At 39.7% G+C, this 115,343-nt stretch carries 116 protein-coding genes (2 of these 116 running past the window's edge); 114 read left to right on the top strand and 2 right to left on the bottom strand.

The genetic code is table 11. The features are described from left to right. From ACFSFY_RS12040 to lepB (ACFSFY_RS12015), 6 genes are all read left to right on the top strand, one after another. Positions 1 to 1,241 carry the 3' portion of a hypothetical protein gene (locus tag ACFSFY_RS12040; protein ID WP_381538341.1) on the top strand. Its footprint begins 475 nt before the window's first position, so the window shows 1,241 of its 1,716 coding nt (coding positions 476–1,716); the start codon falls outside the window, past its left edge; it ends in the stop codon at positions 1,239 to 1,241. Positions 1,242 to 1,271: 30 nt separating this feature from the next. Then, complete coding sequence (locus tag ACFSFY_RS12035) at positions 1,272 to 2,210, top strand: response regulator transcription factor (protein ID WP_381538340.1); 939 nt, start codon at positions 1,272 to 1,274, stop codon at positions 2,208 to 2,210. A 110-nt stretch (positions 2,211 to 2,320) separates the two neighbouring features. Continuing rightward, positions 2,321 to 3,205, top strand: coding sequence for a HEAT repeat domain-containing protein (locus ACFSFY_RS12030; RefSeq protein ID WP_381538339.1), 885 nt, complete (start codon positions 2,321 to 2,323; stop codon positions 3,203 to 3,205). After that, on the top strand, positions 3,202 to 4,611 hold the full coding sequence (locus ACFSFY_RS12025; protein ID WP_381538337.1) for a glycosyltransferase family 2 protein: 1,410 nt from the start codon (positions 3,202 to 3,204) through the stop codon (positions 4,609 to 4,611). The genes ACFSFY_RS12030 and ACFSFY_RS12025 overlap by 4 nt, the downstream gene beginning before the upstream one ends. A gap of 437 nt (positions 4,612 to 5,048) precedes the next feature. Beyond that, a complete protein-coding gene (locus ACFSFY_RS12020) occupies positions 5,049 to 6,530 on the top strand; it encodes a DASS family sodium-coupled anion symporter (protein ID WP_381538335.1) in 1,482 nt (493 codons plus the stop codon). 509 nt (positions 6,531 to 7,039) lie between these two features. After that, positions 7,040 to 7,588, top strand: coding sequence for a signal peptidase I (gene lepB, locus ACFSFY_RS12015; RefSeq protein ID WP_381538333.1), 549 nt, complete (start codon positions 7,040 to 7,042; stop codon positions 7,586 to 7,588). Positions 7,589 to 7,660: 72 nt separating this feature from the next. Here the strand turns inward: lepB (ACFSFY_RS12015) and ACFSFY_RS12010 are convergent, their stop codons facing one another. Beyond that, on the bottom strand, positions 7,661 to 9,352 hold the full coding sequence (locus ACFSFY_RS12010) for an Rqc2 family fibronectin-binding protein (protein WP_381538331.1): 1,692 nt from the start codon (positions 9,350 to 9,352) through the stop codon (positions 7,661 to 7,663). A 154-nt stretch (positions 9,353 to 9,506) separates the two neighbouring features. On the opposite strand from ACFSFY_RS12010, the gene gmk reads away from it, so the two are divergent. From gmk to spoVM, 13 genes are all read left to right on the top strand, one after another. Further along, complete coding sequence (gmk, locus tag ACFSFY_RS12005) at positions 9,507 to 10,124, top strand: guanylate kinase (protein ID WP_381538329.1); 618 nt, start codon at positions 9,507 to 9,509, stop codon at positions 10,122 to 10,124. Between the two features lie 3 nt (positions 10,125 to 10,127). Then, the gene (rpoZ, locus tag ACFSFY_RS12000) at positions 10,128 to 10,352 is read left to right on the top strand and encodes a DNA-directed RNA polymerase subunit omega (protein ID WP_381538328.1); all 225 of its coding nucleotides are present in this window, start codon (positions 10,128 to 10,130) and stop codon (positions 10,350 to 10,352) included. A 74-nt stretch (positions 10,353 to 10,426) separates the two neighbouring features. Beyond that, positions 10,427 to 11,635 carry a bifunctional phosphopantothenoylcysteine decarboxylase/phosphopantothenate--cysteine ligase CoaBC gene (gene coaBC / locus ACFSFY_RS11995; protein ID WP_381538326.1) on the top strand — a complete coding sequence of 403 codons (1,209 nt, stop codon included), beginning with the start codon at positions 10,427 to 10,429 and terminating at the stop codon, positions 11,633 to 11,635. After that, the gene (priA, locus tag ACFSFY_RS11990) at positions 11,625 to 14,033 is read left to right on the top strand and encodes a primosomal protein N' (RefSeq protein WP_381538325.1); all 2,409 of its coding nucleotides are present in this window, start codon (positions 11,625 to 11,627) and stop codon (positions 14,031 to 14,033) included. The genes coaBC and priA overlap by 11 nt, the downstream gene beginning before the upstream one ends. Before the next feature lie 46 nt (positions 14,034 to 14,079). Continuing rightward, on the top strand, positions 14,080 to 14,586 hold the full coding sequence (def, locus tag ACFSFY_RS11985) for a peptide deformylase (protein ID WP_381538323.1): 507 nt from the start codon (positions 14,080 to 14,082) through the stop codon (positions 14,584 to 14,586). Continuing rightward, complete coding sequence (gene fmt / locus ACFSFY_RS11980; protein WP_381538321.1) at positions 14,583 to 15,524, top strand: methionyl-tRNA formyltransferase; 942 nt, start codon at positions 14,583 to 14,585, stop codon at positions 15,522 to 15,524. Before def ends, fmt begins: the two co-directional genes overlap by 4 nt. Continuing rightward, on the top strand, positions 15,521 to 16,870 hold the full coding sequence (gene rsmB / locus ACFSFY_RS11975) for a 16S rRNA (cytosine(967)-C(5))-methyltransferase RsmB (protein WP_381538320.1): 1,350 nt from the start codon (positions 15,521 to 15,523) through the stop codon (positions 16,868 to 16,870). The genes fmt and rsmB overlap by 4 nt, the downstream gene beginning before the upstream one ends. Before the next feature lie 29 nt (positions 16,871 to 16,899). Further along, positions 16,900 to 17,661 carry a Stp1/IreP family PP2C-type Ser/Thr phosphatase gene (locus ACFSFY_RS11970; protein WP_381538319.1) on the top strand — a complete coding sequence of 254 codons (762 nt, stop codon included), beginning with the start codon at positions 16,900 to 16,902 and terminating at the stop codon, positions 17,659 to 17,661. Further along, positions 17,658 to 19,676 (top strand): Stk1 family PASTA domain-containing Ser/Thr kinase, encoded by a 2,019-nt coding sequence (pknB, locus tag ACFSFY_RS11965; RefSeq protein ID WP_381538317.1) that lies wholly within the window; start codon positions 17,658 to 17,660, stop codon positions 19,674 to 19,676. Before ACFSFY_RS11970 ends, pknB begins: the two co-directional genes overlap by 4 nt. 22 nt (positions 19,677 to 19,698) lie before the next feature. After that, the gene (gene rsgA, locus ACFSFY_RS11960) at positions 19,699 to 20,592 is read left to right on the top strand and encodes a ribosome small subunit-dependent GTPase A (protein WP_381538316.1); all 894 of its coding nucleotides are present in this window, start codon (positions 19,699 to 19,701) and stop codon (positions 20,590 to 20,592) included. Further along, positions 20,585 to 21,253 (top strand): ribulose-phosphate 3-epimerase, encoded by a 669-nt coding sequence (gene rpe / locus ACFSFY_RS11955; protein WP_381538314.1) that lies wholly within the window; start codon positions 20,585 to 20,587, stop codon positions 21,251 to 21,253. Before rsgA ends, rpe begins: the two co-directional genes overlap by 8 nt. Next, positions 21,250 to 21,903 (top strand): thiamine diphosphokinase, encoded by a 654-nt coding sequence (locus ACFSFY_RS11950; protein WP_381538313.1) that lies wholly within the window; start codon positions 21,250 to 21,252, stop codon positions 21,901 to 21,903. Before rpe ends, ACFSFY_RS11950 begins: the two co-directional genes overlap by 4 nt. Positions 21,904 to 21,917: 14 nt before the next feature. Next, the gene (gene spoVM, locus ACFSFY_RS11945; protein ID WP_381538311.1) at positions 21,918 to 22,070 is read left to right on the top strand and encodes a stage V sporulation protein SpoVM; all 153 of its coding nucleotides are present in this window, start codon (positions 21,918 to 21,920) and stop codon (positions 22,068 to 22,070) included. Between the two features lie 87 nt (positions 22,071 to 22,157). Here the strand turns inward: spoVM and rpmB are convergent, their stop codons facing one another. Beyond that, positions 22,158 to 22,346, bottom strand: a complete 189-nt coding sequence (gene rpmB / locus ACFSFY_RS11940; RefSeq protein ID WP_381538309.1) for a 50S ribosomal protein L28 — start codon at positions 22,344 to 22,346, stop codon at positions 22,158 to 22,160. A 217-nt stretch (positions 22,347 to 22,563) separates the two neighbouring features. Between rpmB and ACFSFY_RS11935 the strand changes: the two genes are divergently transcribed. The 95 genes from ACFSFY_RS11935 to ACFSFY_RS11465 form a co-directional block, all read left to right on the top strand. Then, positions 22,564 to 22,926, top strand: coding sequence for an Asp23/Gls24 family envelope stress response protein (locus ACFSFY_RS11935; protein ID WP_381538308.1), 363 nt, complete (start codon positions 22,564 to 22,566; stop codon positions 22,924 to 22,926). Between the two features lie 23 nt (positions 22,927 to 22,949). Next, a complete protein-coding gene (locus ACFSFY_RS11930) occupies positions 22,950 to 24,617 on the top strand; it encodes a DAK2 domain-containing protein (protein WP_381538306.1) in 1,668 nt (555 codons plus the stop codon). A gap of 108 nt (positions 24,618 to 24,725) precedes the next feature. Next, positions 24,726 to 25,388, top strand: a complete 663-nt coding sequence (gene sdaAB / locus ACFSFY_RS11925) for an L-serine ammonia-lyase, iron-sulfur-dependent subunit beta (protein ID WP_381538304.1) — start codon at positions 24,726 to 24,728, stop codon at positions 25,386 to 25,388. Positions 25,389 to 25,401: 13 nt separating this feature from the next. Further along, complete coding sequence (gene sdaAA / locus ACFSFY_RS11920) at positions 25,402 to 26,310, top strand: L-serine ammonia-lyase, iron-sulfur-dependent, subunit alpha (protein ID WP_381538303.1); 909 nt, start codon at positions 25,402 to 25,404, stop codon at positions 26,308 to 26,310. After that, positions 26,291 to 28,339, top strand: a complete 2,049-nt coding sequence (gene recG / locus ACFSFY_RS11915; protein WP_381538302.1) for an ATP-dependent DNA helicase RecG — start codon at positions 26,291 to 26,293, stop codon at positions 28,337 to 28,339. Before sdaAA ends, recG begins: the two co-directional genes overlap by 20 nt. A gap of 572 nt (positions 28,340 to 28,911) precedes the next feature. Beyond that, on the top strand, positions 28,912 to 29,496 hold the full coding sequence (gene fapR / locus ACFSFY_RS11910) for a transcription factor FapR (protein WP_381538301.1): 585 nt from the start codon (positions 28,912 to 28,914) through the stop codon (positions 29,494 to 29,496). Then, a complete protein-coding gene (gene plsX / locus ACFSFY_RS11905) occupies positions 29,493 to 30,485 on the top strand; it encodes a phosphate acyltransferase PlsX (RefSeq protein ID WP_381538299.1) in 993 nt (330 codons plus the stop codon). The genes fapR and plsX overlap by 4 nt, the downstream gene beginning before the upstream one ends. Next, positions 30,482 to 31,429 (top strand): ACP S-malonyltransferase, encoded by a 948-nt coding sequence (fabD, locus tag ACFSFY_RS11900; protein ID WP_381538298.1) that lies wholly within the window; start codon positions 30,482 to 30,484, stop codon positions 31,427 to 31,429. The genes plsX and fabD overlap by 4 nt, the downstream gene beginning before the upstream one ends. Beyond that, entirely contained in the window at positions 31,426 to 32,172 is a 747-nt protein-coding gene (gene fabG, locus ACFSFY_RS11895) for a 3-oxoacyl-[acyl-carrier-protein] reductase (protein ID WP_381538296.1), read from the top strand. Before fabD ends, fabG begins: the two co-directional genes overlap by 4 nt. 41 nt (positions 32,173 to 32,213) lie before the next feature. Next, positions 32,214 to 32,450 (top strand): acyl carrier protein, encoded by a 237-nt coding sequence (gene acpP, locus ACFSFY_RS11890; RefSeq protein ID WP_381538294.1) that lies wholly within the window; start codon positions 32,214 to 32,216, stop codon positions 32,448 to 32,450. Between the two features lie 132 nt (positions 32,451 to 32,582). Next, positions 32,583 to 33,347, top strand: coding sequence for a ribonuclease III (gene rnc / locus ACFSFY_RS11885; RefSeq protein WP_381538292.1), 765 nt, complete (start codon positions 32,583 to 32,585; stop codon positions 33,345 to 33,347). Between the two features lie 2 nt (positions 33,348 to 33,349). Further along, on the top strand, positions 33,350 to 36,907 hold the full coding sequence (gene smc / locus ACFSFY_RS11880; RefSeq protein ID WP_381538290.1) for a chromosome segregation protein SMC: 3,558 nt from the start codon (positions 33,350 to 33,352) through the stop codon (positions 36,905 to 36,907). 15 nt (positions 36,908 to 36,922) lie between these two features. After that, entirely contained in the window at positions 36,923 to 37,924 is a 1,002-nt protein-coding gene (gene ftsY, locus ACFSFY_RS11875; protein WP_381538289.1) for a signal recognition particle-docking protein FtsY, read from the top strand. A gap of 71 nt (positions 37,925 to 37,995) precedes the next feature. Then, positions 37,996 to 38,331: a putative DNA-binding protein gene (locus tag ACFSFY_RS11870; protein WP_381538288.1), complete on the top strand. Its 336-nt coding sequence runs from the start codon at positions 37,996 to 37,998 to the stop codon at positions 38,329 to 38,331. A gap of 12 nt (positions 38,332 to 38,343) precedes the next feature. Continuing rightward, a complete protein-coding gene (gene ffh, locus ACFSFY_RS11865; RefSeq protein WP_381538286.1) occupies positions 38,344 to 39,699 on the top strand; it encodes a signal recognition particle protein in 1,356 nt (451 codons plus the stop codon). A gap of 113 nt (positions 39,700 to 39,812) precedes the next feature. Beyond that, positions 39,813 to 40,085, top strand: coding sequence for a 30S ribosomal protein S16 (gene rpsP / locus ACFSFY_RS11860; protein WP_381538284.1), 273 nt, complete (start codon positions 39,813 to 39,815; stop codon positions 40,083 to 40,085). Positions 40,086 to 40,101: 16 nt separating this feature from the next. Continuing rightward, the gene (locus tag ACFSFY_RS11855) at positions 40,102 to 40,335 is read left to right on the top strand and encodes a KH domain-containing protein (RefSeq protein ID WP_381538282.1); all 234 of its coding nucleotides are present in this window, start codon (positions 40,102 to 40,104) and stop codon (positions 40,333 to 40,335) included. Positions 40,336 to 40,398: 63 nt separating this feature from the next. Beyond that, complete coding sequence (gene rimM / locus ACFSFY_RS11850) at positions 40,399 to 40,914, top strand: ribosome maturation factor RimM (protein WP_381538280.1); 516 nt, start codon at positions 40,399 to 40,401, stop codon at positions 40,912 to 40,914. Continuing rightward, entirely contained in the window at positions 40,914 to 41,648 is a 735-nt protein-coding gene (trmD, locus tag ACFSFY_RS11845) for a tRNA (guanosine(37)-N1)-methyltransferase TrmD (RefSeq protein ID WP_381539063.1), read from the top strand. The genes rimM and trmD overlap by 1 nt, the downstream gene beginning before the upstream one ends. A gap of 132 nt (positions 41,649 to 41,780) precedes the next feature. Then, the gene (gene rplS, locus ACFSFY_RS11840) at positions 41,781 to 42,125 is read left to right on the top strand and encodes a 50S ribosomal protein L19 (RefSeq protein WP_381538278.1); all 345 of its coding nucleotides are present in this window, start codon (positions 41,781 to 41,783) and stop codon (positions 42,123 to 42,125) included. A gap of 108 nt (positions 42,126 to 42,233) precedes the next feature. After that, entirely contained in the window at positions 42,234 to 42,791 is a 558-nt protein-coding gene (lepB, locus tag ACFSFY_RS11835) for a signal peptidase I (RefSeq protein ID WP_381538276.1), read from the top strand. A 17-nt stretch (positions 42,792 to 42,808) separates the two neighbouring features. After that, complete coding sequence (gene ylqF / locus ACFSFY_RS11830; RefSeq protein WP_381538274.1) at positions 42,809 to 43,651, top strand: ribosome biogenesis GTPase YlqF; 843 nt, start codon at positions 42,809 to 42,811, stop codon at positions 43,649 to 43,651. 692 nt (positions 43,652 to 44,343) lie between these two features. Then, complete coding sequence (locus tag ACFSFY_RS11825) at positions 44,344 to 45,120, top strand: ribonuclease HII (protein WP_381538273.1); 777 nt, start codon at positions 44,344 to 44,346, stop codon at positions 45,118 to 45,120. Positions 45,121 to 45,122: 2 nt separating this feature from the next. Further along, entirely contained in the window at positions 45,123 to 47,039 is a 1,917-nt protein-coding gene (locus tag ACFSFY_RS11820) for a hypothetical protein (RefSeq protein ID WP_381538272.1), read from the top strand. Next, positions 47,036 to 47,326 carry an EscU/YscU/HrcU family type III secretion system export apparatus switch protein gene (locus tag ACFSFY_RS11815; RefSeq protein ID WP_381538270.1) on the top strand — a complete coding sequence of 97 codons (291 nt, stop codon included), beginning with the start codon at positions 47,036 to 47,038 and terminating at the stop codon, positions 47,324 to 47,326. The genes ACFSFY_RS11820 and ACFSFY_RS11815 overlap by 4 nt, the downstream gene beginning before the upstream one ends. Before the next feature lie 116 nt (positions 47,327 to 47,442). After that, positions 47,443 to 48,603: an ADP-forming succinate--CoA ligase subunit beta gene (sucC, locus tag ACFSFY_RS11810; RefSeq protein WP_381538269.1), complete on the top strand. Its 1,161-nt coding sequence runs from the start codon at positions 47,443 to 47,445 to the stop codon at positions 48,601 to 48,603. A 17-nt stretch (positions 48,604 to 48,620) separates the two neighbouring features. After that, positions 48,621 to 49,523 carry a succinate--CoA ligase subunit alpha gene (gene sucD, locus ACFSFY_RS11805; protein ID WP_381538267.1) on the top strand — a complete coding sequence of 301 codons (903 nt, stop codon included), beginning with the start codon at positions 48,621 to 48,623 and terminating at the stop codon, positions 49,521 to 49,523. Positions 49,524 to 49,591: 68 nt separating this feature from the next. Further along, the gene (gene dprA / locus ACFSFY_RS11800) at positions 49,592 to 50,485 is read left to right on the top strand and encodes a DNA-processing protein DprA (RefSeq protein WP_381538266.1); all 894 of its coding nucleotides are present in this window, start codon (positions 49,592 to 49,594) and stop codon (positions 50,483 to 50,485) included. A 110-nt stretch (positions 50,486 to 50,595) separates the two neighbouring features. Next, on the top strand, positions 50,596 to 52,668 hold the full coding sequence (gene topA, locus ACFSFY_RS11795) for a type I DNA topoisomerase (RefSeq protein ID WP_381538264.1): 2,073 nt from the start codon (positions 50,596 to 50,598) through the stop codon (positions 52,666 to 52,668). A gap of 229 nt (positions 52,669 to 52,897) precedes the next feature. Then, entirely contained in the window at positions 52,898 to 53,797 is a 900-nt protein-coding gene (gene xerC, locus ACFSFY_RS11790; protein ID WP_381538262.1) for a tyrosine recombinase XerC, read from the top strand. A gap of 15 nt (positions 53,798 to 53,812) precedes the next feature. Continuing rightward, positions 53,813 to 54,352: an ATP-dependent protease subunit HslV gene (gene hslV / locus ACFSFY_RS11785; protein WP_381538260.1), complete on the top strand. Its 540-nt coding sequence runs from the start codon at positions 53,813 to 53,815 to the stop codon at positions 54,350 to 54,352. Next, positions 54,352 to 55,752, top strand: a complete 1,401-nt coding sequence (hslU, locus tag ACFSFY_RS11780) for an ATP-dependent protease ATPase subunit HslU (RefSeq protein ID WP_381538258.1) — start codon at positions 54,352 to 54,354, stop codon at positions 55,750 to 55,752. The genes hslV and hslU overlap by 1 nt, the downstream gene beginning before the upstream one ends. Positions 55,753 to 55,849: 97 nt before the next feature. Next, a complete protein-coding gene (gene codY, locus ACFSFY_RS11775) occupies positions 55,850 to 56,626 on the top strand; it encodes a GTP-sensing pleiotropic transcriptional regulator CodY (RefSeq protein ID WP_381538256.1) in 777 nt (258 codons plus the stop codon). A 278-nt stretch (positions 56,627 to 56,904) separates the two neighbouring features. Next, positions 56,905 to 57,297 (top strand): flagellar basal body rod protein FlgB, encoded by a 393-nt coding sequence (gene flgB / locus ACFSFY_RS11770; RefSeq protein WP_381538254.1) that lies wholly within the window; start codon positions 56,905 to 56,907, stop codon positions 57,295 to 57,297. A 2-nt stretch (positions 57,298 to 57,299) separates the two neighbouring features. Continuing rightward, positions 57,300 to 57,761, top strand: coding sequence for a flagellar basal body rod protein FlgC (gene flgC / locus ACFSFY_RS11765; RefSeq protein WP_381538253.1), 462 nt, complete (start codon positions 57,300 to 57,302; stop codon positions 57,759 to 57,761). 25 nt (positions 57,762 to 57,786) lie between these two features. Next, positions 57,787 to 58,095: a flagellar hook-basal body complex protein FliE gene (fliE, locus tag ACFSFY_RS11760; RefSeq protein ID WP_381538251.1), complete on the top strand. Its 309-nt coding sequence runs from the start codon at positions 57,787 to 57,789 to the stop codon at positions 58,093 to 58,095. A gap of 66 nt (positions 58,096 to 58,161) precedes the next feature. Continuing rightward, positions 58,162 to 59,751 (top strand): flagellar basal-body MS-ring/collar protein FliF, encoded by a 1,590-nt coding sequence (gene fliF / locus ACFSFY_RS11755; RefSeq protein WP_381538248.1) that lies wholly within the window; start codon positions 58,162 to 58,164, stop codon positions 59,749 to 59,751. A 12-nt stretch (positions 59,752 to 59,763) separates the two neighbouring features. Beyond that, entirely contained in the window at positions 59,764 to 60,777 is a 1,014-nt protein-coding gene (gene fliG / locus ACFSFY_RS11750) for a flagellar motor switch protein FliG (RefSeq protein ID WP_381538246.1), read from the top strand. Then, positions 60,770 to 61,543: a flagellar assembly protein FliH gene (fliH, locus tag ACFSFY_RS11745; protein ID WP_381538244.1), complete on the top strand. Its 774-nt coding sequence runs from the start codon at positions 60,770 to 60,772 to the stop codon at positions 61,541 to 61,543. Before fliG ends, fliH begins: the two co-directional genes overlap by 8 nt. A 2-nt stretch (positions 61,544 to 61,545) precedes the next feature. Then, positions 61,546 to 62,877, top strand: coding sequence for a flagellar protein export ATPase FliI (gene fliI / locus ACFSFY_RS11740; RefSeq protein ID WP_381538242.1), 1,332 nt, complete (start codon positions 61,546 to 61,548; stop codon positions 62,875 to 62,877). After that, positions 62,874 to 63,323 carry a flagellar export protein FliJ gene (gene fliJ, locus ACFSFY_RS11735; protein WP_381538240.1) on the top strand — a complete coding sequence of 150 codons (450 nt, stop codon included), beginning with the start codon at positions 62,874 to 62,876 and terminating at the stop codon, positions 63,321 to 63,323. The genes fliI and fliJ overlap by 4 nt, the downstream gene beginning before the upstream one ends. Positions 63,324 to 63,327: 4 nt before the next feature. Continuing rightward, a complete protein-coding gene (locus tag ACFSFY_RS11730) occupies positions 63,328 to 63,927 on the top strand; it encodes a MotE family protein (protein ID WP_381538238.1) in 600 nt (199 codons plus the stop codon). A gap of 29 nt (positions 63,928 to 63,956) precedes the next feature. Beyond that, a complete protein-coding gene (locus ACFSFY_RS11725; protein ID WP_381538236.1) occupies positions 63,957 to 65,180 on the top strand; it encodes a flagellar hook-length control protein FliK in 1,224 nt (407 codons plus the stop codon). Between the two features lie 3 nt (positions 65,181 to 65,183). Continuing rightward, positions 65,184 to 65,840: a flagellar hook assembly protein FlgD gene (flgD, locus tag ACFSFY_RS11720; protein ID WP_381538234.1), complete on the top strand. Its 657-nt coding sequence runs from the start codon at positions 65,184 to 65,186 to the stop codon at positions 65,838 to 65,840. 18 nt (positions 65,841 to 65,858) lie between these two features. Beyond that, positions 65,859 to 66,239: a TIGR02530 family flagellar biosynthesis protein gene (locus ACFSFY_RS11715; RefSeq protein ID WP_381538232.1), complete on the top strand. Its 381-nt coding sequence runs from the start codon at positions 65,859 to 65,861 to the stop codon at positions 66,237 to 66,239. Positions 66,240 to 66,321: 82 nt separating this feature from the next. Continuing rightward, a complete protein-coding gene (locus tag ACFSFY_RS11710) occupies positions 66,322 to 67,566 on the top strand; it encodes a flagellar hook-basal body complex protein (RefSeq protein WP_381538231.1) in 1,245 nt (414 codons plus the stop codon). A gap of 303 nt (positions 67,567 to 67,869) precedes the next feature. After that, positions 67,870 to 68,091, top strand: coding sequence for a flagellar FlbD family protein (locus tag ACFSFY_RS11705; RefSeq protein WP_381538229.1), 222 nt, complete (start codon positions 67,870 to 67,872; stop codon positions 68,089 to 68,091). Continuing rightward, on the top strand, positions 68,081 to 68,518 hold the full coding sequence (gene fliL, locus ACFSFY_RS11700; RefSeq protein WP_381538227.1) for a flagellar basal body-associated protein FliL: 438 nt from the start codon (positions 68,081 to 68,083) through the stop codon (positions 68,516 to 68,518). Before ACFSFY_RS11705 ends, fliL begins: the two co-directional genes overlap by 11 nt. Positions 68,519 to 68,537: 19 nt before the next feature. Beyond that, positions 68,538 to 69,536 (top strand): flagellar motor switch protein FliM, encoded by a 999-nt coding sequence (gene fliM / locus ACFSFY_RS11695; RefSeq protein ID WP_381538226.1) that lies wholly within the window; start codon positions 68,538 to 68,540, stop codon positions 69,534 to 69,536. Further along, positions 69,529 to 70,719 carry a flagellar motor switch phosphatase FliY gene (gene fliY / locus ACFSFY_RS11690; protein ID WP_381539061.1) on the top strand — a complete coding sequence of 397 codons (1,191 nt, stop codon included), beginning with the start codon at positions 69,529 to 69,531 and terminating at the stop codon, positions 70,717 to 70,719. The genes fliM and fliY overlap by 8 nt, the downstream gene beginning before the upstream one ends. A 19-nt stretch (positions 70,720 to 70,738) precedes the next feature. Continuing rightward, positions 70,739 to 71,101 carry a response regulator gene (locus ACFSFY_RS11685; protein ID WP_381538224.1) on the top strand — a complete coding sequence of 121 codons (363 nt, stop codon included), beginning with the start codon at positions 70,739 to 70,741 and terminating at the stop codon, positions 71,099 to 71,101. A 7-nt stretch (positions 71,102 to 71,108) separates the two neighbouring features. Further along, complete coding sequence (locus ACFSFY_RS11680) at positions 71,109 to 71,810, top strand: flagellar biosynthetic protein FliO (RefSeq protein ID WP_381538222.1); 702 nt, start codon at positions 71,109 to 71,111, stop codon at positions 71,808 to 71,810. Further along, positions 71,803 to 72,468, top strand: coding sequence for a flagellar type III secretion system pore protein FliP (gene fliP / locus ACFSFY_RS11675; RefSeq protein ID WP_381538221.1), 666 nt, complete (start codon positions 71,803 to 71,805; stop codon positions 72,466 to 72,468). Before ACFSFY_RS11680 ends, fliP begins: the two co-directional genes overlap by 8 nt. A gap of 11 nt (positions 72,469 to 72,479) precedes the next feature. Beyond that, positions 72,480 to 72,749: a flagellar biosynthesis protein FliQ gene (fliQ, locus tag ACFSFY_RS11670; RefSeq protein WP_381538219.1), complete on the top strand. Its 270-nt coding sequence runs from the start codon at positions 72,480 to 72,482 to the stop codon at positions 72,747 to 72,749. Between the two features lie 4 nt (positions 72,750 to 72,753). Continuing rightward, complete coding sequence (gene fliR, locus ACFSFY_RS11665) at positions 72,754 to 73,530, top strand: flagellar biosynthetic protein FliR (RefSeq protein ID WP_381538217.1); 777 nt, start codon at positions 72,754 to 72,756, stop codon at positions 73,528 to 73,530. 1 nt (position 73,531) lies between these two features. Further along, positions 73,532 to 74,614 carry a flagellar biosynthesis protein FlhB gene (gene flhB, locus ACFSFY_RS11660; RefSeq protein ID WP_381538215.1) on the top strand — a complete coding sequence of 361 codons (1,083 nt, stop codon included), beginning with the start codon at positions 73,532 to 73,534 and terminating at the stop codon, positions 74,612 to 74,614. Between the two features lie 21 nt (positions 74,615 to 74,635). Beyond that, complete coding sequence (flhA, locus tag ACFSFY_RS11655; RefSeq protein WP_381538213.1) at positions 74,636 to 76,669, top strand: flagellar biosynthesis protein FlhA; 2,034 nt, start codon at positions 74,636 to 74,638, stop codon at positions 76,667 to 76,669. Then, a complete protein-coding gene (gene flhF, locus ACFSFY_RS11650; protein WP_381538211.1) occupies positions 76,666 to 77,778 on the top strand; it encodes a flagellar biosynthesis protein FlhF in 1,113 nt (370 codons plus the stop codon). The genes flhA and flhF overlap by 4 nt, the downstream gene beginning before the upstream one ends. Next, positions 77,771 to 78,637 carry a MinD/ParA family protein gene (locus tag ACFSFY_RS11645; protein WP_381538209.1) on the top strand — a complete coding sequence of 289 codons (867 nt, stop codon included), beginning with the start codon at positions 77,771 to 77,773 and terminating at the stop codon, positions 78,635 to 78,637. The genes flhF and ACFSFY_RS11645 overlap by 8 nt, the downstream gene beginning before the upstream one ends. Next, positions 78,630 to 79,766, top strand: coding sequence for a protein-glutamate methylesterase/protein-glutamine glutaminase (locus ACFSFY_RS11640; RefSeq protein WP_381538207.1), 1,137 nt, complete (start codon positions 78,630 to 78,632; stop codon positions 79,764 to 79,766). Before ACFSFY_RS11645 ends, ACFSFY_RS11640 begins: the two co-directional genes overlap by 8 nt. A gap of 12 nt (positions 79,767 to 79,778) precedes the next feature. Continuing rightward, positions 79,779 to 81,812: a chemotaxis protein CheW gene (locus ACFSFY_RS11635; RefSeq protein WP_381538205.1), complete on the top strand. Its 2,034-nt coding sequence runs from the start codon at positions 79,779 to 79,781 to the stop codon at positions 81,810 to 81,812. A gap of 15 nt (positions 81,813 to 81,827) precedes the next feature. After that, positions 81,828 to 82,295 (top strand): chemotaxis protein CheW, encoded by a 468-nt coding sequence (locus ACFSFY_RS11630; RefSeq protein ID WP_381538203.1) that lies wholly within the window; start codon positions 81,828 to 81,830, stop codon positions 82,293 to 82,295. Next, positions 82,285 to 82,917, top strand: a complete 633-nt coding sequence (locus ACFSFY_RS11625) for a chemotaxis protein CheC (protein ID WP_381538202.1) — start codon at positions 82,285 to 82,287, stop codon at positions 82,915 to 82,917. Before ACFSFY_RS11630 ends, ACFSFY_RS11625 begins: the two co-directional genes overlap by 11 nt. Position 82,918: 1 nt before the next feature. Beyond that, positions 82,919 to 83,413, top strand: coding sequence for a chemotaxis protein CheD (locus ACFSFY_RS11620; RefSeq protein WP_381538200.1), 495 nt, complete (start codon positions 82,919 to 82,921; stop codon positions 83,411 to 83,413). 163 nt (positions 83,414 to 83,576) lie between these two features. Further along, the gene (locus ACFSFY_RS11615) at positions 83,577 to 84,359 is read left to right on the top strand and encodes a FliA/WhiG family RNA polymerase sigma factor (protein ID WP_381538198.1); all 783 of its coding nucleotides are present in this window, start codon (positions 83,577 to 83,579) and stop codon (positions 84,357 to 84,359) included. Then, a complete protein-coding gene (locus ACFSFY_RS11610) occupies positions 84,356 to 84,655 on the top strand; it encodes a hypothetical protein (protein ID WP_381538196.1) in 300 nt (99 codons plus the stop codon). Before ACFSFY_RS11615 ends, ACFSFY_RS11610 begins: the two co-directional genes overlap by 4 nt. A 5-nt stretch (positions 84,656 to 84,660) precedes the next feature. Then, positions 84,661 to 85,140 (top strand): DUF6115 domain-containing protein, encoded by a 480-nt coding sequence (locus ACFSFY_RS11605; RefSeq protein ID WP_381538194.1) that lies wholly within the window; start codon positions 84,661 to 84,663, stop codon positions 85,138 to 85,140. Positions 85,141 to 85,284: 144 nt separating this feature from the next. Continuing rightward, positions 85,285 to 86,010 carry a 30S ribosomal protein S2 gene (gene rpsB, locus ACFSFY_RS11600; RefSeq protein WP_381538192.1) on the top strand — a complete coding sequence of 242 codons (726 nt, stop codon included), beginning with the start codon at positions 85,285 to 85,287 and terminating at the stop codon, positions 86,008 to 86,010. A gap of 105 nt (positions 86,011 to 86,115) precedes the next feature. Next, complete coding sequence (gene tsf, locus ACFSFY_RS11595) at positions 86,116 to 86,997, top strand: translation elongation factor Ts (RefSeq protein ID WP_381539059.1); 882 nt, start codon at positions 86,116 to 86,118, stop codon at positions 86,995 to 86,997. Positions 86,998 to 87,068: 71 nt separating this feature from the next. Then, the gene (pyrH, locus tag ACFSFY_RS11590) at positions 87,069 to 87,794 is read left to right on the top strand and encodes a UMP kinase (RefSeq protein WP_381538189.1); all 726 of its coding nucleotides are present in this window, start codon (positions 87,069 to 87,071) and stop codon (positions 87,792 to 87,794) included. Continuing rightward, entirely contained in the window at positions 87,794 to 88,351 is a 558-nt protein-coding gene (gene frr / locus ACFSFY_RS11585) for a ribosome recycling factor (RefSeq protein WP_381538187.1), read from the top strand. Before pyrH ends, frr begins: the two co-directional genes overlap by 1 nt. Positions 88,352 to 88,622: 271 nt before the next feature. Beyond that, positions 88,623 to 89,417: an isoprenyl transferase gene (locus tag ACFSFY_RS11580; protein ID WP_381538186.1), complete on the top strand. Its 795-nt coding sequence runs from the start codon at positions 88,623 to 88,625 to the stop codon at positions 89,415 to 89,417. Beyond that, positions 89,414 to 90,208, top strand: a complete 795-nt coding sequence (locus ACFSFY_RS11575; protein WP_381538184.1) for a phosphatidate cytidylyltransferase — start codon at positions 89,414 to 89,416, stop codon at positions 90,206 to 90,208. The genes ACFSFY_RS11580 and ACFSFY_RS11575 overlap by 4 nt, the downstream gene beginning before the upstream one ends. 16 nt (positions 90,209 to 90,224) lie before the next feature. Further along, positions 90,225 to 91,373, top strand: a complete 1,149-nt coding sequence (gene dxr, locus ACFSFY_RS11570) for a 1-deoxy-D-xylulose-5-phosphate reductoisomerase (protein WP_381538182.1) — start codon at positions 90,225 to 90,227, stop codon at positions 91,371 to 91,373. A 138-nt stretch (positions 91,374 to 91,511) separates the two neighbouring features. Then, positions 91,512 to 92,780 (top strand): RIP metalloprotease RseP, encoded by a 1,269-nt coding sequence (gene rseP, locus ACFSFY_RS11565; protein ID WP_381538180.1) that lies wholly within the window; start codon positions 91,512 to 91,514, stop codon positions 92,778 to 92,780. Positions 92,781 to 92,815: 35 nt separating this feature from the next. Then, on the top strand, positions 92,816 to 94,522 hold the full coding sequence (locus ACFSFY_RS11560; protein WP_381538179.1) for a proline--tRNA ligase: 1,707 nt from the start codon (positions 92,816 to 92,818) through the stop codon (positions 94,520 to 94,522). A 69-nt stretch (positions 94,523 to 94,591) separates the two neighbouring features. Further along, complete coding sequence (locus ACFSFY_RS11555; protein ID WP_381538177.1) at positions 94,592 to 98,914, top strand: PolC-type DNA polymerase III; 4,323 nt, start codon at positions 94,592 to 94,594, stop codon at positions 98,912 to 98,914. A gap of 175 nt (positions 98,915 to 99,089) precedes the next feature. Next, entirely contained in the window at positions 99,090 to 99,566 is a 477-nt protein-coding gene (rimP, locus tag ACFSFY_RS11550; protein WP_381538175.1) for a ribosome maturation factor RimP, read from the top strand. 22 nt (positions 99,567 to 99,588) lie between these two features. After that, positions 99,589 to 100,758, top strand: a complete 1,170-nt coding sequence (nusA, locus tag ACFSFY_RS11545) for a transcription termination factor NusA (protein ID WP_381538173.1) — start codon at positions 99,589 to 99,591, stop codon at positions 100,756 to 100,758. A 20-nt stretch (positions 100,759 to 100,778) separates the two neighbouring features. Then, positions 100,779 to 101,057, top strand: coding sequence for an RNase P modulator RnpM (gene rnpM / locus ACFSFY_RS11540; RefSeq protein WP_381538172.1), 279 nt, complete (start codon positions 100,779 to 100,781; stop codon positions 101,055 to 101,057). Next, positions 101,054 to 101,374 (top strand): YlxQ family RNA-binding protein, encoded by a 321-nt coding sequence (locus ACFSFY_RS11535; protein ID WP_381538170.1) that lies wholly within the window; start codon positions 101,054 to 101,056, stop codon positions 101,372 to 101,374. The genes rnpM and ACFSFY_RS11535 overlap by 4 nt, the downstream gene beginning before the upstream one ends. A gap of 4 nt (positions 101,375 to 101,378) precedes the next feature. Continuing rightward, on the top strand, positions 101,379 to 103,778 hold the full coding sequence (gene infB / locus ACFSFY_RS11530; protein ID WP_381538168.1) for a translation initiation factor IF-2: 2,400 nt from the start codon (positions 101,379 to 101,381) through the stop codon (positions 103,776 to 103,778). Next, a complete protein-coding gene (locus ACFSFY_RS11525; protein ID WP_381538166.1) occupies positions 103,775 to 104,053 on the top strand; it encodes a DUF503 domain-containing protein in 279 nt (92 codons plus the stop codon). Before infB ends, ACFSFY_RS11525 begins: the two co-directional genes overlap by 4 nt. 22 nt (positions 104,054 to 104,075) lie before the next feature. Then, a complete protein-coding gene (gene rbfA / locus ACFSFY_RS11520; protein ID WP_381538165.1) occupies positions 104,076 to 104,426 on the top strand; it encodes a 30S ribosome-binding factor RbfA in 351 nt (116 codons plus the stop codon). A gap of 79 nt (positions 104,427 to 104,505) precedes the next feature. Next, positions 104,506 to 105,429 carry a tRNA pseudouridine(55) synthase TruB gene (gene truB / locus ACFSFY_RS11515; RefSeq protein ID WP_381538163.1) on the top strand — a complete coding sequence of 308 codons (924 nt, stop codon included), beginning with the start codon at positions 104,506 to 104,508 and terminating at the stop codon, positions 105,427 to 105,429. Between the two features lies 1 nt (position 105,430). Beyond that, positions 105,431 to 106,375, top strand: a complete 945-nt coding sequence (locus ACFSFY_RS11510; RefSeq protein WP_381538162.1) for a bifunctional riboflavin kinase/FAD synthetase — start codon at positions 105,431 to 105,433, stop codon at positions 106,373 to 106,375. A 130-nt stretch (positions 106,376 to 106,505) separates the two neighbouring features. Beyond that, positions 106,506 to 106,775 carry a 30S ribosomal protein S15 gene (gene rpsO, locus ACFSFY_RS11505; protein ID WP_381538161.1) on the top strand — a complete coding sequence of 90 codons (270 nt, stop codon included), beginning with the start codon at positions 106,506 to 106,508 and terminating at the stop codon, positions 106,773 to 106,775. A 694-nt stretch (positions 106,776 to 107,469) separates the two neighbouring features. Next, positions 107,470 to 109,587, top strand: a complete 2,118-nt coding sequence (gene pnp, locus ACFSFY_RS11500) for a polyribonucleotide nucleotidyltransferase (protein ID WP_381538159.1) — start codon at positions 107,470 to 107,472, stop codon at positions 109,585 to 109,587. 99 nt (positions 109,588 to 109,686) lie between these two features. Beyond that, a complete protein-coding gene (locus ACFSFY_RS11495) occupies positions 109,687 to 110,931 on the top strand; it encodes a M16 family metallopeptidase (protein WP_381538157.1) in 1,245 nt (414 codons plus the stop codon). 69 nt (positions 110,932 to 111,000) lie between these two features. Continuing rightward, positions 111,001 to 111,273, top strand: a complete 273-nt coding sequence (locus ACFSFY_RS11490) for a YlmC/YmxH family sporulation protein (RefSeq protein WP_381538156.1) — start codon at positions 111,001 to 111,003, stop codon at positions 111,271 to 111,273. Next, a complete protein-coding gene (locus tag ACFSFY_RS11485; RefSeq protein ID WP_381538155.1) occupies positions 111,266 to 112,039 on the top strand; it encodes a hypothetical protein in 774 nt (257 codons plus the stop codon). The genes ACFSFY_RS11490 and ACFSFY_RS11485 overlap by 8 nt, the downstream gene beginning before the upstream one ends. Positions 112,040 to 112,051: 12 nt before the next feature. Further along, complete coding sequence (locus ACFSFY_RS11480) at positions 112,052 to 112,642, top strand: dipicolinate synthase subunit B (protein ID WP_381538154.1); 591 nt, start codon at positions 112,052 to 112,054, stop codon at positions 112,640 to 112,642. Between the two features lie 79 nt (positions 112,643 to 112,721). Then, positions 112,722 to 113,756, top strand: coding sequence for an aspartate-semialdehyde dehydrogenase (locus tag ACFSFY_RS11475; protein ID WP_381538152.1), 1,035 nt, complete (start codon positions 112,722 to 112,724; stop codon positions 113,754 to 113,756). Positions 113,757 to 113,761: 5 nt separating this feature from the next. Further along, positions 113,762 to 114,652 (top strand): 4-hydroxy-tetrahydrodipicolinate synthase, encoded by an 891-nt coding sequence (gene dapA / locus ACFSFY_RS11470; RefSeq protein ID WP_381538150.1) that lies wholly within the window; start codon positions 113,762 to 113,764, stop codon positions 114,650 to 114,652. A 186-nt stretch (positions 114,653 to 114,838) separates the two neighbouring features. After that, a protein-coding gene (locus ACFSFY_RS11465; protein WP_381538148.1) for a ribonuclease J crosses the window boundary here: on the top strand, positions 114,839 to 115,343 show its start. 1,163 nt of this gene lie beyond the right edge of the window; the window shows 505 of its 1,668 coding nt (coding positions 1–505); it begins with the start codon at positions 114,839 to 114,841; the stop codon falls past the right edge of the window.

Raw genomic sequence — 115,343 nt, 5'->3', positions numbered from 1 at the left:
TTCTTCCGATTGAAAAACCACTGCTCGACAAAGAGACGAAAAGTGGGGAAGAAGTGGGCATTGAAGTTCTTTCGTTGCCAATGTTGCCTTGGGTAGGAGATAATTCCGCTTCGATTGAAGAAATAAGGAAACTGATTCAAGAGGACGGGAAAAGGTATTATGTGCACTGCTACTTAGGAAGACATAGGGTAGATGTTGTGAAACAAGTGATCAACGAAGAGTTGGGTGATCAATATGAATTGCGAATTCTACAACCAACGACTCTTGAACGGGGAAATATGTATTACTTTCCAAATAGTGAAGTGTTAATGGGACCCTATCCGACAGATGAAGAATGGTTCACACGTATCAATAGAGCGGAAGTGAGAGAAGTCATTTCGTTATTGCAGCCTGCGAATCATAGCGAACGAATTTCAGAAGAAATAAAGCTGACGAGTGAAATGGATATTATATACACATCGATGCCAATGAGCGATTCACCAACGATTGAAGAAATGAAAAATGTGACGGAGTATGCAAAGGGTTTGGATCACAAAGTTTATATTCATAATTTCCAAAACCCAGCGGAAATCAATCGGCTGTATACGTACATGGCCTTGGGGAAAGTTCTTTTAAAGCCAAATGATTTTAAATTGTCTTCAGGTAAGGTTCGGACAATTGGAGAACGTTTACTCATCGGTTTTGAACCAAGTAGTAAAGATCGGGAATTACTTACATCCATCGGTGTGGAAGAAGTAATTCTACCTTCAGATACATCTATTAAAGGGCATTACGATTTAATTGGAAAAGTGAAAGAAAGTAAGAAGTTAGTATATCTAGTTGCAAATACTATAGAAGAGGCCGATCAACTAGAGCGAATTGCTATAGGAATGTTATTTGGATCATTTACTAGAGGAATTGAATTCGATGACAAAAAGTTTGCAAAGGGTTCTCTACTAAAACATGAACGGAATTTAGTCATAGGTCCATTGTTGACAGAGGCTGAATTTAAATCATTCGGACAAGCGAGTGGTATCGCTCAAATCTTGTATTTGTATTCCGCAAGTATGACAACGGAGACCGAACTAGAAGAGATTAAAGAGTTAGCGAGTGACCACGGAATACCTCTTAAGGTCATTCCTATGTATGAAAACTATGAGGATACGTTTATTCCTCTTTTGGATTATGAAAATGGATTGAATTATATTATGGTGGAAGCTGAATTTCAGCAACTAGTAAATGATTATATTAAAAAGTTTTAAAATGAGATTCATATGTTGGGGGTGGACTACGTGGATAATACGATTACAGAACTTTTAAATCAAGACTCTAAGAACAAATCTCTACACATATCGTTTTTAAAAAGATTTTTTGATATACGGGTAGCGATGAATGTGCGCTTTAAATCCTCGTTTTCTTTAGTTTTCATTTCCATTGTTCCGGGCAATAATCATTCCGAACAGAATGAAGGCGAATTAAAATCCGGCGAGTCCGTAACAGAAAAATTGAATGCATATTTAAACGAACAAGTACGGAATTCTGATTTGGTCTTTCAAACGGAAAAAGAGAGTGAATGGATCATGTTGTTAACGAATTCTGGGGAAGAAGAAACGCGTTATTTCTTAAAAAGACTCATTCGTGGACTGGCTTTAATAAACAATGTTGAGGGACAAGAATCCTTTTATGACTATAACGCTAGTATCGTTGAAGTTGCGAGTACTAAAGCGGATTTCGTGAAGGTACTTCTTGAAGGTCAGCGCAGTTTGAGAAATGCACTTCAATTAGAGCCCTCATCCATTCATACGGTTTCACTATTTCAAAAACGTGAAAACGAACGCATTAAAGTAAGCATTATAGAAGAAGATCTGATCGTCACTTCTATTTTACAAACTGTTTTAGAAAGAAATGCATTTGATTATTTTGATTTGGATATACAAACGTTTCAAGATGGACATGATTTCTTACAGTCTGATTGGTATTTATCCAGCCATACCCATCTAATCGTCATGAACGATATTTTACCTAAACAAAATGGAATTGAAGTGCTTCGGCAATTGCGAAATATGCCGAATCAACAAAAATACCTAGTGTTCATGATGTCCAGGAGAAAAACGGAAGATGATATGATTTATATTTATGAAAATGGTGTAGATGAATATGTGATGAAACCGATAAACATTCGATTATTTGAGGCGCAAGTGAAGAAAGTGTTGAAAAGGTTAGGGTCATGATGGGAAGCACACTACTTTTATTGGTCCTTGGCATTGTCTCGTTGTTCATAATTTTGATGTTCGTTTTTTTCTATTTAGTATATCTCCAAAAAAAGTATGTGTTAAAAGAAGTGAAAACAAAAAAGTACATTCTTGAGACGAAAGATTTATGGTTTCAATATTTAATTGACGGACAAGAGATGGACGAAAAACTTCGTCCGGTTACGCGGTTCCAACAAGATGCTGCAAATGATATTCTTGTTCATTATGCAAAAAACATTTCCGATGCACCGGTTTTAAAACGTATAACAATTTTTGTGGAAGAGCATTTGGAAATGTATTACAGGGACCAAATCCATAGTAAGTCATGGAGTGTGCGTATGAATGTATTGCATAAAATATTTGATTTTAAAATGGAGTTTCTTTTAAAGGAAGTTCTTATGTTACTTGATTGTAAAAAGCACAAAACGAATGAAGAATATTTGCTGATGTATAAAATTGTATTGGTATTTGACATCCAGTTGTTTATAGAGAAAATCATGAATCCCAAATATGAACTTGGGGAATATGATTATAAAAAATTATTCATAGATATAGATGAGGATCGCTTAGATTTGTTAGTCCAAAGAGAAGAAGAGCTATCCCGTAAATTGACATATGTGTTGATAGAAGTAATTGGGGTAAAGCATCTAATCGATTATCTTCCTTTTTTAGAAAGTAAATTGGAAGCAGAAGATCCGGAGATCCGCATAAAAGCCTTAAAATCAATTGCAAGAATCGGATACATTTCAGATATCGAGCATTACGAACCATTTATGGATGGAGACACATGGGAAGAACGCTTGATGTTGGCGAAAATTCTTGCTTTTGCACCTATAGAGAAAGCGATTGCTTTGTCTACTGTTTTGGTGGAAGATTCATCATGGGAAGTTCGCAAGCAAGCTGAATTGACACTCGAAAAAGTAACCATCACGGAAAACGCTTATATCGATAAAGAAAAGGAAGCGATTGTATGATACTGAGTTCAATAACGTCAGCTGCTTTTATGTTTTTTGGCTATTTGATTTTATTTTATATGTTCCTTGTTATAGGGGTTTATACAAGCATGCTTATCGTCGCTCTCTTTCAATTGAAAAAAGAATTGAAGTTAGATCGATATATCATTGACAGTGAGAGTTTGGAGTTTGTTTATTCGAAACCTGTTTCTATAATCGTAAGTGCTTTTAACGAAGAAGTCGGTATTTTGGACACGATTCAATCGTTGTTAACTTTAAACTATCCACAAGTTGAAATTATTATTGTGAATGATGGATCTACGGATTCGACAGAAGAACAGATTATAAAAGGATTTCAAATGTACGAAGTTGAAAAAGTCGTTCAAGAACATTTGCCTACGATGACAATTCAAAGCATCTATCAATCGACATCACAACCTAACTTAATTCTTGTGACGAAAGATAATGGTGGGAAAGCAGATGCACTGAATGCTGGAATCAACATTTCAAAGTATCCTTATTTTTGCTCAATTGATGGGGATTCCATTTTGGATTCTACATCCTTATTAAGAATCATGAAACCGATGATTTCCTCCGACGATGAAGTCATTGCTGCAGGGGGAACTGTGCGTATAGCGAATGGGTTTGATATTCAATTAGGAACGGTTATGAGCAGTTCTCTGTCTAGTAATAAACTGGTAATCATGCAAGTCATTGAATATATGCGTGCCTTTTTAATGGGAAGAATTGCGTTGAGTAAGTTTAATCTCGTTCTAATCATATCAGGAGCATTTAGTGTGTTTTCAAAGAAGTGGGTAATTGATGCGGGCGGATACTCTACAAAGACAATCGGTGAGGATATGGAGCTTGTTGTGAAATTACACCGCTTAAACAGAGAGCGCAAGTCGAATAAAAAGATTGTATTTATTCCGGATCCGGTTTGTTGGACTGAAGCTCCGGAGACGTTATCGGATTTACGAAAACAACGTCGCAGATGGCATCAAGGTCTTGCAGAAAGCTTGTGGAAACATAAAAAAATGATTTTCAACCCAAAATATGGGCCGGTAGGTCTTGTTTCGATACCTTATTTTTGGTTTATCGAATTATTAGGTCCTGTCATTGAATTATTGGGATATGCCTATATCGTCCTTCTGTTTTTAATGGGAGAAGTCTATTATGAGTTTGCAATTCTACTATCACTTCTATTTATACTCTATGGTTCTTTGTTTTCAATGGTCTCCGTTCTTTTAGAAACATGGAGTCGTAACACTTATACAAAACCGGCTGATATTCTAAAGATTTTATTATTATCCGTGACGGAAGTATTTTGGTATCGCCCATTAACGATAATTTGGCGATGTGAGGGAATTGTAGCGGCAATCTTCAGGCGAAAGGCTTGGGGCACTTTAACACGGAAAGGCTTTTAACCCACTTTTACATGAGTGGGTTTTTCTTATTCGTACGTTTTAGTGTTGAAAACAAATAACGTGTCGAATTTAAACCAACTGAGTATCCAAGCAACGATCAGAAAAGTTACAATTGCCATTTTGAAATCTCCTTCCATCTTTTATTAAATGATATTTTTAAAACTTAACGAACTGGTTTCTTTTAGTAGTGATTAGGGAATGGAGAATTGTGCATATTATTGTAATACATTGGAAGATGTGTGTATTATGTAATTAATCGTGAATGTTTAAACAAACGTGAAAGTTTCATTCTTCAGAGCAACTTCGAAAGGGTTGTAAGAAAAATCGGAATCAGGGTAAGCTATCCAAAGTCAAAAAGAATATGCAAAACAGAATTACGTCATGTATGGATGACTCAATGCTTTAATAACAATTAAGAAAAGAAGGTGGAGTACATAATGGAAGCAACAGCTCCTTTGAAGGAAAAACGGAATTTGAAACCAATTTGGATTGCGCTCGCTTTTACAGTAATGATTGTAATTGTTTTACTGCCAACGCCAGCTGATTTGCCCGTGATGGGGCAGCGTGCACTTGCGATTTTAGCATTTGCCGTTATTTTATGGATGACGGAAGCCGTAGCATATCCGGTAAGTGCTGCAATGATTATCGGAATCACCACACTATTACTTGGTTTTGCACCAAGTATGGAAGATCCAAATGTAATGCTTGGTACAAAGGACGCGCTTAAAATGGCGCTTGTCGGTTTCTCAAACTCTGCCGTCGCGCTCGTGGCAGCAGCCTTATTTCTTGCAGCTGCAATGCAGGCGACAAATTTGCATCAGCGACTCGCGTTATTTGTATTATCTAAAGTTGGTGTGAAAACAGGCGCAATTGTTTTTGGTGCGATCATGGTTTCCATCATACTTGCATTTTTTGTGCCAAGCGCAACGGCTCGTGCCGGGGCAGTAGTTCCTATCTTGCTCGGAATGGTTGCGGCCTTTGGTCTGCCGCATAATAGTAGGCTCGCTGCTCTGTTAGTAATTACAGCCGTCCAATCGGTTTCTATTTGGAACGTCGGAATTAAGACAGGTGCGGCGCAAAACATGGTCGCTCTCGGTTTTATTGAAGAAGAAATGGGCGTGTCCATCGCTTGGAGCTCATGGTTTATATACGCAGCACCTTGGTCAATCATTATGTCGGTTGTGTTGTATTTTGTCATGATGAAATTGATTAAACCCGAGACACAAACGGTTGAGGGAGGAAAAGAGTTAATACAAGGGAAGCTTAAAGAGTTAGGTCCTATGAAACCATCTGAAATACGGTTGGTCGTTATTTCCCTTATGCTTCTTCTCCTTTGGTCAACAGAAGAGATCTTGCATCCCTTAGATACAACGACCGTTACAATTATCGCGATTGCAATTTTGTTATCACCAAAAATTGGTGTGTTCGAATGGAAAACAGTGGAGAAACTCATTCCATGGGGAACAATCGTCGTTTTTGCTGTCGGAATCGCTCTTGGTACCATTCTTTTACAAACAAATGGTGCACAATGGTTATCCGATAAAGTGTTTGGTGCAATGGGACTCGATACGATGCCGTTGCTTGCGACAATCGCAATATTATCGGCATTTAACATTCTGATTCACTTAGGGTTTGCAAGCGCGACAAGTTTGTCGTCCGCTTTAATCCCGATATTCATCGCACTGACGACGACAATCGCAATCGATGCGAACAGCGTTGGTTTTGTACTTATCCAACAATTTGTCATTAGTTTTGGATTCTTATTACCAGTGAGTGCGCCGCAAAACATGCTCGCATATGGAACCGGTGCATTTACCGTAAAAGACTTCTTGAAAACGGGAATAATATTAACGATTGTTGGCTACTTACTCATTTTGTTATTCAGTGCCACTTACTGGCAATGGATTGGCCTATTGTAAGACGTCTATTTATGAGTATGAATTTAATCAAAACACCAGAAACCATCCATATACAGGATGATTTCTGGTGTTTTTCTTGCGGATAAAGTATCTAGTGCAAGAAACAAACGTGTATGTTTTAGTGCTTTTCTCCCGTTTAAGTTTCCCGAAACTTCTCAACATTTCCCAGGAACCTCGCAACGTTTTTTGGAAACCTCGCAACATTTTCCGAAAACCTCGCAACATTCCCGAAACTTCACAACGTTTTTCCAAAAGCTTGCAACGTTTTCTCAAAACCTCACAACACTCTCCCAAAACTTCGCAACATTTCCTCAAAACTTCGCAATATACAACCTGATTTTAGTTTTTCAGAAAACATTCAGAGCAAGAAACAATCATGAATGTTTGAACAAACGTGATTGTTTGAGTGCCTGTCACCCATCAAAAAACACCCATGTCAAACAGGCTATCTTGTTGTATACTAGGCATAATGAAATCCTTAGTTTAATAATGAAAGTGAGGTCACACAAGTGGATGAAAAGCTGAAGAGTGAATTGATTTCGTGGAGTAAGTCCATTGCTATTGCTTTTTTATTTGTATTTATTTTCCATCAATTCATATTCACGCCTATCAAAGTTCAAGGCGAATCTATGTTTCCCACATTGGAAGAAAATGATAAGATCATCGTTAGTAAATTAAGTAAAATTAACCGATTTGATGTAATTGTTTTTGATGCACCCGATGCTGTGGACCTGCTATATGTGAAAAGAGTGATTGGAATAGCGGGGGATCGTATCGAAATGGTGGATGATGTATTATTCGTTAATGGTAAGGAATATGGAGAACTCTATGTGAATCGGGAAAAGCAAAGCGGGAAAACGAGACGTGTTACGGGAGATTTTACATTAAGAGAAGTCACAGGAAGTGAGTTTGTTCCGGAAGGGTATGTTTTCGTTTTAGGAGACCATCGTTTAAAGAGCAATGACAGCAGAAGTTTTGGGTTTGTGTCAGATAAAAAGATTGTAGGAAAAGTGAATTTTCGGTTTTACCCGTTGGAAGAAATGGGGTTTCCAAAGTAGATTCGTTATAAATCCATCATTAGTAAAAATGCGTTTCCGTTTGGTCATTACCCAATCGGAAACGCATTTTTTTTATTTTTTCAACTTACGTACAAGATCTTCATCTGGTGTAACAAAAAGCGTTTTTTGTTCGAAGTAAATGACAAAACCAGGTTTTGAACCGTTAGGCTTTTTCACATGGCGTACTTCGGTGTAGTCTACTGGAACGGAAGAAGATCCGCGTGCCTTACTGAAATATGCAGAAAGAACGGCTGCCTCTTTTATCGTTTCCTCATCCGGATTTGGATCGTGAATCACTACGTGGGAACCGGGAATGTCCTTTGTGTGCAACCACGTTTGTTCGCGTGATGCGATTTTAAATGTTAAATAATCGTTTTGTTTATTATTCTTACCGACTGAAATCGAGATGCCTGAAGTAGAAACATACGATTCAGGAGAAGGTTTCTTCGGTCTTTTTTTCTTTTTCGATTTACGTGCTTTCATTAAACCGAGTTCTGCAAGTTCTTCACGGATTTCATCAATATCTTCTGGAGATGCTTGCATAACTTGTTGCTTGATCATCTCGAAATATTCTATGTCCTCATCGGCTTTCTTGAGTTGTTCGGCAATCATAATTAATGCTGTTTTTGCTTTTGCATATCTCGAATAAAATCTTTGGGCATTCTCAATCGCTGTTTTGCGTGCATCCAGTGGAATTGTTACGGTTGTTCCTTCTTCGTAATAGTTGTCCACAATCGCTTCAGTTTGACCTTTTTGAATGAGGTAGCTGTTTGCAGTGATGAGTTCTCCATACAATTGAAATGTATCTAATTTTCCAGCATCTGCTTTTTCTTTTGTAAGTTTTTTTATTTTCAAGTTCAGTTTCGAAATTTCATTGTCTAACCAACGTTCTAAGTCGGATGCTTGTGATTTCACGCGTTCTCTTTCTGCACGACCAAAATACACTTTATCTAAAAGTTCACTAACGGTTTCAAATTCAGCCGTTTGAGTTGCTGCGTGCGTGAGAGCAGTTGCCGAGAACACCATTTTTGAATCGATTTCTGAGATATTGGGTTGACTGTCAATACCTTGGAAGGAATCAAGGAACGTTTTGAAAACACGAAACTTCTCTTGACCTTCTGTAGAGTTTAATCGGTACAACAGTTCGTTTCCGTTTACTGGAGAGAACCCTGAGAATAATCGAACGAAATCACGGCCGCTTTCCACTTCTAGAAGAACGGATGAGAATTGTTCTTCTTCTATTAGAAATGGATTTAATTTATCTTGTGGTGGTGCAGGCTTATAAGGTTGCCCCGGTAAAATAGTACGATAGCTGTTTACCGATGGTGGAAGATGCTTTTGGCTATCAATGATCAGATTACGAGCTGGATCTACGACGATTAAGTTACTGTGTCGTCCCATAATTTCGATGTAAACACGACGTTCCATATCATCGCCGATTTCGTTTTTTGCTGTAATATCAAGCGTTACAATTCGGTCTGTTCCATATTGGCCAATTGCGGTGATTGTTCCACCTTCTAATTGTTTACGCAACACCATGCAAAATAAAGGTGCAACTGCTGGGTTCGTAATGGCCTCATCTGTTAATTGAATTCTTGAATACGATGGGTGGATCGATATTATTAATCTTTGGTTTTTGCCGGTTGCTCTTACAAGAAATACGATTTCATGTGCGTTGGGTTGGTGGATTTTAGAAATCCGTCCGTTTTTGAGGACCTGCAGTTCTTGCACCATTGCCGTTGTAAATAAACCATCAAATGCCATACTGATTCCTCTTTCTATTCGTTTTGTTTCATTTTAGCACTCTAAGGGCTATTTATGCTATAATATGAGCATGATTGATAATTAAGGTACTCTGGAGTTATCAACGTAACATCTATGCTCCATTAAAATTAGTTTAGACAAGAAGAGGGATTGCATGTACAAACGACGGGGATTGTTAATCGTTCTATCTGGGCCTTCAGGTGTAGGTAAAGGAACAGTACGGAAAGAGCTTTTTACACAACCAGACACGAACTATGAATATTCTATATCTATGACTACGAGAAGCCCGCGAGTTGGTGAAGTAGATGGTGTAGATTACTTTTTTAAAACGAGGGCTGAATTTGAAGACCTTATTGAACAAGGCAAACTACTAGAATATGCAGAGTATGTCGGAAACTATTATGGGACACCGATCGACTATGTAGATGAAACTCTCGATGCAGGTCGAGATGTTTTTCTCGAAATTGAAGTTGTTGGAGCTGCACAAGTTCGTGCCAAAGCACCGAACGGTCTCTTCATTTTCCTTGCACCACCAAGCCTGCTTGCACTTCAGGACCGTTTAGTCGGTCGAGGTACCGAGTGTTCGGATGTAATCGCCTCAAGGATCCAAAAAGCTCGTGAAGAACTTGAGATGATGAATTTATATGATTATGTTGTAGAAAATGACGAAGTAAGTAAAGCGTGTGATAAAATTAACGCTATCGTCGTTGCAGAACATTGTCGTAGAGAACGTGTTGAAAAAAGATATTTACGTATGTTGAGAGGGGAATAATATATGTTACATCCATCGGTCGATTCACTAAAGGACAAGATTGATTCAAAATACACACTCGTTACGATCGCTTCAAAGCGTGCGCGGGAGCTTCAAGAGGTAAAGAACGAATTACTGACAGTTTATAAGTCTAAAAAGAATGTTGGTAAGGCTCTTGAGGAAATAGCAGCAGGTGCTCTTACGAAACGAACACAAGATCAGTCAATCATTTACGAAGACGAAGTTTAAAATAAGAATAATGTGCTACTCCCTTAGAAACGTATTTTCTTTGGGAGTTTGTCATTTTAGGGAGGAAGAATTCGATGTTGAATAAAAACATTTTAATTTGTGTAACTGGTGGAATCGCAGTGTATAAGGCTGTAGCTCTCGTTAGTAAACTCTCGCAAGCAGGTGCAAATGTAAAAGTCGTTATGACCAAGTCGGCAATGGAGTTTGTGAGACCTTTAACTTTTCAAGCGATGTCCCGTAATGATGTCTTTTATGATACGTTCGATGAAAAAGACTCTCGTGTCATAGCTCATATTGATTTAGCGGATTGGGCCGATTTAGTAATCATCGCACCCGCAACGGCAAACGTTATTGGAAAACTGGCAAATGGAATTGGCGATGAAATGGTAACGACCATCCTTTTAGCAACGACTGCCGAAGTATGGATTGCACCGGCCATGAACGTCCATATGTATGAAAACAAAGCCGTCATGCGGAACATCGAACGATTACATAAAGATGGGTATAAGTTTATCGAGCCATCTGAAGGCTTTTTGGCTTGTGGTTATGTTGGAAAAGGAAGACTCGAGGAACCGGAAAAAATTGCACAGCTCGTTTCAGAGAAATTCAACTCAAATGATCTTCCATTACTCGGTAAAAAAGTTGTTGTTACTGCAGGGCCAACCCGTGAACGCATTGACCCAGTTCGATACATATCCAATTTTTCAACTGGCAAGATGGGATATTCAATGGCGGAGGCAGCTGCAGCACTTGGTGCAGAAACGGTACTGATATCTGGGCCTGTTGGCTTGGGAAAACCTGTTGGAGTTAAGGTGATTGATGTTGAAAGTGCCGAGGAAATGTTTGAAGCGGTCCTTTCGGAATACGACGATGCAACAATTGTCGTTAAATCCGCAGCAGTCGCAGATTATCGCCCGAAAGACATTCACCCACAAAAAATTAAAAAAGGTGAAGGTGAATCGATAATAGAGCTTACGCGAACGAAGGATATATTGAAAACACTTGGAGAACGTAAAGCGCATCAAATACTTGTCGGTTTCGCTGCAGAAACTGAAAACGCAGTAGGACACGGGATGGGGAAACTGGACAGTAAAAATCTTGATTTCATCATCGTGAATGACGTTACGGATCCGGATGCAGGATTTGGAAAAGAAACGAATGTCGTCACGTTACTTTCGAAAAATGGACTGAACCAATTGTACCCGGTCATGCCGAAAAAGGAGCTTGCGACCGTTCTGCTGAAAGCGATTCTTCAAGAAAGAACAGATATAGATGATCGCTAAAGTAATTGTTGATGTTGCAGCTTACCCAATTGACCGACCGTTTGACTACATCGTACCAGTGGCGATGGAATCCATTATTGAACCCGGAATCCGTGTCAAAGTACCGTTTGGTAATCGAAAAGTACTTGGTTATGTGACAGGCATAAAAAATGAAACCGACATAGCGATTGATAAATTAAAATCAATAGACGAACTCATTGATCTGGATCCCGTGATATCCAGTGAACTACTGGATTTGTCTCGTTGGCTGGCTGTTCAAACACTGTCTTATGAAATTGACGCACTTCAAGTAATGTTGCCAGCAGCTATGCGTGCAAAATACGAAAAGTATATAGACGTAGTTGACCAAGAGAAAGTCGTAGACGAAGAATTCTTAAACTTACTTAAAGGAAGAAAACGTGTTCCGCTGAAAGAAGCAGATACCGCAAGTTTATTGAAAGTCATTAAAAACTATACGAGTGAAAAAATCATTACCGTAGATACAATTGTTCGTCAGCAAACAGCCATTAAAAAGGTGCGAATGATTCGAATTGAAGAAGCACCAAAACTACATGTTATTTTAGAAAGTCTTCACTCAAATGCTAAAAAACAATTTGAACTGATTCAGTGGATGATTCAGCGTGAAGGACAAACATTCACCTCGAAAAGCCTGCTTGAACAATCAGGGATTTCTCCAGCTACTTTAAAATCAGTGATCGAACGTGGTGCCGCTTTTGAAGAGTATGTAGAAAGCTACCGTGAACCTGAAGCGCCTGGAATGAAAGATGTTGCAATTCCTGTAGATCTTACTGAGGAGCAAGTTGTCGCTCTCGGGCACATCTCATCCTCTGTTAAATCTGGTGTGGCCGAAACGTTCCTTTTACACGGTGTAACGGGTAGTGGAAAAACGGAAATTTATTTACGTGCCATTAAAGAGGTTTTGGAAAAAGGTCAAGAAGCCATTGTTCTCGTCCCTGAAATTGCATTAACACCTCAAATGACGTCCCGTTTTAAAGCTCGTTTTGGTCCGCTTGTCGCAGTTATGCACAGTGCGTTATCGGCAGGAGAAAAGTATGATGAGTGGCGTAAAATACAACGCGGTGAAGTGAAAGTAGTCGTAGGCGCAAGGTCTGCTATTTTTGCTCCGTTTAAAAATGTTGGAATTATTATTCTTGATGAAGAACATGAAGCTACTTATAAACAAGAGGATACACCAAGGTATCATGCTCGAGATGTTGCCATTAAGAGAGCTGAGTATTATGGATGTCCCGTCATTCTAGGAAGCGCAACACCATCGCTTGAGTCCTATGCGAGAGCGTCAAAAGGAGTGTACACACTTTTAACGTTAATGAATCGTGCACGGAACCAAGCACTTCCAGCAGTGGAAATTGTGGACATGAGGGAAGAGTTGCGTCTTGGAAATCGCTCTATGTTTTCGCTTGATTTGGCGGAGGCCATTCGTAAACGAATCGATTCAGGCGAGCAAATCATTTTATTTCTGAATAGAAGGGGTTTTTCTGCGTTTGTATTGTGCAGAGATTGTGGAACGGTCGTTGAATGTCCAAACTGTGATATTTCATTGACGTACCACCGCGCTTCTGAACGATTAAAATGTCATTATTGTGGCCACGAAGAAATTGTTCCGCTTAAATGTCCGGAATGTACAAGTGAACACATTCGTTTCTTTGGAACAGGCACTCAAAAAGTAGAAGAGGAGATCACAAAACTCTTTCCAACGGCCCGTGTTCTTCGAATGGATGTAGATACTACTCGTCAAAAAGGTGCTCACGAACGGTTGCTTCGACAGTTTAGTGAAGGTAAGGCCGATATTTTACTCGGCACACAGATGATTGCAAAGGGACTGGATTTTCCCAACATCACTTTAGTTGGTGTTCTTGCAGCAGATACTACGTTGCATTTGTCGGATTTTCGAGCAGCTGAGAAAACATTTCAACTTATGACTCAAGTGAGTGGAAGAGCCGGTCGTCATGAACTGCCTGGTGAAGTGTTTATCCAAACGTATACGCCAGAACATTATGCAATTCAGCTTGCAAAAGAGCAGCACTACGAACCTTTTTACAAACATGAAATGGCTGCCCGTAGACAATTTGGGTATCCACCTTTTTACTTTGTAACTCTTGTTCAATTTTCTCATGAAGATTTGCTTAAAGTAGCCGATTTCGCAGAAAAGGGTACGCGCTTTTTAAAAGATAATTTATCAATCGATACACAAATTATTGGACCAACAGCAGCTGCGGTTAGTCGCGTCAACAATAGATATCGTTACCAATGTCTGTTAAAATACAAAAAAGAGCCAATGCTCACGGAAACGTTGCAACAGCTCATTAAACTATATAGAACGAAGTGGATAAAGTCCGGTCTCATAATGACTGTTGAAGTAGAACCGATGTCCATTTAACATCATCTTGTATGATCTATTTGAAATTAAGAAAAGAGGAATTGAATTGGCAATACGTAAAATAGTGATGCACCCGTCACCGCTGCTCACGCAGAAATGTGAAAAAGTAGTGAAATTCGATAAAAAACTGGCAACACTTTTGGACGATATGCATGAAACAATGATCGCTGAAGATGGTGTTGGACTTGCCGCACCACAAATCGGTGAAACGATTCAAGTGGCCATCGTCGATTTTGATGAAGGGCAAGAAGTCATCGAAATGATTAATCCTGTCGTTACGGCCATCGGTGGAGAAGAAATTGAAATTGAAGGATGTCTTAGTTTTCCGGGATTATTCGGTGAAGTCGAACGCCCCTTTTATGTGAAGATTGAAGCTCAAGAACGCGATGGGATGTTGTACGAACTCGAAGCAGAAGGATATGAAGCTCGGGCAATTCTACATGAAATCGATCATTTAAATGGAATTCTTTTTGAAGATAAAATCATTCGTGTGGTCAGTCTCGAAGAATTAGAAGCGCTTGAAGAAGCCCGCGAAGAAGGTGAAGAAGAATGAAGTCCATCGTTTTTATGGGCACACCCGATTTTTCAGCACCAATCCTTAGAATGCTCCACTCTGAAGGGTACACTATAGCAGCGGTTGTAACCCAACCCGATCGCCCAGTTGGAAGAAAACGCGTACTCACTCCTCCTCCCGTTAAAGTAGAAGCACTAAAGCTCGGTCTACCTGTAATCCAACCAGAAAAATTAACAGGTTCTGTTGAGCTGCAAGAAATCATTTCACTTCAACCCGACTTAATCGTCACGGCTGCTTTTGGACAAATACTTCCTAAAGAACTGCTTGACGTACCCAGACTAGGCTCCATTAACGTCCATGCATCACTACTGCCGAAATACAGGGGGGGGGCTCCGATTCATCAGGCTATTATTGACGGTGAAACGGAAACAGGTGTAACCATTATGTATATGGTGGAAAAACTCGATGCTGGAGATATTATTTCTCAAGTAGTTGTTCCAATCGCAGATGATGAAAACACTGGTGATTTATTTGATAAACTTTCAGTTGCGGGTGAAGCGCTTTTAAAAGAAACACTTCCATCTATTTTGGATGGTACGAATGCACGAGTCGTACAAGATGAATCCCTTGTAACGTTTGCTCGAAATATTTCGCGCGAACAAGAGCGAATTGATTGGTCCAATAATGGAAAAGCGATTTACGACCAAATACGCGGCCTTCACCCTTGGCCGGTTGCTTACACTTTATTTCAAGGTGAACAAGTGAAGATTTGGTGGGGAGAAAAGGTTGAGCTGTCTGAAGAGGCGGAACCTGGGACGATTGCATCGATTGAGACCGACCGTATAATTGTGCACACAGGTGACAAAACTGGAGTAGCAATCACCGATTTACAACCGTCTGGTAGGAAAAGAATGTCTGCTGATGTTTTTATTAGAGGTATCGGTGCACAGTGGAATGAAGGAGATCGATTCAAATGAAAAGACCACAAAAGAAAATTTGGAACGGCAATGTTCGAGACGCCGCTCTTTCAATATTAATGGAAATTAATAATAACCAAGCCTATAGTAATCTGCTTTTACATCGTACGATTGAAAAGTATTCGATTGAAGCAAAAGATCGGGGCTTATTAACTGAATTAACATACGGCACACTGCAACAGCGAATGACACTTGACTATTATCTAGAGCCTTTTGTTCATGGGAAACTGGACGGTTGGGTGCGTGAGTTGCTCAGATTATCACTTTATCAAATTGTGTATTTAACAAAAATCCCTTCGCACGCTGTTGTTCACGAAGCAGTGGAAATTGCCAAAAGACGTGGTCATAAACGAATTGCACCAACGGTTAACGGGATTTTGCGTTCCGTATTGCGTAAAGGTGTACGCTCTGTTGAAGAAATTGAAGATGATCTTACAAGAATCTCTATCGAAACGAGTCATCCTGAATGGCTCATTAAAAGATGGATTGAACAGTATGGCATAGAACAAACAACAATTATGGCACATGCAAATAACAATCCTGCACGAATGACGATGCGCGTGAATACAGCGAAAACAACTCGAGACGAAGTGATTGCTTCCCTTGAGGCTGAAGAAGTTGACGTGCGTAAAGGTGAAGTGATAGAAGAGTGTGTCGTTTCAAGTTCGGGAAATCCGACGAAAACGAAAGCATATCAAAAAGGTTTTCTTACCATTCAAGATGAAAGCTCCATGTTGCCTGTTACGGCACTGGATGTTCACCCTGGAATGAAAGTATTGGATATGTGTGCGGCACCAGGTGGTAAAACAACACATATCGCAGAAAAAATGAAGGACCAAGGTGAAGTGTTTGCGCACGATATTCACGACCATAAACTTCAGCTCATCGAAGAGAATGCCGAGAGACTTGGACTTACTTCCATTACAACGAAAAGTGGGGACAGTCGAAATCTAGTGGACGTATATGGTGAATCATCATTCGACCGAATTCTTGTCGATGCACCGTGTAGTGGACTTGGAGTCATTCGAAGGAAGCCGGAAATTAAGTATGTGAAGACGGAAGCGGATTTTGAAGGTTTGGTTAAAATACAGTCGGAACTATTAGACGTCGCGAGTAAACTCATAAAGCCAGACGGCATCATTGTGTATAGTACATGTACTGTAGAATACGCTGAAAATCTTGGCGTTGTAGATGGTTTTCTTGAGCAACATGCAGACATGGAGTTAATACCGTTGCCTCATTTAGATGGAAATGAAAAACTTGAAATAAAAGAGCATACACTACAAGTATTGCCGCAACATTTCGGGGGCGACGGGTTCTTTGTCGCAGCATTTAGAAAAAAATGAAGCAGAATGTGAAGTGGAATGGGGGTTCTATGGTGCAATATGAAGTCCTTACGGATATTGGTAAAAAAAGAACTGTAAATGAAGACAGTGCCGCCGTTTATACCCACCCAGATGGAATTATTTTAGCGATTATTGCGGATGGTATGGGCGGACATCAAGGCGGAGATTATGCCAGCTCAACAGCAATTAAAATCATTGGCGATATGTTTCTCAAACTGGACAGTTCTGAATTTGTTATAAAAGAACATTGGTTTGAATGGTTAAAAGAAGCGTTTATACATGTAAACCAATTGCTTTTTGACTATGCGAATGAAAATGAGGAACTAAAAGGAATGGGGACGACACTTGAAGCCGCCCTGATTCACGGTCATTCCTGTTTGGTGACGCATGTTGGAGACAGTCGCGTATACGCAATCAATACGAATGGTGTCAGTCAAGTGACTCGAGACCATTCGTATGTAAATGCACTTCTGGACAGTGGTGAAATTACCGAAGAGGAAGCTGCAATCCATCCCCAAAGAAATTGGATTTTGAAAGCAGTTGGCTCGGAAAAACATATTGAACCTGATTTACATTCACTTGACCTTGATGATGAAACCTATTTATTAATTTGTACCGATGGTTTAAGTAATAAAGTAGGTAAAGCTTCCATGCAACAAATAATTCTTTCGGATCGCAAAACCTTGCACGAGAAAGCACAAACTCTCATTGATTTAGCGAACCAAAAAGGCGGAGAAGACAATATTTCTGTAATTCTACTAGGACCAGCTTCGGAGGTGAATACTCCTTGATTGGAAAAAGAATCGGTGGACGTTATGAGGTATTGAAATACATTGGCGGCGGTGGAATGTCAAAAGTCTATCTGGCTCACGATGTCATACTAGACCGCGATGTTGCAATTAAAATACTCAATTATGATTTTGCGAATGAAGAAGAACTTAAAAGACGATTTATGAGAGAGGCTCTCTCTGCGACAAGTCTCACACATCCGCATATTGTGAATATATTTGATGTAGGGGAAGAAGGAGAACTTCATTATTTAGTAATGGAATATATTGAAGGACTTACCTTGAAAGAATACATCACTGCAAATGGACCGATGTCATCAGAAGAAGCAGTTCCAATCATGAAGCAACTTGTTTCAGCAATTTCCAATGCGCATTACAATGGCATCGTTCATAGAGATGTTAAGCCTCAAAATATATTGATGGATAACGATGGAAATGTAAAAATAACTGATTTTGGAATCGCCATGGCTCTCAGTGCAACTGCTCATACGAAAACGAATTCCGTTTTAGGGACAGTTCATTATTTATCACCCGAACAGGCACGCGGTGGAATGGCGACGAAGAAATCCGATATTTATTCGGTGGGAATTGTTTTTTATGAACTCCTTACTGGGAAACTACCATTTTCAGGAGAATCAGCAGTTTCAATTGCATTGAAGCATTTACAAGAAGAAACACCATCTGTTCGTGCTTTGTTTCCGGAGATTCCGCAAAGTGTTGAAAATTTCATTTTGAAAGCAACATCAAAAGATGCGAACAATCGATATCAAACTGCGGATGAAATGACAGAAGATTTAATGACTATATTACAACCAGAACGGGTAAATGAAGAGAAGTTCGTTATTCCATTTGACGACGAACTGACACGAGCTCTACCTGCGATTGCAGATCCGAATCGAATGACAAACGTTGTGGATACGAGGAAAATGGATTCTGTCCAAACGCCAGAAGAGCCACCCGTTAGTGCACCGAAAAAGCGTAACAAAGGACCAATCATTTTTGGTGTGCTATCTGGATTTTTAATTCTAGTATTGCTTTTATTATTCCTTCCAAGCTTGCTCAGTCCGAAAAAAGTGGAAGTTCCGAATGTCATTGGAATGGAAGAAAATGAAGCTGTCAATGAACTTGAGGAACTCGGTTTGATTGTAGACGAAAGAATTGAAGAGGCTTCAGATGAATTTGAAAAAGGGCAAGTCATTCGTTCGAATCCAGAAGCGACTCGTAAACGAGAGGTTGGTTCAGCTGTAACCATTTACATTAGCATTGGTAAAGAAGCAATCGAAATGGAAAACTATATTGGTGATAATTTCACGCAAGTGGCAAGTCTTCTTGCGAATTATAAATACAAGTATAAATCCATTGAGTCCGAGGAAGAGTTCTCTGATAAACCTGTTGGAGAAATTATTGGGCAAGATCCTGAAGATGGAGAAATGATCGTACCTGCTGAAACCGACTTAAAATTTACAGTGAGTAAAGGAAGAGACATTCGTATTGTCGAGGATTTAACGGGCTTCGACGAAGATCAGCTTGCAAGTTATGAGAAATCAAGCGGGCTAACAATAACTGTTTCTGGCCAACAGTATTCTGCAAAACATGCCGCTGGAAAAGTGATTTCCCAAAAACCCGGAAAAGATGAAAAGATTGCAAGAGGCGGTAAAATTTCTGTTGTTATGTCGTTGGGTGCGGAGAAAAAACCAATCAGGCATCATGTTCAAACAGTAACGATTAAATACATCGAAAAAGATAAGGCCCCGGTTGTTGAAAGTGAACCTGAAGAGGGCGAAGAAGATTCGGAAGCACCACCAGAAGAAACAAACGATGAATCTGAGAGAACTCCTCAAAACATACGGATTTATGTTCAAGACATGGAAAACACTATGGCCGATCCGAAGTATGAATTTACAATAACTGAAGACCATGAACAGACCATTACCATTGTACTTGAAGAAGGTCAGGTAGGCGCTTATCGAATAATGAATGGTTCCACAGTTGTAAAAGAAGAAAAAATTAGTTACTAATGAACCTAGAAAGAGGGATTGGATGCCAGAAGGACAAATTAGAAAAGCAATAAGTGGATTTTATTATGTAGAGGATAATGGTGAACGAATCCGTTGTAGAGGACGCGGCGTCTTCAGAAATCGTGGAATTCATCCACTTGTTGGGGACATCGTAACGTATGTCCCTGACGGTGAAAACGATGCAATCATTACAGTTGTCCATGAACGCAAAAATGAGCTTGTGCGCCCACCGATATCAAATGTAGATCAGGCGTTGCTTGTGTTTTCAATTGTTGAACCTGCATTCAGTCCGCATTTGTTGGACCGATTTCTTGTTGTTATAGAATCTTTTGATATAAAACCTGTAATTTGTTTAACTAAAAAGGACATTGCAAGTGAAGCTGAATTGGAAAAAGTTGTTGCGAGCGAAGCGTATTATAAAAAGATTGGCTATACAGTCATCAACACGTTTATCGATGATGAGAACTTGCCGGAAATGTTGAAACCGATCTTGACAGGACAAATCACAGTTCTGGCGGGTCAATCCGGTGTAGGGAAATCGACACTTTTAAATACAGTATTGCCGTCGCTTGGACTGAAAACGGGCGAAATATCTGAAGCACTTGGTCGTGGTAAGCATACAACAAGGCATGTTGAACTGCTTGAAGTTGCGGGTGGTCTTGTTGCGGATACGCCTGGTTTCAGCTCTCTAGAATTTGATCATATAAAGAAGGAAGAATTATCTCGATATTTTATAGAAATGAACGAAGCTTCACAGAATTGTAAATTTCGTGGGTGTCTGCATTTAAAAGAACCGAAATGTGCGGTTAAAGAACTCGTTGAATCGGGGGATATTCTCCGTCATCGTTACGATAATTATTTGCATTTCTTGCAAGAAATAATTGACCGAAAGCCGAGGTATGAAAAACATGATTAAAATTGCACCTTCAATATTAGCAGCGGACTTTTCAAAGTTAGCTGAAGAAGTAAGAGAAGTGGAAGCAGCAGGCGCTGAACTTATCCACATCGACGTTATGGACGGTCATTTTGTCCCCAATATTACAATGGGGGCAATCGTTGTCGAAGCCCTGCGTCCTGTAACGAAGCTGCCGCTTGATGTCCATTTAATGATTGATAATCCAGATGCGTTTATCGAACAGTTTGCAAAGGCAGGAGCGGATTATATAACCGTTCATGTTGAAGCGTGCAGACATTTGCACAGAACTCTTCAATTTATTAAATCAACAGGTGTAAAATCAGGTGTTGTTCTGAATCCTCATACTCCAATCGAGACGATTTTGCATGTGCTTGATGAAATAGACTTAGTTCTCTTTATGACGGTCAATCCTGGTTTTGGTGGACAGAAGTTCATTCATTCCGTTTTACCAAAAGTAAAACAGTTATCGGATCTGATTAAAGAGCGAAACCTTTCGATCGAAATAGAAATTGATGGTGGAATCAATGAGGAAACAATTATTCCTTGTGTGGAAGCCGGAGCAACGATTTTTGTTGCAGGATCAGCAATTTACAATGAAACAGATCGTGCGGCAGCCTTAAAGAGAATAAAGGCCGCTGGTGAAAGTGTCTTCCGTAAATGAAAACCGTCGTTATTTGTGCAGGAGGTCCGATTGCAGAAGTCATGAACCTTTCAGAATTCGATAAAGAGAATACAATCTTTATCGGTGCGGATAAAGGGGCATTACATTTATTCGAGCAAGGAATTGTTCCGCATGAAGCAGTCGGAGATTTTGATTCGGTTTCAAAAAGGGATTATGAAAAGATTGTACACTCGGTTCGTATTGTAGATCGGTTTCGGGCTGAAAAAGATGAGACGGATACAGAACTTGCGGTAGAACGTGCACTCGTTTATCAACCCGAAACAATTATTTTGACGGGTGTGACAGGTGGTAGATTAGATCACACGCAATCAGCCCTACATTTAATGTATCGCTATCAAACGAACCATCCAGAAATCACGTTTTCAATACGAAATCCGTTGAATGAGTTAACAATGTTAACCCCTGGTACCTACATAATAAATGATAATGAGCAGTTGCCATACATATCTTTTTTTCCATTTGGGCAATTGGTCAGTGGTTTAACGCTTGAGGGGTTTAAATTTGATGTGGCGAATGCGGATTTACAAGTTGGGACGACAAAGTATACAAGCAACGAACTTGTTGAAGGCGTCTGTACTATCTTATTCCATGAAGGCATATGCTTAATGGTAAGGAGTTCAGATGCTTGAAAGGAGTGGGGTAATTGCGGGTTTACACGTTTACTTTGCCGAAATTCGTGAGCGGTTTTGTTCGTAAGTGTATATATGTGTTTCAGAAAGAAGATAAGACCAAGACTAATGCCAAGTCAACTGCTAGTAAGCCAAAAACAAAAAAGAAAGAAAAAACGCCAAGCTGAAGAATTTCAGCTTGGCGTTTTATTTTTAGTGCGTAGACTTCAATAATCCGACCGATTGGCCATTGTGGATTATGAAGCTATTCTAGATTATACGCGTTGAACTTTACCTGATTTAAGAGCTCTTGCAGAAACCCAAACTCTTTTAGGTTTTCCGTCAACAAGAATACGAACTTTTTGAAGATTCGCACCCCATGTACGTCTCGTCGAGTTCAAAGCGTGTGAACGTGAGTTTCCTGCACGGGCTTTGCGTCCTGAAATAACACATACTTTAGCCATTGTTGGTACCTCCTTGCGAATGAAGATTTAGCGTTGCTTTTTAATATTCGCATACTCTACTAATGTATCACATGAAGAAGTGCCTTGCAACTGTTTTTGACAGGTCTTTCAAGTGAAAGGCCTTTACAGGAGAAATCGAAATAGAAAAGCTTTCTTTTATTATTATGTTGTATATAGTACAATAAGGTAAGTTAAAAAGATGCGGAGGGACAAATCTATGTCAATCGAAGTTAAAAATGAATTTGGCAAGATTGATATTTCAAGCGAAGTGATCACCCAAATAGTCGGGGAAGCAGCAATTGAATGCTATGGAATTGTAGGCATGGCTTCTAGACATCAAATTAGGGACGGTTTAACAGACATCTTGCGGAGAGAAAATTTCGCCCGAGGTGTACTCGTTAGAAATATTGGCGACGATACTCATATAGATATGTATGTAATTATTGGATATGGAGTTAAGATTTCTGAGGTTGCTTATCAAGTACAGTCAAAAGTAAAATACACATTGCAAAAAACAATTGGCATGAATGTAAAATCAGTCAATATATTTGTCCAGGGAGTCCGCGTGACAAACCTATAGGTCAAGAGGAGGAAGTAATTGAAATGAAGTCTATAGATGGTTTGAAATTTGCAGAGATGGTGAAGCTTGGTTCGCACCATCTCTATCAAAATGCCGATTATGTCGATTCTTTAAATGTATTCCCTGTTCCAGATGGTGATACAGGTACAAACATGAATCTTTCAATGACATCAGGTGCGAAGGAAATTAATGAGCATGCTGAAGTACATATCGGTAGGACTGCTCAAGCACTTTCTAAAGGATTGCTAATGGGTGCACGTGGAAACTCGGGCGTAATACTTTCGCAGTTGTTTCGTGGATTTGGTAAGGCAATTGAAAATGAGTCAACGGTTGATGGAATTACATTTGCAGCGGCATTGAAATACGGTGTAGAAACGGCATATAAAGCGGTGATGAAACCTGTTGAAGGAACAATTTTAACCGTAGCTAAAGATGCATCGAATGTAGCAGTTGAAATAGCAGCAACAACTGACGACTTCATTACATTAATGGAGGCTATTGTTGAAGAGGCGAAAGCTTCATTGGAACGCACACCCGACCTACTGGCAGTACTAAAAGAAGTTGGGGTTGTTGACAGTGGTGGACAAGGCTTGGTTTATGTCTATGAGGGCTTTTTAGCATCTTTAAAAGGCGAAGCGCTTCCTGAAAAAAGAGAAGTTGAATCGTTAGACGATCTCATTAATGCGGAACATCGCCGTAGTATACAAGGATTTATGAATACTGAAGACATTATTTACGGATATTGTACAGAGTTTATTGTAAAGTTTGAATCGGATAAAGTTGCAGTACATCCGTTTGAAGAATCTGGTTTTAGGCAAGAATTGAGTCAGTTTGGAGATTCGTTGCTTGTAATTTCAGATGAAGATGTTGCCAAAGTGCATATCCACTCTGAAGAGCCGGGAGATGTATTGAATTACAGTCAAAGATATGGTTCTTTGATGGATATCAAAATTGAAAATATGCGACAACAACATATTGAACTTGTCGGAGAGAATCATTCTGTACATATTCCAGAAAAAAAGAAAGTTGAAAAGCACCCATACGCTGTAATCACTGTAGCGATGGGCTCTGGTATTGCGGAACTTCTCAGAAGTGTTGGTGCATCTGCCGTTATCGAAGGCGGTCAGACAATGAACCCTTCTACAGAAGACATTGTAAAAGCAATTCAAGAAGTCGGCGCGGAACGTGTTCTTATATTACCCAATAATAAAAACATTATTATGGCCGCAGAACAAGCAGCAGAAATCATTGGTATTGATGCAGCAGTAGTTCGTACGAGAACTGTTCCAGAAGGTCTAGCTGCAATACTTGCTTTTAATCCAGAAGCGGATTTGCTTGTGAATGCAGAATCAATGATGAATGCGGCTTCTCACGTGAAAACGGGCCAAGTTACGCATGCAATCAGAGATACATCCATTGACGGAATTGAAATTAAGAAAAATGATTTTATGGGTATTTCTGAAGGTAATATTATCACGTCTGCAGTATCTCTTGATGAAGTTATAAAAACAATACTCACAACAATCATCGATGAAGACGCTGAAATTGTTACTGTTTTATACGGAGAAGGTGTTACTACTGCTGATGCAGAAGCGATTCAGAGCTATATTGAGGATCACTTTACTGATGTAGAAGTCGAGCTATATAACGGCAAGCAACCACTGTATCCCTATATTGTCTCAGTTGAATAAATATCCATTTATGCAGTATGCCTATTTAGGTGTACTGCTTTTGTTTTAAACTATAGAATCGTGTAAGATAAGTAGTAGCGTATACTTATTAAAAGAGGAGTAGTGTATATGAAATTTAGATCCGTCTTTGATATTATTGGCCCGGTAATGATCGGTCCTTCATCATCTCATACTGCTGGCGCTGCCCGGATCGGTCGAGTTGCGCGAACGCTTTTTGGTCGTCAACCCGAATGGGCGCGAATCCATTTATATGGTTCATTTGCAGAAACGTATAAAGGACACAGCACGGATGTTGCCATTATTGGTGGCTTACTAGATTATGATACATTCGACGAACGCATAAAAACATCTTTTGAAGAGGCGGAACGACTTGGCCTCACTTTTGAATTTATTGCAGAAGAGGAAGAACCTGAACATCCGAATACCGCACGTCTTGTGATTGGTGATGGTGAAAGTGTTATGGAACTCACGGGTATTTCCATTGGTGGCGGGACGATGGAAGTTACAGAACTCAATGGTTTTCCACTTCGATTATCCGGACATTATCCGGCACTACTCATTGTCCATGAAGACCGTGCTGGTGTAATTGCGAGCGTTTCCAATGCTCTTGCTAAACAAGGTGTGAATATTGCACATATGGAATGTGGCCGTAAGGAAAAAGGCGAAATGGCACTCATGGTAATTGAAGTTGACCAATTTATTAACGATGCACTTATAAATGAGTTAGACGTTTTAGAACACGTCACGCAAGTTTCAACATTAGCAAATTAGGGAGTGAACCTATATGGAAGTACTATTTACTTCGGTCAAAGAACTGGTTGCGCTTGCAGAATCTCAAAATAAGCCAATCTCAGAAATTATGATTGAACAAGAAATGCTTATGACAAAGCGTTCTAGAGAAGATATTATTGCCCAAATGGATAACAATTTGACGGTTATGGAAAATGCGGTTGAAAAAGGACTAGAAGGCGTCCATTCTGCTTCGGGTTTATCAGGCGGAGATGCTGTTCTTCTTCAGAAGTATATGGCGACAGGCAAATCACTTTGCGGAGACTTAGTGATGGATGCTGTTAGTAAAGCAGTAGCAACGAATGAAGTGAACGCAGCGATGGGGACAATTTGTGCAACTCCGACAGCGGGTGCCGCAGGAATTGTTCCAGGGACGTTATTTGCTGTGAAAAACAGACTGAATCCAACTCGACAGCAAATGTTGAATTATTTATTTACATCAGGTGCTTTTGGTTTCGTAGTTGCAAACAATGCATCGATTTCCGGTGCTGCTGGTGGGTGTCAAGCCGAAACAGGATCTGCAGGATCTATGGCGGCCGCTGCTATTGTAGAAATGGCTGGTGGAACACCCCAACAGAGTGCTGAGGCGTTTTCAATTGTTATGAAGAATATGCTAGGACTTGTTTGTGACCCTGTAGCAGGACTAGTTGAAGTCCCTTGTGTGAAGCGAAATGCGATGGGGGCAGCAAAAGCTTTAGTCGGAGCAGATATGGCTTTAGCTGGAGTTGTGAGTCGTATTCCGACGGATGAAGTTATTGAAGCAATGCATAAAATAGGTCAATCGATGCCTTCCGCGCTACGGGAAACTGCAAAAGGCGGATTGGCTGTAACTCCTACCGGAAAAGCTTTAACAGCAAAAATATTTGGTACGGATAAGGCAGATCATGACTCCGTCACTTCATGATTCTGTAACGGAATTGAAAGGTGTCGGGAAAGCTGCAGGTGAACAACTTGAAGCACTCGGCATCCACTCCGTTTACGATCTTCTCATGTCCTTCCCGTACCGACATGAAGATTTCAGGTTGAAGGATTTAACCGAAACACCGCACAACGAACGGGTGACCATTGAAGGAAGGGTCGAAAGTGAGCCTACCATTCTTTTTTTAGGGAAAAACAGATCCCGTCTACAAGTCCGTCTTCTTGCTGGAAGACATCTTGTGAAGGCGGTTTTTTTTAATCAACATTATTTAAAAGCTCGCATGACGCTAGGTACTGTTGTTACCGTTACAGGCAAGTGGGACCGTGGTCGGCAATTAATTAATGTAAGCAATTTTCACGATGGTCCAAAAACGGAGCAATCTGATTTTGAGCCCGTCTACAGTTTGAAAAGTGTGATGCATCAAAAAACATTTCGCAGGTTTATGCGAAGTGCTCTTGATTACACAGAAGGGAAGCACGAAGAATCGCTTCCGAACGACACTTTAGTAGCCTATAGAATACCTGCAATTAGTGAAGCACTGGAAATGGTGCATTTTCCAAAAAGTCCAGAGGATGTAAAGCAAGCAAGAAGGCGTTTTGTATATGAGGAATTGCTAGTATTCCAATTGAAGATGCAAGGAATAAAAAAAGCGCGAAAAGAAACGGAACTAGGCGTTGTAGTGGATTATGATTTGGAGAAAGTGAAGGTTTTTATAGAGTCGCTTCCTTTTGAATTAACGAATGCACAGAAACGTGTAGTGAATGAATTGTGTGTAGAATTAAAGAGTACAGTTCGAATGAATCGTCTACTTCAAGGAGATGTAGGTTCTGGGAAAACAGTAGTTGCTGCCATTGCAATTTACGCATCGATTACAGCAGGTTTTCAAGGTGCGCTGATGGCTCCTACGGAAATTCTTGCAGAACAACATGCTGCTACTCTTGCGGAGTGGCTTGAACCTTTTAATGTAACGGTAGCTTTCCTCTCGGGATCGACAAAAGCAAAGGCGAGGGTAAGTTTGTTAGAGAGGTTAGAATCTGGTGAAATCGATTTACTGATTGGAACGCATGCGCTTATTCAACCAGATGTTGTGTTTAAGAATCCTGGACTTGTAATTACAGACGAACAACATCGATTCGGTGTCGAACAACGGCGTGTTTTACGGGATAAAGGACTTAATCCAAATGTATTGTTTATGACGGCAACTCCAATTCCGCGGACATTAGCCATTACCGTTTTTGGTGAAATGGATGTATCTGTGTTAGATGAATTGCCTGCGGGGCGAAAAGAAATTGAAACGCATTGGTTAAAAGAAGAATCGATTTTACCTGTTTTACAAAAGATGGAAAAGGAATTACGAGCAGGTCGTCAAGCTTATGTAATCTGTCCTTTAATCGAGGAGTCCGACAAATTGGACGTTCAAAATGCCGTTGATGTACATAGTCAATTAACACAGCATTTTAAAGGTCAATTTAATGTCGGACTTATGCACGGCCGTCTCCATTCAGATGAAAAAGATGCGATCATGCGTGAGTTTAGTGAAGGGGACATTCATGTTCTTGTTTCGACAACAGTAGTAGAAGTAGGCGTTAACGTTCCCAACGCGACATTTATGCTCATTTACGATGCGGGTCGATTCGGTCTTTCCCAGCTTCATCAACTTAGGGGAAGAGTGGGTAGAGGGGCGGACCAGTCGTATTGTGTTCTTCTGGCCGACCCGAAAACAGATGAGGGTAAAGAGCGAATGCAAACAATGACGGAAACAAATGACGGTTTCGTTCTCGCTGAAAAAGACCTCGAACTCAGAGGAGCAGGCGACTTTTTCGGTAAAAAACAAAGCGGTATGCCTGAATTCAAAATTGCGGACCTCGTCCATGACTTTAGAGCCCTCGATACCGCACGAAAAGATGCTGAGAAACTTTTGAATTCCACTTACTTCTGGGAAGCGGACGAGTATAAGATACTCAGACAACAACTTGAAGCCTCAGGGGCTCTTGGGAATGAACGAATCGACTAAAGTGTTTGATTGAAACGGATATATCCGACACCTTGGTGCATATATCCGACAAATCTGTGGTTATATCAGGCACTTCGTGGGGTTTATCCGACACATCACTGATTATATCCGACACTTTGAGTAGTTTATCCGCAAATCAGGACCTACTACCTAGTGAGGCGGTTGGGGAAAAACAACATTTTGTGCTTTCCGCTTTTCAATGTGTCTAGTCTCCAGGCGCCAACTCTTCGGTCACAAGTTGTTTATCCAAGGCGGCAAAGTACGCCACCGTGGATAAACCTCTTGTGCCTGTCAGAGCTAAACGGCGCCTTGCGCTTTTCGGGACTGTCTAGTCTCCAGGCGCCAACCCCTCGGGTCACAAGCAATTTATCCAAGTAGGCAAAGTGCGCCTCCGTGGATAAATGTCTTGTGCCTGTCGGGGCTAAACGGCGGCCCACAGGACGTGGGTTGTGCAGTCGTTGCCACAGGACGTGGCGAACTTAGACTGCCCTCCTTCTTTCTATGCTTGCTTTCTCATTTCTATCTTTATATACTGTTGTTAGTACCAAGTCCTAATATAGAGGGTGAAATGATTGCGTATGCCTAAAGTGGAGAGGCAACGGTTGCTTGGTGATTTGTTGGAGGAGAATCCGTTTCATACAGATGATGATCTTTCCAAGCACTTTAACGTGAGTGTCCAGACAATCCGTTTAGACCGGCTTGAGCAAGGAATACCAGAGTTACGTGAACGAATTAAAAATGTAGCGGCGAAAACATTGACGGGTGAACTCAAATCGATGCACACGGATGAAATCATTGGTGATATTGTCGATTTGAAACTAGATGTTCGAGCACTTTCCATATTTGATGTAACAGAAGATCATGTATTCCAACGAAATGGAATTGCGCGCGGTCATCATTTATTTGCACAAGCGAATTCTCTTGCTGTTGCGGTTTTAGATGACGAACTTGCTTTAACGGTAAAATCGACAATTCATTTTGTGAAGCCGGTTAAAGCGGGCGATCGAGTAGTTGCACGCGCGGAAGTAAATAACGAAGAATCGAATCATAAGAGGACGAAAGTGGAAGTCGTTTCTGAAGTAGATGGGGAAACGGTTTTTACGGGTGAATTCTTAATGTATCGAACGACTGATAAAGTGCAGGAGGAATTATTATGATCATAGCTGTCGATGGAATGGGTGGAGATCATGCCCCTGGTGAAATCGTTGCTGGGGTACTTGAAAGCTTAACTGCATTCGATGATATACAAATACATATATACGGCGATGAGTCAAAGATGGCGCCGTACTTGAAGGAACACGATCGACTAAAGGTGTTTCATTGTACAGAAGTAATTGAAGCGGACGACGAACCGGTGCGTGCGATTCGTAAGAAAAAAGATGCTTCAATGGTGCGCATGGCTCAGGCTGTAAAAGACGGAGAAGCAGATGCATGTGTTTCTGCAGGTAATACGGGTGCGCTTATGTCAGCGGGATTGTTCATAGTCAATCGTATTGACGGCATTGAGCGACCGGCTCTTGCTCCGACGCTTCCAACAGTGGATGGTAAAGGTTTTGTGATGATGGATGTTGGTGCGAATGCTGATGCAAAACCAACACAACTCACCCAATATGGAATTATGGGCAGTATTTATGCGGAACAAGTTCGCGGCATTAAAAATCCACGGGTCGGCTTATTAAACATTGGTACCGAAGAAGGAAAAGGAAATGAACTGACGAAAGCGGCATACGAACTTCTTTCGGAAGCTCCTATTAATTTTATCGGAAACATTGAAGCGCGAGATTTACTTGTCGGTGTTGCAGATGTAGCCATTACGGATGGTTTTACAGGAAATATGATATTAAAAACAATTGAAGGTACGGCAAGTGGTTTTTTCACGATGTTGAAAGAAGTGTATGGTTCATCTACGAAAACGAAACTGTCTGCAGCTCTTGTGAAAAATGAACTTCGTGGGTTGAAAAAGAAAATGGATTACACGGAATATGGCGGCGCGGGTTTATTTGGATTAAATTCTCCGGTCATTAAAGCGCATGGATCTTCTAATGCGAATGCGATATACAATGCAATCCGCCAGGCTCGAACAATGGTGGCTTATGACGTATGTGGCATCATCCGAAAAACAATTAAGGAGGGAAATGCTGAATGACAAAGATTGCTTTCATATTCCCGGGACAAGGATCGCAAGTTGTTGGAATGGGAAAAGAATTTACGGAAACAAATGAAAAGAGTAAACTTTTTTTAGAGAAAGCAGATCATGAACTTTCGTATGCTTTAAGCAAACTCATTTTAGAAGGCCCTGCAGAGGATCTCACATTAACATACAATGCACAGCCGGCCCTCTTAACGGTTGGAACGATGATTGCTTCTAGATTGGCTGATGAAGGAATCGAGCCGGATTACACCGCTGGTCACAGTCTTGGAGAATACACTGCACTTGTTGCATCAGGCGTACTTTCTTTTGAAGATGCTGTTTTAGCGGTTCACCAACGTGGAAATTTTATGAATGAAGCGGTTCCTGCCGGTGAAGGGGCTATGGCTGCAATTCTAGGTTTGAGTAATGAAAAGATTATAGAAGTAACGGATGCCATTACAGCAAAAGGTCATGCGGTTCAACCGGCCAATTTAAATTGCCCGGGACAAATTGTGATTTCAGGCACAAAGCTAGGCGTTGAAACAGCTTGTGTGGAACTGAAAGAAGCGGGTGCGAGACGTGCCTTGCCGCTAAATGTTAGTGGGCCTTTCCATTCTTCACTTATGAAACCTGCTGCGAAACACCTTGAAAAAATGTTAGGTGCAATTGAAATGAGTGAAGCTTCGGTACCGGTAATTGCGAATGTAAATGCTTCAGTTGTACAAAATTCGGATGAAATAAAAAAACTACTTGTCGAACAGCTCTATTCCCCTGTATTATGGGAGGATTCCGTTCGAACAATGCTTGACCTTGGGGTTACACATTTTATTGAATGTGGACCGGGTAAAGTGTTGAGTGGACTCGTAAAGAAGATTAGTAAAGAAGTAGAAGTCTATGCAGTTTATGACGAATCGACACTACAAGAAGTGTTAGAAGCTTCGAAAGGGTGGTCTGAATGAATAGGTTCACAGGAAAAGCGGCAATCGTCACAGGGGCATCTCGCGGAATTGGCCGGGAAATCGCTCTGCAATTAGCAAAAGAAGGCGCAAAAGTTGCTGTCAACTACAGCGGCAGCAAAGATAAAGCCGATGAAGTTGTTCAATTGATTACTGATTCGGGCGGTGAAGCATTTGCGATTCAAGCAGATGTTTCTCAAACAGACAGTGTGAAAAATATGGTGGACCAAACACTTGAGAGATTTGGTTCAATCGATATACTTGTAAATAATGCTGGAATTACACGAGATAATTTACTTATGAGAATGAAAGAGGACGAGTGGGATGATGTCCTTAACATTAATCTTAAAGGTGTATTTCTGTGTACAAAAGGTGTCACACGACAAATGATGAGGCAACGTGCTGGCAAAATTGTGAACGTTGCATCTATTGTTGGTGTTTCGGGAAATCCAGGTCAAGCGAATTACGTGGCGGCAAAAGCAGGTGTTATTGGATTTACCAAAACGGTTGCAAAAGAATTAGCTACGCGTAATATTAATGTAAATGCTGTTGCCCCAGGATTTATTACAACAGATATGACAGAGGCGTTAAGTGATGAAGTGAAAGAACAAATGACGAGTGTGATACCACTTGGAAAATTGGGCAGTCCTGAAAACGTAGCACGGACCGTACTCTTTCTACTTTCTGAAGATGCAGCGTATATTACGGGACAGACCATCCATGTTGATGGTGGAATGGTAATGTAATTGTAAATTGAATCGTACAACTTCGAGGGGAGGTGACAAATTTGTCAACAGTACTTAGTCGTGTAACAAAAGTAATCGTCGATCGTCTTGGCGTCGACGAAAGTGAAATTAAACCAGAAGCTTCATTCCGTGAAGACCTCGGCGCAGACTCTTTGGATGTCGTTGAACTTGTAATGGAATTAGAAGATGAATTCGATATGGAAATTTCCGATGATGATGCAGAAAAAATTACAACAGTCGGTGATACAGTTTCATATATCGAAAGTAAAGTGAAATAATAGACATTTTAACAGAGACCTTTTCATCCTTTCATTTTGAAAGGATTGGAAGTGTCTCTTTTCACTTTTGCACTCAGTCCATTAAACAGTTAAAATTAAAGGGATATTACGAAGAGAGGCAGAATCAACTCTATGACAAATAAGAGTACGAACGGTAAAAGTAGTAAAGTTCCACTTCCGCTAACTGTGCGGAATCGTTTTAACGAACTTCAAGAAAAATTATCGATAACATTTAACGACAGTTCTTTGCTGTATAACGCATTTACGCATTCATCCTATGTGAATGAGCATCGTAGAAAGAATTTTACGGATAATGAACGACTTGAATTTTTAGGGGATGCAGTTTTAGAACTAGGAGTATCCCGTTTTCTCTATTCGGCTGAGCCTAATATGAGTGAAGGGCAGCTGACGAAATTACGCGCAGCTATCGTTTGCGAACCGGCACTCGTTAAGTTTGCAAATGAGCTGAATTTTGGCCGTTATGTACTACTTGGTAAAGGTGAAGAACAAACGGGTGGCAGAATGCGTCCGGCACTTCTTGCGGATGTATTTGAAGCGTTTATTGGTGCGTTATATATGGACCAAGGTATGGTACCCGTAACAAAGTTTCTTGAAAATGTAATTTTTCCGAAAGTTACAATCGGTGCTTTTTCGCATGTGATGGATTATAAAAGTGGGTTACAGGAAATTATTCAACAGACAAATCATGGGCAACTTGAATATGAAGTCGTTGAAGAAAAAGGTCCTGCACATTCGAAAGAGTTTGTTACTGTTGTCCGGCTTGGAGAGAAACAGCTGGGTGTAGGCAGTGGTAAATCGAAAAAAGAGGCTGAGCAAGAAGCAGCACGCAACGCAATTGATGAATTGAAGAGGCAGCAAGCCGGAGGAGAGATTTAAAAGTGTTTCTAAAAAGGCTTGAAATAATTGGATTCAAATCATTTGCCGAGAAAATCGAAATTGATTTTGTTCCAGGAGTCACCGCTATCGTTGGACCCAATGGTAGCGGGAAGAGTAATATTACGGATGCAATCCGATGGGTACTTGGAGAACAATCAGCAAAATCCCTACGTGGTGCGAAGATGGAAGATGTGATTTTTGCCGGAAGTGATTCTAGGAAACCGTTGAACTTTGCGGAAGTCACTTTAATTCTGGATAATTCTAAAGGTCTTTTTCCGTTGGATTATACAGAGATTAGTGTGAGTAGAAGAGTTTTCCGCTCCGGAGAAAGTGTTTATTTATTAAACAAACAACAATGTCGCTTAAAAGACATTAATGATGTATTTATGGATTCTGGTCTTGGCAAGGAATCTTTTTCAATCATTTCTCAAGGTCGTGTGGATGAAGTGCTGAACAGTCGTCCTGAGGAAAGACGTAATATATTTGATGAAGCGGCAGGAGTATTGAAATATCGAACGAGAAAAAAGAAGGCCGAGCATAAGCTGTTTGAAACCGCGGATAATTTGGACCGTGTTTTAGATATATTAAAAGAGCTTGAAACACGTATTGGTCCACTGAAAAAGAATGCAGAAGCAGCAGAGAAATATGCCATTCTTTCCGAAGAGACGCAAGATGCAGACATCACTTTGTTGAACTATGATGCGCGAAACCAACATGCTGAAATAGAAAAGAAAATGATGGAAGCAAAGAACATCTATGAAAAGAATACTGAACTGGAAGAGTTGTTGGAAAAAAACGGTGCCGAGTCCGATCGTTTTAAAGCGCAGTTGGCCCAATTAGACATCGAAATGGATGCTCTTCAGAAAAAACTTGTAAGCAGCAGTGCTGAGACTGAAAAATGGGAAGGAAGAAGACTTCTTTCGGTCGAGAAAAGGCGTAATGCCCATCAACAAGTTGAACGAATTCATTCCGATCTAGCGCTTGCAAAAATTGAACAAGATGAACTGAACTTGAAATTACAAGATTCTCAAAAACGACTTGCATCAATTCAATCGGAATATGAAACAGTTACGAAGGAAATAGATGATGTTGCTCAAGTTTTAAAAAGATCCGTTAAGGAAACCGAAAAAGAAATCGAGCAATTGAAATCGGTGTACATTGATCGATTAAATGAAGAAGCGACGATAAGAAATGACTTGAAGCATGCGAATGAACGACTTGTTGGAGAGAAGACTTCATCTGAAAAGTACTTCCAACAAACGTCATCCCTAAGCGATCGATTCAAGGTGCTTACATCTGAGAAGATGCAAAAGGAACAATCCGTACGTAAAGTAAAAGAACAGGCGAAAGAAACGGAACTAAAATACAAACAGACAACTGAAACAGTGCGAGCGGCAGAAGATGAACTTCGTGGAAAACAAGAATTGCTTCAAAAAGCATTCAACAGGCAACATGAAATGCAAGGAAGAATACGAGCGCTTGAAAGTATGGAAGCGGATTTCTCGGGTTTTTTCTTAGGAGTCAAAGAAGTTCTTGTTGCGAATAGAGACGGAAAGTTAACAGGTATTAATGGTGCTGTAGCTGAACTTATCAATGTTGAAAGTGCGTATGTCAAAGCGATTGAAACAGCTCTTGGAGGTGCGTCGCAAAATATCGTAACGACATCTGAAAAAGAAGCTCGTCAGGCAATTGCTTATTTGAAATCTAAAAATGCCGGTAGGGCTACATTTTTGCCGCGTGATGTTATGAAGTCAAGGATGATTCAACCGGCTACACTAAGCCTAGCAAAACAGCATCCTGAGTTCGTAGGGACAGCTAGTAGCCTCGTTCAAACGGAAGATGAGTACCGGGATATTACTGAAAATCTTCTGGGAAATGTGCTTGTTGCAACTTCTTTAGCGAGCGCGACAGAAATTGCAAAAACTATTGGCTATCGGTACCGGGTCGTAACTATAGACGGTGATATTGTAAATGCGGGTGGTTCTCTTACAGGTGGTGGCGTTAAAGGCCAGGCATCAGTTTTTTCACGTAAGGCTGAGTTGGAAACTTTAAAGGTACAACTCGTTCAAATGGCATCATCCATCGATTCCGCAAAAAAAATCATTGGTGATATGAAAATGGAGATTGCCGGTTTTATGCACGAAATGGAGCAGTTGCGTCATTTGACTGAAGTACTTCAACTTGAAATTGCAACTGGGGAATCTGGAATTCGTGAAACAGACATAGCTATTCGATCCATTGAAAGTGAAATTACTACATCTGAATTGGAGAGAAAAGGGTTTGAAAGTACGGGTTCTACTCTATTAAAACGTAAAAAAGAACTGGAAGAACAACATTTACTCGTTAAAAAAGATTTGGATAAAATATCGGCTGAGGTGGTCATGTTGGAACGACTCGCTGCTGATTGGCGTCAGGAAGAAGCGATTCTAACAGCCAAGATTTTTGACTTGCGCGAACGTGCGGCGGTTCTTCGAGAGCAACGGACTCATTATAAAAAGTCGATTGACGAGACGGTACATACAATCGAAGCGGTAAAACGTAAAATCACATTATTGGCTGAAGAAGTAGATTATTTCACAGGAAATAGTGAAGATGGCGATTTAACTTCGGAAGAAATTAGTGAACGAATCCAAAAAACGTTAGCTGAAAAAGAACACTTTGAAACTGAAGTGAACAACAGTAGGAAGAAGCGATTGGAACTCGTCCAATACGTCGATGAAAAAGAACTGCTTCTTAAAACTCTTAGGGAAAAGTCCGCTGTTATTGTGTCTCAATTAAATAAATTGACCGTTGAAAAATCTCGGTTGGAAGTGAAATACGAAGCCGTAACTGGGCGACTGTTAAACGAATACGGTCTTCATCCCGATTTTGCTGCGGTCATTGAATTCGACGAAGTGGAAACAAGAAAGAGACTTTCTGAACTCAAGCGTAAACTTGCGGAAATTGGGCCTGTTAATCCCGGTGCAGTTGTCGAATATGCTGAAGTATCTGAACGATACGAGTTTTTAACAGAGCAACGAAATGATTTGTTGGATGCTAAAAGCACATTGCAAGAAGCGATGTCCGAAATGGATCAAGAAATGACGACCCGTTTCTCTGCAACGTTTGATGCAGTTCAAAACCGTTTCCGTGATGTGTTTAAGGAAATGTTTGGCGGTGGTGATGCAGATTTAATTTTAACAAATCCTTCGAATTTACTCGAAACAGGTGTGGATATCATTGCTCGTCCTCCGGGTAAAAAGCTTCAGAACTTGAGTTTGTTGTCCGGTGGGGAACGTGCTTTGACGGCAATTGCACTTCTGTTTTCAATCATCGAAGTGAGACCGGTTCCGTTTTGTATACTGGATGAGGTTGAGGCGGCACTCGACGAGGCGAACGTCTTACGTTACAGTAAATACTTAAATAGGTTTTCAGATAAGACCCAATTTATCGTCATTACACATCGTAAAGGAACGATGGAAGGTGCAGATGTTCTTTACGGAATAACAATGCAGGAATCAGGTGTCTCCAAGTTAATTTCTGTAAAACTGTCAGAAGTTCCAGAAGAGGCTCTTATATAAAAGGAGTGATTCGTAGTGTCTTTTTTTAGGAAAATGAAAGAAAAAATCACAGGTTCAAATGATGCAGTAACGGATAAATTTAAAGAAGGTCTCGCGAAGACCCGAAATCAGTTTACGTCTAAGGTCAATGATCTTGTCGCACGATTTAGAGAAATCGATGAAGAGTTTTTTGAAGAACTTGAGGAATTATTGCTGCAAGCCGATGTTGGCGTTGAGACCGTAATGGAATTAATCGACCAATTAAAACTTGAAGTGCAAAGAAAAAACAAAAAAGATACTGCTGGAATACAGTCCGTTATTTCCGAGAAGCTTGTAGAAATTTATAATGCAGGCGAAGAATTGGACGTTCGGTTAAACATTCAAGAAGATGAGTTAACGGTTATATTAATGGTTGGTGTCAACGGTGTTGGAAAAACAACGACTATCGGTAAACTAGCAGCACGTCTTTTGGCCGAGGGTAAAACCGTAATGCTTGCGGCGGGAGATACGTTCCGTGCAGGTGCTATTGACCAATTGGTCGTTTGGGGTGAGCGTGCGGGTGTAGAAGTGATTCGGCAATCTGAAGGGTCGGACCCGGCAGCAGTTATGTATGATGCCATCCGGGCAGCGAAAAACCGGAAAATTGACGTCTTAATTTGTGATACCGCAGGTCGATTGCAAAACAAAGTGAATTTGATGAATGAACTTCAAAAAATTCACCGCGTCATAAGTAAAGAAGTCGAAGGTGCACCACATGAAGTGTTGCTTGCACTTGACGCTACGACGGGCCAGAATGCTCTTGTTCAAGCACAAACGTTCAAGGAAGCAACAAATGTTACGGGTATTGTGTTAACGAAGCTGGACGGTACTGCCAAAGGTGGAATTGTTCTTGCGATTCGTAACAAATTAAATATTCCTGTAAAATTTGTCGGTCTGGGTGAAGGTGTAGATGATTTACAACCGTTTGACACGGAAAAGTATGTCTATGGTTTATTCGCAGATGGACTTGAATTAGAAGAAGAGATACTAGACAAGTAAAATAGCTTGACAGCAAGTGTTGGCCATAATATGATTGAATATGAGTACGTGTACTTGAGAGGGAGAGTCCAATGTCGCTTGTAAAAACAACACGCATTAATTTCCTCTTTGATTTTTATCAAACTCTTTTGACGGATAAACAGAGACTCTATATGAACTTATATTACTCTGAGGATCTATCACTTGGTGAAATATCTGGAGAATACGGAATTTCTCGTCAAGCTGTTTACGATAATGTTCGCAGAACTGAAGCGATGCTTGAAGATTACGAACTTAAATTGAATTTATTTTCCAAGCATCAAGAACGTTTAAAAGCCATCGAAAGTTTAGAACAATTAATTCAAGGAACAGATGACCAATCGGAAAAGATGCGAAACCTGTTGGTCGGATTAAAAGACTATGACTAGGAGGCGGCGTGCATGGCATTTGAAGGATTGGCCGAGCGGCTGCAAGGAACGCTCCAAAAAATTAGGGGCAAAGGTAAGGTAAACGAGGCAGATGTTAAAGAGATGATGCGTGAGGTTCGTTTCGCGCTTATTGAAGCTGATGTTAACTTAAAAGTAGTAAAAGAATTCGTTAAAACGGTTAGTGAACGTGCAATAGGACAGGAAGTTGTGAAAAGTTTAACTCCAGGTCAGCAAGTCGTCAAAATTGTAAAAGATGAATTGACAAACCTGATGGGTGGAGAACAAAACCCAATTCAGTTTGCCCGGAAATCACCAACAGTCATTATGATGATTGGTCTACAAGGTGCCGGAAAGACGACAACTTCAGGTAAATTAGCAGCGGTACTTCGCAAACGTCACAACAAAAAACCGCTTCTCGTTGCAGCAGATGTTTATAGACCTGCAGCAATCCAACAATTGGAAACAATAGGGAAACAATTAACCATACCTGTATTTGCTCTCGGAACAGATATTTCTCCTGTAGAAATTGTGCGACAAGCACTTGTTGAAGCTGAGAATGAGCATCACGATGTCGTAATTATCGATACAGCTGGTAGACTACATGTCGATGAGAAACTCATGCAAGAGCTTGCTGACATTCGCGATCTTACAACGCCGGACGAAGTGTTCTTAGTTGTCGATGCGATGACCGGTCAAGATGCGGTGAATGTTGCGAAAAACTTTAACGACACTGTTGGCATAACAGGTGTTGTACTTACAAAACTTGACGGTGATACGCGCGGTGGTGCTGCATTATCCATTCGCTCAGTAACCGATAAGCCTATTAAGTTTGTCGGTATGGGTGAGAAAATGGATGCACTGGAACCGTTTCATCCGGAACGAATGGCTTCGAGAATTCTAGGTATGGGTGACGTGCTGTCACTTATAGAGAAAGCGCAAGAAAACGTTGATGAAGACAAAGCGAAGGAACTCGAAGAAAAGTTCCGAACGCAGTCGTTTACATTGGATGACTTTCTTGATCAATTGCAACAAGTTAAGAAAATGGGTCCATTGGATGATTTATTGAAAATGATGCCAGGGGCTGGAAAAATTAAAGGGCTTGAAAACGCTAAGGTGGACGAGAGCCAAATGGGCCGTGTGGAGGCAGTTATCCAATCGATGACTCCTACGGAACGAACAACACCAGACATCATTAATGCTAATCGACGTCGACGAATTGCTAAAGGTTCGGGAACAACGATTCAAGATGTGAATCGTTTACTCAAACAATTCGAAGATATGAAGAAAATGATGAAGCAGATGACGGGCATGCAACAAAAAGGTAAAAAGAAGATGAAAATGCCTGGTTTGGATTCATTTTTTAAATAAAAACACACTCAAAATAAATTTATTTTAGGGTGTTAAGAGAAAAGACTTTACAAACAAACAAAAGCTTGATAACATACTATCTTGTGTGAAACTATTCGGAGGTGCAATAATTAATGTCAGTTAAAATTCGTCTTAAACGTATTGGAGCAAAGAAGTCTCCAGTCTATCGTATTGTAGTAGCGGACTCACGTTCACCACGTGACGGTCGTCAAATCGAAACAGTGGGTACTTACAATCCATTGAAAACACCGGTGGAACTAAAAATCAATGAAGAATCAGCTCTTAAATGGCTTCATAATGGTGCACAACCATCTGATACTGTCCGTAACCTATTTTCTGATCAAGGGATCATGGAGAAATTCCATAACTCTAAATTAGGCAAATAATTTAGGAGGGGTGTACATGAAGCAGCTGATTGAAACAATCGTCAAACCGTTAGTCGATTATCCCGACGATGTTCGGGTTGAAATGGATGAATACGATAGTCGAATTACTTATAAGCTTTCCGTCAATGCTGAAGATATGGGCAAAGTGATTGGAAAGCAAGGCCGTGTTGCGAAAGCGATACGTACTATAGTTTATTCAGCAGCAGGAAGTCACCACGGTAAGAGAGTGAACGTAGAAATTATAGATTGATGCAAAAAAAGAAGGAGCCTATGTTCCTTCTTTTTTTGCATCATATTAAGGAAGTGTAAAGTGATGGAATGGTTTAATGTAGGTAAAATCGTAAATACTCATGGTATTCGCGGAGAAGTTCGTGTGAATTCATATACAGACTTTCCTGAGGAACGCTATGCTGTCGGAAATACACTTGATTTATTTATGCCGGATAGCGACAAATCCATTAAATTGACGATAGCCAGTCATAGGAAACATAAAAACTTTGAATTATTAACATTTGAAAATCATCCCAATATGGTTGATGTTGAAAAGTATAGAGACGGCATGTTTAAAGTTTCTGAAAAACATCTGAGTGAGCTTGAGGATGGCGAGTTTTATTACCATGAAATTCTTGGTTGTACGGTTGTAACGACTGAAGGATTAGAGCTTGGTAAAATTACGGACATTCTAGAAACAGGTGCGAAAGATGTCTGGACAATTACACCTGAAAAAGGAAAACCGCATTATATTCCATACATTGATGAATTTGTGAAAGAAATCGATATCGATGCAAAAAGAATTGTCATTGAGCCGATCGAAGGACTGCTTTCATGATGAAAGTCGATGTACTATCCCTTTTTCCGGAAATGTTTGAAGGAGTTCTTCATTCGTCAATCATGAAAAAGGCACAGGCGAATGACGCTGTTTCGTTTAATGTCATTAACTTTCGTGATTATGCGACAGATAAGCATCACAAGGTAGATGATTATCCTTACGGCGGTGGTGCGGGAATGGTCCTTAAACCTGAACCTCTTTTTGCTGCGATAGAAGATGTGACAGTGGATACCGAAAAGCCACCCCGTATCATTTTACTGTGTCCGCAAGGTGAAAAATTCACTCAGAAAAAATCAGAAGAACTATCTTCTGAAGAACATCTTATCTTCATTTGTGGCCATTACGAAGGGTACGACGAGCGAATTCGAGATGTGCTTGTTACGGATGAATTATCGCTTGGAGACTTCGTCTTAACGGGTGGAGAGATTGCTGCAATGGCTATCATTGATAGCGTCGTTCGACTTTTGCCAAACGTACTCGGCAATGTGGATTCCCCGATGTTGGATTCGTTTTCAACAGGACTCCTCGAACATCCTCACTATACTCGGCCCGCAAACTTTAAAGGCATGGAAGTACCAGAAGTTCTTCTATCGGGAAATCATGCGAAGATAAATCAATGGCGTGAAGAACAATCTCTAATTCGGACATATGAGAGAAGAAAAGACTTACTCGAAACTGCTCCACTTACAGATTTTCAACGTACATTACTGAAACAATTAGAACGAAATAAATAAAAAGATGAACTTGCACAGGCAGCGACATTGTGGTAGTATCTTGTATGTGCTTCTAAAATGAAGTACATACTGACTGATGTTCCGCTGCAAAAGCAAAAGTGCAAGAACATCCGCGGAGAAGGAGAGAAAAAAATGCAAAACATTGTAGCAGAAATCACAAAAGATCAGCTTCGTACAGACCACCCGGAATATCGTGCGGGAGACACTGTGAAATTACACGTTAAAGTCGTTGAGGGAACGCGCGAGCGTATCCAAATTTATGAAGGTGTTGTTATTGCACGTCGTGGGGGAGGAATCAGTGAAACATTCACGGTTCGTAAAATCTCCAATGGTGTTGGTGTTGAACGTACATTCCCTGTACATACACCGAAAATTGTTCAAATAGAAGTTACTCGTCGTGGTAAAGTACGCCGTGCGAAATTGTACTATCTTCGTAGCCTACGCGGAAAAGCTGCACGTATTAAAGAAATTCGATAATAGAGAACTAAGATTTAGGGAGGCCATCTACTACGGCCTCCCTTCTTTTTGCCCGATATAAGAATAGACTGTACAATAAAGAAAGTATAAGGCGAGGGGGCTTTAACAATGGATGAAAAGAAACCTAAAAACGAAACTTGGGAATGGGTAAAAGCGCTCTTAATTGCTTTTGGACTGGCCGCAATTATTCGTCTATTTTTATTTACTCCAATTGTGGTAGACGGTATATCTATGATGCCGACGCTTTCAGATGGAGACCGGATGGTTGTAAACAAAATCGGTTATACCATTGGTAAGCCGAAACGTTTTGATATCGTGGTTTTTCATGCCCCTGAACAAAAAGATTATATTAAACGGATCATTGGACTTCCTGGCGATGAAGTGGAATATATTGATGATGTTTTATATATTAACGGGAATGCATACGAAGAACCTTATCTTGATAAATACAAAGACGAAGTTTCTGATAGACCACTCACCGAGGACTTTTCACTCGAAGATAAGATTCAAAGCAAGACAGTTCCTGAAGGTTATATATTTGTTCTCGGAGATAATCGGAGAAAGAGTAAAGATTCAAGACATATCGGAGTTATAGCAATCGACGAGATTATAGGCAATACCAAAATTGTCTTCTGGCCGATAAAAGATTTCGGAATCGTCGACTGACGAAAGGAGATAAATGCATGACAATTCAATGGTTTCCAGGCCATATGGCAAAAGCACGAAGAGAAGTAACTGAGAAATTAAAGCTCGTTGATATTGTGTTTGAACTCATTGATGCTAGATTACCTTTATCATCTAGAAATCCAATGATAGACGATGTAATTCATCAAAAGGCAAGACTTCTAATATTAAATAAGGCAGATCTCGCGGATGATAATGAGACGGCTAAGTGGATTCGATACTTTGAGGACCGGGGAGATCGAGCAATCTCGATTAACTCGTTCGAAGGTAAAGGAATGCTGGCTATCACTAAAGCAGCTAAAGAAATATTAGAGCCAAAGCATGAGCGGATGCGCAGTCGGGGAATTCGTCCAGGAGCCATTCGGGCGATGATTGTTGGTATTCCAAACGTAGGGAAATCAACATTAATCAATCGTTTGGCGAAGAAAAACATTGCGAAAACAGGTAATACACCCGGTGTTACAAAAGCGCAACAATGGATAAAATACGGTAAAGAACTTGAGCTATTGGATACACCAGGTATTCTTTGGCCGAAATTTGAAGACAAAGAAGCGGGTTATAAATTAGCTCTAACAGGCGCCATCAAAGACACGATTCTTAATATGGAGGATTTAGCCATTTACGGTCTCCGTTTTCTTGAGGAGCACTATCCAAATCGTCTCAGCCAAAGATACGGTCTTACAAAAGTGGATGACAGCATCATTGAAGTTTTAACGAGCATCGGAGAACTTCGTAAAGTCTATACAACTGGCGGAGAAGTCGATTTTGACAAAGTGTCTGAAATGATTGTACGAGACATTCGCGGCGAACATTTAGGTAAACTTACCTTCGACTTTGTTTGAAAAGTTTTAAAGTAAGCAAATTATAGTAAATAAATTGAAGACCGATGCCGTATGTGGAATTTCACTGGGCAATCGGTCTTTCTTACTTCAAATAGGGCTCCAACTATTCCAGATGGTGCTTTCCAGCAAAGAAGAATACACTTCATTCGTCTTTGGGCGTGGCCTCATTCAGTCTCCTCGTCGCGAAGAGCACGCTCCTGTGGCTCGGTGGCCGAATTGAAATGCATTCGTCCTTGTTCCCGCTGGAGTCGCCATCGTGCATTCCAAGCAACTAATATTATGCTTCAAGGTCTTATAATTCTTACTTCAAAGAGTCGAAAAAATGCTTTAGTAACCGATAGATACTGATAGGGAAACAAATATGTTAGTGGTTTTTCATCAAATGATGTTGGCGAAAAACTCCAGTCGATGATTATTTCAAATGGAACCTTACTTGTTACGATATATATATAAGGAACTTATAATTCCCGCAGACTTTAGCTAATTGGAGTGCAGACCGGCGACTCCAATGGGATCAGCGTGACAGTCGAGACCCCACAGGAGCGTGGTTTTCGCGACGAGGAGGCTCGATGCGCGCCCCATGGAACGCGTCCGGTCGGAACGGAGATTAGCGTGTAGTGACAACATCTTCTTTGGAAAACTTAACTTATTGTACAACCATATAAAAGTCGAAAACGTGGAAGGTGATCAACATGAAAACGATAAAAGAAATCACTGAGCAACTGCAATCGGCCAAAGAGCCGGAACCTTGGATGGCAGAGCTCTCAGAAGACTCTAGAGCTGGCGTGAAAGCCGCTCTGAACAGATGGCAACGGCAATACGATAAAAATGAACTTATTAAAAATGCCCATATCACTAAGATAGCCTTCGACCGCTCGTTTGTGCGCTCTGAAGAGGAACTCGTTGCAGGAGTTGACGAGGCGGGTCGGGGACCGTTAGCGGGCCCTGTGGTGACTGCAGCGGTTATTTTACCGGCAGACACGCGCGAGCTAATTGGATTAGATGATTCAAAAGCAATTACAAAACAAAACCGCGAGAGATTTGCTGAAATCATTAAGAGAATCGCAATTGATTATTCCGTTCATATTCAGCCAGCCACAACCATTGATGCTATGAACATTTACGCAGCCACAAGAGATTCGATGGAACAGGCCGTAAACGAACTCACTGTATCTCCGCATTTTGTTATTGTTGATGCAATGTCCCTTACGATTTCATGCCCAACGGCTTCGGTAATAAAAGGGGATGCAAAGAGTTTAGTTGTCGCAGCAGCTTCTATATTGGCTAAGACAGAACGAGATGCAATAATGGATGATTTACATAATGAATTTCCTATGTATCACTTTATTAATAATGCAGGATATGGAACAGCCAAACACTTAGAAGCACTTGAAGAATTCGGACCTTGTGAGCATCACCGTAGAAGTTTTGAACCTATCAAATCAATGACATCGGAAAGGAGGACGTAACAATGAGTTTTGGGGCAATGACTTCTGTGAGTGCACAATCCTCAATGCCTGCTGCCGAAAATAAGCCACTTGTTTTAAAAGAAGGCCAATTATTTCACGGCCAAATAAAGCAACTTTTCCCGGGACAAATGGCTGAAGTTCAAATTGGCGGTCAAAAATTATACGCAAAGTTGGAAGTACCACTGAAGGCCGGAGATTCTTACTATTTTCAAGTATCCGCGGTAAAACCTGAATTGCAATTGAAAATTATATCGGGGCCGATGAGTGGCTCGGAAGGTCCGGTGCGTCAACTTGCAAGTCTTATGGAGTCCATGCAACTTCCCAAAACTGCTGAAATGCAGGAGTTGCTGACCTTTGTACTGAAAAGTAAGATACCGATGACTAGAGAGAGTTTAATGCAAGCAGAAGCACTGTTGAAAACTGTCCCCACAGCCGCGAGAGTTGAAGCACTAGCGACAATCCAGAAGATGGTTGAGCTGAAGGTGCCTTTTAACGAAAGTGTTTTCAAAGCTCTTTTTGGCGTTGAATCCAAAGAGGGGTTACATACTTCACTTACTTCTTTAAAAAGTTTAATGGTGTCCGATACAACGATTCCTCCGCAGATGAAGCAAGCAATACTAGCATCGCTTGAAACTGTTGAAAAGCCGTTTCTGCAAGCGACGGGAAGAGCGGCTCTTGGACAAGCTTTATTGACGCTGCTTAATCCCGCAGAAAGTACAGAAAGTCGTTTCGCAACAGTACAATTATTAAAAGGTGCAGATGTGTTGCCGCCAAGTACCTCCCTTGCAAATTTGCAGCAAGTATTAACCTCATTAATTTCAGAAGGGCTGTCAACCGGACAACAACCCGCGACGCAACAATCTATAACCCAAGAAATTGGCCTATTGCTCAAACAGATTAATAGTCAACCACAAAATCCTACAATGGACCAATTAACGAAGTTGAAAAACCTTGTTGCTTCGGAAACGACTCTGAGTACCGAAAATAAAGCGACGTTGACAGTATTAATAGATCGCATGACGAATTCGTTATCTACCTCCACTGGTGGAACTAAATTTGCTGCTGAATTCAGTTTGGCTCTCGCGCGAATGTCTTCTGAAAATGCAGTTGCAGTTCCTTTTACAACAACTGCGACTGGAATAAAAGAACAACTTTTAACGGCACTTAGTAGCCAAACCATACAGCCTGAGGCGATGGACAAACTAGCCGTACTCGTTAAAAATGCGGAGCAATCGAATAACCCTTCTGTTCAAAAACAACTCCAAGCTGCAGAAGTGGCAGTCACAACTGCGATGGACGGAAAAGCTATTAAAGATGCGATTCAAACGATTGTACGATCTTTTGGAATGAATTATGAGGCAGGTCTCCTTAGTCGGGATGCAAATATTGGGAATCTGGCAGCAACACTAAAACCGTTACTACTTTCTCTTATGTCAGACCCATTGATATCGCAAGCAATTAAAGAGAGTGCTGAAATGCTTGTCACGCGGATGAATGGACCCCTTCTTGCATCGAGTGACAACGGCGTTCAACATCAACTGGTTATGCAAATTCCACTCGAGTTTTTTGGTAAAAAAGTAGATGCTACTTTAGAGTGGAACGGTCGAATGAAAGAGAACGGTAAAATCGATTCCAGTTTTGCTCGAATTCTGTTTTATCTTGATTTACATTCATTGGATAAAACCATCGTCGATATGCAAGTTCAAAATAAAGTGGTGACTCTAACTGTTTACAATGCAGATAAAGACTTGAAGCTACTTGGAAACCCTATGCAGGAAAAATTAAAAGAGGGTCTAGATTCTGCAGGCTATACACTTTCAGGTGTTTTCTTTAAAGAGTTCTATGAAGAAGCAAAACGTATTGAACCGTCAAAAAAACAAGCCAATAATTTAGAGCAAGGAGTGGATTACCGCATATGAGTGAGGAAAAACAGAATCGTAAAGAAGCAGTCGCGCTTTCTTACGATCCGAATTCAAGTGGGGCTCCGACAATTGTTGCAAAAGGACGAGGGAAAATTGCTGAAAATATTTTACTTAAGGCAAAAGAACATGATGTACCCATTCAAGAAGATCCGAGTCTGGTCGAAATTCTAGGTCAATTAGATATCAATGAGTCCATACCTGAAGAGCTATATAAAGCGGTATCTGAAGTGTTTGCGTACATTTACCAAGTGGATCGTGAGCATGGCATAAAAAAAAGAACATAAAAAACATCAAACTACTTTTCGACAAATGGTATCCATCTGTGGACATTTTATGACAAGTTTACTACAATGGATAAGGCACTAAATAAAGAGTTATAAGTTCGATTGGAGGATGTAAGATGAATATCCATGAATATCAAGGAAAACAGCTTTTACGCGATTATGGCGTAGCTGTATCAACAGGAATTGTTGCTTTTTCTCCTGAAGAAGCGGTTAAGGCTGCGAAACAACTTACACCAGGAATCTATGTTGTAAAAGCACAGATCCATGCGGGTGGCCGTGGTAAAGCTGGTGGAGTTAAGATTGCAAAAAATCTTGACGAAGTTCGTGAGTACGCAAAAGAATTACTTGGTAAAGTACTTGTTACACACCAAACAGGTCCAGAAGGTAAAGAGATTAAACGTCTTCTTATCGAAGAAGGTTCAAATATTGAGAAAGAGTATTACGTAGGACTCGTTCTTGATAGCGCTACAGATCGTGTAACACTTATGGGTTCTGAAGAAGGCGGCGTAGACATCGAAGCTGTTGCTGAAGAAACTCCAGAAAAGATTTTCAAAGAAATCATCGATCCGGTTGTTGGATTGACTGGATTCCAAGCTCGTCGTATGGCTTTTAAAATGAATATACCAACGAAACTTGTAAACAAAGCAGTGAAATTCATGCTCGGTTTATACCAAGTATTCGTTGAAAAAGATGCTTCTACTGTAGAAATTAACCCTCTTGCTGTTACAGCAGAAGGTGATATTATCGCTTTAGATGCTAAATTCAACTTTGACGAAAGTGCACTATTCCGTCACAAAGACATTGTTGAACTTCGTGACTTTGACGAAGAAGATCCAAAAGAAATCGAAGCTTCAAAACATGACCTAAGCTATATTTCTCTTGATGGAAGTATTGGTTGTATGGTTAACGGTGCAGGACTTGCAATGGCGACTATGGACACTATCAATTACTATGGTGGATCTCCAGCTAACTTCCTTGACGTTGGTGGAAGTGCAACTGCAGAAAAAGTAACTGAAGCATTCAAAATCATCCTTTCAGATGAAGCTGTTAAAGGTATTTTCGTTAACATCTTTGGCGGAATTATGAAGTGTGACATTATTGCTGAAGGCGTAATTGCAGCTTCTAAAGAAGTTGGACTTCAAGTTCCACTTGTAGTACGTCTTGAAGGTACAAACGTAGACAAAGGTAAAGCTTTATTAAACGAATCAGGACTTAATATCATCGCTGCAGATTCAATGGCAGATGGTGCTAAAAAGATCGTTGAGCTCGTAGGCTAAGAAAGGCAGGGACAAACATGAGTATTTATATTAATAAAGATACAAAAGTAGTCGTACAAGGAATTACAGGTGCTACGGCACTTTTCCACACAGAGCAAATGCTTGAGTATGGAACGAAAATTGTTGCTGGTGTTACACCTGGTAAAGGTGGAGAAACAGCTGCTGGAGTTCCTGTATTTAATACAATGGAAGACGCTGTTAAGGCAACAGGAGCAAACGTATCGGTTATTTATGTTCCAGCACCATTCGCTGCAGATGCAATTATGGAAGCAGTGGACGCGGATCTAGATATGGCTATTTGTATTACAGAGCATATTCCAATTCTTGATATGGTAAAAGTAAAGCGTTATATGGAAGGCAAAAAGACTCGTCTAATCGGTCCAAACTGCCCGGGCGTTATTACTTCTGATGAATGTAAGATTGGTATTATGCCAGGTTACATCCATACAAAAGGTCATGTTGGTGTAGTATCACGTTCTGGTACGCTTACGTATGAAGCTACTTATCAATTAAGCCAAGCTGGCATCGGTCAGTCTACAGCTGTTGGTATTGGTGGAGATCCGGTTAACGGAACAAACTTCATTGACGTATTAAAAGAGTTTAACAATGATCCTGACACATACGCGGTTGTTATGATTGGTGAAATCGGTGGAACAGCTGAAGAAGAAGCTGCTGCATGGATTAGCGAAAACATGACTAAACCAGTAGTTGGATTCATTGGTGGACAAACAGCTCCAGAAGGAAAACGTATGGGCCATGCCGGTGCGATTATCTCTGGTGGTAAAGGTACTGCAGCTGAAAAGATTAAGGCTCTTAATGCAGCTGGCGTTGAAGTTGCAGATACTCCATCTGTTATCGGAGAAACACTTATTAAAGTTATTAAAGAAAAAGGTATATACGAAAAATGTAAAACACATTAATATAACGAATGCAGCGTATCTTTTAGATGCCGCTGCATTTTTTAAAATTTAATTTGAGGAGGAAAAAAATGCACCAACTGACAGATGTTGAAAAAAGGTTGTTGGCTCTCCATTATGTTCTACCAATACCCATGAATCGACTGGAAAACCTATACAAAATAGACCCTGAACTAGTTGATTTTCAAAACTATTCGGTTGAAGAATTGGTACGTATATTACGAATAACCTTACCGAATGCTGTTAAATTAAAAATGAAACTACAACAAAGTAGAACTACCCCCTATGAAGAATTGTATAAACGGCATGAAATCACCCCTATTCCGTTTACAAATCCCCTATACCCTAGCCATCTTTTATCGTTGTTTGATCCTCCGACAGTCCTTTATATGAAAGGGGACATTCACATTCTTTCCGAAAAATATAAGATTGCTATTATTGGTTCACGAAAAGCAACGGATTATTCGAAACAAGCTTTAAAACTTATTGTGCCTCCACTTGTTGAAAACAATGTGGTCATCGTATCTGGTCTCGCAAAAGGGGCGGATACGATGGCTCATAAAGCCGCCATCTCATACGGGGGTAAAACGATAGCGGTTCTAGGGCACGGTTTGTTTCATATGTATCCAGCAGAAAACCGTCAACTCGCAGAGGAAATGGCGGATACTCAGCTGCTCATCACTGAGTATCCGCCATATGTGACGCCCGAACGTTGGACATTTCCAAACCGTAACCGTATTATTAGTGGATTATCTGACGCGGTTATAGTAACAGAAGCGGCAGATAGAAGTGGTACAATGAGTACAGTTGAGCATGCCTTGGAAAACGGAAAAGAGGTCTATGCGGTTCCTGGTTCTGTAACGTCTGAACTTTCCGGGGGACCAAATAAGCTGATAGATGAAGGTGCACGGCCGCTTTGGAGCGGTTATCAAGTAATTGATGCATTGACTTTTATCCACACGTAAATAAAGTAGACTGCTAAAAAGTTTGCTTTTTACTGAAATCTAGTATACATTTTGCAACAGATATTCTTTTTAGGAATAAATACAGAAAGTCTCTGAGGAGGCACACTTAATTGGCAGATTATTTAGTAATTGTAGAGTCCCCAGCAAAGGCGAAAACAATCGAACGCTATCTTGGGAAAAAATATATAGTACGTGCATCACTAGGGCACTTACGGGATCTCCCGAAGAGCCAAATGGGCGTAGACACTGAAAACAACTATGAGCCTAGATATATTACAATTCGTGGTAAAGGCCCTATTCTTCAAGAATTAAAGAAGGAAGCAAAAAAAGTAAAAAAGATTTATCTCGCGGCTGACCCCGACAGAGAAGGGGAAGCGATTGCTTGGCATTTAGCCCATCAATTAGGCGTAGATATCGAGTCCGATTGTCGAGTTGTATTTAATGAAATAACGAAAGAAGCAATTAAGGAATCCTTTAAGAATCCGCGTCCAATTAATATGGACCTAGTGGATTCGCAACAAGCTCGAAGAATTCTTGATCGACTTGTCGGTTATAACATCAGTCCAATACTTTGGAAAAAAGTGAAAAAGGGTTTATCCGCTGGACGGGTTCAATCTGTTGCACTTCGTATGATTATTGATCGTGAAAATGAAATTAACGCATTTGAACCAGAAGAGTACTGGAGCATTGCTGCTCGCATTGAAAAAGGAAAAGCTGAATTTGATGCAAGTTTTTATGGTGAAGGCAAGAAAAAAGTGAAGTTAATTAATAAGGAACAAGTTGATGGAGTTCTCGGCAAATTAAAAGGGAAAACATTTGACGTCGACAAAGTTTTGAAAAAAGAACGCCGTCGCAATCCTGCGCTTCCTTTTACAACATCATCGTTACAACAAGAAGCAGCGCGTAAATTGAATTTCCGTGCAAGAAAAACAATGATGATCGCCCAGCAACTTTATGAAGGTATTAATATTGGTAAAGAAGGTAACGTGGGTCTTATAACTTATATGAGAACAGATTCTACAAGAACTTCCGAAACTGCAAATGCAGAAGCTAAATCCTACATTGAAACAATGTACGGTGAAGAATTCCTTGCAGCAGCAAAACCACCAGCGAAAGCATCGCCAAAAGCACAAGATGCGCATGAGGCTGTTCGCCCGACATCGGTAATGCGTCCTCCTGCTGCTATGAAGGCTCTTTTATCGCGTGATCAATTCAGGTTGTACAAACTTGTGTGGGAACGTTTTCTAGCGAGTCAGATGGCTCCAGCGGTCTTGGATACAGTCTCGGTAGACTTGGTTAATGGAGATGTGAGGTTTAGATCAACTGGCTCACAGGTGAAGTTCCAAGGGTTTATGAAAGTGTATGTTGAAGGCGATGACGATAAAGAAGAAGAAAAAGATCGTATTCTTCCTCCGTTGGTGGAGGGCGAAAAGGTGAAGTTTAAAGAAATTGATCCGAAACAACACTTTACGCAACCACCACCTAGGTACACCGAGTCAAGATTGGTTCGTACACTTGAAGAACTAGGAATAGGAAGACCATCGACGTTTGCACCAACCCTCGATACCATTCAAAAACGTGGATATGTAACACTTGATGCGAAACGATTCATTCCTACAGAACTAGGTGGAATTGTCCATCAAGCAGTAGATGAATATTTTCCGAACATTATAGATGTTGAATTTACTGCTCAGATGGAAAGAGAACTGGATGATGTTGAAGAGGGTAAAACCAAGTGGGTTCAAGTAATCGATAATTTCTATAAGGATTTCGAAAAACACGTGACATACGCGGATGCTGAAATGGAAAAAATCGAGATTAAAGACGAACCTGCTGGGGAAGATTGTGAAAAGTGTGGATTGCCTATGGTCTACAAGCTTGGAAGATACGGTAAATTTATGGCGTGTTCGGGATTCCCGGATTGTCGAAATACAAAGGCGATTATTAAACCAATCGGAGTAACATGCCCTACATGTAAAAAGGGTGAAGTCGTTGAGCGTAAGAGTAAAACAAAACGAATCTTTTTCGGTTGCGATCAATATCCAGAATGTGAATTTGTTTCTTGGGATAAACCAGTTGCACGAGCTTGTCCTAAATGTGAAGGTCCACTTGTTGAGAAGAAATCGAAAAAAGGCGTTACTGTTCAATGTACAGAATGTGATTACCAAGAGGATACACAATAAGAATAGACAGGGATTCTTACTTAATTCGGAATTGTTGATATCTAGACACAACTTAGAAAGTCAGGTTTAGACGAGTAAGATTCCTTTAGTTAGGCGTTAAAACAGTTCTCTTTTGGATATCCTTTAAAGAATGTACGTTTTCACCAAATTAGTATACTAGTATCTTGATTGCGGAAAGCCTCTGAATTTTGTTATAATTTAGAGGCTTTTCATTATGGAGGTGGACTGTTTGATAATAGAACCTTCGATTATCCGTGGTGAATACATCACTTATGTTCGACTTGAAAGAAACTTCTCACCCTTAACAGTTTCTGAATATGAAAAAGATATAGATGAATTTCTACTGTTTTTAAGTGCTGAAGGAATTGCTGATTTAAATGATGTTACGTATCCAGAGGCAAGGCTGTATGTGACGGGTTTGTATGATAAAGGTCTTGCAAGAACTACGATTTCTAGAAAAGTATCTTCTATTCGTTCTCTTTTTAAGTTTGCGAATTCTAGATATGGAACAAATGATCATGCATTCAGGTCACTTCATCATCCAAAGAAGGAAGAGCGACTTCCTGCTTTTTTTTATGAAAAAGAAATGGAACAACTTTTTTTAACTTGTGCTGGTGAAGATAAGAAGTCATTACGTGATCGTGCGATTTTAGAAATGCTGTATGCGACAGGTATACGTGTTAGCGAGTTAATATCGATTCAATTAAATGATATCGACGATCATCTTGGAATTGTTATGGTAATGGGAAAAGGTAGAAAGGAACGTTATGTTCCCTATGGTAGCTTTGCTCAGCAAGCCATCGATGTTTACCGCGAAGAATGCAGATTACAACTAATGAAAAAGAAAGATCATAAATATCTATTTGTTAATCTACGAGGAGATCCGCTGACAGATCGAGGAGTACGTCATATTCTTAGTTCGCTTGTTGAAAATGCTTCACTTCATTCTAAAATCTATCCACATATGATACGCCATTCGTTTGCTACACATCTGCTTGAAAATGGAGCCGATATGAGAACGGTACAAGAATTACTTGGGCATTCACATCTTTCTTCGACCCAAGTGTATACGCATATAACAAAAGAACATTTAAGGAAAACGTATATGAATACTCACCCAAGAGCATAGGGAGGATGATTTTTTATGGAATTCCACGCAACGACAATATTTGCGATTCGTCACAACGGTGCTGTTGCAATGTCTGGAGACGGACAGGTAACGGTTGGTAATGCAGTTGTCATGAAACATACCGCGAAAAAAGTTCGGAAATTATTTAACGGCACGGTTCTTGCCGGATTTGCTGGTTCGGTTGCAGATGCATTTACTTTATATGAGATTTTCGAGGGTAAACTTACGGAGTACAATGGTAATCTTCAACGTGCAGCAGTAGAAGTCGCAAAAGAGTGGCGCGGAGATCGAATTCTTCGCAAACTTGAAGCGATGTTACTTGTAATGGATAAAGAACAGCTGTTTCTTGTATCGGGAACTGGTGAAGTGATCGAGCCTGACGATGGCATTCTTGCAATTGGTTCTGGTGGTCATTATGCACTTGCTGCGGGACGCGCACTCAAGAAATACAGCGGTGATACGTTAACGGCTACTGAAATTGCTAAGGCATCTTTAGAAATCGCTTCTGAAATATGTGTTTATACAAATGATCAAATAATAGTGGAGGTGCTCTGATGACTCTAAAAAAGGAATTGACTCCAAAAGAACTGACGGCACATCTTGATCGTTATATTATTGGTCAAGAAAACGCAAAAAAGGCAGTAGCGGTTGCAATCCGAAATCGCTATAGAAGAAGTTTGCTTTCAGAGACTGAGAAAAATGAAATTATTCCAAAAAACATATTGATGATTGGACCTACTGGTGTCGGTAAAACAGAAATCGCTAGAAGAATAGCGAAACTTGTCAACGCGCCGTTTCTAAAAGTCGAAGCGACTAAATTTACCGAAGTCGGTTATGTTGGCCGAGATGTAGAATCGATGGTTCGAGATTTAGTTGAAGCAGGAATTCGTATTGTTCGTGAAGAAAAGCGCGAATCCGTAAAAGAAACAGCTGCACTACTTGCGAATGAGCGTCTCATCGAGTTGCTTGTTCCTCAGAAGAAAAAAGCAAGTGGAATGCAAAATCCTTTCGAAATGATGTTTGGACAAAAGGCAGAAGAGGAAGAGACAGATTACGCGGAAGAAGCTAGTGTGAAATTGAAGCGTTCTGAAATCTCTAAAAAACTTCATGCTGGCGAACTTGAAGAAGAAACGATAACCATAGAAGTCACAGCTCAAACTCCTTCGTTATACGACGCATTTCAAGGGTCTGGCATGGAACAAATGGGAGCCAACATGCAAGATGCACTCTCATCACTGATGCCGAAAAAATCAACAAAACGCAAGTTAAAGGTAAAAGATGCTCGTCCTTTCCTAGAAAGCGAAGAAGCGGATAAGTTGATCGATCATGATGAAATCGCACGACATGCAATCGAGCTAACAGAACAATCCGGAATTATATTTCTGGATGAAATGGATAAAATCGTTAGTCGTGGAGGAAGCGGGTCATCTGCGGATGTTTCACGTGAAGGCGTTCAAAGGGATATCTTACCAATCGTAGAAGGCTCGTCCGTATCTACAAAGTATGGTACTGTAAAAACGGACTTCATTTTGTTTATTGCAGCAGGTGCTTTTCATATGGCGAAACCTTCGGATATTATTCCGGAGCTTCAAGGTCGTTTTCCGATTCGAGTTGAACTCGACAAACTGTCGAAAAGTGATTTTGAACGCATCTTGAAGGAACCAGAGTTCTCTTTGATACGTCAATATGAAAAGCTACTCGAAACAGAAGAGGTTATTCTACATTTTGCTGACGAAGCAATCAGTCGAATTGCTGAAATCGCATTTAATGTAAATGATGACACTGAAAATATTGGTGCAAGACGTCTGCATACAATTCTTGAGAAGTTATTAGAAGAATTATCGTATGAAGCAGCTGAAATAGGTCCGGCAACTATAAAAATAACGTCGGAATATGTCGACGAAAAGCTCCAAGATATCGCAAAAAACAAAGATTTGTCACAATTTATACTTTAATTCATAAAGTTCGAATCGTTTTAGTTTATTTAACGATTAGAAACCTTTAGAATATTCGTATAACCAATTGTAATTATTTTGAGGAGGAAACAGAAAGATGACACTATTAGCGAAAACAAGAGAGATCAATGCAATGTTGCAGGAGTCTTCAGAAAAACAAGTAAGCTTTAAAGAGATGGCAGAAAAATTAAGTTCTGTAATTGCATGTAACACATATATAGTAAGTAGAAAAGGTAAATTGCTCGGTGTTGAAATTCATCAGCAAATTGAAAACGAACGCATGAAGCAAATGTTTGAAGAAGGTCAATTTCCTGAAGAATATACAAAGAGACTTTTTGATGTAAATGAAACATCATCAAACTTAGATGTAAATAGCGTTCACACGGCGTTTCCGGTTGAAAACCGTGACTTATTTAAAGATGGTTTAACAACGATTGTTCCAATCATTGGTGGCGGCGAACGCCTTGGTACACTTATTCTTGCAAGAATGAAAGACGATTTTCAAGACGATGATCTAATTCTTGCTGAATACGGTGCAACAGTTGTAGGAATGGAAATTTTACGTGAAAAATCAGAAGTAATTGAAGTAGAAGCTCGTAGTAAAGCTGTTGTTCAAATGGCTATCAATTCACTTTCATACAGTGAGCACGAAGCTATTGAGCATATCTTCAATGAATTAGATGGTAATGAAGGTCTTCTAGTAGCATCGAAAATTGCAGACCGTGTTGGAATTACACGTTCAGTAATTGTAAACGCGCTTCGTAAGTTAGAAAGTGCTGGAGTTATCGAGTCTCGTTCATTAGGAATGAAAGGAACTTACATCAAAGTTCTGAACAACAAATTTCTTGAAGAACTTGAAAAGCAAAAATCATAATTAGTAAATAGTAATTAAGCATTCCCTTTATTTTAGGGAGTGCTTTTTTTGTTTTCTAAAAAAATATTATTTATAGTGATAAAATGAGGCACAAGAAAAACATAGTATAAATATGATGTCGAAATGTGAATAAAGTGTCGTTTTATTTGTTTAAGTATTCATAGACATAGTGCGACAGAATCTGCTAGAATAGTACTAGATGCTAAAAAATAGTAGGTTGCTATAATAATAATAGCTTATAAATTAATACTAACTTTATAATAGATGGGCGGTACTCAATGAATATTTTTGGGAATACAATTCAATCTCTTGAACTTGGTCTGAATTATTCAGCTACAAAAGGAAAGACGATAGCTCAAAATATTGCTAATATCGACACACCTAATTATAAGGCCAAAAACGTGAGCTTTAAAGAAGTTTTTTCAAATGTCAAAGCCCAAAACATAGGTGCATACCAAACAGATGAACGCCATATCGATTTTAAAAATCGGTCAACACATACTGGCGTTTTTAATTATGCAAACTTTCGTTACCGCCACGATGGCAATGGTGTAGACATGGATAAAGAGCAGTCGAGTTTGGCAGCCAATCAAATCTATTACAATGCAGTTGTAGATCGATTGAACGGAAAGTTCAGTACATTGCAAAACGTAATTAAGGGAGGCCGATGACTTTGACGATATTTCATAGTTTGAATACGTCCGCTTCGGCACTTACTGCGCAAAGACTACGGATGGATGTAATCTCCTCCAATATGGCGAATATTGATTCAACTCGCGATAAACTTGTTGATGGTGAGTGGCAACCTTATCGGAGAAAGTCCGTATCTTTTCAACCGCGGGAAGGCCAGTTCTCTTCTATGTTAAACGCAGCGATGGGGAAAACAAACAAAGGCTCTGCTGGGTACGGTGTGAAAGTATCACGAATCAATGAAGATACAGAAACTCCTTTTAAACTCGTATTTGACCCGGGTCATCCAGATGCAAATGAAGAAGGATACGTGGAAATGCCGAATGTGGACCCACTTCGGGAAATGGTCGATTTAATGTCCGCTACTCGTTCTTATGAAGCAAATGTCACTGTGTTGAACGCAAACAAATCAATGTTAATGAAAGCCCTAGAAATCGGGAAATAACTTAGTGAATTAGGAGTTGAATACAATGGCCATTCAATCTGTTTTAAATAACGCAACAAATGTAAGTTTTCTAAAGCCCGAAACTCAGTTGAAACCGACATCGTATGAAGTACAACAGAGCTTTGGAACGTATTTAAAAGATGCAATAAATGAAGTAAATAAAACACAAATCAATTCCGATAGGATGACTGAAAAACTTGTCAGAGGCGAAAATGTCGAATTGCATGATGTAATGATTTCGGCGCAAAAAGCATCGATTGCACTAAACGCAACGATGGAAATGCGCAATAAAGTCGTAGAAGCATATCAAGAAATCATCCGGATGCCAGTTTGAGTATATTGTTATTTCATTCGAATTGGTTTTATAGCTTAAATTACGTAAGTTGACCGGAGGATTATAATGAATGAAAGAATTGCGAAAATCAAAACAGACTTTGGTTTGTTTTGGACAAGTCGCACAAAAAGACAAAAAAATACATATATCATATCACTTGTGGGGATTGTCGCAATCGCAGCTTTCTTAACATTCTTTCTTTCCAGGACAGAATTTGTGCCCTTATATCAAGAAGTTTCCTCCGCGGAAATAGGCCGCATTAAGGAACAACTCGATAGTCAAGGGGTACCAAATCGGATTGAAGCCGGTGGGTCATCAATACACGTGCCTAAAGCGAGAGTTAATGATCTACTAGTTACATTAGCTGCACAAGGGTTTCCAACTTCGGGAACAACGGATTACACAATCTTTTCAGAAAATGCAGGTTTCGGTATGACAGATAATGAGTTTAATATTATGAAACTCGCAGCTACACAAACTGAACTCGCTAATCTAATCAAAAGTATTGAAGGAATAAAAGATGCGAACGTCATGATTACAATGCCTACGCAAAGTGTTTTTCTAAATGACTCGGTTCAAAAAGCAACTGCAGCAATTATTTTAAAAACAAACCCGGGTCATCAATTTACAGACCCTCAGATAACTGCACTATATACGCTAGTCTCTAAAGCTTTACCTAATCTTGCAACAGAAGATATTTCCATACGAAACCAGTACTTAGAATACTTTGATATGAAGGTTAATAACGGTACGAACGGTACGAGTATTACGGAGCAAATGGCTGTTAAAAAGACAATTGAACGGGATTTACAAAGACAAGTACAAATGATGCTAGGAACAATGATGGGGCAGGACAAAGTAATTGTATCTGTTACGACTGATGTTGATTTTAAACTTGAAAATCGTGAAGAGTCACTCGTAACGCCTGTCGATGTTGAGAACATGGAAGGTATTGCCTTAAGTGTTCAACGAATCACTGAATCCTTTACAGGAAATGCGCCTGGAGTAGGGGGCACTCCGGCAGGAGAAGATCCTACCGATAATGGAACAACATCATATGTTGAGGGGCAATTCCAAAACGGTGATTACGAAAAAATTGAAGAAACGATAAATAATGAAGTCAATCGAATAAGGAAAGAAATTGTTGAAAGTCCATATAAAATTCGGGATATTGGAATTCAAGTGATGGTAGAACCTCCTGTAGCAGATGATATTACTTCTATGCCTGAAGGTGTACAAGTGGATATAGAGCGTATTCTTGCAACAATCATTCGTACCTCTATTGATAAAGAAGCTGCTGGGGAACTTACAGATTTGGAAATTGGTGAAAAGGTTGTTGTCTCTGTTCAACCGTTTAACGGTAAACAGGCTGAATTCCAATCGACAGGTTCTGTAATACCGTGGTGGATATATGTTGTCGGCGGAGTACTTTTACTCGTAATTATTGGACTTGTGATTGGTCTTCTTAGAAAACGCAGTAAAGCTGAAGAAGAGCAAGAAATGATACTCGAGGAGCAAGAAAGGCTTACTATCGATGAAATCGATACAGAGCTAGAGACAGAAGGCACGCTTCGTAGGAAACAACTTGAGAAACTTGCAAAAGAAAAACCTGAAGAATTTGCAAAACTACTGCGTACGTGGATTGCTGAAGAATAGGAGGGAAATAAAATGGTGAAAAAAGATAAAGGTTTATCGGGTAAACAAAAAGCGGCCCTCCTACTTATTTCCCTTGGACCCGAGGTAGCAGCTGCGGTTTACAAGAATCTTAGTGAAGAAGAAGTCGAGCGTTTGACGCTTGAAATTTCAGGTGTAAAAAAGGTTGAGTCTTCCGTTAAAGAGGAAATTATTGAAGAGTTCCATACCATTGCAATTGCACAAGATTATATTACTCAAGGTGGTATTGGTTATGCCAAAACAGTCTTGGAAAAAGCGCTTGGGAAAGAACATGCACAAGCCATTATTAACCGGCTCACATCATCTCTACAAGTGAGGCCGTTTGATTTTGCACGGCGAGCAGATCCAACACAAATACTGAATTTCATTCAAAACGAGCACCCACAAACGATTGCATTGATCTTATCTTATCTAGAGGCACAACAAGCCGGAATGATTTTATCTTCTTTACCTCAGGAAATGCAAGCGAATATTGCGAAAAGAATTGCAACAATGGATTCTACATCTCCGGAAGTAATCAGTGAGATTGAAGCGGTGTTGGAGAGGAAGTTATCGTCTACTGTTACTCAAGATTACACTGAAACAGGTGGAGTAGATGCTGTCGTTGAGGTACTTAATGGTGTTGATCGTGCAACTGAGAAAACAATCCTTGATGCACTTGAAATACAAGATCCAGAACTCGCAGAAGAAATTCGTAAGCGTATGTTTGTATTTGAAGACATCGTAACGCTGGACAATCGTTCAATTCAACGAATTATACGAGACTGTGAAAATGAAGATTTAATATTGTCGTTAAAAGTATCGAGCGAAGAAGTTCAAGAAGTTATGTATAAAAACATGTCCCAACGAATGGCTGAGACGTTCAAAGAAGAAATCGAAATTATGGGACCGGTTCGACTGCGTGATGTTGAAGAAGCCCAGTCACGAATTGTTGCAATTATACGCAGATTGGAAGATTCCGGTGAAATAATCATTGCTCGTGGTGGAGGAGATGACATCATTGTCTAATGTATTCCGTTCTCGAAACACCTTTCCAGAAACTGGGGAAGCGAGACGAATTGGTATCCGGAACTTAAATACATCAGAAGAACTCAATATGGAAGTTCAAAATCTTTCCATAGGGGATATTTACTTCGAACGCGACCGGATTTTAAATGAAGCCAATACAGAAATTAAGATGGAAAAGTTGTCGGTAGAAAACATGCGAAACATTGCTACCGAAGATATCGTAGCGATGCAAAAAGCATGGATTGAAGAAAAGGAATTACTTGAACAGAAAGCATATGAAGAAGGTTTTCAAGTAGGACATGAAGAGGGAAGAAATAAGGCTGTGTCAGATATGGCTGCTTCAATTCAAACAGCGAATGAAACTACAGAGCTATCCCTTAACAATGCGAGTCAATATGTTGCAAGTCAGGAACGCGTCATACTTGAGCTTGCGATGCGAAGTGCAGAACGAATTTTGGGTGAAGTCATTGAAGAGGATGAAGAACGCTTTCTATCCATTGTTCGGAGAGCAATTAAAGATTCACGAGAGATGAAAGAAATTAAATTATATATTTCTCATGAGTATTTTGAATTCATATCAGCAAACCGAGCAGAACTCGCTGCGATATTCCCACCAGACATACCGTTCCTCATTTTTGCAAATGATGATTTTGAATCGACAGAATGTTATATCGAAACAAATCATGGCCGAATTGTAGTAAGCGTAGATGAACAATTAAATGAACTCAGAGAACGCCTTATCGAATTAATGGAAAGCGGTGACTAACGATGAAAAAAGCGGAGCAATTGACCGAATTTATACCTAAACTGAATACGTTTAAAAAGTTTGGTCGTGTTGCGCGTGTCGTTGGTCTAATGATCGAATCGCAAGGACCTGAAAGCTCTATAGGGGACGTTTGTCATATTCATTTGAAGAATGCTACAGAAGCAGATTCGGTCATAAAAGCAGAAGTTGTCGGCTTTCGTGAAGAAATCGTTATTCTGATGCCTTTTACAAATATACGAAATATCTCAAGTGGCTGCTTGGTCGAAGGTCTTGGAAAGCCGCTAGAAATAAAAGTTGGAATGAATCTAATTGGTAAAGTCTTAGATTCATTAGGAAACCCAATTGACAACAGCCAGTTGCCAAGGGGTTTAACAACTGTTCGGACAGAACAAGATCCGCCAAATGCACTCACACGTCCTCCAATCAATGAAAAACTATCTGTCGGAGTAAAAGCAATTGACGGAATGCTTACGATTGGGAACGGTCAAAGAATAGGTATTTTCGCAGGCTCTGGTGTAGGTAAAAGTACATTACTCGGCATGATCGCCCGAAATACAACTGCGGATTTAAACGTCATTGCACTAATCGGAGAACGTGGTCGAGAAGTACGGGAATTTATTGAAAGAGATTTAGGGCCTGAAGGAATGAGTCGTTCAATTGTAGTTGCGGCTACTTCTGACCAACCAGCCTTAATGCGGATTAAAGGAGCTTTTACGGCTACGGCGATTGCTGAATATTTCCGTGATAAAGGAATGAACGTCATGTTAATGATGGACTCTGTTACTCGAGTTGCGATGGCTCAGCGTGAAATTGGTCTTGCGGTCGGTGAACCTCCTGCCACACGAGGATATACACCGTCTGTTTTCTCCATATTGCCTAAATTACTTGAACGTACAGGAACAAATGAGCACGGTGCGATTACGGCTTTTTACACCGTTCTTGTAGATGGAGATGACATGAATGAACCGATTGCAGATGCTGTACGAGGGATACTTGACGGTCACATCGTTTTGGATCGTACACTTGCGAATAAAGGACAATATCCAGCCATTAACGTTCTAAAAAGCGTCAGTAGATTGATGAATCATATAGCGGATGATGACCATGTAAAAGCAGCTGAAAGGCTCCGCGAACTTTATTACACGTACGATAAATCCGAAGATCTTATTAACATTGGAGCATACAAACGTGGGACGTCAAAAGAGATTGATAAAGCAATTGAATTCGAGCCTCTGATTACAAACTTTTTGAAACAGAGTTATAAAGACAATATTTCAATTGAAGACAGCATTACCGAACTAATAGCACTTGGAACGGGAGGGAAGGTATTGTGAATGCATACAGTTACCGTTTCGAGAAAGTTTTAACATATCGTGAACAACAAAAGACTGAAACCGAGACGGAGTACAAGTCATCGATTGATGCCTTTGAAATTGTTGCAACAATGCTGTATGACCTACTGAAAAAGAAAGAAGATACTTTAGCAGAACAGCAAGAACGATTAAAAAGCGGATTTTCAATTGATGGAATTCATCATTATGTGCGATTTGTGGATAGTCTTGAAAAAAAAATTGCAGAAGTTCAACAAGAAGTTCTACAAGCTCGTTCGAAAATGACGTGGTACGAAGAAAAGTTATTGGAAAGAACAATTGAAGTGAAGAAGTTTGAAAAGATGAAAGAAAATGACCGAGAAGATCATCGAATTGAATTGGAACACCAAGATGCAATTCAGCTTGATGAGTTATCTACGTTAAGTTTCGGAAGAAAAGAAATCAGGTGATACTATGGCGAAAAATAAAAAAGATGAAAAGTTGTCAGCTGTGAATGAAAATAAATCATCAAGCAAGCTACTTGTCGTAATGCTCTCTGTGCTCATCCCTTTACTTGCGATTTCAGCGGTGTTTCTAATTATTGCCAAGTTCACCGATGTAAATGTGTTCGATAAAGCAAAGGAATTATCAGGGAATCTTCCTTTTGCCGAAGATGAAAAGGAAGCTGAAAATGAAAATGATTTAATACTAGAAGAGCGTGTTGTGACTTTACAAGCAGAGCTTAAAGAAAAAGAATCACAACTGGTGAAAATTCAATCTGAGGTTCAAGTTTCAGTAGAAGAGAATAGATTATTGATTGAAAAACAAGAAGAACTTCAATATGAAATAGAAGTTTTAAAGGTCGAAAAAGATTCCACCAAAAGAGCGTTTGCAGAAATAGTATCGACATTTGAGAAAATGTCCGCCAAGTCAGCAGCTCCAATCTTAACTGAAATGGCTGATGAAGAAGCAATGCGTATTTTAAATACTATGAAACCAGATGTTCTTGCGGCCATTCTTGAAAAAATGACTCCTGTAGATGCAGCTAGATATACAACGCTAATGACGAACTAAAAAACTTGGTTTAAATCCTTTTAAAGGAGGTGAAAAAAATCAATATAACAATGAGCCAAACGGTTACTGGAACAAGTAATCGAGCACAAACAAATGGAATGCAATCTGGTAATTTAAAGGACAACTCGAGTTTTGGATCTGTTTTTAGCAGAGTTATGTCCGGTCTTCCGGTAGCACCAAAAGTTGCACAAGAAACCACTGAAAGTTCAACTGATAGTGAGCTATTAGCCATACTAAATGCGAAAACTTTAGAAGAGTTAACTACCGCTTTAAATGCAACAAGCGAAGGCTTAGAAGATAATGAGAAAATAGATGACTTGCTTAAAATGATTGATTTTGAAAGTTTGGAAGTAAATCCACAAAGTTTAATGGATAGTATAATTCCGTTGCTTGATGCAATTGATGCTCTAACACCGCAATTTTTTAATAACCTTCTAGCCTCACTCGAAGGAAACGGTGAAATGCCAAAAGACCAAGCGATTGAGCTATTGGCATTCTTGAAAACAATTGAGGTTTCAGCACTGAAAACAGACCTTTATGTGAAACAAGAACAACAAGTCTTTAATCTTCAAAGCATGCTAACTACAGTTGCAAACGAGTTTGAAACCAACTTGAATGTAAAGAGTTTGGCAAAGATTGAATTAGCACAATTGCCGCAGCAAGTTGTACGATTTGTAGTCCAATCAGATGTCAATCAAGATTCGAATAATAACGATAGCAATCCAAAAGAAACGACTAAAGATACACAACTGCAATCTATGGGTGCCGCGTCTAGCCACATGTCAATTTTTAAAAGTGACTTATCGGCTACAGAAGTGGAGAATCGCAACAACGCACGAAATGAAACACTTATGAAAGAACTGCAAAACATATTAAAAAGGTCTAATTTTGGTCAAGCAGGTGGAACGAATCGACTGCTTGTTAAATTAAATCCGGAACATTTGGGACAGGTACGCATCGAACTTATACAAATAAATGGAATAATGACTGCACGAATACTTGCGTCAACCGCACTTGGTAAAGAGATGTTGGACAGTCAGTTACATCAGTTAAAGGCATCCTTCCAACAACAGAATTTACAAGTAGATCGCATTGATGTTTCCCAAACATTGCAAGATACCACGCGTAATGGTAGAGATCAGGCTTTCAATCAGCATTTTAAACAGGACCAAGAAACAGCAGAACAACAACAGAGTCAAAACCCGGAAGATGAGATGACATTCCAGGAATACATGATTGAACTGGAGGCATAACGAATGACAACGATTGACGGCCAAAAACCAATTTCAGGAACTGATTACCTGGTCAATAAGCAACGTGATGAACGTAAAACAGGCGATGGTACATTGGGTAAAGATGATTTCATGAAACTGCTTATCACGCAGTTGCAAAACCAGGACCCAACGAATCCAATGAAAGATAATGAGTTTATTGCGCAAATGGCTCAGTTTTCTTCCCTTGAACAAACAATGAATCTATCAAAGTCGTTTGAAAAATTTGCTGAAGCACAAGGTCAATCCCAACTAATACAATACAACCAATTTGTTGGTAAAAATATTAAATGGCATCAAATAACAGAAGAACTTAGCGAAGATGGTAAACCAGTTGTTTCTGAAGGTACTGGTATGATTGCATCTGTAAAATTTGTCAACGGGTCAGCTATTTTTACAATGGAAGGTGGAAAAGAACTTACGCCAGGAAATATTTCCGAAGTACTTGCAAGTGGTTCAGGTGGTTCTTCAAACCTTGTAGAGGCAAGTATGCTCATTGGTAAAAATGTTGGATATATGGACGGCGAAGAAGAAAAGTCAGGCCTAGTCGTTTCTGTTTCCAATAAAGAAGGAAAACTTCAATACATTTTGGAAGATGGAAGTCGTATAGATGGAAAAATCTTCACATCAATAAGCCGATAAAACGAACGGAGTGAGCGTATGGACAACATAAACATCCATCGCATTCCATCGCAGCCATTCATTCGCCAAGGAAAGCCCGTACAATCTGTCCAAAGTCCTAAACAATCGTTTCTTGAACATTTGAATAAAGCGAAAGAGCCTGCAGAGCTGAAAATCAGCAAACATGCAAGCGATCGTTTAAAAGAGCGTGGCATTCAAATATCAGAATCCGAATGGGCACATATTGCAGATAAAGTGAACGAGGCGAAATCGAAGGGAATCAAAGAATCGCTCGTCCTGATGGACCAAGCTGCACTCATTGTAAGTGCAAGAAACTCAACTGTCATTACAGCGATGGACCGCATGGAAGCGAAAGATCAACTATTCACAAATATTGACGGCACAATAGTGCTTAGCTAAAATGGCAGGACCTTTACAGGATGCCACGCACCGCCGACTGATCGAAGCGGTGCACTCAAAATCGAGAGGGGAACAATTATAAATGTTACGTTCAATGTACTCAGGAATCTCAGGACTTAAAAACTTTCAAACAAAACTAGACGTAATTGGTAACAACATCGCAAACGTCAACACACACGGATTTAAAAAAGGACGTACCATTTTTAAAGATCTAATTTCACAATCAGTCGCAGGCGCATCAGCACCAGGAGATAATCGTGGAGGGGTTAACCCGAGACAAGTTGGACTTGGTTCACAACTCGCAGCAATCGATACATTGCATAGCCCGGGCTCGACTCAATTTACTGGACAAACATTAGACCTTGCGATTACAGGAGATGGATTCTTCCAAGTAATGGACGGCAACGAAGTGATGTATACAAGAGCAGGGAACTTCTATATGGATCAAAATGGAGATCTTGTTGATGGTGATGGAAGATACGTGGTAGGTGATGATGGCATTATCAATATTCCACTATCAGCATCTTCCATGTCAATTGGTCAAGATGGAACAGTTTACTTTGTAGACCTACCGGAAGGTGCTGAAGCTGCAATTGCGGCAGCTGAGAGAAGGTTCGGACCAATCGAAACATCATTTAAAGCAGCTGAAAAGGCTTTAAATGATGCAAAAGATAAGGCTGAAGCAGCAGACAAAGCTTTCAAAGCAGCAGACAAAGCTGTGGAAAAAGCGAAAGCAACCATTGATAAAGCCAAAGACGCATGGGATGCAGCCGAAGCAGTTGTAATTGCAAATCCAGGTGACGCAGTTGCAGTAGCTGACGCACTTGTGGCAAAAGGTGTCCATGGTGCAGCTGTGACAGCGAAAGGTCCACTTGATACTGTTAGAACTAATGCTGAAAATGCGAGAACTGCAGCTGATAAAGTGCTGACAGATACTGGAGCAGCAGATGTTACACCGGCTTACAATGCAGCTAAATTAGCCTATGATCCAGCTAAAGTTGCTTTCGATAAAGTATTGGAAGCCAATAAAGCAACACTTCAAGAAGCGGGACAAATCGAAATGGCTACATTCTCTAACCCGGGAGGACTTGAGAAAACAGGCGGAAACTTATTCCGTACATCTGCAAACTCTGGAGCTGCAGAAACGGGCGTCGCACTTCAACAAGGCTTCGGGAAAATCGAATCTGGTACTCTAGAAATGTCCAACGTTGACCTTGCGGAAGAATTCACGGAAATGATCATAGCACAACGTGGTTTCCAAGCAAACACAAGAATCATCACAACTTCCGATGAAATTCTTCAAGAACTCGTGAACTTGAAACGATAATTTAATAACTCATAACTATTTTTAATTCTAACTAGGTTGATTGGAGTGAAAGGCGGCGACTCCAACGGGATTAAGCGAGACAGGTGAGACCCCGCAGTGGAGCGATAGCGACCGAGGAGGCTCGCCGCTCGCCCCGTGGAACGCGTCCGCCTGTAACGGAAATCAACCGGTTTAATCCCGGACACCGGTTAATAACGGGATGCCAGGCACTGCCACAATTTGCGGTAGAACGCAAATGGCTGTCAGTGCCTGGCACCCTTAAAAAGGAGGGTCGGGCCGGCTCTTATGCCCGGCCCCTTACATATGATAAAAGTTACTCGATTGAACGGAATGGAATTCACATTAAATGCTCTCTACATAGAAAAGATTGAGTCATTTCCGGATACTACAATTACTCTAACAACGGGCACAAAGTATATTGTTCTGGATACGGCTGATGAAGTCCTCAGCCGCATTACCGAATTTTATAAAGAAGTTCAATTATTAACAAATCCGCATGTAAGAGGTGCTGAAGATGAAGAATAAAATGTTGACGATTATATTAATTGTGCTCGTTTGTATCACATTAGTTGGGGTGGTTTTCCTTACTCTTTGGTTGTCATTTGGAAAAGACAATAAAGCCGAAGCAGAAGTGAAAGAGCTGACGATTGATGAAATTATCGAAGCTTCTGTTGATGTTCCTGAAATCACTACAAATATTGGGAGCCGACAGTTTATCCGTATTTCATTGAAAATACAAACTGAAAATCTTAAAGCAGCAGAAGAACTTACGAAACGTGAGTTCCAAGTAAAAAACATTGTAATACAGGAATTATCCGAAATGACAGCAAAAGATCTTGAAGGAAAAGCAGGAAAACAAGCTTTTGAAAACGCTTTGAAATCCTATTTGAATCCATTGATGCAAGAGGGGCAAGTCGAAAAGGTTTATATAGTGTCTTACATTATTCAGTAAGTTTTAAGGAGGTGACCTTATGTCGGGAGATATTTTATCGCAAAATGAAATTGATGCACTTTTGTCTGCATTGTCAACAGGTGAAATGTCTGCGGATGATATGAGAGTTGAAGAAGAAACCCGCAAGGTCAAAGTGTATGATTTTAAACGGGCCCTCCGGTTTTCGAAAGACCAAATTCGAAGCTTGACGAGAATCCATGAAAATTTCGCTCGATTGTTGACAACGTTTTTCTCAGCGCAACTTCGAACCTATGTGCAAATAAATGTCGCTTCAGTAGACCAAATCCCTTTTGAAGAGTTCATTCGGTCCATACCAAATATCACACTCATCAATATTTTCGAAGTAGCTCCCCTAGAAGGTAACGTCCTCATGGAAGTCAATCCAAATATTGCGTATTCCATGTTGGATCGTCTTATGGGTGGAGTTGGCGAGAGTCCAGGTAAAGCAGATAGCTTAACCGAAATTGAAATGAAAATAATGCGGAATTTATTTGAACGATCTTTTGATAATCTACGTGAAGCATGGTCGGGTTTAATAGACATCGATCCCTATTTAACTGAAATCGAAGTAAATCCACAGTTTCTCCAAATGATTTCACCGAATGAAACGGTTGTGGTCATTTCATTCAACATAGTGATTGGCGAATCAAGTGGAATGATCAACATTTGTATACCACATATTGTTTTGGAACCAATCGTGCCTAATTTATCGGTTCAATATTGGATGCAAACGAATAAAAAAGAAATGACATCTGAACAAAGCGCTAAGCTTGAACAAAGACTTAAAAAAGCTTCATTACCTATTGTTGTTGAACTGGGAACTGGTAAAATGACTATAGAGGATTTCTTATACCTTCAAAAGGGCGATGTTATTTCTTTGGATCAGAATATTGATGATCCACTAATTGTGAAAATTGGCGATATACCGAAATTTACTGCTCAACCGGGACATTTAAGGAATCGCATGGCAGCGCAAATAATAGAAACGATGATTGGAGGGGATGAAGATGATGAGTAATGATATTCTATCGCAAGAGGAAATCGAAGCGTTATTACGCGGTGAACCGATTGCTTCGGAGGAAGTTTCAGGAACTCTGGAGGATGAATTTACTACAGATTCCTATTTAACAGAGATGGAACAGGATGCTCTGGGCGAAATAGGAAATATTTCTTTTGGTAGTTCAGCTACCGCACTTTCTGCACTACTCGGTCAAAAGGTTGAAATTACGACGCCTACGATTTCAGTCGTTGACAAAGCTAAAATTGAAAAAGAATTTGTCCATCCTTACGCAGCGGTAAATGTGCATTATACAGCTGGACTTAGTGGGACAAACCTTCTGGTGATCAAGCAAAGCGATGCAGCAATTATTGCTGACCTTATGCTTGGGGGCGATGGTAGAGAGCCTAATGGCGATTTAGGAGAAATCCATTTAAGCGCAGTCCAAGAAGCGATGAACCAAATGATGGGGTCTGCAGCAACATCCATGTCTACTGTGTTTAATAAAAAAGTAGACATCTCCCCACCGTCTATTAATTTAATTGATTTCAGCGAAGACGAAGGTCGTGAACATTTACTTGAAGAAGAGTTAATGATCCGAATTTCATTTTCTCTAAAAGTGGGCGACTTAATTGACTCCAACATAATGCAACTCTTACCTCTGAAATTCGGAAAAGAACTTGTTGGTGAACTATTAGGTGGAATGGGTGAAAATGAAACAGCAGCAGTAGCTGAAATGGTTGCTCCGGTCAGACAAGTGCAAGAACCAAGCAGAAATGTGAACAGTGAGCAACGGCCAGTTGAACCCATAAATGAGCCAGTTTATCAAGAACAACATACGTCGCAACAGCAACATCGACAAATGCGTGCGCCTGAACCGCAAGTGCAAGTACAACAGGCACAATTTGCTAGTTTTGATGCACCAAGTTTAACTCAAGGAGAGTCTCAGAACTTAGATTTACTACTGGATATTCCTTTGCAAGTAACGGTTGAATTGGGTCGTACAAAGCGATCTGTAAAAGAGATTCTTGAGATTTCTGGTGGATCGATTATAGAACTAGATAAATTAGCAGGTGAACCCGTTGATATCCTTGTCAACAGTCGTCTGATTGCTAAAGGCGAAGTTGTTGTCATTGATGAAAACTTTGGTGTGCGTATTACAGATATATTAAGTCAGGCAGATCGTCTGAATAACTTGAGATAATTACTGGGAGGTAATGAGTGTGGGAAGAAGAATTTTGATTGTGGACGACGCGGCATTTATGAGAATGATGATTAAGGATATATTGACAAAAAATAATTTTGAAGTTGTTGGGGAAGCAGCGGATGGCGCACAAGCAATTGATAAATACTTTGAATTAAAACCTGATCTTGTAACAATGGATATCACAATGCCTGAAATGGATGGCATTACAGCACTTAAATCCATTAAAGAAAAAGATCCTTCAGCAAAAATCATCATGTGCTCTGCTATGGGTCAACAAGCAATGGTAATTGATGCAATTCAAGCAGGTGCTAAAGACTTTATCGTCAAACCGTTCCAAGCAGACCGTGTTGTTGAAGCAATTGAAAAAGCATTAGGATAAATAGATTATGATGGTATCCATAATGAAAAAGTATATACCAATTGCTCTTTTACTTCTTTTAATTCTCGGAATCGCACCTCATTCAACAGTCAGCGCGGATGGAAATAATTTGTTTCTATCCGATTGTCTTGATGATAAAAAAGATTGTGAGGACGACGCTGAAATAGAAAGTGAAGATACGGTTGAGGCACCTACGTCCGATAGTACTTCTAAACCTTCGACTTTAGGGTCTTCAGTTGGAGATTACATAAAAACATTATTTGCTCTAGTTTTTGTCATTGGATTATTATACGCACTTCTAAAGTTCATAAATCGAAGAAATCGTCTGTATGATAAAACTCGACTTATGAAAAATATGGGCGGGATTTCATTAGGACAACATAAATCGATACAACTAGTTGTCATTGGTGAAACGTACTACTTGATAGGTGTCGGAGATGATATCCGGCTTTTAAAAGAAGTTACAGATGCAGATGAAATTGAAAAACTTACAGAGTTCTATCAAGATGACGCTGCACCACTTGCATCAGGGATACTTGAAAAAGTGTTGAATAAATTAAGTGGTAAAAAGAATCAGGAAAAAGAAGAATCAAGAGATGAACCAACCGAATTCAGTACGATTTTCAATACAAGAATCGACGAAATGAAAGAGGAAAGGAAACGGCAATTAAGCCGACTGACAGAAAAGGGGCGCAAAAGAGATGAATGATTTCGTCCAATTTTTCTCGGACAGTGATCCCTCAAATGTATCCACCTCCATTAAGATGATGCTTTTATTGACTGTATTATCTTTAGCACCGGCGATTTTAATATTAATGACTTCATTTGCACGTATTATTATTGTTTTGTCTTTTGTTCGAACAGCACTCGCGACACAGCAGATGCCACCAAACCAAGTGCTCGTCGGGTTAGCACTTTTTCTAACTTTCTTTATAATGGCACCGACGTTTTCTCAGGTAAATGATAATGCATTAAAACCTTTGTTTGCCGAAGAAATTACTTTGGAAGAGGCTTATGAAGAAGCGAGTCTACCATTAAAAGAATTTATGAGTAAACATACACGCCAAAAAGATATTGAGTTATTTTTAAGGTACAACGAAGTGGAACGTCCAGAATCATTAAAGGATATTCCATTAACAATGCTCGTTCCTGCATTTGCATTAAGTGAAATAAAGACAGCATTTCAGATGGGGTTTATGATTTTTATTCCATTTCTAGTAATTGACATGATTGTCGCTAGTATACTTATGTCGATGGGGATGATGATGTTACCGCCTGTTATGATTTCATTACCGTTTAAAATATTGTTATTCGTTCTTGTAGATGGATGGTACTTAATAATCAAATCGCTGTTGCAAAGTTTTTAGGAGGGGTTAAATTGACAGGTGAAATGGTTATATCTATAGCCGAACGAGCAGTCTCAGTCATTCTTATGACATCAGGCCCACTCCTTATACTTGCACTGGTAACCGGTCTTTCTGTAAGTATTTTTCAAGCGACAACTCAGATACAAGAACAAACATTAGCATTCGTTCCTAAGATTGTTGCCGTTCTTGTCGGAATTGTTTTCTTTGGTCCTTGGATGCTTAGCAGAGTTACAAGTTATGCAACAGATATATTTGAAAATCTTTCACGGTACATTGGGTGATTAAATGGAAGAATTAATACCGTCGCTCTCTGCTTACTTACTTATATTGACACGTGTTACTGCTTTTTTTGTAACGTTACCGCTATTTTCTTATAGGGCAATTCCAGCGACGCAACGAATTATTTTTGGAGCATTGTTTGCCTGGATGCTTGTCTATTCGATTGATGTACCTGGTTTAGAAGTCGATGGTACGTATTTAATTCTTGTCGTTAAAGAAGCCATAGTAGGTTTAACAATCGGAATCATCGCATTCATTATTATGGCAGCCATCCAAGTTGCGGGTGGCTTTATCGATTTTCAAATGGGCTTTGCTATTGCGAATATCATTGACCCACAAACGGGTGCTCAGTCACCACTTATGGGTCAGTTTTTCAACTCGCTGGCAATCCTATTATTACTTGCATTGAATGGGCATCATTTATTGCTCGATGGAATTTATTATAGTTATCAATTCATTCCAATTGATGAAGTGTGGCCTGCGTTTGGCAGTGCTGGAGTAGTTGAGTTTGTTATTAAAACATTTGCAGCGTCTTTTGCAATTGCTTTTCAAATGTCCATACCGATAGTTGCCACATTGTTCTTGGTCGATTTAGCACTTGGAATAACAGCTAGAGCCGTTCCACAATTGAATATTTTCGTCGTAGGTTTCCCTATAAAAATCGGGGTAAGTTTTATTGTTTTAACAATAACAATGGTTGTAATGATTGAAGTTATGAAAAAACTTTTCGAGTTTATGATCATAAGCATGAGGAATTTAATGGTTCTTCTTGGAGGTGGCTAGTATGTTGTTGCGGCTAGACCTGCAGTTTTTTGCAGGAGAGAAAACCGAAAAAGCCACGCAGAAAAAACGCCTCGATTCTCGAAAAAAAGGTCAAGTGTTAAAGAGCCAAGACGTCACGAGTGCTATTCTCCTTTTATCGATCTTTATGTTCCTGCTTTTTGGGGCAGCGTCAATGCGAGATCATTTTTTTAACTTTTTTTATCACTCATTTACAAAGTTTGTCCCTATGACGCAATATGATATTGATACCGTAATGATCATCTACACAGATGTTTTACTTGAAATGGCATTTGTTCTCTTACCAATTATGTTAATTGCGGTAGTTGCGGCGATTGCAGCAAACTTATTGCAATTTGGTATATTATTTACAGCAGAACCACTCAAGATGGATTTGAAAAAAATTGATCCGATTAAAGGATTAAAACGTATTTTTTCCATACGAGCCATTGTTGAATTAATGAAATCTGTATTGAAAATATCTTTCATTGGATCCGTTACATTTATTATTGTCTATACAAATATACACAAAGTTCTTGGATTAGCGTTTAAAAGTCCATGGGATATTATGACAACTGTTGGACAACTTGCAGTTATGATGGGAATTATTGCATCATTTGTACTCTTATTTATATCTATACTTGACTTTCTTTATCAGAAATATGACTATGAAAAAAATCTGAAAATGTCCAAACAGGATATTAAAGATGAACATAAAAACACTGAAGGGGACCCTCAGATTAAATCGCGCATCAAACAACGTCAGCGTGAAATGGCGATGCGTAGAATGATGCAAGAGGTTCCAAATGCAGATGTCGTCATTACAAACCCGACCCATTATGCAATTGCAATTAAGTACGATGATGGGAAGATGGATGCTCCAATTATTGTTGCAAAAGGTGTTGATTTTGTTGCACAAAAGATTAAGTTGATAGCAACAGAGCATGAAATAGTAACCGTTGAAAACCGACCCCTTGCTCGATCACTCTACGATCAAGTTGAAATAGGGGACCGTGTGCCAGAAGAGTTTTTTAAGGCAATTGCTGAAATACTGGCTTATGTGTATCGAATTCAGCGTAAAATTTGAACATAGGAAAGAAGGGATGGCTTGCAGTTAAAAGATATAGGTGTACTTTCGGCAGTCATTATGGTTGTAGCAATGCTCGTCATCCCACTTCCAACTTGGCTTCTTAGTTTCCTTATTATAATAAACATCACATTAGGATTAATGGTTCTTCTAACTTCAATGAATATGCAAGAAGCACTTCAGTTCTCAATATTCCCTACTTTATTACTCCTGCTTACCTTATTCAGATTAGGATTAAACGTATCAACAACTCGTGCAATTCTTAGTAATGGAGATGCAGGGGGCGTAGTTGAAACGTTTGGTACGTTTGTAACAGGTGGGAACGTCGTGGTCGGACTCGTCGTGTTCGTAATCCTTATTCTCATTCAGTTTATCGTTATAACTAAAGGTGCGGAGCGGGTTTCTGAAGTAGCTGCACGTTTTACACTTGATGCGATGCCTGGGAAACAGATGAGTATCGATGCGGATTTAAATGCGGGAATGATTTCTGAAATAGATGCAAGAAAGCGAAGAGAAAAAGTGAGCAATGAGGCAGACTTTTACGGTGCTATGGACGGAGCTACAAAGTTCGTAAAAGGAGATGCAATTGCTGGGATTATTATTGTTATTATTAACCTCCTAGTAGGTATGATTATCGGTGTTGTCCAAATGGGACTACCTTTTGCAGAAGCGGCAATGCTCTTCTCGCAATTGACAGTTGGGGATGGAATTGTATCTCAAATTCCGGCACTTTTAATATCAACAGCAACAGGTATTGTGGTAACCCGTGCAGCTTCTGAAGGCAACTTAGGTGCAGATATTACGAAACAGCTTTTTGGTCAACCAAAACTTCTGTATGTTGCAGCAGCAACTGTATTACTACTTGGATTAGCCACACCGATTAACGACATATTAACAGTTCCGATTGCACTGGCACTCGGAATTGGAGCGTTTGTTATGTCGCGTAAAGGGAAAGAAGATCCAGAAGAGTTGCTTGAAATGGAAGAAGAAATTGAGACAGATGAAATGAAAAGTCCAGAAAATATTATCAACTTACTAAATGTAGATCCTATTGAATTTGAATTTGGGTATGGTCTAATACCACTCGTAGATGCCACGCAAGGCGGAGATTTACTTGATCGAGTTGTAATGATTCGTAGACAATTGGCTATCGAATTGGGACTTGTTATACCAGTCGTTCGAATACGTGATAATATTCAATTACAACCAAATGAATACCGCATTAAAATTAAAGGAAGCGAAATGGCTAGAGGGGAACTGCTTTTAGACCATTATCTAGCGATGAGTCCTGGTGGAAATGATTCAATCGAAGGAATAGACACAATTGAACCATCGTTTGGGCTTCCTGCAAAATGGATTACAGAAAATGTGAAAGAAGATGCTGAAATTCTGGGATATACAGTTGTAGATCCTCCGAGCGTCGTCTCCACTCACTTAACAGAAGTGATCCGTGCCAATGCTAAAGAACTAATAGGTAGACAAGAAACGAAGCAACTTGTTGATCATGTACATGCAACATATCCGATTTTAATAGACGAGTTAACTCCCACACCACTTTCAATCGGAGAAATTCAAAAAGTTCTTGCAAAATTATTAGGGGAACATGTCTCAGTGCGTAATTTACCAATTATTTTTGAAACACTTGCGGATTATTCTAAATTTACATCAGATGTAGATGTATTAACGGAATATGTCAGACAAGCACTTGCAAGACAAATTACAAATCAATATGCCGCAACGGGACAGTCCTTAAAAGTACTTACTGTGTCTGGTAAGATTGAAAAAATGATTGCGGATAGTATCCAACAAACAGAGCAAGGAAACTATTTATCACTTGACCCTCAAAAGTCGCAGGAAATTCTAGAGTCAATTGCACAAGAAGTTGAACGTGTCGCATTAATGGACCAATCACCAGTGATTTTATGTTCACCAGCAATTCGCATGTATTTGAGACAAGTTACAGAGCGGTATTTCCCGCAAATTCCTGTTCTTTCTTACAATGAACTTGAAGCATCGATTGAAGTCCAAAGTGTTGGGGTGGTGGAGATTGCATGAAGATGAAACGATATACAGCAGATACCATGGTAAATGCGATGAAAAAAGTTCGAGTAGATTTTGGAGAAGATGCAATTATTTTAAGCTCTAATGTTGTTTATTCAAAAGGTTTTCTTGGTCTTTTTAAGAAGAAATCTGTTGAAGTAGTCGCGGGTTTTGATGAACCAATAAGTAAAAAAATCGAACCTATTCATTCACAACCTTCATTCCCTGTTGAAGCAATCAATACATCAACAATGGAATTGAAAAAAGAAATGGATGAAATGAAAAAAATGTTGAAAAACATTCGGCCTTCAACAGAATACTCTCGCTATCCGGATGAAATGCAGCAATTACTAGTCCATCTACAAACACAAGATTTAAATGAAAATACGATTACTAAAATTGGTGAAGAAATATACAGTCGAATGAAAATAGAGAAAAAGGATTTCTCGAATGAGGAACAACAAGAAATTGTTAGAGAAATTCTACTCAATGAAATCGGGCATAATCCTTTTGGAGGTATATCCTTTACTAAGAAATACATCAATGTTCTTGGACCTACCGGAGTCGGAAAAACAACGACAATTGCTAAAATTGCCGCTCGTGCATTACTTGAGAAAAAGAAAAAGATTGGTTTTATCACAACAGATACATATCGGATTGCGGCAATTGAACAATTACGGACATATGCAAACTTATTGCAAGCGCCAGTTGAAATTGTTTATAACAAGAAGGATTTTGAATCCGCATTGGAAAAGTTTTCGGAGTTGGATTTAGTATTTATTGATACTGCAGGTAGGAATTACAAAGAAACAAAATTTGTAGAAGACCTCATCCAACTGGTGGACTTTTCACTAGATATGGAATCCTTTTTAGTATTATCTATGACTTCTAAAGAAGAAGATATGAGAACGATTGTTCAGCAGTTTAGATCCTTTCCAATTGAAAAATACATTTTCACCAAGATGGATGAAACCGGCTCGATTGGTCCTATGTTTAATCTCATTAGTGAATTTAACATTGGAGTGGCCTATCTAACAGACGGACAAGAAGTACCAGAAGATATAACGGAAGCAGATGCTGAAAAGCTTATATTGATGCTTCTAAAGGATCCCCGTTATGCATGATCAAGCGGAAAAACTTAGACGTCAGATGCTGAAAGCTCAGGAACCATTAGCTAGATCAATTGCAATTGTCAGCGGAAAAGGCGGTGTTGGAAAATCCAACTTTTCGACCAACTTTGCTTATGCACTTCGTTCATATGATAAGAAGGTACTTATTATAGATATGGATATAGGTATGGGAAACATTCATATTTTACTTGGAATGACCCCGAACAACAGTTTACGAGATTATCTATCTGAAAGTAAGGAATTAGCTGAAGTGATTAATAAAGCTCCTGAAGGATTAGATTTTATATCGGGTGGGTCTGGATTGAATTCAGTAATGGAATGGTCGGAAGAAATGTTTGAACGACTGATTACTGCTTTTGAATATTTGCAAACAGAATATGATTTTATTCTATTTGATATGGGTGCGGGGGCAACTCAACATGTTATAGATTTGGTTCTTGCTGTTGACGAAATTATTGTCATCTCGACAACGGAACCAACATCGATTACAGATGCCTATTCAATGATGAAATTCATTTGCTTAAGAGACCCTGATAAACAATTTCATATAGTTGGGAATCGAGTATCTAAAAATGATGAGGGTACTGATACAGTTACAAGACTACAGTTTGCTATGCGGAAGTTTTTGGATAAGGAAACAACAATTTTAGGATTGTTACCAGAAGATGGTTCTGTCCATAAAGCGGTTCTTGCTCAAAAACCCTTTCTGCTTCTATTTCCAAATGCTCCAATCTCGAAAAAGATTAAATCCATTGCTTCTACTTTTGTTGAATTCGAAACTACTGTAAATCTTGAAAATAAACAACGATTTCTTGGTAGGCTGAAAAATATGTTTAGGAAGGGACATGGATGATTTGGAAACAGGCAAAATTAAGAAAGCATTAGTTGTTGATGATTCGGCATTCATGCGAAAATTGATCAGTGATTTTCTAAGCAAACATCCAAATATTGAAGTGATTGGGACTGCTCGTAATGGTAAAGATGCAATTGAAAAAGTGAAGTTATTAAAACCTGATGTTGTTACGATGGATGTTGAAATGCCTATTATGGATGGTCTTGAAGCCCTTAAAGAAATTATGGCAAATCATCCTGTACCTGTAGTTATGCTCTCGAGTACGACAAAAGAAGGTGCTGAAAACACCATGCTTGCTATGGAGTACGGTGCTGTAGATTTTGTCGCGAAACCAGGGGGAGCAATTTCACTGAATTTGAAAGATATAGAAGAAGAAATCGTTGAAAAAGTTGCTGCAGCATCAGGTGTCCATATTTCTAAACTAACTAGAACTCACAAACCTAAACCTGTTCAAAAATCTGTGGTTGCAACTCGAAAAGAGACTGTAAGTCAAATCGCAAAACCTTTAAAACCGAAGATAAATAAAAATAAGGGTGTATTCGTCAAAAACGCAAAGACGTTTGTTATAATAGGTACATCTACAGGGGGACCGAGGGCTCTGCAAGCTGTGCTTACAAACTTGCCAGCTGAATTTGCCGCACCGATATTAATTGTTCAACATATGCCGGTTGGTTTTACGAAGTCTTTAGCAGATCGCCTAAATACGCTTTGTACTATACATGTTAAAGAAGCGGAGAATGGCGAACCGATACTTAATGGAACTGCTTATATTGCTCAAGGTGGTAAACATTTGAAAATGAAAAAGTTGGGTCAATCTTATTTTATTCAGCTCGATGAGATTGAGCCTTCTCGTTCAGGGCATAGGCCAGCAGTTGATGTACTTCTAGAATCAGCTGCTGCGATAAAAGAACTGAATTATTTAACAGTTATTATGACCGGCATGGGATCCGATGGTAAAGTAGGAATGGAAGTACTTAAAAAGAATGGTCAAACGCTTACAATTGCAGAATCGGCAGAGACATCTGTTGTTTATGGAATGCCGAAAGCGATTGTTGAAGCAGGGCTCGCTGATGAAATAGAAGATTTGCAAGATATACCGAAAAAAGTTATGGGTATTTTAAAGTTTTAAGGGGGCGAAAAGATGGATACAAGTCAATACTTAGATATGTTCATTGAAGAAAGTAAAGAACATCTTCAATCATGTAATGAACATCTTTTAGAACTAGAGAAAAATCCTGAGGATCTTGCAATTGTAAATGAAATATTCCGTTCAGCTCATACATTAAAGGGAATGTCTGCAACGATGGGATACTCTGACATCGCCGACTTAACACATACTATGGAGAATATCCTTGATGCCATTCGGAACAATAAATTAAAAGTTACGACAGAGATTTTTGATGTTGTTTTACAAGCAGTAGATTACTTAGAAGAAATGGTATTGGATATTGCTGCAGGCGGTACTGGGAAAAAAGATGTACGTCAAGTTGTTGAAGTTTTGAATCGGATTGAATCGGGTGAAAAAGCAACAGCTGATTCTCAGTCTGCTGCGGAAGCTTCAGCAACAGTAGTTGATGATGATCTCCATCAAGGCACTGAACTTCATTATGATGATTTTGAAATTACCGTCCTATCGCAATCGTTTGAACAAGGATATAAAGCTTATGAACTAACTGTTCGTTTACGTGACGATTGTATATTAAAAGCCGCAAGAGCCTTTATGGTGTTCGAAATACTGGAGAAGTCTGGCGATATTATTAAATCCATACCTAATGTTCAAAAACTTGAAAATGAAGAGTTTGATGAAGAATTTGTTGTGGTTTTAATTACAAAAGAAGATGTAAAGGTAGTTCAAGCCAAAATAATGAAAGTTTCTGAGATTATTGAAGTACTTGCTGTTCCTATTACAAGTGAGTCATTATTGCTAGGAAAAAGATCTAGAGATGACGTACAAACAAGCGATACTAATATGGCTGTTGCTAAAGATTCGAATAGTCCAGCGGTGTCAACACGCGCCGCATCTTCAGGAAACAAAACAATCCGCGTGAATATTGAAAGACTTGATGACTTAATGAACTTGTTTGAGGAATTGGTAATTGACCGTGGACGTTTAGAATCGATTGCAACTGAAATTCACAATACTGAACTTACCGAAACAGTGGAACGAATGGCACGGGTTTCAGGTGATTTGCAAAGTATTATTTTGAACATGCGTATGATTCCAGTGGAAACTGTCTTTAATCGGTTTCCAAAAATGGTTCGACAACTCGCACGCGACTTGGACAAGAAAATCACTTTAGATATCGTTGGTGCAGAAACTGAATTGGATCGTACAGTCATTGATGAAATCGGAGATCCACTTGTACATCTTATTCGTAATGCATTGGATCATGGAATTGAAACCCCGGCTGAGCGTATTGCAAAAGGAAAACCAGAAGAAGGTACGGTTACGTTAAGAGCTTATCACTCAGGAAATCATGTGTTTATAGAACTTCAGGACGATGGTGCAGGTGTTAATCGTCAAGCTGTTCTTAAAAAAGCTTTATCTAGCGGCATAATTACTGAAGAGGTAGCAGAATCATTAACGGACCGACAAGTAGCTGAGTTGATTTTGGCTTCGGGCTTTTCTACAGCTGAGAAAATATCGGATGTATCTGGTCGTGGTGTAGGTTTAGATGTTGTGAAAAGCACGATTGAATCACTCGGTGGTTTCATTTCAATTGAATCCAAAGAGGGTGAGGGATCGTTGTTCCAAGTACAGCTTCCACTTACGCTTTCCATTATTTCTGTGATGCTCGTTAAACTTGCGAAGGAAATTTATGCAATCCCGTTATCGTCGATTATTGAAACTGCAATCATTCAAACGTCGGACATCATGAATGCGCATAATCAGAAAGTAATTGATTTCCGTGGAAGTATTGTTCCGCTCGTTAACTTAAAGCAAATTTTTGAAATGCCGAACTCAGATACAGATGATGGATTCCAGTCTGTTATTATCGTTCGAAAAGGTGGGAAACTTGCAGGACTTGTTGTTGACTCATTTATTGGACAACAAGAAATTGTTCTCAAATCACTTGGTAACTATTTGAAGAGTGTATTTGCGATTTCCGGAGCAACGATTCTTGGAAATGGACAAGTCGCCCTTATTGTCGATTGCAACGCATTAATCAAATAAGTGGGAGTGAAAAAAATGACTGAAACAATACAACAAACCGATATGAAAGTCGTCGTCTTTGAATTAATGGATAAAGAATATGCAATAAAAGTCGATGTTGTTCATTCAATTGAAAAGCTAATGTTAATTACTAGAATTCCGAAGACACCTAGTTATGTTCGTGGTGTTATTAATTTAAGTGGACTTGTCACTCCCATTGTTGATTTACGGGATCGTTTTGGAATTGAATTGAAAGAAGTAGATGATCAAACCCGAATTATTATTGTATCGTTAGAAGAGTACAATGTAGGTTTAATAGTAGATGCTGCAAATGATGTAATGGACATCCCTATCGAGCTAATAGAAGCACAGCCTGAAGTCGTTGGGACCGTAGAATCTGAATTTATTTCTGGCGTCGCCAAGGTCGGTAAACGACTTCTTGTGATGCTCGATTTAGATCGAGTATTGGAACCTATTAAGCAGGTGGCTTCTGATGAGTTTTGATACACCAATCACCGATATGCACCTTGATGTACTTCGAGAAATTGGTAATATCGGTGCTGGAAATGCAGCAACTGCTCTTTCTCAAATGCTTGACCGTAAGATTGATATGCGTGTGCCCAAAGTAGATTTAGTTTCTTTTGAGGGTATGTTTGATCTTGCTGGAGGCGCTGAGGAAATTGTTGCAGGTATTTTTCTGCGTATTGAAGGAGACCTTTCAGGCAGTATGTTTTTTGTGTTGTCTATAGAAAGTGCGAATCGTTTTATTCAGAAATTAATAGGTGATATAACTTTTGATTTTAACTCTCCGCCTTTTTCAGAAATCGGGATTTCCGCAATGCAAGAACTTGGAAATATTCTTTCAGGTTCCTATCTATCCGCCTTATCAGACTTTACTGGTTTGAAAATATATCCAACAGTCCCTTCACTTGGGGTAGATATGGTCGGAGCAATTGTTAGTTTTGGTTTAATAGAAATATCTCATTCAAGTGACGAGGTAATTGTTATTAATACTGAAATCAGTGAGGAAAGTACAAACGGCACAGAAAGTATAAATGGACATTTTTTCTTGTTACCAGATCCTTCTTCATATAAAACGATTTTTAAATCGCTTGGTGTAATGTAATATGGTTACATTGAAAGAAGTTATTCGAGTTGGAATTGCTGATATGAATATTGTGAAAGAGCCGGAAACGATTCGAACTTCTGGACTTGGTTCTTGTGTTGGAGTTGTATTGTATGACCAACATAAAAAGATTGCGGGTTTACTACATGTTATGCTGCCAGACTCAAGCCTTGCAAAGAACGGCAGTATCAATGTTGCAAAATTTGCAGATACGGGTATTTACGGTTTAATGGAGTTATTAAAACTTGAAGGTGTACGTCCAATGTCACTAAAAGCGAAGATTGCCGGTGGTGCACAAATGTTTCAATTTGGATCTAGTGATACGATTCGTATCGGACCGCGTAATATAGAAGCGGTTAAAAATGAATTGAAACGGTTGTCCATCCCAATAGTTGCAGAGGATGTAGGCGGATCCAGTGGCAGAACAATCGAGTTCGATCCATCTACGTCGATGCTCTCCATTCGAACTGTAAATAAAGGAACTGTAGAAATTTAATTGAATGTACTTGGATGCCAAATAACTAAAAAACTAATGTTGAATTCTTAAGTCTAGATTAGAAATTTGAGGTGTCTGAATAGTTCAGACGCCTTTTTTCGTCAATTTTTGCTATAATAAAGAATAAGAACTATCGGAATCATCATGGAAGGTGAGGTATTCGATGTCAAAACAGGTTCAAATGGATGAAACCGAGTGTTGGAATCGCTGGATAAATGACAGGGATCCATACGCTGGAGATTTGCTCGTTCAAAAGTATATTCCACTCGTCACTTATCACGTGCAGCGAATCAGCTCAGGTTTACCAAGTAACGTATCCAGAGATGATATTCAAAGTCTTGGACTTCAGGGACTTTTTGATGCACTTACAAAGTTTGACACCGGGCGAGATTTGAAATTTGAAACGTATGCTTCCTTCCGAATCAGGGGTACAATCATTGATGGACTGCGAAAAGAAGATTGGTTACCAAGAACGTCTAGGGATAAAGCGAAAAAACTTAAAATTGAAGTTGCAAAATTAGAACAGGTTTTGATGCGTCATGCTGAGCCTGAAGAAGTTGCCGTTCATATGGGGATAACTCTAGATGAGGTTTTTCAAATAATGCATGAACATTACTTTTCGAATGTATTATCGATAGATGAAAAAATGAATGATGATGAAGAGGACGGAGTAAATTCATTTGTAATAAAAGATGAGAATACTACTTCACCAGAACAAGAGTTGGTTAAGACTGAACTGATTGGTGATTTAGTAAATAAAATTAAAGAGTTAAATAAAAATGAACAACTGGTTTTAAATTTGTTTTACACAGAAGAACTGACATTAACACAAATTGGTGGCATACTCAGTTTGTCTACTTCTCGGATTTCTCAAATACATTCAAAAGCATTGTTTAAGCTGAAGGAATGGCTTTCTCCTGAAATACTCGATGGAGGGATATTATGAGTTTAAAGGGAATTGAACTTCAAATTGCGATACCTAAAACATTTGAAGCTGGAAAGGTAGCAGAACAAAAACAACAGCAATCTCAGTTGAATTCAGATCAGGCAAACGCCCTAACGGAACGACAAACATTGAAAAATCGAGAAACAGTGTTGGAAACAACTGAATATGCAAAAATGGATTCGAATAAGAAAAAGGGTGACGATTCACATCATCAAGAAGAGCGAGAGCGAAATAAAGAAGAGGAAAAGAAAACGGTACATCCTTACAAAGGATCATTCGTTGACTTTACGGGTTAATTAAAATGACAATTGTCTTTTTAATCATAGTATTTATGCTGCAAATTATCGGTTTTTATTTTTTAGCTTTATTGTATACAAAAGTTTCGAAATTTGACGACCTTGAGAAAAAACAGAGAAAATTAATGGAGCAAATGGATGACTCAATCGCTGCTTATTTATCTGAGATGCAAGACGAGAATAATAGACTGATTCAACAACTCTCTGCAGTCGAGTTAACTAAAGAGAGTGAGGAAAAACCGACTCCACCATCGGTTGTGAAGACGTCCGAGCCTATCAGAGTGAAAATACCTTCTACACCAATGAATTTAGCGATAAAGTCTTATGGGAAAAATTCGACGTCGCCTTCTAAGATTGAAGAAGTTGAAATGGACGATCGGACAAAAGTACTTCGACTTCACGATGAGGGACAAACTATTGAAGAAATCGCTAAAGCACTAGGTAAAGGAAAGACAGAAGTAGAACTAATTTTGAAATTTAAGTAGGACATATTGCAAAAAGGAATTTCATGTGTTATATTATCTTATGGTATTACTACACACGTGCAAGGACATTGAGAATGGTGCCGAGAGGTCATTTCAGTGGATGATTTGTACGGAGGAATTTAACCAAACAGGAGGAATTATAAAATGGCAGTAGTCTCAATGAAACAATTACTCGAAGCAGGTGTACATTTCGGACACCAAACACGTCGTTGGAACCCGAAAATGAAGAAGTTTATTTTCGTGGAACGTAACGGTATCTACATTATCGATCTTCAAAAAACGGTAAAACTTCTTGAAGAAGCATATTCATTCATGCGTCAAGTTGGAGAAGATGGTGGAAAAGTTCTTTTTGTTGGTACAAAGAAACAAGCACAAGATGCGATTAAAGAAGAAGCAGAACGTGCAGGAATGTACTATATTAACCAACGTTGGCTTGGTGGTACACTTACAAACTTCGGCACAATCCAAAAACGCGTAGCACGTATGAAACAAATTGAGCGTATGGAAGAAGACGGAACGTTTGAAGTGTTACCTAAAAAAGAAGTTGGTAAGTTGAACAAAGAGCACGAAAGATTAGTTAAATTCCTAGGCGGAATCCGGGATATGAAAGCAATTCCAGACGTAATGTTCGTCGTTGACCCACGCAAAGAGCGTATTGCGGTCGCTGAAGCAATTAAATTACACATTCCTATTGTAGGAATCGTTGATACAAACTGTGATCCAGACGAAATCGATTATATCATTCCTGCGAATGACGACGCGATTCGTGCAGTAAGACTTCTTACAAGCAAAATGGCTGACGCTTTGCTTGAAGCTAGACAAGGCGAAGAAGAAGAAGTTCAAGAAGAAGAAACAGTTACAGTTAAGTAATTGTTTTAAATAACCTTTAGTAAATAAAAGACGATAAGTGGCTATATCCTCTTATCGTCTTTTTCTAGCAATAGATGACAAAGTTTGGAGGAATGGAAAATGACAGTGAAAATAACAGCTCAAATGGTAAAGGAATTACGCGAAAAAACGGGTGCAGGTATGATGGATTGTAAAAAAGCATTAACATCCGTAAATGGTGATTTGGAAGCAGCAATTGATTTCTTACGTGAAAAAGGACTTTCTAGTGCTGCAAATAAGGCAGATCGTATCGCTGCTGAAGGTACTACGTATATTCTTACTGAAGGAAACGAAGCAATTCTTCTAGAAGTAAATGCTGAAACTGATTTTGTTGCTAAAAACGAAGGATTCCAAGTTCTTGTTAAAGAACTTGCAGAGCATCTTCTAAAAACAAAGCCAGCTAATGCTGAAGAAGCACTTGAAACAAAAATGTCCAACGGTCTTTCAGTTGCAGACCAAATTTCAAATGCGATTGCTAAAATTGGTGAGAAGTTAACACTTCGTCGTTTTGAAATTCGTACAAAAACAGATGCTGACTCATTCGGTCCTTATTTGCATATGGGCGGGCGTATTGGTGTTCTTGTTGTATTAGAAGGATCTACAGATGAGCAAGCGGCTAAAGATATTGCTATGCACGTAGCTGCACTCAATCCGAAATATGTTTCACGTGATCAAGTTTCAGAAGAAGAAGTTGAGCGTGAGAAAAAAGTTCTTACTGAACAAGCCCTAAACGAAGGCAAGCCTGAAAACATTGTTGCAAAAATGGTTGAAGGTCGTATTGGTAAGTATTTTGAAGAGATTTGTGTGCTAGATCAATCATTCGTCAAAAACTCTGATCAAAAAGTTGGAGACTTTGTGAAATCTACAGGCGGTACTTTAAAAGAATTCATACGTTACGCAGTTGGCGAAGGAATTGAAAAACGCGAAGAAAACTTTGCGGACGAAGTAATGGGCCAAATTAATAAATAATATACTGAATGAGGAACACACTTTGGTGTTGTTCCTCATTTTTGAGAAATCTGAATAAATGGAGGACACACATGGGCAACCCAAAATACAAAAGAATCGTTTTAAAAATAAGCGGTGAAGCACTTGCTGGTGAACAAGGTTTCGGTTTATCACCCGACATTATCAAATCCGTTGCTATGCAAATACAAGAAGTCGTCGATTTAGATGTTGAAGTCGCAGTAGTCGTCGGTGGTGGAAATATTTGGCGTGGTAAAGTTGGCAGCGAAATGGGAATGGACCGAGCGACAGCAGATTACATGGGAATGCTCGCAACTGTTATGAATTCTCTAGCTCTTCAAGATTCCCTCGAAAAATTAGGTGTTGAAACTCGAGTATCTTCTTCTATTGAAATGAGACAAGTTGCTGAACCATACATACGTCGTAAAGCGATACGCCATCTTGAGAAAAAACGTGTGGTTATATTTGCAGCTGGAACGGGAAATCCTTACTTTTCTACAGATACAACAGCAGCACTTAGAGCAGCAGAAATTGAAGCAGATGTAATTCTTATGGCTAAAAATAATGTAGACGGCGTGTACTCCGCAGATCCAATGATTGATAAAAATGCAGTTAAGTATTTAGAACTGTCGTTTATTGATGTGATTAGCCAAGGTCTGGAAGTAATGGACTCCACTGCTTCAACTTTATGTATGGATAATGATATACCTTTAGTTGTGTTTTCTATAATGGAAAAAGGAAATATAAAAAGAGCCGTACTTGGTGAAGCAATCGGGACGGTCGTCAGGAGGAATTTGTAATGTCGAATGCAATATTGAATGAAGCGACAGACAAAATGGAAAAAGCGATTAGTGCTTATTCACGTGAACTTGCAAGCATACGGGCAGGGCGTGCGAATGCATCTATGCTCGATAGAATTACTGTTGATTATTACGGTACACCAACTCCAATCAACCAAATGGCTGGTATTTCAGTACCAGAAGCACGTCTATTAGTCATCCAACCATATGATAAGTCAATTCTAGGTGACATTGAAAAAGCAATAATGAAATCCGACATAGGTATTCAACCATCCAATGACGGTACAGTTATTCGTCTATCTGTCCCAGCATTGACAGAAGATCGACGGAAAGATCTCGTAAAGACTGCCAAAAAAGAAGCAGAAGAAGCAAAAGTCGCAATTCGTAATGTTCGTCGTGATGCGAATGAAGAAGCTAAAAGACTTGAAAAGAACGGTGAACTTACGGAAGATGGTCTACACCGAAATGGTGATGACGTCCAAAAACTAACTGATTCTTATATAAAAAAGATTGATGATATGGCAAATGATAAAGAAATTGAAATCATGGAAATCTGATAGAAGAACTTTCTATATTTTGAGACGTCCTTATTTCAGGGCGTCATTTTTTATTTAATGATTTTTAACTAGTCTTACGAATTGAGTCGTTGGAATATATTCTTTATAAAGTGTCCAACTTTGTGATAAATCTAAACAACTACATATTGTGTAAGTAGAGTAATTCTACTAAAGACTGTCTTTTAAACATAAAATTTAAATGAAATCTATTGTCTAATTTGGTACGATAGATAGGACTTGCTCCAAAAAGTAATCGAGTGGAGGAAACAATATGCTAGGAAAACTAATGCGAAAAAAACCGATTGTGCAAGAGGTTACAATGTCGGACCAAATCGCTTTGTTAAAAAGTAGAAAGATTCCTGCCCATGTAGCAATAATTATGGATGGTAATGGCAGATGGGCAAAACAGCGTAATTTGCCAAGAGTTGCTGGGCATCACGAAGGAATGAAAACGGTCCGTAAGATTACTCGAACTGCAAGTGATCTTGGCATAAAAGTGTTGACACTTTATGCGTTTTCTACAGAAAATTGGAAACGTCCAAAAGTAGAGATTGATTTTCTAATGAAGCTCCCTGGAGAATTTCTAAGCACTTACCTCCCCGAACTTATTGAGCAAAATGTTAAAGTAGAAATGATTGGTAACTTTAGCATGTTACCAGACCATACTAAAGATGCAATACGAAAAGCTATGGAAGCAACTGCTGATAACAATGGAATGACACTTAATTTTGCGATGAATTACGGAAGTAGGCGCGAGCTCGTTGAATCTGTACAGAAAATCGCGAGTCTTGTTGCAAAAGGCCAATTGGCAATAGAGGATATTGATGAATTAGAAATTGAGTCACATCTCATGACAGCCCATTTACCAGAACCTGATTTGCTAATCCGAACAAGCGGCGAGGTTAGACTTTCTAACTTTATGTTGTGGCAGCTTGCCTATGCAGAGCTTTCATTTACAGATGTATTATGGCCGGATTTTGATGAACTGTGTATGTTCGAGGCCATCAAGGACTTTCAATCGCGAATTCGCCGATTTGGAAGTGTGGAAGGGGAGAAGGAAGCTTGAAACAACGAATTATAACGGCAGCTATTGCATTGGCTTTTTTCGTTCCAGTTATAATTATTGGAGGGCTGCCGTTTACGATTGCAATTTATTTAATTGCCACAATAGGACTTTTTGAAATTTTACGTATGAAAAACCTTAAATTGTTCTCGTTTCCAGGTTTGATAACTTGGGTAATATTAGCTGTGCTTCTTTTACCGGTAACTTGGAATAACTGGATTTTTAATGAACTTGGTTATACCAAAATTGAGCTCGCCTTCGCAGGTGTTCTCCTTTTACTAATATACACAGTTGTTGTTAAAAATGAATTCACGTTTGACCATGTCGCATTTTCGATACTTGGGGCATTGTACGTTGGTATTGGTTTCTATTATTTAATCGAAACTAGAATGTTTGGCATTCATTATGTTGTCTATGCTTTCATAGTTATTTGGATGACGGATACCGGAGCTTATGTAACAGGAAGAAAATTAGGTAAGCGAAAATTATGGCCTGAAATATCACCTAATAAAACCGTTGAAGGATTTGTTGGAGGAATCATTTGGGCCATTACGTTCGCATGTATTTTTCAATATTTCGTACCTGTGGCTTCTTCATACCCGATACTTATAGTTGTTACGATCATTGCGTCCATTGTGGGGCAACTCGGTGATCTTGTCGAATCTGCAATTAAAAGGCATTATGATGTAAAGGATTCGGGAAATCTCCTCCCGGGGCATGGTGGAATACTGGACCGATTTGATAGTCTTCTTTTCGTTTTGCCGTTACTTCATTTATTGCATTTCATTGGATAAAGGAAAGGGTGGCATTATGCGAAGAAAAATTAGTCTATTAGGCGCTTCAGGATCTATTGGAACACAGACAATGGATATTATTAATTCAAATCCAGAAAAGTTTGAACTCGTATCTTTTTCAGTTGGTTTGAATATGGATAAGGTAAGGGAAATTGCTTCTGTACATTCACCGAAAATTGTTTCGGTAATGAGATTTGAAGATGCAGTTCTATTAAAGTCCGAGTTTCCAAAGATTGAATTTGTACATGGAGACGAAGGACTTGTTGAAGTAGCAGCTTTTGCGGGTGCGGATATTCTTGTAAATGCGGTGATTGGCAGTGTAGGACTGAGACCGACACTACAAGCGATTCGCGCGGGAATTACGATTGCGATATCCAACAAAGAGACACTTGTTGCTGCTGGAGATATCGTTATGGCGGAAGCGCGTAAGTACAATGTGCCACTGCTTCCTGTAGATAGTGAACATTCTGCACTTTTTCAAGCGCTAAACGGTGAAAACATTGATCATGTATCACGCCTTATTTTAACAGCATCTGGTGGAAGTTTTAGAGATTTAACAAGAGAAGAACTGTCAGGAGTTACAGTCGAACAAGCCTTAGCTCATCCAAACTGGTCAATGGGTAACAAACTTACAATTGACTCTGCTACGATGATGAATAAAGGTCTTGAAGTAATTGAAGCACATCACCTTTTCGGTATACCATATGATAAAATCGATGTTTTGCTCCATAGAGAAAGCATCATCCATTCAATGGTGGAATTTGAAGATACGAGTGTTATTGCGCAGCTTGGATCACCGGATATGCGCGTACCTATTCAATATGCGCTAACATATCCAGAACGTTTAACGATGCAAAATCCAAAACCATTACGTCTTGAAGAAATTGGGAAACTTCATTTTGAAAAAATGGATTTCCAGCGATATAAGGCGCTTGCACTTGCGTATGCTGCAGGTAAAGAAGGTGGGACAATGCCTACAGTAATGAATGCGGCAAATGAAATAGCTGTTGGTTTGTTTATGTCAGGTAAAATTCCATTTTTGAAAATAGAGGACTTAGTGGAACGTGCAATGAATAATCACCAGACAACTTCGGTACCTAATTTAGAAGCAGTACTAGAAGTCGATTCGCTCACTCGGAAAATGGTTTATGGTATGGTAGAATAAGCTATTGGATAAACTCGTTTGGATTAAATTGAACGAACCTTCTTCAATGGTCTGAAACAGTATTGCTTGAACGTATTTAATATCGGCTAAAATGGAAATCTGAATTTCTGTTTACAAAGCCAGCTAAGGTGGTTTTTTATGGAGACTGTAATTGCGTTTATAATCATTTTCGGTTCCCTTGTCTTTTTTCACGAATTAGGGCATTTCCTATTCGCTAAAAGGGCTGGAATTATGGTGCGTGAATTTGCAATTGGAATGGGCCCGAAAATTCTAGGTATTACAAAAGGTGAAACATTGTACACTGTTCGACTATTACCTTTGGGTGGATATGTTCGGATGGCTGGAGAAGATTTAGACAAGATTGAACTTCAACCCGGCTTTCGTGTAGGACTTACGTTCACGGAAACTGGAGAAGTTAAAAAGGTTTATTTAAATCGCAATGTCTCTAATCCAGATGTCTTGTTTTTAGAAACGGAATCATCCGATTTTGATAAAGAACTTTTTATCGAAGGATACAATGACGATGGTGAACTAGTTCGATTTGATATTTCTAAAACCGCTGTCGTCGTAGAAAAAGGGGTAGAGACAATAATCGCTCCTTACGACAGACAGTTTGACTCGAAGTCTCTTGGACATCGGGCAATGACTATTTTTGCGGGACCGTTGTTTAACTTCATTCTTGCTTTCTTCATCTTTTTGGCAATCGGTTTAATTCAAGGTGTTCCGACCGTTCCTACTAATGAGCCCATTATTTCAGATGTGAATAACGATGGCCCGGCAAGTAAAGCTGGAATGGAAAAAGACGATTTTGTTAAAGAAGTGAATGGTGAGCCAGTTAAGACTTGGACTGAATTTGCGGAAATTATTCAGGCCAATCCTGAAGTACCACTTAAAATTCAAGTAGAACGCCGAACTGATCTTGTTCTCCTTGAAGTGATTCCGAAGAAACTTACAGAGGCTGGAAAAGACTATGGCCAAATTGGAGTTATCTATGCGGACCCAGTTGAAAAGAATGTTTTAAAAGCATTTTACTTTGGTGGGGAACAGACTGTATTATGGTTTAAACGAATTTTTGAGTTGCTTGGAATGCTTGTAACAGGGAAGTTTACATTAGATGATTTAAATGGCCCTGTTGGTATTTATAAGGCGACCGAAACGGTTGCACAGTTTGGTATCTTCAGCTTAATGAACTGGGCAGCAGTGCTAAGTATTAACCTAGGAATTATGAACTTACTACCACTCCCAGCACTCGATGGTGGTAGATTATTATTCTTCCTTTTTGAGGCTGTGCGAGGTAAGCCAATAGATCGACAAAAAGAAGGTATGGTTCACTTTGTTGGGATTATGTTGCTTATGGTCCTGATGCTCGTAGTTACTTGGAATGATATTCAAACATTCTTTTTTTAAATAATAAATAATAATAAAAACGGGGTGGAATATACATGAAACAATCTTTATCATTTATACCTACAATGCGTGAAGTTCCATCCGATGCGGAAATACTTTCACATCAACTGCTCCTGCGTGCAGGATTTATACGACAAAACGCAAGCGGCATCTATTCGTATCTACCTCTAGGGAAAAAAGTTCTCAGTAAAATAGAACTGATTATTCGTGAGGAAATGGAAGCAATTGATGCCGTTGAAGTTTTCATGCCCGCATTACAGCAAGCTGAACTTTGGCAGAAAACTGGAAGATGGTATTCGTATGGACCGGAATTGTTTCGTGTGAAAGATCGTCACCAAAGAGATTTTGCTCTTGGTGCAACACACGAAGAAGTCATTACTTCACTTGTGCGGGATGAAGTGAAATCATATAAAAAGCTACCGTTAACACTTTATCAAATACAAACGAAATTTAGAGACGAGCTGCGTCCTCGTTTTGGTCTACTTCGTGGTCGTGAATTTATTATGAAAGATGCTTATTCTTTCCATGCCACAGAAGAAAGCCTTGATGAAAAGTATCAGGATATGAAACAAGCGTACACGAACATCTTTACGAGACTCGGACTTAATTTCCGAACGGTTATTGCCGACGGTGGAACAATAGGTGGTACGGATACTCATGAGTTTATGGCGCTATCTGAAATCGGGGAAGATACGATTGCTTACAGCGATACTTCTCCGTACGCTGCGAATATTGAAATGGCCGAAATGAATACAACATTCGAGAAATCGGATGAGGTTTTATTGGAAGTTGAGAAGATTTCTACTCCAAATATGCAAACGATTGATGATATTGTTTCATTTTTAGACACTGAAGCTACTAAATGCATCAAAACGCTTATTTTTAAAGCGGATGAGAAATTAGTTGCAGTTCTTTGTAGAGGCGATCATGAAATCAACGACATTAAATTGAAAAACGCATTAGGTGCAGATACCGTTGAATTAGCATATGAAGGCGACGTTATAGAACTTCTTTCATGTGGTGTTGGTTCGATTGGTCCTGTGAAACTACCACTCGATTTGAAAGTGATTGCAGATCACGCCATTGCTTCAGTTGTGAATGGAGTGTGTGGTGCAAACGAGGATGACTTCCATTTGATAAACGTCAACCCTGAACGAGACTTTGCAGTAGACCGCTATGCGGATCTTCGTTTTGTTCAAGAAGGCGATACTACACCGGACGGCGAAGGAACAATCAAGTTTGCCCAAGGGATTGAAGTCGGTCATATATTCAAACTGGGCACAACGTATAGTGAACCAATGGAAGGAACCTTCCTAGACAATAACGGCAGAAACCAACACTATCAAATGGGTTGTTACGGTATTGGTGTTTCTCGAATCATGGCAGCTGTTGCAGAGCAGTATAATGATGAAAATGGATTAAAGTGGCCTAAGAATCTTGCTCCATTTAATATTCATCTAATTGCCTTGAATATGAAGGACGAAGCGCAGAAAGATCTTGCAGATGAATTATATAAATTATTAAAGTCCTATCGATTTGAAGTTTTGTACGATGATCGACCGGAACGAGCGGGTGTGAAATTCGCTGATTCAGATTTAATCGGTTTACCAATTCGTATAACTATTGGGAAGAAAGCTTCAGTAGGAATTGTTGAAGTGAAATATCGATCATCCGGAGAATCTACGGAATGGCCGAAAGAAGAAATTACAGAGAAGTTGCAAGCATTTTTTGGAGCTGAATAAATGAAGGAAGGGAAGTCCGGCAATCGGTACTTCCTTTCTTTTTCGCTACTATGAAAAAGGGGGATGCTCATGGACCAAGTGAATGATGGAAAAATGAAACTGCATCTTTTATTACAGCAAATTGAGTTAACAGATGACCAAGTTGTCACCTATTTTGAAAATGCGTCGCTAGAGCGAGTGAGCATACACAAGAAGTCGAGAGTTTGGCAATTCAATTTAAAACTGGACAAACCTTTACCGATAGAAGTATATCGAGTTTTTTCGGAACGAATTAATCAAGCTTTCGCTGCAATTGCAACGATTCGGCTTGAAATTACGAGTGATAATAGTGAAATGGCTGAAGAATCGTTTGCACACTACTGGCCATTTGCTCTTGAAGGAATCAGTGGTATGTCTCCACCGATTCGAGACTTACTGAGCAATCAAAAACCGAAAATGACTGGCGGTAAAATGGTTCTTCTTTGCACAAATGATATGGAACTTCAAACGTTGAAGAGTAAATACGGAAAATTACTTGCGGATGCCTATACTTCTTTTGGTTTTTCAAAACCATTTGTTGATTTCGCGATTTCAGAAGATGATAACGGGGCAGAGGAAGCACGTAAGGCATTTATTGTTGAACGGGAAGCTGAAGAAGAGGAGTATGGCCGGAAAGCTCTTGAGGATATGAAGAAAAGAGAAACAAATCGAAAAGAAACTGGTGCTCCACAGGGGCCGTTTCGACTGGGTACGCCCATTAAAAATGAAGAGCCTATTTTGGAAATTAGGCAAATACAGGATGAAGAACGTCGCGTAACGATTGAAGGTTTTGTCTTCGATGTAGAAGTAAAAGAACTTCGTAGTGGGCGTTCGTTATTAACGATAAAAGTAACGGACTACACAGATTCGATTCTAGTGAAAATGTTTTCTCGAGATGACGAAGATGCTGCACTGATGAAAACATTGAAAAAAGGAGCTTGGGTTCGCGCACGAGGCGGTATTCAAAATGATACATTCGTCCGTGATCTCATCATGATGGCTCAAGATGTTATGGAAGTTTCACCTATAGTTCGGCAAGATAAAGCGCCTGAAAATCGTAAACGAATCGAACTTCACGCTCATACGACAATGAGTCAAATGGATGCTGTAGTATCTGCATCGGCTTTAGTTGAACAAGCAGCAAAATGGGGTCACCCTGCAGTAGCCATAACAGATCATGCTAACGTACAAGCATTTCCTGAGGCGTTTGCTGCTGGGAAAAGGCATGGTGTAAAAGTTATTTTCGGTATGGAGGCAAACCTGATTGATGACGGCGTCCCTATTGTTTATGACGAACAGCATCGGAAGCTAGATGAAGATACATATGTTGTGTTCGATGTTGAGACGACAGGTCTATCAGCTGTTTATAGCACAATTATTGAATTGGCTGCTGTGAAAATAAGGAACGGTGAAGAGATTGATAAATTCGAACGGTTCTCAAACCCGAACCATCCTTTATCTTCAACAACGACAGAACTTACTGGAATAACGGATTCTATGGTAAAAGATGCCCCGCAAGTATCTGAAGTCGTTAAGGAATTTAGTGAGTGGATTGGTGACTCGATTCTTGTTGCTCATAACGCATCCTTTGATATGGGGTTCTTTTACGAAGCGTGTAAACAGGCTGACTTGCCAAGTGTTTCATATCCGGTAATTGACACGCTTGAACTGGCTCGTCTGCTTCATCCGGAAATGGGTAATCATCGATTGAATACCTTAACGAAAAAATACAATATTGAACTCACACAACATCACCGTGCCATTTATGACGCGGAGGCTACAGGTCACCTTTTCCTTAGATTACTTAGTGAAGCTGAAGAGATGGGGATCATTTATTTAGATGATTTCAACAAACATATCGGTGGTGGAGACACGTACAAAAGAGCTCGACCAACTCATTGCACGTTGCTTGCAACAGACGATGAAGGCATAAAAAACTTATTTAAACTGGTGTCGTATTCACATATGAATTATTTTTACAGAGTCCCACGCATACCGCGCTCTTTGCTCGTGAAGCATCGAAAAGGACTTTTGGTCGGTTCGGGATGTGACAAAGGCGAGGTTTTCAACGGACTTATGCAAAAGTCACCTGAGGAAGTTGAGGAAATTGCGAAATTTTACGATTACCTTGAAATTCATCCAAAAGCCGTCTATGCCCATCTCGTCGAAATGGAATTAATTCGTGATGAGTGGAATATGGAAGACATCATGCGGAAACTTATGAAGCTTGGAAAAAAGGTTGGAATACCAGTATGTGCAACTGGAAACGTCCACTATATTGATGAAAACGATGCTACTTTCCGAAAAGTACTCGTTCGTTCACAAGGTGGAGCCAATCCAATGAATCGACATTCCTTACCGGCAGTTCATTTCCGGACAACTGAAGAAATGTTGAAAGAGTTTGAGTTCCTTGGAAAAGAAGTTGCTGAAGAGATTGTAATCGATAATCCCCGTTTAATTTTAGATAAAGTGGGCGATGTTAAACCGATTAAAGATGACTTATACACACCTACGATTGAAGGCTCAGATATCGAAGTTAGAGAGCTAACTTATTCTATGGCACATAAATTGTATGGTGAAGATCTCCCAGAACTAATTACTGAGCGACTTGAAAAAGAATTAAAATCCATTATTGGTCATGGTTTCGCTGTTATTTACTTAATTTCACAGAAACTTGTAAAACGATCTCTTGACGATGGGTATCTCGTTGGTTCTCGTGGCTCTGTAGGTTCATCACTTGTTGCTACGATGATGGAAATTACAGAAGTAAATCCGCTGCCGCCCCATTACACATGTCAAACGTGTATGACAACAGAGTTTTTCTCAGATGGTTCGGTGAGTTCGGGTTATGATTTGCCAGACAAAGCATGCCCTACATGCGGAACGAATTTGAAGAAAGACGGACAAGACATTCCGTTTGAAACGTTTCTTGGATTTAAAGGGGATAAAGTTCCCGATATCGATCTCAACTTTAGTGGAGATTATCAGGCGAAAGCACATAACTATACAAAAGAACTCTTTGGTGAGGAATACGTTTACCGAGCTGGAACGATTGGTACAGTTGCGGAACGAACGGCGTATGGATATGTTAGAGGTTATATGAACGACAATGGTTTGAATATGCGCGGAGCAGAAATCGACCGTCTTGTACAAGGGTGTTCAGGAGTGAAAAGAAATACCGGGCAACATCCCGGTGGTATTATAGTTGTTCCTGATACGATGGATATATTCGATTTTACGCCCATTCAATTTCCTGCTAATGATTTAAATTCTTTGTGGATGACAACGCATTTTGATTTTCATTCGATCGAGAATAATTTATTGAAGCTTGATATTCTGGGTCATGATGATCCTACGATGATAAAAATGTTGCAAGATTTATCAGGCATTGATCCACTGACAATTCCCCCAGATGATGAAGGCGTAATGCAGTTATTTAGTGGAACTACTTCTCTTGGGGTTACACCTGAGCAAATCGGCTGTAAAACTGGAACGCTTGGTGTTCCTGAATTTGGTACACGTTTTGTTCGACAGATGTTGGAAGAAACGAAACCTTCAACGTTCTCGGAACTCATTCAAATATCAGGGCTATCCCACGGGACAGATGTTTGGATCGGTAATGCACAAGAATTAATTAAAAATAAAACATGTGTTCTTTCCGATGTTATTGGTTGTCGAGACGATATAATGGTTTATTTAATATATCAAGGATTGGATCCGTCTATGGCCTTTAAAATAATGGAATCCGTTCGTAAAGGAAAAGGTCTATCACCAGAATTTGAGGCTGAAATGCGCGCACAAAATGTTCCAGCTTGGTACATCGATTCCTGTAAAAAAATCAAATACATGTTTCCGAAAGCCCACGCAGCTGCATATGTGTTGATGGCATTACGGATTGCTTACTTTAAAGTGCATCATCCAATTTTATATTACTCAACGTATTTCACTGTTCGTGCTTCCGATTTCGATCTTCTTGCGATGACGAAAGGTTCAGCGACAATACGGGCACAAATTAATGAAATCAATGCAAAAGGACTTGAGGCTTCTACGAAAGAAAAGAACCTTCTTACTGTTCTTGAAATCTCCCTTGAAATGTGGGAACGAGGTTTTACAATAGCGAAACCTGACTTGTACAAATCGGATGCCTCTACATTCATTATAGATGGGGATTCGTTAATACCGCCGTTTAACTCAATACCTTCACTTGGAACAAACGTTGCAAATTCAATTGTTGAAGCTCGTAAAGATGGTGAGTTTCTATCTAAAGAGGATTTACAGCAACGCGGTCGAGTGTCTAAAACGATAACTGATTATCTGGATGCACTTGGTTGTCTAGAAGGAATGCCTGAAGCAAATCAGCTGTCCCTGTTTTAACTAGTCATAAAAAAATACATCTTAGTATATAGGCTATTACGCATTGTTTGCAACGTTTTTTATTGTATGGTATGATTGGAACAACTTTTGTAATAGTCTTGCGCAGAGAGAGTGGGATTCCCCGCTCTTTTCTGTTGTTCTGTAGTGTTTTCACTGAATTTTTGGGAGGGATTAGATGACTAAAGTTACGGAAGTGGTCGAGCAACTCGTCAGTCCGATTGTAAACGACTTAGAATTGGTACTTGTAGATGTTGAGTATGTCAAAGAAGGTAGCGATTGGTTTCTGCGTATCTATATCGACACACCGAGCGGAGACATCGATATTGATCAATGTGCTCTCGTCAGTGAAAGACTTAGCGATGAACTTGACCGCACAGATCCTATCGTAGAAAATTATTTTCTTGAGGTGTCATCACCTGGTGCTGAAAGACCACTTAAAAATGAAACGGACTTTCTGAATGCAATTGGGCAGTATGTTTTCGTTAAAACATATGGACCAATTGATGGGATGAAAGAGTTCGAAGGTTATTTGCTTTCATATGGCGACGACGTAGCAGAAGTTGAAATACGTATTAAAACGAGAAAAGTAAGTGTCTCAATAGACAAAGAAAAAATTGCATTGGCACGTTTGGCAATCGACTTTTCCTCATAATTGAATATAGGAGTGATTAAACATGAGTAGTGATCTACTCGATGCATTAGTGGCCCTTGAGAAACAAAAGGGTATTTCTAGAGAAGTTTTAACCGAGGCAATTGAAGCCGCTTTATTAACCGCTTATAAAAGAAACTTTAATCAAGCACAAAACGTTCGAGTCGATTTAAATCTTGATAAAGGTTCAATGAAAGTTTATTCACGTAAAGATGTAGTTGAAGAAGTTGAAGACGATCGTCTACAAATTTCTTTAGAAAAAGCACAAGAAATCAATCCGGCTTATGAACTTGCTGATATTGTTGAAGAAGAAGTAACACCGAGAGATTTTGGTCGGATTGCCGCCCAGACAGCAAAACAAGTTGTTACTCAACGTGTGCGTGAAGCAGAACGCGGTATGATATATGAAGAATATGTGGATAGAGAAGACGATATTGTAAATGGTATTGTTGAACGCTTAGATGCCCGAAACTTATACGTAGGACTCGGTAAAGTAGAAGCAGTACTTCCTGTAGGAGAACAAATCCTAACGGAATCATATGAACCTCATGATCGTATTAAAGTATATATTACAAAAGTTGAACGTACATCACGTGGTCCACAAGTGTTTGTATCACGAACACATCCAGGTTTATTGCGTCGATTATTTGAAATGGAAGTACCTGAAATTTTCGAAGGAATTGTTGAAATTAAAACGATCGCTCGTGAAGCAGGAGACCGTTCTAAAATATCGGTGCATACGAACAATGACGAAGTCGACCCGATTGGTTCATGTGTTGGAGCAAGGGGAGCACGTGTACAATCCATTTCTAATGAATTGAATGGTGAAAAAATAGACATCGTTGAATGGTCTGAAGATCCAGTTGTTTTTGTTGGTAATGCACTAAGTCCTTCAAAAGTACTTGACGTTCAAGTAAGTGAAGATGCAAGATCAACGACTGTCGTTGTCCCAGATTATCAATTATCACTAGCAATTGGTAAAAGAGGACAAAATGCGAGACTTGCTGCTAAGCTAACGGGTTGGAAAATTGATATTAAAAGTGAAACAGATGCTCGTGAACTTGGTATCTATCCACCAGAAGGCGCTGAAGTCATAGTTACTCATGAGATTTCGGAAGATCCTTATTTCGAGGAAGAAACGTCAACGGATACTGAAGATGTTACAATCGATTTATACTCAGACGACGAGGCCTGATAAAGAAAGGGTGATTACACATGTCGAAAATGAAAAAAGTCCCTTTACGTAAATGTGCGGCAACTGGTGAAATGCTTCCTAAAAAGGAAATGATTCGAATTGTTCTTCCGAAAGAAGGAGAAATTTCAGTCGATCTTTCAGGTAAGAAATCCGGTCGTGGGACATATGTGTCTAAATCCGAAGAGGCAGTCGAAAAAGCACGTAAAAACCGTTCCATACAAAGTCAGCTTGGAACAGCTGTACCTGATCATATTTATGATGAACTTCTGCATGCAATTCGTCGGGAGGCATTAAAATGAAAGATGCTAAAAAGATTTTTCAAATGCTTGGAATGGCGACGCGTGCAAGAATGCTTGTTACGGGTGAAGAATTAGCAATACGAGAAGTTCGTAACGGAAATGCGCGTTTGGTTATCGTTTCAAATGACGCATCTGCGAATACGATTAAAAAAGTTACTGATAAATGTTCATTTAACAACGTTGAGATGCATGTCTTTGGTAATCGAGAAGAAATCGGACATGCAATTGGGAAAGAATCGCGAGTGGTCCTCGCAATTACGGATGCCGGCTTTGCCGGGAAATTATCCGAGCTCCTCAACGAATATAACCGGGGGTGAGCCAATGACGAAAATACGTGTACATGAATACGCGAAAAAAGTGAATCGGTCGAGCAAGGAAGTTATCGATGAGCTTACAAAAATAAATGTTTCTGTAACAAATCATATGTCAACAATAGATACTGAAGCGATTTCGAAACTTGATCAATCATTTGGTAGTAAAAGTAAAACAACACCAATTGTGAAAAGTGGCGAACAAAAAGAAGTAGCTAAAAACTCTAAAATTCCTGGACCAAATCGTCCAGCACCAACAAGTGGAGCTAAACGTCCAGCATCAACGGGTGGAGCTAATCGTCCAGCATCAACAGGTGGAGCTAGTCGTCCAGCGTCAACGGGTGGACCTAGTCGTCCGGCATCAACGGGTGGAGCTAGTCGTCCAGCGTCAACGGGAGGAGCTAGTCGTCCAGCCTCAACGGGTGGACCTAGTCGTCCGGCATCAACAGGTGGTCCGAGTCGTCCAAACTCCAACGCTCCTACGAGCTCAACTGGTGGCGGAACTGCTCCTAGACCAACAGGCGGTCGTCCTCCACAAGGTGGGGCGCCGAATCGTCGTGGCGGTCGTCCACCTGCAAGAGGTATTAACCAAGGTAGAAGAAGATACCGTCCTGCAAATCCAATTCCAAAAGTGGAGAAGCCATTACCGGAAAAAATCACTTTCTATGAATCACTAACAGTTGCTGAACTAGGTCGTAAACTTGGCCGTGAACCTTCAGGAATCATTAAAAAGTTGTTCATGTTAGGGATTATGGCAACAATCAATCAAGAACTAGATGAAGATACGATTGAGCTGATTTGTGCTGAATACGGTGTGGAAGTAGAAGAAGAAATTCGTATTGACTACACAGACCTTGAAGTGTATTTCGAAGAAGTTGATGTAGAAAAGAATGAAGCTAATGAAATCGAACGTCCACCCGTCGTTACAATTATGGGTCACGTCGATCATGGTAAAACAACTCTTTTAGATTCAATTCGAAATACAAAAGTAACACAAGGTGAAGCAGGCGGTATTACACAACATATCGGTGCATACCAAATCGAAAATAAAGGCAAAAAAATCACATTCTTAGATACACCGGGTCACGCTGCTTTTACAACCATGCGAGCACGTGGTGCAAAAGTTACCGATATTACAATATTGGTTGTAGCTGCAGATGACGGCGTTATGCCACAAACAATTGAAGCGATTAACCATGCAAAAGCTGCAGACGTTCCAATCATTGTTGCAGTAAACAAAATGGATAAGCCAACAGCAAATCCAGACCGCGTTATGCAAGAATTGACGGATCACGGCCTTGTTGCAGAAGCATGGGGTGGGGATGCAATATTCGTACCTATTTCTGCACTTAAAGGTGAAGGAATTGAAGAATTAATCGATATGATTTTACTTGTTGCTGAGGTTGCAGAACTTAAGGCGAACCCTAAAATTCGCGCTCGTGGTACTGTTATTGAAGCGCAACTAGATAGAGGTCGTGGATCAGCTGCAACACTACTAATACAAGATGGAACACTGCATGTTGGTGACCCAATTGTAGTAGGGAACACATATGGCCGTGTACGTGCAATGATAAGTGACATTGGTCGTCGTGTGAAAGAGGCTGGACCGTCAACACCGGTTGAAATTACAGGATTAAGTGACGTACCTCAAGCGGGTGATCGTTTTGTTGTCTTTGAAGATGAGAAAACAGCTCGTCAAATAGGTGAAACAAGAGCAAGTGAAGCAATCCAAGAATCACGTGGAGAGAAAACACGTATTACTCTTGATAACTTATTCGAACAAATGACAATCGGCGATGTAAAAGAATTAAATCTTATCGTCAAGGCAGATGTTCAAGGTACAGTTGAGGCAATGGCTGCATCACTTATGAAGATTGAAGTCGAAGGTGTCAATGTGAAGCTAATTCATACTGGAGCCGGCGCAATCAATGAGTCAGATGTTACACTTGCTGCAGCATCTAACGCAATCGTAATTGGTTTCAACGTACGTCCTGATACAAATGCAAGACGTGCAGCAGAAGCAGAAGGCGTTGATATTCGTCAACACCGCGTTATTTACAAAGTAATCGAAGAAATTGAATCTGCAATGAAAGGTATGCTCGATCCTGAATTTGAAGAAAAAGTGATCGGTCAAGCTGAAGTACGAGAAACATTTGTTGTTTCTAAAATTGGTACAATTGCAGGTAGTTATGTAATCGATGGTAAAATCACACGTGATTCAAGCGTTCGTATCGTTCGCGACAACATCGTTATCTTTGAAGGTGAACTTGATACACTTAAAAGATTTAAAGACGATGCAAAAGAAGTTGCAAAAGGCTATGAATGTGGAATTACAATTAAGAAGTTCAATGATATGAAAGAAGGCGACATTATTGAAGCCTATATCATGCAGGAAATTAAACGTACATGATTGTCTATGCGGAATGTAGTTTCTTCATTCCGATGGTCGCTAATTTAAAGGAAAAGAGATCGGTTTTAAAGCGAATGACAGATCGAACGAAAAATTCATATAATGTGTCCGTCGCAGAAATCGATCATCAAGACCTTTGGCAGCGAACGACAATTGCTCTCGTTGCAACGGCTTCATCAAAAGATGCGGCCGAACGAGAAGTAAGAAGGGCAATTCGCTTTTTGGAATCCAATCCAGAATGGGAATTATCCGAACTTACATTAGAATATTACTGATAGGGAATTGGGGTGACCATCCATGTCAAAACGTGTGAATCGTGTCGCGGAACAAATGAAGAAAGAACTCGGTGATATTATCTTGCAAAAGTTAAAAGATCCGAGAATTGGCTTCGTCACTGTAACGGATGTTGAAGTAACTGGAGATCTTCAACAAGCGACTGTTTATATTTCTGTTCTTGGTAGTAAAAAAGAGAAGGATCAAACACTTAAAGGCCTTTCACAAGCTAAAGGATTTATCCGCACAGAAATTGGCCAACGTATTAGACTTCGAATTACGCCTGAGATTGAATTTAAATTTGACGAATCAATTGCATATGGAAGTCGAATTGAAAGTCTATTGAGTCAAGTGAAAAATGAAAAAGATGAATAACACTAGGGAAGTCGGTGTCCAACAGGACTTTCCGACTTCCTTTCTTACATATAAATCATTGTTTTGAAGGAGTTTTCAGATGAATGGAATACTACCCCTTTGGAAAGAAAAAGGGATGACCTCACATGATTGTGTTTTTAAATTACGGAAAATTCTTGGTACTAAAAAAGTGGGTCATACAGGAACATTAGATCCGAGTGTAGAAGGCGTTTTACCAATCTGTATTGGCCAAGCTACAAAAGTAGCAGAGTACATTACGGATATGGGTAAGGAGTACGTAGCAGTTGTTTCTATAGGGACTTCTACGGAAACGGAAGATGCAGATGGCGCTGTTGTCCAAACAGATTCTTCTCATAAGACAATCAACGTTACTGATATTGAAAAAGCGCTTCAGAAGCTCACAGGAGACATTACACAAATTCCACCAATGTATTCAGCTGTCAAAGTGAACGGACGTAAGTTGTATGAGTATGCACGTCAGGGAATCGAAGTTGAACGACCTATTAGAACGGTGAGCATTCATGAACTTGAATTAATAAATCCTGAAACTGTCTATAGTGGACAAGAGATTACATTTAAAATCCGTATTTCTTGTGGAAAAGGAACTTATATTCGAACACTTGCAGTTCAAATAGGGGAACTTCTAGGATACCCTGCTCATATGGCTTCTCTTGTCCGGACAATTTCGGGAACGTATAGTCAATCTGATTGTCGGACACTTGCTGAGATTGCCGAGTTAAAACAAGAAGATAAAATCCAATCTTTCCTTAAACCACTAGAAGATGCACTTCTTGACTTTCCATCTCTTGAAATAAGTGATGAGTTGTATACTAAAATAGCAGATGGCCAAGTATTAGAAGAACATTCCATTTTCCAAAAAGAACAAGCAGTCGTTTTTACATATAATAAAAAAGCAATTGCCATCTATATCAAACATCCAACAAAGCCTGGTTTAATGAAGCCGGATAAGATGTTTCCGTTGAATATTGTAAGGGGGAACTAATTTGGAAGTTTATAAATTGCACTATCCAGATAAAGTAGAAATTACTACAGACGAACAATTTTCGATGGCTATCGGTTTTTTTGATGGACTTCATAAAGGGCATTCTAAAGTAATTATGGAAGCCCAGAAAAAAGCGGTGGAACTCGGAATACAATCCGCAGTGATGACCTTTAATCCACATCCGTCACATCTATTTGGGGATGGAAAAAACAAAGTAGGTTACATTACTCAAGAAGCTGAAAAACTTAGGATTCTCGAGTCAATGGGTATTGATGCTGTGTTTATCGTCACGTTTGATTGGTCACTTGCAGCATTACAGCCTGAAAAATTTATTGATGTATTTATTAAAAAACTCGGTGTTAAACATGTCACTGCCGGTTTTGATTTTACATTTGGTTCAAAAGGTGCCGGTACAATGTTAGATATGGAACTACTGGCAGATGGCGAATACGGTACAACTGTTGTTCCGAAAGTAGCGGATAGTGAGGAAAAAATTTCTTCAACTCGAATTCGAGAGCTATTATCAGCAGGGGATGTTGAAAAAACGGCATTACTTTTAGGCCGTCAATTCCGAACAGTTGGTATAGTTGTTGATGGTGAAAAAAGAGGTCGTTTACTTGGTTTTCCAACCGCCAATGTATTGCCTGATGTAAGTTCTGTCCTACCGAAGAACGGAGTTTATGCGGTCCGTATGTTCGTGGATGGAGTCGCGTATAATGGAGTTTGTAATGTCGGAGTAAAACCAACATTTAGCAACCCTGAAATCACAAGATCGATTGTTGAAGTCCATGTTTTGGATTTTGAAGGTGACTTGTACGGCAAAGAAGTGATGGTTGATTGGATCAGTCATATTCGTGATGAAAAGAAGTTTGATTCAATTGATGCACTTGTCGAACAAATAGGCAAAGACAAATCAACCGCATTTGAAACTCTTACAGCAATTTAGTATTTGTTGCAATTGTGTAATGTGAGTGGTATTATAAATGAGTGCGAAGAGCACGAACCGCTCCTTTGCAAGGCGAATCACCAACGTTTGCTCGGGAGCCGGGGATATTTTGAAATAGGAGGTGAATAGGATGGCTATAACACAAGAACGTAAACATGAATTGATCAATGAGTTCAAAACTCATGAGAATGATACAGGGTCTGCAGACATACAGATCGCTATCCTTACTGAAGATATCAATAACCTGAATGGACATTTGGCTAATCACAAGAAGGATCACCACTCACGTCGTGGTCTTATGAAAATGATTGGTACTCGTCGTAGATTGCTTAGATACCTTCGTGACAACGAAGTTCAGCGTTACCGTGATCTTATTGCTAAGCTCGGCCTACGCCGTTAATAAGAAAACAATTAAAGCGGGCCTAGTGCTCGCTTTTTTTTTTACGTTCTAATATAAAATTAGGTACGAAAAGATCTTCTATATAAACTCTCCATTTTCACTCTACAATCATAGTTGCTTGGAGTGCAAGGCAGTCTAAAACCACGACGTCCTGTCGTAACGACTGCATGACCCACTTCGTGTGGGCCCGCGGCTAAAGGCGACTCCAGCGGGATGAAGCGGGACAGTTGAGACCCCGCAGTGGAGCGATAGCGAAAGGCGTTACGTAGAACGACTTTTGCAAGCAAAAGCGCAGCGTTGCGAGCACAGCTGCCTTAACTTCTGCAAATTAACGCAGAAGTACGGCAAATCGAACTCTTCGTTGTTCGATTGGCTCAACGCCCGCCCCTAAGAAGAATGGTTTTTATTCTTCGACAGTGGAACGCGTCCGCCTGGAACGGAAAGCAACGGTGTTCTGGATTCTGTTTATATAGGACTACCCAAATAAGTCGGTTTTAGCTTAACGTAAAAGATTGCTTAATCATTTTGTCTTAATATTTACTAGAACGTTGAATAAAGTGCTATACTGTAACAATGCGCCTTGATGGTGGTTATTGATGATAAAAACTTGTATTCACTTAGGGCTTTCAATTACACTAATAATAATACATACAACGTATACGGTTTAGACTGGAATACGGAGAGGGGTTCGATTATGACAGGTAAAAAAGTATACACACTCGATTGGGCAGGTAGACAGCTTATCGTGGAGACAGGTCAACTTGCAAAACAAGCTAATGGAGCAGTTCTCGTTCGTTACGGCGATACAACGGTTCTTTCGACTGCAACTGCATCAAAAAATTCAAGAGGTCTTGATTTCTTCCCATTAACAGTAAACTATGAGGAACGGATGTATGCTGTCGGTAAAATTCCCGGTGGTTTTCTTAAACGTGAAGGTCGTCCTTCAGACAAGGCTGTTTTAACAAGCCGTCTGATTGACCGTCCAATCCGTCCTCTATTTGCAGATGGATTCCGTAATGATGTACAAGTTATTTCACTTGTTATGTCAGTTGATCATGAGTGTTCATCAGAAATGGCGGCAATGCTTGGTTCATCACTTGCACTTTCTGTATCGGATATTCCATTTGAAGGTCCAATTGCTGGTGTTCAAGTAGGTCGTATTAACGGTGAGTTTCTCATCAACCCTACACCAGATCAGTTAGAAAAAAGTGAATTGGATTTAGTTGTCGCGGGCACAAAAGACGCAATCAACATGGTTGAAGCAGGTGCTCAGGAAGTAACTGAGGACATTATTCTAGAAGCAATCATGTTTGGTCATAGTGAAATCGTTCGATTGATCGAATTCCAAGAAAAAATCATTGCAGAAGTCGGCAAAGAGAAAATGGAAATCGCTTTATATGAATTAGATGAAACGCTGATGGCTGAAATCAAAACGAGCTGCGAAGCGAAACTTATTTCAGCAATTCAAACGCATGAAAAACATGCCCGTGCAGATGCAATTGATGCAGTGAAAGCTGAAGTTATGGAGCACTACAAAGAAAATGGATCAGATGATGCAACAATGAAACAAGTGAAGGGTATTCTTGATGACATCATTAAAGATGAAGTTCGTCGTTTGATCACTGACGAAAAGATTCGTCCAGATGGTCGTGGCTTGGATGAAATACGTCCACTTGCTTCTGAAGTTGGAATTCTACCAAGAACACATGGTTCAGGACTCTTCACACGTGGACAAACACAAGCACTAAGCGTTTGTACATTAGGTGCACTTGGAGAAGTTCAAATCATCGACGGACTTGGTATTGAAGAGTCTAAGCGCTTTATGCATCATTATAACTTCCCGAACTTTAGTGTTGGGGAAACAGGTCCAATTCGTGGACCGGGTCGTCGTGAAATTGGTCACGGGGCACTTGGAGAAAGAGCTTTGCTTTCTGTACTTCCAGATGAAAAAGAGTTTCCATATACAATCCGTCTCGTAGCAGAAGTGTTAGAATCGAATGGTTCTTCATCACAGGCTTCAATCTGTGCATCGACAATGGCGATGTTGGATGCGGGTGTTCCACTTAAGGCTCCAGTTGCGGGTATCGCAATGGGACTTGTTAAAAAAGGGGACAACTACTCAGTTCTTTCGGATATTCAAGGAATGGAAGATTTCCTTGGCGATATGGACTTTAAGGTAGCAGGTACTAAAAAAGGAATTACAGCACTACAGATGGACATCAAAATTGATGGTCTGTCTCGTCAAATTTTAGAAGAATCATTGACACAAGCTAAAATAGGGCGTTTGCACATTCTTGAACATATGAATACGGCAATTGAGGAACCTCGTACAGAGTTGTCTCAATATGCACCGAAAATCATTATGATTAAAATCAATCCAGACAAAATCCGAGACGTTATCGGACCTGGTGGAAAAGTGATTAACAAAATCATTGAAGTTACAAACGTGAAAATCGATACTGAGCAAGATGGTACGATTTACATTTCTTCGCCAGATAACGAAATGAACGATAAAGCGAAGAAGATGATTGAAAATATTGTTCGCGAAGCAAAAGTTGGCGAATATTATATGGCGAAAGTGAAGCGCATTGAAAAATTCGGTGCATTCCTTGAAATCTTCCCAGGCAAAGATGGTCTTCTTCACATTTCTGAGATCTCAGAAGAACGCACAAAAGCAGTAGAAGACGTTTTGAAAATGGACGCAGAACTATTCGTTAAAGTAATTGAAATCGACAATCAAGGTCGTGTAAACCTTTCTAGAAAAGTTGTTTTACTAGAAGAGAAAAAAGCTGCCGAAAAAGAAAACGAATAAATAGCGCATAATAATTACATTGAAAAGCCTCTTTTCACATAAAGTGAATTAGGAGGCTTTTTCTTTCTTTAACAAATAAATTTAAGGGGGAATCCGCGAATGATAGAGAAACAAATTTGCGCGAATGGCGTAAGGATTATTCATGAACATATGCCTTATGTTCAATCAGTAGCACTTGGAGTATGGATAGAGGCAGGTTCCGCTGATGAAAAAGAGGTCGAAAGTGGAATTGCACACTTTATTGAACATATGTTATTCAAAGGGACGGGTACTAGAAGTGCACGTATGATTGCTGAAGAGTTCGATCGAATTGGTGGAGATATCAATGCGTTCACATCAAAAGAAGCAACATGTTTTTTTGCAACAGTACTTAATAATCATTCAGGAAAAGCGTTATCCATTCTAGCAGACATGTTTTTCAATTCAACATTTCTTGACGAGGAAATTGAGAAAGAAAAATCAGTAATTTTTGATGAAATAGCGGCGGTAGAAGATACACCAGATGATGATGTGCATGAAATCCTTTGGGAGAATATGTACCGAAATCATTCGATTGGAAGACCTGTTCTCGGAAAAGAGAAAACGATTGAAACATTTAATAAGGAAATGATATTAAATTTTATGGAACGCATGTATCGGCCTGAAAGAATAGTTATCTCAGTAGCGGGAAATTATGATGAGGAATTGATTCAACAAATTGAAAAAGAATTTGGTTCATTTCAATCGAAAGAGCAACATGTGGAAATGGATTTAGAAATTCCAGAATTTTTCGAAGGTGTTTGGATTAAAGAAAAGGACATCGAACAAGCACAGCTTTGTATTGGTTTTCCAGGGATTTCATTAGGGGATCCAAATATGTATGACTTAGCAATTCTGGATAGCATTATTGGCGGTGCGATGTCTTCAAGGTTATTCCAGGAAGTGAGAGAAGAACGTGGTCTTGCGTATTCGGTTTATTCGTATTACTCGTCTTATATTAATTCAGGTGCGTTTGTAATTTATGCTGGAACTTCACCTGAGAAACTATCGGAATTGTACAGCACAATTAATGATGTTATTGACTCAATTCTTGAAAAAGGTGTAACAGACAACGAGATTTTAAATGCAAAAGAACAATTAAAAGGTGGATTTATACTTGGTCTTGAAAGTTCAGAATCACGAATGAATCGAAATGGCAATAATGAGCTCTTACTAAAAAGACACCTAACAATAGATGAAGTGATTTCTCGAATTGATGGAGTAAATGCCGAGGGGATTCTTCGAATGGCCCAATCAATATTTGTGAATAAACGCTCAAATTCTATTATTGGACCTAAAGAAATTGTACATCGTATTAAATTCTAAATGTAAATAGAGTCAGCTTTTCAACTTCGTTTCATATACTGGATGAAGATAAAGGAAAGGGGAATGACAATGTTACTTTCAGAACTTGCTCAAAAAGAATTAATTCAAGTGGAGGATGGGATTAGATATGGAATTTTGGGAGATACAGATCTCATATTTAATACAACAACAGGAGAAATTATAGGGTTTGAAATAAAAAAGAAATTTGGCCGTTTTTCTTTTAAAGGCCGGCAGGAACAGTCTGAGGAGTTTATCCCTTGGAAAGAAATTGTTTTGATAGGTGAGCATCGAATTTTGTTTACGAAGGCGACCACGATGCATGAGGCCGGTTTTGATGATTGAAAAACGATGGCTATTCATTGGTTCAGATCGCCGAATTGCAGTTTGCAGTGAAATCATGTCGGTGCGTGGTCATTCATGCCGATATGTCGGATCGGATGTTGTAACTTCAGAATTAGAAAAGACAATTATTGAATTTAAGCCCAATCATATTGTTTTTCCAATCTTGCAAATGAAAAGTGATTTTCCGGTACAAATTCTAAACAAAGAAACGAAGTTATTTGTGGGTGTAGCAGAGGAAAAATGGCTTCGCCCTTTTTTAGATGCCGGGCTGGAAATACAATCTTTTTTGGAAGAAGAACAATTTGTATGGAGAAATGCAAGACTGACAGCAGAAGGTTTTATTGCGGAATACTATACTCGGACGAAGAGAGTTGTATCGGGAGAACATTTTTATGTCGCGGGTTTTGGTAAAGTTGGAAAAATGGTAGCGGATGTTCTGTCCTCTCTTGGTGCAGACATTACGATTCTTGCACGTTCTAATACACAGCTTGGCGAGGCGCTTTCGAATCATTATAACGCTCAGCGACTTACAAGTAATTTTGAAGTACAGGAAGGCTGTCTGGTTAATACAATCCCATCACAGTGGTTTTCCCCTGGGAGTGCAACAAAACTCCGCATCTTTGATCTTGCGTCAGCACCCGGTTGCCTAAGGGATAGTCGGGTATTTGAATACTATACAATACTCCCTGGACTTCCGGGGATACATTTTCCTTTCGATGCAGCAACTGCTTTGGCAGATGCACTTGATAGGATGTATAGAAGATGAAAGGGGAAGTTCATGCTACAAGGAAAACGTATAGCTTTAGGTATCACAGCCTCGCATTGTACGTATGATGAAATTATTCCGGTCATCGACTCTCTCATCGAAGCCGGTGCAACAGTTGTACCAGTTATTACTCATTCAGTCCTCACAGCTGCGACGAGGTTTGGAACGGGTGAGGAATGGATTCGAAGGATTGAAGAAGCGACCGGAGAAAAAGTTATATCTACAATTGTTGGAGCCGAGCCATTTGGTCCAACAGCACCTGTTGATTGTATGATTATTGCCCCAATGACGGGAAATTCACTAAGTAGATTTGCCAATGCTTCAACCGATTCACCGGTATTAATGGGTGCTAAAGCGACACTCCGTAACGGTAGTCCAGTTTTACTTGGCATTTCAACAAATGATGCACTTGGACTAAACGGTGTCAATATTATGAAGCTCCTAAACATGAAAAACGTCTTTTTTATTCCATTTGGGCAGGATGATCCATTCAATAAACCCAACTCACTTATTTCAGATTTTTCACTGATGGTCCCAGCTACTGTAGCTGCTCTAGAAAAAAGACAGCTGCAACCTTTACTCATCATACACGAAAAAAAATGAATGTTTTGATACATCATGTCCAGTCTTGTGCTATAATTTCTCCATTAGAACTGCTTAAGTGCTGAAGGGGAGAATTTGAATGAAAAAAGTAAATGTAGCGATTGTCGGAGCGACTGGTGCGGTTGGAACAAAAATCCTTGAAAAGTTATTGGAAAGAAATTTTCCTATGAATTCAATTAAACTACTAGCGTCTAAAAGATCCGCAGGAATGGAAATTACGGCAAATGGCCAAAAATTTATTGTAGAAGAGACAGTTCCAGAATCATTTGATGGAATTGATATCGCTTTTTTTAGTGCTGGAGGAAATATTTCCAAAATGTTCGTAAGTGAGGCGGTTGATAGAGGAGCAGTTGTAATTGATAATACAAGTGCTTTCCGTATGACTGCGGATATACCGCTCGTTGTTCCGGAAGTTAATCCTGAGGCATTAAAAAGGCATTCGGGTATTATAGCGAATCCGAACTGCTCAACAATACAAATGGTAACTGCACTTGAACCGATACGACAAAAACTAGGTTTAAGTCGGGTAATTGTTTCGACGTATCAAGCTGTTTCCGGTGCCGGTATTGAAGCCATTGATGAGCTTCAAAAACAAAGTGCCGAGTTTGAAAGTCGTGCCACGAATGAAGCCAATTTATTGCCAACAGGTTCTGGGGAGCGTTTCTATCCGATTGCATTTAACGCAATTCCGCAAATCGATGCTTTCGATACTTCAGGATACACGCTAGAAGAACTTAAAATGATCAATGAAACCAAGAAAATTTTTGAAAATAATAAATTACAAGTTTCTGCGACATGTGTACGAATTCCAGTTGTTTCTGGACATTCCGAATCGATTTATTTTGAAATTGAAAACGATGATACATCTGTAGCCGATATCCAAGCGCTGTTAGAAAATGCACCTGGAATTGTTCTACAAGACAATCCAGATAAGCAATCCTACCCGATGGCACTATTTGCCGAAGGAGAAGACGCTGTATTTGTGGGCCGAATTCGGAAAGATCCCGATCATCCAAATGGTTTTCATATGTGGGTTGTAACGGATAACTTGTTAAAAGGAGCCGCATTAAATTCTGTTCAAATCGCAGAATGTCTCATTAATGAAAAGGGCTGATTTGTATGGAAATGGGTCGCATTTCAACTGCAATGATTTCTTCATTTTCAACTGAGGGAAAAATTGATTACGAAATAGCGGGCGTTTTAATTGAACATTTAATTAAAAATGGTACAAATTCAATTGTAGTGAATGGAACAACTGGAGAGTCTCCAACATTATCGGTCGAAGAAAAAGAAGCACTTCTAGCATTTACAATTAAAACCGTAAATAAAAGAATTCCAGTAATTGCAGGTACAGGTACGAATTCAACAAGTGAGTCTCTACAGTTGACTAAAAAAGCGACAGAACTAGGCGCGGATGGGATAATGCTTGTTACCCCTTATTACAATAAACCGAGTCAAAAAGGAATGTATGCTCACTTTACCGAAATTGCTTCGGAAACTTCATTACCGATTCTGTTGTATAATATACCGGGGCGATCTGTTGTAAATCTCTTGCCAGAAACAGTTGTTGCTCTTTCAAAAGTGAAAAACATTCGGGCTGTGAAAGAAGCAAGTGGCGACTTAGAACAGATTGCAACGATTATTACCGAAACGGATCAAAACTTCTCTGTATACAGCGGTGATGACGCGTTAACATTGCCGATTCTTGCGATAGGTGGAAACGGAATTGTTTCAGTCGCCGCACATATTGTTGGAAATGACATGCAAAAGATGATCGCAGCCTTTCTAGCTGGTCGCAATGCGGAAGCAGCTGCAATGCATCGTGCATTACTACCTTTATTCCGTGGGTTATTTGCAACTTCGAATCCTGTTCCTTTGAAGTATGCACTTAAAAAAATGAACATAGGTACAGGTGGAGTGAGATTGCCTTTGATATCTTATGGAGATTGCAATGCTGAATTTGATCATATATGGAAAGAATACGAAAAGAACCGTACGCTTTTCGCTTAAATTAGGCCGGTTTTAGTTGCCGGCTTTTTTTGTTTGAACGACAATACATAGCCTTTTAACGTACAATTCAACAGATATGAATATGTATTTTCACGAACTTGTGTTTTTAATGTTTGTACAGGACCGCTTCGTCCCGTATAATAAAAGACAGTCAATCTGAACGGGAAAGAAATAGGAGGAAATTATGTGTCAAAAATAAAAAATGAGTCAATAAGAATTATTCCACTTGGTGGAGTTGGAGAAATTGGGAAATCTATGTACGTTGTTGAAATTGATGAAGAAATGTTTATCGTAGATAGCGGGCTTATGTTTCCTGAAGGAGAAATGCTTGGAATCGATATCGTTGTTCCAGACATTACGTACGTTGTAGAAAACAAAGAACGCGTAAAAGGAATCTTTTTAACACACGGTCATGAAGATGCAATCGGTTCAATCGCATTTTTGCTTCAAAAAGTACAAGCTCCGGTTTACGGATCGAAGCTAACAATCGCGCTTGCTAAAGAGCATTTGAAAGAAATGCCGTCACCTACAGCTGTAAAGTTTTTTGAAGTAACGAATAAAAGTCGGATGAATTTTGCGCGTACACATGTTACATTTTTCAATACAACGCATAGTATTCCGGATTCACTAGGAATCGTTTTTAACACAAGTGAAGGTGCAATTGTTCACACTGGAGAGTTCAAGTTTGACC

The sequence above is a fragment of the Sporosarcina siberiensis genome, assembly GCF_042681925.1.
Classification (GTDB): domain Bacteria; phylum Bacillota; class Bacilli; order Bacillales_A; family Planococcaceae; genus Sporosarcina; species Sporosarcina siberiensis.
This window is presented reverse-complemented; position numbering and strand designations above follow the sequence as displayed.

What these genes read in the sequence shown, in the direction of transcription:
- sucC (WP_381538269.1), top strand. Translation starts at nt 47,443, where the DNA reads ATGAATATCCATGAATATCAAGGAAAACAGCTTTTACGCGATTATGGC.
- ACFSFY_RS11645 (WP_381538209.1), top strand. Translation starts at nt 77,771, where the DNA reads ATGCATGATCAAGCGGAAAAACTTAGACGTCAGATGCTGAAAGCTCAG.
- dxr (WP_381538182.1), top strand. Translation starts at nt 90,225, where the DNA reads ATGCGAAGAAAAATTAGTCTATTAGGCGCTTCAGGATCTATTGGAACA.
- dapA (WP_381538150.1), top strand. Translation starts at nt 113,762, where the DNA reads ATGGAAATGGGTCGCATTTCAACTGCAATGATTTCTTCATTTTCAACT.
- ACFSFY_RS11490 (WP_381538156.1), top strand. Translation starts at nt 111,001, where the DNA reads ATGTTACTTTCAGAACTTGCTCAAAAAGAATTAATTCAAGTGGAGGAT.
- truB (WP_381538163.1), top strand. Translation starts at nt 104,506, where the DNA reads ATGAATGGAATACTACCCCTTTGGAAAGAAAAAGGGATGACCTCACAT.
- fliE (WP_381538251.1), top strand. Translation starts at nt 57,787, where the DNA reads ATGGCCATTCAATCTGTTTTAAATAACGCAACAAATGTAAGTTTTCTA.
- ACFSFY_RS11630 (WP_381538203.1), top strand. Translation starts at nt 81,828, where the DNA reads ATGACTGAAACAATACAACAAACCGATATGAAAGTCGTCGTCTTTGAA.
- flgB (WP_381538254.1), top strand. Translation starts at nt 56,905, where the DNA reads ATGAATATTTTTGGGAATACAATTCAATCTCTTGAACTTGGTCTGAAT.
- trmD (WP_381539063.1), top strand. Translation starts at nt 40,914, where the DNA reads ATGAAAGTCGATGTACTATCCCTTTTTCCGGAAATGTTTGAAGGAGTT.
- rsmB (WP_381538320.1), top strand. Translation starts at nt 15,521, where the DNA reads ATGAAAAGACCACAAAAGAAAATTTGGAACGGCAATGTTCGAGACGCC.
- ffh (WP_381538286.1), top strand. Translation starts at nt 38,344, where the DNA reads ATGGCATTTGAAGGATTGGCCGAGCGGCTGCAAGGAACGCTCCAAAAA.
- pnp (WP_381538159.1), top strand. Translation starts at nt 107,470, where the DNA reads ATGACAGGTAAAAAAGTATACACACTCGATTGGGCAGGTAGACAGCTT.
- ACFSFY_RS11605 (WP_381538194.1), top strand. Translation starts at nt 84,661, where the DNA reads ATGACAATTGTCTTTTTAATCATAGTATTTATGCTGCAAATTATCGGT.
- rimP (WP_381538175.1), top strand. Translation starts at nt 99,090, where the DNA reads ATGACTAAAGTTACGGAAGTGGTCGAGCAACTCGTCAGTCCGATTGTA.
- ACFSFY_RS11615 (WP_381538198.1), top strand. Translation starts at nt 83,577, where the DNA reads ATGTCAAAACAGGTTCAAATGGATGAAACCGAGTGTTGGAATCGCTGG.
- ACFSFY_RS11560 (WP_381538179.1), top strand. Translation starts at nt 92,816, where the DNA reads ATGAAACAATCTTTATCATTTATACCTACAATGCGTGAAGTTCCATCC.
- ACFSFY_RS11640 (WP_381538207.1), top strand. Translation starts at nt 78,630, where the DNA reads ATGGATGATTTGGAAACAGGCAAAATTAAGAAAGCATTAGTTGTTGAT.
- fmt (WP_381538321.1), top strand. Translation starts at nt 14,583, where the DNA reads ATGAAGTCCATCGTTTTTATGGGCACACCCGATTTTTCAGCACCAATC.
- ylqF (WP_381538274.1), top strand. Translation starts at nt 42,809, where the DNA reads ATGACAATTCAATGGTTTCCAGGCCATATGGCAAAAGCACGAAGAGAA.
- priA (WP_381538325.1), top strand. Translation starts at nt 11,625, where the DNA reads ATGATCGCTAAAGTAATTGTTGATGTTGCAGCTTACCCAATTGACCGA.
- ACFSFY_RS11620 (WP_381538200.1), top strand. Translation starts at nt 82,919, where the DNA reads ATGGTTACATTGAAAGAAGTTATTCGAGTTGGAATTGCTGATATGAAT.
- frr (WP_381538187.1), top strand. Translation starts at nt 87,794, where the DNA reads ATGTCGAATGCAATATTGAATGAAGCGACAGACAAAATGGAAAAAGCG.
- lepB (WP_381538276.1), top strand. Translation starts at nt 42,234, where the DNA reads ATGGATGAAAAGAAACCTAAAAACGAAACTTGGGAATGGGTAAAAGCG.
- ACFSFY_RS11825 (WP_381538273.1), top strand. Translation starts at nt 44,344, where the DNA reads ATGAAAACGATAAAAGAAATCACTGAGCAACTGCAATCGGCCAAAGAG.
- fliP (WP_381538221.1), top strand. Translation starts at nt 71,803, where the DNA reads ATGAATGATTTCGTCCAATTTTTCTCGGACAGTGATCCCTCAAATGTA.
- dprA (WP_381538266.1), top strand. Translation starts at nt 49,592, where the DNA reads ATGCACCAACTGACAGATGTTGAAAAAAGGTTGTTGGCTCTCCATTAT.
- ACFSFY_RS11870 (WP_381538288.1), top strand. Translation starts at nt 37,996, where the DNA reads ATGTCGCTTGTAAAAACAACACGCATTAATTTCCTCTTTGATTTTTAT.
- ACFSFY_RS11820 (WP_381538272.1), top strand. Translation starts at nt 45,123, where the DNA reads ATGAGTTTTGGGGCAATGACTTCTGTGAGTGCACAATCCTCAATGCCT.
- ACFSFY_RS12025 (WP_381538337.1), top strand. Translation starts at nt 3,202, where the DNA reads ATGATACTGAGTTCAATAACGTCAGCTGCTTTTATGTTTTTTGGCTAT.
- infB (WP_381538168.1), top strand. Translation starts at nt 101,379, where the DNA reads ATGACGAAAATACGTGTACATGAATACGCGAAAAAAGTGAATCGGTCG.
- ACFSFY_RS11710 (WP_381538231.1), top strand. Translation starts at nt 66,322, where the DNA reads ATGTTACGTTCAATGTACTCAGGAATCTCAGGACTTAAAAACTTTCAA.
- rseP (WP_381538180.1), top strand. Translation starts at nt 91,512, where the DNA reads ATGGAGACTGTAATTGCGTTTATAATCATTTTCGGTTCCCTTGTCTTT.
- fliG (WP_381538246.1), top strand. Translation starts at nt 59,764, where the DNA reads ATGGTGAAAAAAGATAAAGGTTTATCGGGTAAACAAAAAGCGGCCCTC.
- flhB (WP_381538215.1), top strand. Translation starts at nt 73,532, where the DNA reads ATGTTGTTGCGGCTAGACCTGCAGTTTTTTGCAGGAGAGAAAACCGAA.
- ACFSFY_RS11815 (WP_381538270.1), top strand. Translation starts at nt 47,036, where the DNA reads ATGAGTGAGGAAAAACAGAATCGTAAAGAAGCAGTCGCGCTTTCTTAC.
- plsX (WP_381538299.1), top strand. Translation starts at nt 29,493, where the DNA reads ATGATCATAGCTGTCGATGGAATGGGTGGAGATCATGCCCCTGGTGAA.
- codY (WP_381538256.1), top strand. Translation starts at nt 55,850, where the DNA reads ATGACACTATTAGCGAAAACAAGAGAGATCAATGCAATGTTGCAGGAG.
- rpsP (WP_381538284.1), top strand. Translation starts at nt 39,813, where the DNA reads ATGTCAGTTAAAATTCGTCTTAAACGTATTGGAGCAAAGAAGTCTCCA.
- ACFSFY_RS11680 (WP_381538222.1), top strand. Translation starts at nt 71,109, where the DNA reads ATGATGGTATCCATAATGAAAAAGTATATACCAATTGCTCTTTTACTT.
- ACFSFY_RS11855 (WP_381538282.1), top strand. Translation starts at nt 40,102, where the DNA reads ATGAAGCAGCTGATTGAAACAATCGTCAAACCGTTAGTCGATTATCCC.
- ACFSFY_RS11730 (WP_381538238.1), top strand. Translation starts at nt 63,328, where the DNA reads ATGGCGAAAAATAAAAAAGATGAAAAGTTGTCAGCTGTGAATGAAAAT.
- ACFSFY_RS12020 (WP_381538335.1), top strand. Translation starts at nt 5,049, where the DNA reads ATGGAAGCAACAGCTCCTTTGAAGGAAAAACGGAATTTGAAACCAATT.
- ACFSFY_RS11950 (WP_381538313.1), top strand. Translation starts at nt 21,250, where the DNA reads ATGAAAACCGTCGTTATTTGTGCAGGAGGTCCGATTGCAGAAGTCATG.
- fliM (WP_381538226.1), top strand. Translation starts at nt 68,538, where the DNA reads ATGTCGGGAGATATTTTATCGCAAAATGAAATTGATGCACTTTTGTCT.
- ACFSFY_RS11970 (WP_381538319.1), top strand. Translation starts at nt 16,900, where the DNA reads ATGGTGCAATATGAAGTCCTTACGGATATTGGTAAAAAAAGAACTGTA.
- fliY (WP_381539061.1), top strand. Translation starts at nt 69,529, where the DNA reads ATGAGTAATGATATTCTATCGCAAGAGGAAATCGAAGCGTTATTACGC.
- gmk (WP_381538329.1), top strand. Translation starts at nt 9,507, where the DNA reads ATGTACAAACGACGGGGATTGTTAATCGTTCTATCTGGGCCTTCAGGT.
- ACFSFY_RS11580 (WP_381538186.1), top strand. Translation starts at nt 88,623, where the DNA reads ATGCTAGGAAAACTAATGCGAAAAAAACCGATTGTGCAAGAGGTTACA.
- ACFSFY_RS11930 (WP_381538306.1), top strand. Translation starts at nt 22,950, where the DNA reads ATGAAGTCTATAGATGGTTTGAAATTTGCAGAGATGGTGAAGCTTGGT.
- ACFSFY_RS11485 (WP_381538155.1), top strand. Translation starts at nt 111,266, where the DNA reads ATGATTGAAAAACGATGGCTATTCATTGGTTCAGATCGCCGAATTGCA.
- recG (WP_381538302.1), top strand. Translation starts at nt 26,291, where the DNA reads ATGACTCCGTCACTTCATGATTCTGTAACGGAATTGAAAGGTGTCGGG.
- ACFSFY_RS11555 (WP_381538177.1), top strand. Translation starts at nt 94,592, where the DNA reads ATGGACCAAGTGAATGATGGAAAAATGAAACTGCATCTTTTATTACAG.
- ACFSFY_RS11715 (WP_381538232.1), top strand. Translation starts at nt 65,859, where the DNA reads ATGGACAACATAAACATCCATCGCATTCCATCGCAGCCATTCATTCGC.
- flgD (WP_381538234.1), top strand. Translation starts at nt 65,184, where the DNA reads ATGACAACGATTGACGGCCAAAAACCAATTTCAGGAACTGATTACCTG.
- sdaAA (WP_381538303.1), top strand. Translation starts at nt 25,402, where the DNA reads ATGGAAGTACTATTTACTTCGGTCAAAGAACTGGTTGCGCTTGCAGAA.
- hslV (WP_381538260.1), top strand. Translation starts at nt 53,813, where the DNA reads ATGGAATTCCACGCAACGACAATATTTGCGATTCGTCACAACGGTGCT.
- rimM (WP_381538280.1), top strand. Translation starts at nt 40,399, where the DNA reads ATGGAATGGTTTAATGTAGGTAAAATCGTAAATACTCATGGTATTCGC.
- rsgA (WP_381538316.1), top strand. Translation starts at nt 19,699, where the DNA reads ATGCCAGAAGGACAAATTAGAAAAGCAATAAGTGGATTTTATTATGTA.
- fliF (WP_381538248.1), top strand. Translation starts at nt 58,162, where the DNA reads ATGAATGAAAGAATTGCGAAAATCAAAACAGACTTTGGTTTGTTTTGG.
- ACFSFY_RS11525 (WP_381538166.1), top strand. Translation starts at nt 103,775, where the DNA reads ATGATTGTCTATGCGGAATGTAGTTTCTTCATTCCGATGGTCGCTAAT.
- fabG (WP_381538296.1), top strand. Translation starts at nt 31,426, where the DNA reads ATGAATAGGTTCACAGGAAAAGCGGCAATCGTCACAGGGGCATCTCGC.
- rpmB (WP_381538309.1), bottom strand. Translation starts at nt 22,346, where the DNA reads ATGGCTAAAGTATGTGTTATTTCAGGACGCAAAGCCCGTGCAGGAAAC.
- rpsB (WP_381538192.1), top strand. Translation starts at nt 85,285, where the DNA reads ATGGCAGTAGTCTCAATGAAACAATTACTCGAAGCAGGTGTACATTTC.
- rpe (WP_381538314.1), top strand. Translation starts at nt 20,585, where the DNA reads ATGATTAAAATTGCACCTTCAATATTAGCAGCGGACTTTTCAAAGTTA.
- rpsO (WP_381538161.1), top strand. Translation starts at nt 106,506, where the DNA reads ATGGCTATAACACAAGAACGTAAACATGAATTGATCAATGAGTTCAAA.
- ACFSFY_RS11935 (WP_381538308.1), top strand. Translation starts at nt 22,564, where the DNA reads ATGTCAATCGAAGTTAAAAATGAATTTGGCAAGATTGATATTTCAAGC.
- rpoZ (WP_381538328.1), top strand. Translation starts at nt 10,128, where the DNA reads ATGTTACATCCATCGGTCGATTCACTAAAGGACAAGATTGATTCAAAA.
- ACFSFY_RS11610 (WP_381538196.1), top strand. Translation starts at nt 84,356, where the DNA reads ATGAGTTTAAAGGGAATTGAACTTCAAATTGCGATACCTAAAACATTT.
- rnpM (WP_381538172.1), top strand. Translation starts at nt 100,779, where the DNA reads ATGTCGAAAATGAAAAAAGTCCCTTTACGTAAATGTGCGGCAACTGGT.
- rnc (WP_381538292.1), top strand. Translation starts at nt 32,583, where the DNA reads ATGACAAATAAGAGTACGAACGGTAAAAGTAGTAAAGTTCCACTTCCG.
- ACFSFY_RS11495 (WP_381538157.1), top strand. Translation starts at nt 109,687, where the DNA reads ATGATAGAGAAACAAATTTGCGCGAATGGCGTAAGGATTATTCATGAA.
- ACFSFY_RS11535 (WP_381538170.1), top strand. Translation starts at nt 101,054, where the DNA reads ATGAAAGATGCTAAAAAGATTTTTCAAATGCTTGGAATGGCGACGCGT.
- fliI (WP_381538242.1), top strand. Translation starts at nt 61,546, where the DNA reads ATGAAAAAAGCGGAGCAATTGACCGAATTTATACCTAAACTGAATACG.
- ACFSFY_RS11635 (WP_381538205.1), top strand. Translation starts at nt 79,779, where the DNA reads ATGGATACAAGTCAATACTTAGATATGTTCATTGAAGAAAGTAAAGAA.
- ACFSFY_RS11705 (WP_381538229.1), top strand. Translation starts at nt 67,870, where the DNA reads ATGATAAAAGTTACTCGATTGAACGGAATGGAATTCACATTAAATGCT.
- ACFSFY_RS11480 (WP_381538154.1), top strand. Translation starts at nt 112,052, where the DNA reads ATGCTACAAGGAAAACGTATAGCTTTAGGTATCACAGCCTCGCATTGT.
- fliL (WP_381538227.1), top strand. Translation starts at nt 68,081, where the DNA reads ATGAAGAATAAAATGTTGACGATTATATTAATTGTGCTCGTTTGTATC.
- sdaAB (WP_381538304.1), top strand. Translation starts at nt 24,726, where the DNA reads ATGAAATTTAGATCCGTCTTTGATATTATTGGCCCGGTAATGATCGGT.
- fabD (WP_381538298.1), top strand. Translation starts at nt 30,482, where the DNA reads ATGACAAAGATTGCTTTCATATTCCCGGGACAAGGATCGCAAGTTGTT.
- ACFSFY_RS12010 (WP_381538331.1), bottom strand. Translation starts at nt 9,352, where the DNA reads ATGGCATTTGATGGTTTATTTACAACGGCAATGGTGCAAGAACTGCAG.
- fliR (WP_381538217.1), top strand. Translation starts at nt 72,754, where the DNA reads ATGGAAGAATTAATACCGTCGCTCTCTGCTTACTTACTTATATTGACA.
- flhF (WP_381538211.1), top strand. Translation starts at nt 76,666, where the DNA reads ATGAAGATGAAACGATATACAGCAGATACCATGGTAAATGCGATGAAA.
- pyrH (WP_381538189.1), top strand. Translation starts at nt 87,069, where the DNA reads ATGGGCAACCCAAAATACAAAAGAATCGTTTTAAAAATAAGCGGTGAA.
- coaBC (WP_381538326.1), top strand. Translation starts at nt 10,427, where the DNA reads ATGTTGAATAAAAACATTTTAATTTGTGTAACTGGTGGAATCGCAGTG.
- sucD (WP_381538267.1), top strand. Translation starts at nt 48,621, where the DNA reads ATGAGTATTTATATTAATAAAGATACAAAAGTAGTCGTACAAGGAATT.
- nusA (WP_381538173.1), top strand. Translation starts at nt 99,589, where the DNA reads ATGAGTAGTGATCTACTCGATGCATTAGTGGCCCTTGAGAAACAAAAG.
- ACFSFY_RS11625 (WP_381538202.1), top strand. Translation starts at nt 82,285, where the DNA reads ATGAGTTTTGATACACCAATCACCGATATGCACCTTGATGTACTTCGA.
- rbfA (WP_381538165.1), top strand. Translation starts at nt 104,076, where the DNA reads ATGTCAAAACGTGTGAATCGTGTCGCGGAACAAATGAAGAAAGAACTC.
- hslU (WP_381538258.1), top strand. Translation starts at nt 54,352, where the DNA reads ATGACTCTAAAAAAGGAATTGACTCCAAAAGAACTGACGGCACATCTT.
- rplS (WP_381538278.1), top strand. Translation starts at nt 41,781, where the DNA reads ATGCAAAACATTGTAGCAGAAATCACAAAAGATCAGCTTCGTACAGAC.
- ACFSFY_RS11475 (WP_381538152.1), top strand. Translation starts at nt 112,722, where the DNA reads ATGAAAAAAGTAAATGTAGCGATTGTCGGAGCGACTGGTGCGGTTGGA.